Origin of the sequence: Sphaerisporangium sp. B11E5 (assembly GCF_039871875.1) — a bacterium.
Classification (GTDB): Bacteria; Actinomycetota; Actinomycetes; order Streptosporangiales; family Streptosporangiaceae; genus Sphaerisporangium.
In genome coordinates, this window is record NZ_JBDPMD010000005.1 from 115,344 (window position 1) to 229,803 (window position 114,460).

The following is a 114,460-nucleotide window of genomic DNA, read 5'->3' on the forward strand; positions in this document are numbered from 1 at the left end:
GGTCTCACCCATTGGACTAGACCACTATGAACACTAAATGTCCACGCGGGGAACGCGGCAGAAGGGTCAGGTGGGGCGGGACACCGCGGCCATCAGCTCAGGCAGGCGCGGATAGCCGATCATGGCGGCGAGGCGCCGCCCCCCCGCCGCCACCAGCAGGCCGTACGGCACGGCGAGCAGCGTGACCCAGGTGGCGCCGAGGAACGCGGGCAGCGTGACGGGCACGGCGAGCACACTCGTGGCGAGCAGGGCCGCGACGGCCCCGGCCAGCGCCACCCCGCCCTGGCCGGGCGCGGCGCTGGTGAACGAGTTGATCCGCTCGGGGAAGGTGTACGGCAGCACCACGCTGATCACCGCGCTCACGCCGAGCGCGGTCCCGAGCAGCCCCGCCGAGCCGAGCAGCGCGGGCACGGCCGAGGAGGCGTCGCCCCCGGCCAGCGCGCCCGCCACCGAGATGATCAGGAGCAGCGGCGCCGCGGCCACCGAGACGGCCAGGTGCCGCCCGGCGAGGTCGGTGCGCAGGTCGCGTTCGCTGGCGTGCACGACGGCGTTCATCCACAACGCGCGGCCGTCCAGGCCGAACGCGTTGGCGCCCTGCAGGCCGATCATCAGCGCCGCCGCGCCCGCGGGGATCAGCGCCGCCAGGAGGCCGGGGAGGGGCGCGCCGCTGTTCGCCAGGGAGAACATCGTGATCACCGGCACCGCGACGGCGGTCATCCAGCCGAGACGGCCCCGCGGTTCGCGGCGCAGGTACTTCAGCTCCTTGGCGGCCACCGCGCCGATCACGCCGCCCGGCAGCAGGGCGTCGAAGCGGCTGCGGCGCACCGAGCCGACCTGTGTGGAGGCGTCGGCGGTGACCATGACCCGGCGCAGCGTGGCGATCCACACCGCGCCGAGGACGACCACCACCAGGGCGACCACCGCCAGCTCGGCGAACGCGACGAGGCCGCCGTCCGCCATCGCGTGCGCCGCCATGCCGGGCGGGGTCCAGCGCAGCGTGCCGGCCAGCCGGGCGAGCATCTCGCGTGGCGCGTCGCCGGCGCCGCGCTGGAGCAGCAGGTTCGGGATCTGCGGCGCCAGGATGAGGAGCAGCACGCCGACCGCCAGCAGGTCGCGGCCGCGACGGGTGCGCAGCAGCCGGGACAACGCCGTGGTGACGGCACGGGACGCCACCACGCACAACGCGAACTGCAGCACGGCGGCCACCACGCCGATCAGCACCCCGCCGGGACCCCTGGCCACCCCGATCACCGCGCCGGTGAGCAACAGCAGTGTGGCGAACGGCCACGGGCCGGTGGCCGAGGCGGCGAACATGCCCACGGCCATCTGACGGGCCGTCAGCGGGAACAGCGCCAGCCGGGACGGGTCCAGGGTGTCGTCCACGCCGAACGCCATCAGCGGACCGACCACCCACACCACGGCGACCAGGGTGAACACCAGCACGCCGGCGCCGGCCGCGACGTCGGCCGGCGCGAGCCGCAGGAGGCTGAGCACGGCGAGCCCGCCGCCGCCCACCACGAGCGCGGCCAGCACGGTGACGACGAAACCCGCGATGCGCGTCAGGCCGCCGCCCCGCAGGTTGCCCGCGACCAGGCGCAGCTTCAGACCGGCGAAGAGCCAAGCCACGACAGCCCCTCCCCGCCCGTGTCCTCCCGGGCACCGACGAGCCGCAGGAACGCCTCGTTCAGCGTGAGGCCGCCGCGCACCTGCGGCGTCGGGCCCTGCGCGACGATGTGGCCGCCGCTCATCACCGACACCCAGTCGCACAGGCGATCGACCAGCTCCATCACGTGACTGGAGAAGACGACCGTGGAGCCGGAGGCGGTGTAGCGGCGCAGCACCTCGATCAGGGTGTTGGCGCTCACCGGGTCCACGCCCTCGAACGGCTCGTCCAGGAACAGCACCTCGGGGTTGTGCAGCAGCGCCGCGGCCAGGCCGATCTTCTTGCGCATGCCGGTGGAGTAGTCGACCACCAGCTTGTCCGCCGACCCGGCGAGGTCCATGACCGTCAGCAGCTCCTCGGCGCGCCGGGCCACCTCGTCCCTGGGGAGGCCGCGCAGCCGGCCGTTGTAGATCAGCAGTTCCCGGCCGGACAGCCGCTCGAACAGCCGCAGTCCCTCGGGCAGCACCCCGACCCGGGACTTCACTTTCACCGGATCGCGCCACACGTCCACGCCGCCGACCGTGGCCACGCCCGCGTCCGGTCGCAGCAACCCGGTGATCATGCTGAGGGTGGTGGTCTTGCCCGCGCCGTTCGGGCCGACGAGCCCGGCGAAACTCCCCTTGGGCACCGCGAGGTCGACCCCGGCGACCGCCATCTGCGCGCCGAACCGTTTGACCAGGCCGTACGTGCGCACCGCTTCGGGCCGGGCCGCGCCGTCCCCCATGTCGGTCATGGCGGTCACTCTAATAGGCCGCCCTGGGTGACGCGTCGGGTCACTTTCCCGATCCCGTGAGGACTAACCTACGCACATGAGCGCTGAGCCGGTGTCGCCGTCCGAGGACGTCGACTTGCACACCACCGCTGGCAAGATCGCTGATCTGGAGCGTCGGCAGTACGAGGCCACGCACGCCGGATCGTCACGCGCGGTGGAGAAGCAGCACGCCAAGGGCAAGATGACCGCCAGGGAGCGGCTGGTCGCCTTCCTGGACGAGGGGTCGTTCGTCGAGTTCGACGAGCTCGCACGGCATCGGGCCACCGCGTTCGGCCTGGAGCGCGACCGTCCGTACGGCGACGGCGTGGTGACCGGGCACGGCACGGTGGACGGGCGGCCGGTGGCCGTGTTCGCCCAGGACTTCACCGTGTTCGGCGGCTCGCTCGGCGAGGTCTTCGGCGAGAAGATCGTCAAGGTGATGGACCACGCGCTGAAGACCGGCTGCCCGGTGGTCGGCATCAACGACTCCGGTGGCGCGCGCATCCAGGAGGGCGTGGTCGCGCTCGGGCTGTACGCCGAGATCTTCAAGCGCAACGTGCACGCGTCGGGCGTCATCCCGCAGATCTCGCTGATCATGGGACCGTGCGCGGGGGGCGCGGTGTACTCGCCCGCCCTGACGGACTTCGTGCTGATGGTGCGGGAGAAGTCCCACATGTTCATCACCGGGCCGGACGTCATCAAGACGGTCACCGGTGAGGAGGTCACGTTCGAGGAGCTCGGCGGCGCGCACACCCACAACTCGCGGTCCGGCGTCGCGCACTACGAGGCCGCGGACGAGGCCGACTGCCTGGAGTTCGCCAAGGCGCTGCTGTCGTACCTTCCCTCTAACAACATGGACGAGACGCCGGTCTTCGAGACCGAGGCCGATCTCGACGTCACCGACGCCGACCGCGAGCTGGACACGCTCATCCCCGACTCGGCCAACCAGCCGTACGACATGCACCAGGTCATCGAGCACGTCCTCGACGATGGGGAGTTCCTCGAGGTCCACGCCGGGTTCGCGCCCAACATCGTCGTCGGGTTCGGCCGGGTCGAGGGCCACTCGGTGGGGGTGGTCGCCAACCAGCCGATGAGCTTCGCCGGCACGCTGGACATCGCGGCGTCCGAGAAGGCCGCCCGGTTCGTCCGCACCTGTGACGCGTTCAACATCCCGGTGCTGACCTTCGTGGACGTGCCGGGCTTCCTGCCGGGCACCGACCAGGAGTGGAACGGCATCATCCGGCGCGGCGCCAAGCTGCTGTACGCCTACGCCGAGGCCACCGTGCCGCTGGTCACCGTGATCACCCGCAAGGCGTACGGCGGGGCGTACGACGTCATGGGCTCCAAGCACCTCGGCGCGGACGTCAACCTCGCCTGGCCGACGGCGCAGATCGCGGTGATGGGGGCCCAGGGGGCGGTCAACATCCTGTACCGGCGCGAGCTGGCGGCGTCCGGCGACCCCGAGGCCGACCGCAAGAAGCTGATCACCCAGTACGAGGACACGCTGGCCAACCCCTACCTCGCGGCCGAGCGCGGCTACGTGGACGCGGTGATCCGGCCCGCCGACACCCGCGTGCAGGTCGTCCGGGCCCTTCGCGCGCTGCGCAACAAGCGTGCCGGGCTGCCGCCCAAGAAGCACGGCAACATCCCGCTGTAGGAGCGCGCATGGAGCAGCAGCCGTACCTCAGGATCGTCCGCGGCGACGCCTCCCCGGAGGAAGTCGCCGCGCTCGTGATCGCGCTTACGACAAGAGAGACATCCACCCAGGGAACACCACGAAATTCAGGTACCTGGCGAAGCCCGGCACATCACATGAGAAGCGGGCTTCCTCATGGGCCGGGGGCCTGGCGGGCGAGCGCACGAGCTCATTAGATCTTCAGAAGTTGGGTGTCAACCGCCCTGAGAGTTGGGACTATCTAGAAATGGGGGAATATAGTCAGCCGATCATCGTCTAGCGCCGAGGCCCTGGAGGAACGCATGGCAATCCCGGACCTCACACCGCATCCCGTGGCCGCCAAATACGCCATCCTGGTGGACGTCGGCTACCTGTACGCGGCGGCGGGCGAGGTCCTCCTCGGCGCCAAGGAGCGCAAGGAATACCGCGTGGCGGCGGACGAGCTGATCCAGGCCCTCAAGAAGCACGCGATGGAGCGCATCCCCGGCGAGTTGCTCCGCATCTACTGGTACGACGCCGCCCGCGACCGCGTTCCCACGGTCGACCAGCGCGTCATCGCCCAGCTCCCCTGGGTCAAGGTCCGCCTCGGCAACCTCAACGCCCGCGGCCAGCAGAAGGGCGTCGACGCCCAGATCCGCAGCGACCTGGAGGCCCTGGCCCGCCACCACGCCGTCAGCGACACCGTGCTCATCGCCGGCGACGAGGACATGGTGCCCGCCGTGGAGGCCGCGCAGACGTTCGGCGTCCGCATCCACCTGTGGGGCGTGGAGCCCCCGTACGGAACGAACCAAGCCGAGCGCCTCGTCTGGGAATCCGACACCGTGGAGGAGTTGGAGGCCGATTTCCTCCGCCCCTACTTCAGCCGCGCCGCCCAGGTCGTCCCCGCCGTCCCCGCCACCCCGTCCCCGGCCCAGGTCTTCGCCGGCCGCACCCCGGCCACCCCCAAGCCCACCCTGAAACACCCCGGCCAGGTCACCAAACTCGGCCCGAGCCGCCCCCGCGTCGAAGAGGTCGGCGAACACGTGGCCCAGAAGTGGATCCTCACCCGGGGCCGCGACAATATCCGCGACCTCCTCCCCGGCCCACTCCTCCCCACCGTGATCGACACCGAGCTCCTCATCGAAGCGGAAAAGGAACTCGGCCATTCCCTGCGCCCCTACCCCGAAGCGAGAGTATGGCTCCGCGACGGCTTCTGGGCCCGCGTCTACCGCGAATTCGACCTCGGCGTCGGCATTTCCACCAAATAAGCCCGCCTGCGCACGGCCCCCGGGACACCCGGCGGCGGTGCGCACGGCCGCCGCGGGCCCTAGCAGGAGTGGACACTCCAGGGAGCCTGGTAAGGCCCGACGTAGGCGCTGTGAAGGGTGACCGAGCTTCCTGCCGCGACCGTCTGACACCCGCCGACGTTACCCATGATATTGCCGTAGAGGCTGACGGAGCCGCTGCCGCAGTTGTGGTACCCGACGTACTGATATCCACCGGCCCCCAGATAGGAACTGGCGCCGCATGAATCGGCGGCGGCTCCGGTCGCGGGGACAAGCACGGCGGCAGCCAAGGTGACCACACCGAAGAACCACACGATTCGTCGTCGCATCAGACCGTCCTTTTCTATTCTCACGAATCTTACGAACCGCTGGACCGCGGCCCGGCAACGACGATTATTGAATGAACTCCGGCCTCAAGAAAAATGACTGTTCATCATGTCTGTCATGTCGTGCGCGTATACCTGGCCACTCGTGACACGTAAAGGGCTGAGATCACGCGGGTGAGGTGGCTCGGTCATGCTCCCGGGACCAGTTGCCTGGGCACCCGCCTGGAGAGCCGGTGCCGCGCGGTCATGCTCCCGGGACCAGTTGCCTGGGCACCCGCCTGGAGAGCCGGTGCCGCGCGGTCAGGTCGGCGAGGATCGCCAGCATCGCCGTCACGGCGGGAGCGCGGCAGTGCGCGGGGGCCGCGACGGCGTAGAGGCGACGGGTCGGCAGCGACGGGGTGACGGGGAGGACGACCACGTCGTCCCGCAGCGCCGTGTGGGCCAGGCTCGGGACGAGCATGACGCCGGCGCGGGCCGCGACCAGCGCCTGCTTGCCGTTCCAGTCGTCGCACCACAGGCCGACCCGCGGCGCGGTGCCGAGCGCCTCGGTGAGCGGCGTCATCGGCCCGAGGCAGTCGGGATGCGCGCCGTCGATCCAGGTCTCGTCCGCGAGGTCCGCCAGGTGGACGCGGTGGACGCGTGCCAGCCGGTGGTCGGCGGGCAGGGCGATCCGCAGTTCCTCGTCCAGCAGAGGGACGAGCTCGACGCCGTCGAGCGCGATGCGGCGGGGGCTCTCGCCGGGTGAGGCGTACCTGGCCGCCTCGCCGTCCTCGTACAGGTGCCAGTGCGTGATCAGTTCCAGATCGATCAGGCCTTCCCGCACCGCGCGCAGCGGCGCCGCCGGGTCCGCGCGCAGCAGGCTGAGGGACACGCCGGGGTGCGCGTCGGCGAACCGGCGGATGGCCTCCGGCACGAGGAAGGCGTTGGCGCTCGGGAACGCCGCGAGCCGCAGCACGCCGGACTCCAGGTCGGCGAAGGACGCGAGCCGCGCCTCGAGCGCACGCAGCCGGGCCAGGGTGTCGCGGGCCATCTCGACGGCGATCTCCCCCGCGGGGGTGACCCGCACTCCGCGCGGCACCCGGCTGAACAGGCACACCCCGAGGCGTCTCTCCAGCCCCGCGATCTGCCGCGAGACGGCCGGCTGGGTCAAGGAGAGCGCCTCGGCCGCGGCCGAGAACGATCCGTGCTCGCCGACCGCGGCGAGTACCTGGAGCGACCACGTATCAAGCATGCATCGAGCGTATACCTCCTCGTACAAACCTGCAGTTGTCCTTATAGCTCCACTGGCTGAGGCTGGGCCTTGTGCATCCCACACTTCACGACACGGCGTACGGCGTCACCGCTGCGGGCATCGCCGACCAGATGTCCTTCCTGACCAGGTGGCTTCCGCCCGCACCCGCACGGGTGCTCGACGCCGGCTGCGGGCGCGGCGACCTCGCGCTCGCCCTCGACGAGGCCGGTTACACGGTGACCGCTGTGGACAACGACGCCGAGGCCGTCACGGCGGCCCGCGCGCGAGGCGTCGACGCGATACGGGGCGACTTCGCCGGGTACGACGGCGACCCGTTCGACGCGGTCGTGTTCTCCCTTTCCCTGCACCACATGAGCCGTCTCCCCAAGGTGGTCCACCGCGCGCGTGCCCTGCTGAAGCAGGGTGGGCTCCTGCTCGTCGACGAGTTCGCCTGGGAACGCGCCGACGGCGCCACCGCGTCGTGGTTCCACGACATGGAGGCCGTCCTCGACTCCGCCTTCACGCCGGCGCCGCCGGAGCGCCGGCCCCTGGCGGAGGACCCCTACACCCACTGGATCAAGCGGCACCGGCCGCTTCACCCCGGCGAGGCCATGATCGACGCGATCGGCGCCGCCTTCAAGGTCCGCAAAGCCACCCGCGGCCCGTACCTGCACCGGTACCTCGCCGACCGGATCAGCGACGACGACGCCGGTGCGCGGGTGTTCACCATGCTCCGGCGCATCGAGCGGCAGCGGATCCTCGGCGGCGGCCTCGCCGCGGTGGGGCTGAGAGTCGTCGCACAGGCCACACACTGAGAGGAGGCGTCATGACAGTGAACACCGCACAGGCCGACGCCTGGAACGGCCCGGAGGGGGCCAATTGGGTCAAGCACAGCGAGAGTCGCGGCGCCACCGAGATCACCGACGCGTTGCTGGACGCCGCCGGTATCGAACCGCACGACCACGTCATGGACATCGGCTGCGGCACCGGGGAGACCACCCTGCTCGCGGCGTCGCGAGCGCCGCGTGGACGAGCCCACGGCGTCGACCTGTCCGAGGTCATGCTCGAACGCGCCAGGGAGGCCGCCGCGGCGGCCGGCATCGGCAACGCGACGTTCCTGCGTGGCGACGTCCAGGCCCATCCCTTCGCCCTCGGTTCGTTCACGGTGGCGATCAGCCGGTTCGGCGTCATGTTCTTCGACGACCCGGTCGCGGCGTTCGGCAACGTCGCGCTCGCCATGCGGCCCGGCGGCCGCCTCGTCTTCGTGTGCCCCGCCTCCATGGCGGCCAACCCCTGGTACACCGCGCCGATGACGGCCCTGTGCCACCACCTGGGCAGGCCCGGCTTGCCGGAGTCGGCGATGTTCTCCCTGGCCGACTCCGCACGGATCACCACCGTCCTGCACGAAGGAGGCTTCGCCGACGTCCATGTCAGACCACTGCTAGCCCCGATGGACTTCGGCGCCGACCTCGCCACAGCCACCGAGTTCTATCTCTGCAGCGGCCCGGTACGGGGAGTCCTGGAACAGGAGAGTCTCAGCCCCGACACCGTCCGCGACATCCTCACCGAGGCCCTCCGCCCCTACCAGGCGCCGCAGCGGATAGTCATTCCCAGCACGAACTGGCTGGTCGTCGCCCGGCGGGACTGACAACCCCACCGTCCGGGTGCCCGGGGCACCGAGGTGCGGCCACTGAACCGTGTCCGCGCCGTGAGCGGGCGGCGACCTGCCTTGACGAGGCTCGCGGGGGCAGCCACGACAAGGTCCGTTTTCCGCCGGTGGGAGGTGTGGATCAGCGCATATCGTCGTGTGCGTGACCCCACACCAGACCCTCGACTTCGACTCGTGCTACCGGGCCGTCAGTTCCCGCGACACACGGTTCGACGGGCGGTTCTACACGGCCGTCACCTCCACAGGGATCTACTGCCGTCCCATCTGCCCGGCGCGTACCCCGGCGCGGAAGAACGTGCGGTTCTACCGGCACGCGGCCGCCGCGGAGGCGGCGGGGTTCCGGCCGTGCCGGCGGTGCCGGCCCGAGCTCAGTCCGGGAGACCCGGGGTGGGACGTGCCGGCGGACCTTGTCGGGCGGGCATTGCGGCTGATCGACGACGGGGTGGCGGACGAGCACGGGGTGGCGGGGCTGGCCGGGCGGCTGCACGTCACCGAGCGGCACCTGCTACGGATCTTCACCACCCGGCTGGGGGCCGGCCCCCTGGCGGTGGCGCGGACGCGGCGGCTGCTGCTGGCCAAGCAACTGCTGACCGAGACAGGACTGCCCATCACGGACGTCGCCTTCGCCGCCGGGTTCGGCAGCGTGCGGCAGTTCAACGCGAGCATGCGGGACGCGTACGGGTTCTCCCCCACCGATCTGCGGGCCTCCGCGGGGCGCCTGGCGGTCGCCGGGCCCGGCGGGGAGGTGACCCTGCGGCTCGGGTACCGGGGGCCGTACGACGTCGAGGCGATGTTCGGGTTCCTGGCGGCGCGGGCCATCCCCGGCGTCGAGGACGTCACACCGGACCACTACCGGCGGGCGGTGCCCGGCGGGCTGGTCACGGTGACACCCGCGGCGGGCCACCTGACGCTGTCCGTCGCACTTGAGGACACCCGTCACCTCGCCCGCGTCGTGGCACGATGCCGCCGCCTGTTCGACCTGGACGCCGACCCGGACGCCATCGCCGAGGCACTCGGCCCGACCGCGATCGGGCGGCTGGTGGAACGGCGCCCCGGCCTGCGGGTACCGGGCGCGTTCGACGGCTTCGAACTGGCCGTGCGCGCCGTGGTGGGACAGCAGGTCTCGGTGCCAGGGGCGCGCACGCTCCTCGGCCGAATCGCCGCACGCGCGGGCACCACCGTCCCCCCACCCGGCGACGCGCACCGGACCGGAACCGCCGATGACCCGCCCGGCGACGCGCGGCAGGCAGGAACCACCGGCGACCCTCCCGGCGACGCGCACCGGACCGGAACCGCCGATGACCCGCCCGGCGACGCGCGGCAGGCAGGAACCACCGGCGACCCTCCCGGCGACGCGCGCCGGACCGGAACCGCCGATGACCCGCCCGGCGACGCGCGGCAGGCAGGAACCACCGGCGACTCCCCCGGCGACGCGCGCCGGACCGGAACCGCCGGTGACCCGTCCGGCGGCGGGCGGCCGTACCTGCTGTTCCCCACGGCCGAGCAGCTCGCCGAGGCCGACCTGGCCGGGCTCGGGATGACGGGGCGGCGCGTCGAGACCCTGAAGACCCTCGCCGGCCTGGTCGCCGGTGGTGAACTCGACCTGGACGGCGGCGCCGACCCGGCGGACACCGCCGCGCGGCTGATGGCCGTCCCCGGCATCGGCCCGTGGACCACCGGCTACATCGTGATGCGCGCACTGCGCGACCCGGACGCCTGGCCCGACAAGGACCTCGGTCTGGTGCGGGCCATGAAGGCGCTCGGCATCTCCGAAGAAGAAACCGAACGGTGGCGCCCCTGGCGGGCGTACGCCGCACTCCACCTCTGGAGCTCATCATGACCATCGACGGACAGGTCCTCGCCACCCCCACCGGTCCGCTGTCCCTGCTGACCCACGACGGCGTGCTGGTCGCCGCGGGCTTCACCGCGGACCTCGGCGAGATGCACACCCGTCTCCCCGAGAACCTGCGCGCACTCCCCCTGCGTCAGGTCGCCGACCTGGGCAAGCCCGCCCGGGCCGTCCACGACTACCTGGACGGCGACCTGTCCGCCCTGGACGCAGTGGACCTGGAACAGCCCGGCACCCCCACCCGCCAACGCCTCCTCACGGCCCTGCGCGCCGTGCCCGCCGGCACGACGATCAGCTACGCCGAGCTGGCCGAACGCGCCGGCCTGCCGAGAACAGCCGCCCGCGCCGCCGGCTCCGCCTGCGCCCAGAACCTCATCGCCCCCTTCGTCCCGTGCCACCGGATCCTCCCCGCCACCGGCAACCGCCCCTTCGGCGGCTACTACTACGGCACCTCGGTCAAGGAGTGGCTCCTCCGCCACGAGAAGGCCATCTGACCCGCGCCGGAACCCCCCGAGAGCAGGCGCCGAGACCTCGGCACGTCATGGCCCCAGCGAGACCTGCCCTGACCCCGGGACTCACCCGCACCACGGCACCGCCTCACGTGAGCAGCGGCTCCAGGCGGGCGGCCAGTTCGCGGTAGCGGGTCACGGGGATGAGGTGGACGCCGTCGAAGGCGCCTGACTCCCTGATGCGGAGCACCTGTTCGCAGGTGGCCTCCACGCCGGCGGCGCGGTCCGCCGCGACCGTCCTCACGAGGTCCTCCGGGATGTCGATGTCGGGGATGGCCGCAGCCAGCCGCCGGGCATGGCCCTCGCTCGCCAGCACCATCACTCCCGCGTACACCGGCACGTCCAGCGGGTTGGCCTCCCGCCAGCGCAGCAGCACGTCCACCGAGAAGCTGACCTGCACGAACACGAAGTCAGCGGCCCTCTTCCACGCGGGCAGCGGCCGCAGTGCCGCCGCCGTGCCGACGCGGAACGGACGGACGCCGGCGAACGCCGGTTCCTCGGCCGCGGCACGTACCTCGTCGATCATCGAGCGGACGTTAAGCTCACTGGTCCGCCCCCCCGAGGTCGGCTTGTCCCCGTACACGAACAGGAACTGGTCCACGCCGTACGCCGCCGCCGTCAGCAGGTCGCGCCGGAAACCCAGCAGGTTGCGGTCCCGCGAGTTCAGGCACGCGATGCTGCGCCCGCCCATCGCCTCGACCTCGTGCGCCACAGCGACACTCGACACGGTGGCCCGCCCGATGTGGTTGTCCGGGATCAGGAACGCGTCGGCGACCTTCCCCAACGTCCCGATCTGATGCCGTACGTGCTTGAGATCCGGCCGCGTCGGCGGCTCGATCTCACAGATGACCTCGAACCGATGACTCGTCATGCGATCAACGTAAGGCACCGCCCGGATCCCGTCAGGGCTGCGGCGACCCGTTCAGCCCTAGGCCGGAGCCGACGCGGTGATCACGGCACGGTAGTCGGGAAGAGCGGGGAGGGCGCGGCGCTTCTCCACCGGGATGGTGGTCAACACCGAGCGAGCGGTGTGGAGGATCGGGTAGGTGCGGTGGGCCGGATCGAGATCGGAGATGACCTGCGTCGCGATGGCCAGCGCCTTGTCGTGGCGACCGCTCTTGCTCACGCTGAGGGCCTCATGCAGTTGGAGGTTCGCGCTGTTCTGGTAGGTCGTGACGAGCGCGAGCGCGTTGTCCCGGGCTTCGCGCGCCGCTTCGATCGCGCCGCCGTACGAGTGCACCCAGGAGGCCGTGAACCACACCGCGTCGTCCGTCCAACCGAATCGCTCGGCGGCAGGGCGGCGATCGGCCAGCTCGTGGAGATGGAGCAGCCGTTCCTGTGCTTCCCGCCTCCTGCCGAGGACGGCCAGCGCTTGCGCCTCCATGGCGACGGCTCGCATGCGTGCCGGCGTGACACCGGCGCCCGCGACGGCTTGCGCGTCGCGGGCCAGTTCCAGAACCGCCTGACCGGAAAGCGGCGAGTAGAGGGCGAACATCGCCTCGGTCCCGCGCGCCCACACCCGCATGTCGAGGTCGCCGGAGGCGTCCGCCGCGTGGCGGGCGGTCACCAGCCAGCGCTGTCCGGCGCCGTGCTCCCCAAGCCGCCAGAGGACGTTGGCGTACATGACGGACAGCCACGCCGCGACCCGCGCCAGACCGCCCGCCCGCTCGGAAGCCGTGCGGAGCAGCTCCTGCCGGACGGCCGCCAGGTCCACCGCGAGGTGGTCTCTCACCCGCGCCGCAGGCTGGTGGAGGAGGGCATGCAGGTGACCGGTGCAGACAGCCTCCCAGTCCTCGATGGTGAGGTCGTGCGCCGTTCCCAGAGCGCGCTCCAGCATCCGCCGGATCGGCTCCCCTGTGCCCGAGAGCGACCCCTGAGTCAGCAGCCCCAGACCGGCCAACTGAAATAGGTGACGGCGTTCCATATCATCTCCATCGACATGGGCCTCTGATTGATTGTCACGGTAACCCTCGATACCCCGATTTGTCGCTGTGGCGAGGTCGTCAATGGTGCGATGTCCGAGGCGTTGCACCAATGGCCACACCTTTCTCAACTCACCGCCCGCCCGCAACGCGTCGTCGAGCTCCTGAACGCGCCGGCCGGAATCGGGCAGACTCTCCCCGCGCTCCAACTGGCCGATCATCGACGCGGAGTAGCCCGCCCGGTCGGCCAACTGGGCGACGGTCATCGGCTCACCGATCCGCAGCTCATACGAATCCCGGAGATCACGAATTAACGCCCCGAAATAGTGAGCCATTGACCTATATCGGTCACTGTTCTTCCGGGGTGCGGGCATGCCTTTTCTCCTCTCCGAGTGTGGCCGATTCGGCAGCAGATCGCCGTAGTGGATCAGCTCTTGTCCGGACGACTCCCGAGCACCAACGTAATGATAACCCTAAATGACGGGTCGCTTACGCAACGTCAGTTCGGGAACTTCCCTTTGAGTCGATCAGGAGTACGACCCATGCCCACCCCCACGGGACGCCCACCCATCGGACGGCACCGCCACGGCCGTCCGGCCTCCCGGACGCCTCACCACGAATGGGACATGCCGCAGAAGGCCAGGGCGGCACATCTCGACTTCCTCGAACCCGCCTGGCTGGTCCTGTACGGCCCGTACCACCGCCGCTTCTACGCCATCGCCCGCACACCTGCCGTCACCGAGCCGCTCATCGAGGCGACCACCCCGGAGGAACTCCGCACCTTGATACGCCAGGCGGAGGCCCCCTTCTCGGCCGCCGCCCCACCGGGACACCACGCCGCCACGGCGACCGGCCACGAGCAGCACGGCGGGAGGTGGCCCCGGTCATGACCGGCCTGTTGCTCTTCGGCATGCCCGAGGACCGCGCGGAGACCCACCGCCAAGCCCTCCTGGCCCTGCGCGAGGAACTGGCGTCCCACGACCTGCGCGGCCGGATGGTCGAACGCCTCCACCTCCACATGTACGGCTGGCACCCCCGCCCCCTCCTCCTCCCACCGGAACTGGACGTCTACCGCGCCGGCCGGCTGATCGCCACCGTCACCGTCGTCGACGTCCCCGGCGACGGCGGCGCCTGGTACCTGATCCAGCAGCCCGACGGCATGCCTCTCGAGACCCGTCCCGTCACGGCCCCGTCCCTGTCGGCCCGCAGCATCGCCACCCGCGGCACGCCACCGGCCACCGAGACCAGCGGCGGCGCGACGCGGCCCACCACCTGAGCGGCCACGACCTCGACCATCCGGCCAGGAACGGGACGGTCGGCGTCGCGGAGATCTGCGGCCCCGTACCCCGCCTCGCACAGGGATCCCAAGGCGCTCTTCTCGGCCCCGTTCAGGCGGTGAGTTCGAGAAAGCCCTTCACGAGAGGCACATGCCGGTGCCTGGTGAGCTTTCCCCTGAGCTCGGACAACGCCGCGGTCGACCGCGCGGAGTCGACTCCACCCAGACAGCGCACCGCGTGCTCGGCGACGCTGATCGCCTGATCCAGATCGCTGAGTGCCAGATGCGCGTCCGCGGTGCGCACCAGGTAGATGGCGTGAGTTCGTGGATACTGGTCGTCGCCCGCGTAGTTCGCCGTGATCGCGTCGTGGAAGCGGGCGATCGCCTCTCTCGGGTCACCGAGATCCAGTGCGGAGGATCCGGCGATCATCTCCACCTCACCCAGGCCGACCCAGTAGAGGTACGGCGGGTCGTCTGTGTGCGGCCCCCTGCCGAGCAGATCTCGGGCTTCGTGCAAGGCCCGGGCGCAGCCGCGCCGATCCCCCGCCTTGGAGAGCGAGCGGGCGGCACGCGCGGCGAGCATCGCACGAAAGCGCGGGGTCGCCTTGGATTTCGTCTGGACCCGCGCCGCCTCGATCAAGGCGACGGCGTCCAGTGGATCCCCGACCGTATACTGCTGGATCGCCCGGAACGAGAGAGCGTAAGCACCCGTGAGTGCGTCGCCCGCCGTGGCGGACGCGCGGAGTGAGGCGTCGAAATAGCGCTCGGCTTGGGCGTGGAAACCGTCATCGAAATGCACCCAGGCGCAACACCGGGCCGTCTCGGCCGCGGCGGCGTACAGCCGCCGGCCCGTCGCCTCGTCGAAACGGGCGTCCTTGAGCAGACCGACGATGAAGGTGAATTCGGCGCTCGCCAGATTGCGGAGCTGTGAGCTGCCCACGGCGTCGTCCAGGTGGCGCAGGTGGTCCAGCCGGCGGTCCAAGAGATCCACCATCGCAGCAGTGATCTGCCGCCGACCTGTGGACAGCGGCCGGGTCATCGCGTCCACGGCGTCCTGCCAACCAGTGACCGAAGAGCCCATCGCCGCCGACGTCATGATCAGGAACTCACGCCGGTCCACCGGGCCTCCCACTGCGAGATCGGTCAGCACCTCCACGGTAGCCGCTTGATCCCCGTAAGTGTGAGCCCCTTTCGTTCCATCGCACGCCGTGCCCAGCCAGTCCGGCCACGGCATCGTCCGCAGCACCGACAGAGGCACACCGTGGAGCACCGCCATCGCCTGCTGGGCCGACGGCTCGGGTACCGCGTGACCTGCCTCCCAGCGATAGATCTTCTGCCGCTGGTGCGCCAGCGCCCCTAATCCCAGCGATCGATGTACCGCGTCCAGTTCACGCGCGTACCCGGCCATCGAAAGGCCGAGTTCACCGCGCAGGATCGCAAGTGGGTGCCGATCGAGCGATCTCGTCATCAGGCTGCTCCCTGGTGCGAATGGCCGGCGAAACAACCATCTCGCATGCGGAACCCGCGGCCAATGACTTTGACGCAAGAGACTACGCCTTACGGCTGAAGACTACGGCCGGCCCCTGGCGATCCGGCGCCTACCGAGCTTTCATTTCCCCGAGGACGAATTCCGGCCGATCCAGAGACGGAAAGCAATGCGATGGATGATCGTGTGGAAGAGACGCTCAATGTCTTCTACCGTGTGGAACGTGCGGGCGCCATCCGCCTGTCGGGCGGAGGCGGCCCGTTCGGGTTCGACATAACACGCGCCATGCTCGTGGATGACCTGCTGGCAAGCTACCGATGCGACGCCGTCGTGGAGACAGGATGTTTCCTTGGTGACACTACGACATATCTCGGGACCCGCTATCCAGATATACCGGTCTACAGCTGTGACATAGTTCCTGAGTATGCGCTGTTCACCCGTCACCGCCTGGAATCGGCGGGTCGCACCAACGTCGTAGTATCCTGTGCCGACTCTCCCGGAATAGTGAGCGCCGTCAGCGGGCTATATGAATGCCCCCTTTTCTATCTGGACGCGCATTGGGAGGCCAGATGGCCTCTGGACGCCGAGCTCGCCGCCATCCGCCGAGGAATCGTTCTCGTCGACGACTTCGACATCGGCCATGCCCGGTTCTCGTTCGACTCCTATGACGGACGAGGTTGTGACGCGGCGATCTTCGCTGCGATGCCAAGTCCGCCGGAGCGCTATTGGACCCCCGACCCGGACGCCGTCTGGCCCCTTCCCTGCCTACAGGTGGGGCGGCGATCCGGCGCCGGACTCATCGCGGTCAACGTGGACGTCCAACCGCTTGATCTTCATCCGGCACTGATCGCACACGAGCTCGCACCGGAGGCCTCCCGCTGATGACTGCGTACGACCTGTCCGATCCTCTGGCCCTACTGAATGGCATGCCATTCCTGGACGACGGCTTCACGGCCAAGCGGCTCATGGCCGCCGTCGCTGCGGCCCGCCATGTCACCGCCCAGCGTGAAGGAATGAGAACCCGTAACCCTGGCCGGCCCATCGAGTCATGGCTCGGCCCTTCCGCAGTGCTCCTCCTGGCTGGCGGACCGTCGATGCCGGCCGTCCCATTGACCGCCGAGCAGAAGAGCAAGGTGACGACGGCCCTTCAAGAGCTTGCGTCACTGATTCCTCCATGGGCACCACTCACAACGCTCCCGATCAGGTACGCCTGCCTGCGACCGGCGAATGGCGCGATCTCCGCATCATCCAGAGCCTGGCCGCAGCACATCCTTCTCGCCGATGACGCCTTCACAACCGCGATCGAGCTGCGCGAGCAGATCACGCACGAGCTGGCTCATCAATGGCTATATCTCATCGAAGAGTTGTGGCGCCTGGAACGCCCCTCTCCGTCTCTGTTCACCTTGCCCTCCGGGACGACCGGGAGATCACCGTCCGAGGTCCTGGGAGCCGTCCATGTGGCGGCTGTTCTGAATCGCCTCTATGTCAGTGCCGGAGACGCCCCGGACGGCCGCATGACGAGGCTGTCGGGCTATCGAATGGAATGCCTGGCTTTGCTTGACCAGATCGCCGACGAACTTACCGATATCGGGCGGTCTATCGCCCGTCTCCTGAAGGAGGCCGTTTGAGCCGCGCCATCGCACCCACCCATCAGGGCATCGGACTCAAACCGATGTCTCTGTGGCGAAGCCCTCTGTACATGTCGGACCTTCCCGGCGCCGCCGAGATCAATGTGACCTTGCGCGACCTCATAGTCCGTCGCACTCTGACCGACCCGGAAGCATCGAACTTCGGCGTCATCTCGGCGACCAAGGCGAACCAGGACATCCTCAGCTGGGAACATCCGGCGGTCGACTGGCTCAAGCGGCAGATCATGGATGCGGTGTCCGCACTCACCAGGGCAGTACTCGGTGACGCCGCCGACGAGGTCACCCAGGCTGTGATCGCGGAGGCATGGTCCGTCGTGTACGCCGAGGGTGGAAGCCTGCGCCCGCACACCCATCACGACTCCGCCTGGTCCGGCGTCTACTACGTCGAGTCTGGTGACGGCGGTGGATCGGGAGACGCGGGATATCTGCAACTGCTCGACCCACGACCGGCCGCGATCGCCAGGGCCGCCTCCGAGGGCGTATTCCGTGTCGAGCCGACGCCTGGCCGAATGGTCGCCTTCCCCGGCTGGCTACCGCACTCGGTACAGGCCACTCTCACCGGCGGCGGCCGACGCATCTGCGTCGCGTGGAACGTGGCCTACGACAAGGACTGGACGGGGATGAGATGACGACCCTCCTTGCGCCTCTGCCCGTCGAGCCGGTCAGGTTCCTCTGGGGCACCACCGTCGTCGTCGACTCCACCGACCTGCGGGACATCGTCCCGCCCGACGTGAACCTGCCCGAGACGGGGCCCGCGTTCGAGAAGGTGAACGCCACCCGGTTCATCTCCGACGAGGTGAAGCTGAGTGGCGTGTTCCTGGCCGCGATGAACGCCATAGCCCGTGCGGACCGCGCGGAACCGGTCAGCTCGGTGCGGATCGAGGTACAGGGCTGGCGAGAGGGCCATGGGATCCCCGCCGCCGCCGATGTCTCCGCCTACATCGGCTGGTGCTGCCTGCTGGCGACGGCCGTCCACTCGACCGCCGAGTCGGGCTGTCTGTCCCTTGCCGACCCCCGGGCGGGCAGCGATCTCACCGCCATGCCGGGCCTTCCCTGGGGCCGGCAGATCCTCGTCCGGCCGGTGCCCGGCGCCTTGACCGTCGCCCCCGGCTGGCTGACCCATTCGGTCGTCCCCTTGGAACACGGCCAGTCACTTGTCATGGCCGTGGCCACCTGCTCCCAGTGATCCCACTGGGTCGCTTAGAACGCGCAGAGAGGAACAACACATGTCCCAGCCCAACGAGAGAGCCGCCACGAGCCTGCGTCTGGAAGGACCCGGCCTCGGACTCGGCCTGGACCCGGACGACACCGCGGCCTTCCTGGACGCCACCCGCAAGGGTCTCATCGCGCCCGAGACCGCCTGCGACAAGGGTATGCAGGACAATTTCGCCCTGCGTGCCGCCACCACCGTGACCCTGGAGACCGTCACCGGCTGACCGGCTCGGCGTCACCGGGCCCCGCGTCGCCAGGCGCGGGGCCCTTCGCAGTGTGCCGCCGCCCCGGCAACCACACCTTTCCAGCATGCTCGACCAGCCACACCAGTCCCTCGATAGAGTTGCGTCACCGCCAACCCCACGAGGAAAGGCCAAGATCCCCTGTGGCTGATTCGTTCGTTCACCTGCATGTTCACACTGAGTACTCGATGTTGGACGGCGCGGCGAAGATCAACAAGCTGGCCGCGCGAGCGGCCGAGCTGGGCATGCCGGCGATCGCCATGAGCGACCACGGAAATCTGTTCGGAGCCTATGAGTTCCAGGCGAAGGTCAAAGCCGCCGGAGTGAAACCGATCATCGGGATCGAGGGCTACGTCAGCCCGGAGTCACGTCACTACAAGCGGCCCGTGTTCTGGGGCGAGCCCCACCAGCGCAAGTCCGACGAACGTACCGGACTGGGCGGCGACGTCTCAGCGAGCGGCACATATCTGCACAAGACCATGTGGGCGGTCAACGCCCAAGGACTGCGCAACCTGTTCAAGATCTCATCACTGGCCTCCCTGGAAGGCCACATGAAGAAGTACCCCCGCATGGACGACGAGCTCTTCGAGCAGTACCACGAGGGGATCATCGCCACGACCGGCTGCCCCTCGGGCGCCGTCCAGACCCGGCTTCGGCTCGGCCAGTTCGACAAAGCGCTGGAGCATGCCGCCAAGTACCAGGAGATCTTCGGACGGGACAATTATTTCCTGGAGATCATGGATCATGGGGGGATCCCGATCGAAACCGCCGTCCGTGACGACCTGTTGCGGATCGGAAAGACCCTGGACATCCCGCCCCTGGTCACCAACGACTCCCACTACGTGACCGAGGACCAGGCCACAGCGCACGATGCCCTGCTCTGCGTCGGCACGAACTCCCTGTTGAGCGACCCGACCAGGTTCCGATTCTCGGGCAGCGGCTACTACGTGCGTTCCGCCGACGAGATGCGAGCACTGGACCCGAACTCCGACGTATGGGCCGACGGGTGCAGGAACACCCTGTTGGTCGCTGAACGCGTCGAGCCCTACGACGAGGTGTTCGCACATCGCGACCTTGCCGCCAAGTTCCCGGTCCCCGAAGGGGAGACTGAGATGAGCTGGCTGCGCAAGGAGTCCTATCGTGGCGCGATCCACCGATATGGCGATCCCGTGCCCGCCCATGTGATGGAACGGATCGACTACGAACTCGGCGTCATCGAGAGCATGGGCTTCCCAGGCTACTTCCTCGTCGTCGCGGACATCTGCCGATACGCCCGTGACAACGGCATCTGGCTCGGTCCGGGCCGAGGGTCGGCCACAGGCTCCATGGTCGCCTATGTCACCGGCATCACCGAATTGGACCCCATCGAGCATTCCCTTCTGTTCGAGCGGTTCCTCAACCCCGAACGCATCTCCATGCCCGATGTCGACCTCGACTTCGACGAGCGCCGGCGCGGTGACATGATCCGTTATGTCACCGAGCGATATGGCGAGGACAACGTCTCCCTGATCATCACCTATATGACGATCAAGTCGAAGGCGGCGGTAAAGGACGCGGCACGCGTACTCGGCTACCCGTTCCCGGTGGGCGAAAAGATCACCAAGGCCTTTCCACCGGCGGTCATGGGCAAGGAGATTCCTCTCACCGGGATCTTCGACGAGAAACACCCTCGGTACGCCGAAGCGACCGAACTGCGGAATCTGTACGCAGAGGACGCGGACGTCAAGAAAATCATCGATACCGCGCTTGGTCTGGAAGGGCTGACAAGAGGAACCGGTGTGCACGCCGCAGGCGTCATTCTCTCCTCCCAGCCCTTGATCGACGTTATGCCGATCTTCATGCGCCCCGACGACGGTGCCCGCATCACCGGATTCGACGGACCGAGCTCAGAAAACATGGGCGCGCTGAAGATGGACTTCCTCGGTTTGCGCAACCTCACCGTCATCGGTGACGCCGTGCAGAACGTGAAGGACAACCGCGGTATCGACCTCGACATGCTCAGCCTGTCCCTGGACGACAAGAAGACCTACGAACTGCTGGCTCGTGGCGACACTCTAGGGGTCTTCCAGCTGGACAGTTCCATGATGCGCGATCTCACCAAGCTGATCGCCCCGGCTCGATTCGAAGACATCTCGTCGGTCCTGGCACTCGGCCGTCCCGGGCCCATGGGGGCCAACGCCCACACCAACTACGCGCTGCGCAAAGCCGGGCAGCAGGAGATCACACCGATCCATCCCACGCTCAAGGAGGCGCTGGATCCGATCCTGGGCACGACATACCACCTGGTGGTCTATCAGGAGCAGGTCATGGCCATCGCCCAGCAATTGGCCGGATACACCCTGGGAGGCGCCGACATCCTGCGCCGGGCCATGGGCAAGAAAAAGAAGGAGGAGATGGACAAGCAGTGGGCGACCTTCTCCTCGGGCATGGTCGGCAAGGGGTACACCAAGGAGGCCGCCAAGGCCGTCTGGGATGTCCTCGAACCATTCAGCTCCTACGGATTCAACAAGTCCCACACCGCCGGCTACGGGCTGGTCTCCTACTGGACCGCTTACCTGAAGGCGAACTACCCGGCAGAGTACATGGCCGCCTTGCTCACGTCGGTCGGCACGAACAAGGACAGGATGGCGCTTTACCTTGCTGAGTGCCGTCGCATGAAGGTGAAGGTCCTTCCCCCCGATGTCAACGAGTCGGGACTACGTTTCAGTGCCGTCGGCGAAGACGTTCGGTTCGGCCTCGGTGCCGTTCAGAACGTCGGGGAGAACGCCATCAACGGCATCATCTCGGCTCGTGCACAAAAGGGCAATTTCAGCGACTTCAATGATTTTCTGCGGAAAGTTCCGCAGGTGGTCTGCAACAAAAGGACCATTGAGTCGCTCATCAAGGCCGGCGCGTTCGACGGACTCGGGCACACACGTAAGGGTCTCATTCAGATCCATGATCAGGCTGTGGACGCAGTCATCGACGTGAAGCGCAAGGAAGCACTAGGTCAGGACTCCCTGTTCGGCGCCTTCGGCGACGACGACGAGAACGACAGCGTCTTTCATGTTCCCATTCCCGAAGGAGAATGGGAGAAAAAGGTCAAGCTCTCCTTCGAACGAGAGATGCTCGGACTCTACGTCTCAGATCATCCACTCAACGGCGCGGAACGCATCATTGAACGCAATCGCGACTTGAGCATCGCCCAAGTTCTGGACCGACAGACCGAGTTCGGAAACGTACGCATCGCAGGCATCATCTCGGGTGTCGACAAAAAGGTCACCAAGAAGGGTGATGTCTGGGCCATCCTCAAGATCGAGGACTACGACGCGTCCATCGAGGTACCCTGCTTCCCGCAAACGTATCAACTGTACGGCACAAATCTGGCACCTGACCTGGTCGTCTCGGTTACGGGCCGCATCCGTTCGCGCGGCGACGGCGAAGAGGCAACCATTTCGTTCAACGCCACTGACATCGCCTTCCTGGACATCAGCAGCGTCCAGGAGGATGGACGCGAGCCCATCGTCATTTCTCTTCGCGAGGAACGAATAAACAAAGAACTCGTACTTGAGCTGAAACGGATCCTCGTGGCACACCCGGGCGAAACTCCCGTCCGCCTCCGCGTGGAACGCCTCAATCGCAAGATCCAACTTGTGGCCCTGCCAGACTACGCGGTCGACGTCAACAACGGAGCGTTCGCTGGGGACATCAAGGTCCTATTGGGGCCGAATGCCCTGATGATGCCATGACAGACGATGCGCCCTCAGGCACCCATGAGATCGAAGTGGTCCTGTCCAATCATCCTCCCGAGTGCGGACGTTGCGGGAGGGAAGGCATACTATCCGCGCAGGTCCCACATAATTTGATCAACATTCGCGGCGAACTCGCCAAGGGGACGTCTATTGTCGTTCTATGTTCACATTGCGACATCGACCAAGCCGAGGCAGGCGCCCTCATCGCTTGGTTCACCGTAAACAGCGAGATCACCGGAGAGAACCTGATGGAGGTTGCCGAGCTAGTACATGCGTGGACATCCGTCGCGAAAGTGCCTGCTCTAGACACAACAGCACTCGACGCAGAATTCCTAGCATGGCGAAAAGGTGAACTTTAGATCTGAATAGGAGTGTTTCTGGGTATGTCGACCACGCCAGGCCGTCGGGACGCTCAGGGATTCAGCTCCGATTTGTGATTAAACCTGCGGTGAACGTGGGATCATATCCCGTCTTCGGGCCGCCAATGACGTTTTCTCGCAAGGGCTCTGGATGTAGGGGATGGGGAGGATGGCGGCGGCCAGGCACCGGGCGAGCACGCGTTGGTACGGCTGCCCATCGCCTTGACCTCGTCCGCCACGGCGGGATCGCACACAGCGACCCGTCTGATGGCGTGTATTCGGTCTGGGCGGATGTTCGCGACATCCGTGGCCGCCTGGTCAAGCGCCGCGCAGCGCACAGAAAACCCCATCGAGGCGCGCCACGCGCGGCGCCTACCCTGGACCCCCCGAAGTTGCGCGAGGTGCCGAGGATGATGTCGCGAGAACCATTGCCCGAGAGCACTCCAGACCTCACACCGCCTCGGGCACTGCAGGACGAGGACCTCGCAGACCTGTTCCCGCCCTCGCTCCCCGTCATCGCGACGCTGAGCCGCCGGGAGGACGCCCGCGAGTGGCTGGCCGGGCTGCCGCGCCTGGTGGCCGGGCTCCGGGACCGCTGGTCCCTGCGCCTTGGCCGGCCGTATCACGGCGGGAGCTGCTCCTGGGTGGCCCCTGTCCGGCTGCATGACGGCGCGTCCGCCGTCCTCAAGGTCTGCTGGCCCCACCGGGAAGCCGCCGGTGAGGGCGAGGCTCTTCGTCTCTGGGACGGGAACGGCGCGGTGCGCGTCCTGCGCGACGACCCGCAGGCGTACGCGTTGCTCCTGGAGCGCTGCGACCCCGGCTCGCCTTTGGGGGCCGCCGACCACCTCCCCGCCGAGGAGCGCCTGCTGATCGGCGCCGCCCTCCTGAACCAGTTGTGGTGCCCCCCGCCGTCCGGCACCCTCCTGGAACCTCTCGGCGCCGTCACCGCCGAATGGGCCGACGTGGTGGAGACCCGGATGGACCGCCTACGCCCTGGTTTCGACCCCGGTCTCGTCGCCCACGGCGCGGCCCTCCTGCGCACTCTCCCCGCGACCGCGTCCCGCACCGCCGTGCTCCACGGCGACTTCAACCCCGGCAACGTCCTCGCCGCCCGTCGCCGGCCCTGGCTCACCATCGACGCGAAACCCATGGTCGGCGACCCCGCCTACGACCCGTGGCCGCTGCTGGAACAGATCGACGACCCCTTCCGTCACCCTGACCCACCGCGCGTCCTGAGCACCCGGTTCGCCCTCGTGGCCGACGCCGTGGGCGAGGACCCCCGGCGCCTGCCGGCCTGGGCCGTGGCCCGCCGTGTGGAAGCAGCCCTCTGGGGCGTAGCGCACGGTTACCGCAGCGGCCCGGCGAGAGTCATGAACGAGGCCAGAACCCTGGCGGCCCTCACAGAAGTCTGACGTCCCGTATTCCGGTAGCACGTCTCGCCATGCGGACAGCGGAATGGGGATCGCTCACCTTCGGCCGGCCATGCAGCACCTCATGAATTGCGATAATTCGCAAGTGGCGACATAATGGAGCCGCTGATCCAGACGGAGGGGACGATCGCGTCATGTCGGTGCCGCTGTACGAGGCCAAGGCGGAGCTGTTCCGGCTGCTCGGCCACCCCGTGCGCATCCGGGTGCTGGAGCTGCTCCAGCAAGGGCCGCGGCCGGTACGCGATCTGCTGGCCGCCATCGAGGTGGAGCCCACCGGGTTGTCGCAGCATCTGGCGGTGCTGCGCCGCTCGGGCATGGTGGTCGCCCACCGTGACGGCTCCAGCATGGTCTACGAGCTGGCCGGCGGTGATGTCGCCGAGTTGCTGCGCGCGGCCCGGCGGCTGCTCACGCAGAAGCTGTCCGGGCAGAGCGAACTGCTGAGCGAGCTGCTGCAAGACCGGGTGGAGAACGGCACACGGTGACGGCGCCCCTCTCCTCGGGCTGGTCCAGGGTGCGCTCGGTGCTGCCGGTCCGCGGGCAACTGGCCGCGATGGGCCGCCATCCGCGCCGCGACCTGCTGGCCGGGCTCACCGTGGCGATCGTCGCACTGCCGCTGGCACTGGGGTTCGGCATCTCCTCGGGCATGGGGGCCGCGGCGGGCCTCGCCACCGCGGTGGTCGCGGGGGCGATCGCGGCGGTGTTCGGCGGCTCGGGCCTCCAGGTGTCGGGGCCGACCGGCGCGATGACCGTGGTGCTGGTGCCGATCATGCACGCGCACGGGGCGTCCGGGGTGCTCATGGTGGGGGTGCTGGCCGGGCTGCTGCTGATCGGGCTGGCCCTGGCCCGCGCGGGCCGGTACATGGCCTTGGTGCCCGCCCCGGTGGTGGAGGGCTTCACCATCGGCATCGCCTGCGTGATCGCGCTGCAGCAGGTGCCGGCCGCGCTCGGCGTGGCCACCCCTGACGGCGACAAGGTGCTCGTGGTGGCGTGGGAGGCCGCGCGCGACTTCCTCGAACGGCCGGGATGGCAGGCGCCGTCCATCACGCTGGCGGTGGCCGCGGTGATGCTGGCCGGGGCCCGGCGGTGGCCCACCGTGCCGTTCTCCTTGCTGGCGGTGGCCGCGGCCACCCTCGTGGCGCACGTCGCGGACATCCCGGTGGCGCGCATCGGCGACCTGCCGGCGTCCCTGCCCGTCCCGTCACTGGGCTTCCTCGACCTCGGCGCGCTGACGTCGCTGCTTGCCCCGGCGGTCGCGGTCGCCGCCCTGGCCGCGCTGGAGTCGCTGCTGTCGGCGGCCGTGGCCGACGGCATGAGCGTCAACCACCGCCACGACCCCGACCGCGAGCTGTTCGGCCAGGGCCTGGCCAACCTCGTCACCCCCTTGTTCGGCGGCGTGCCGGCCACCGGGGCCATCGCCCGCACCGCGGTCAACGTCCGCGCCGGCGCCTCCTCCCGCCTGGCCGCCCTGGCCCACGCCGGCGTCCTCACGGTGATCGTGTACACCGCCGCCGGCCTGGTCGCCCGCATCCCGCTGGCCGCCCTGGCGGGAGTCCTGCTGGCCACCTCGATCCGCATGGTCGAGGCCGGGTCCGTCAAGGCGATGCTCCGCTCCACCCGCGGCGACGCCGCCGTGCTGGTCCTCACCGCCGCCGCCACCCTGGCCCTCGACCTGGTCCAGGCCGTCATCCTCGGCCTCGTCACCGCCGGCGCCCTGACCCTGCGCGCCATCGCCCGCAACGTCCGCCTCGACGAGATGCCCATCCGCCCCGACCTGCACGGCGACCACGCCGAGGAGGAACACGCCCTCCTCGCCGAGCACATCGTCGCCTACCGCCTGGACGGCCCCCTGTTCTTCGCCGCCGCCCACCGCTTCCTCCTGGAACTCGCCGAGGTCACCAGCGTCTCGGTGGTGATCCTCCGCATGTCCCGGGTCACCACGATCGACGCCACCGGCGCCCTGGTGCTCGGCGACGCCATCACCCGCCTGCAGAGCCGCGGCATCACCGTCCTCGTCTCCGGCATCCAGGACGACCACCACAAACCCCTGCACGCCCTGGGGGTCATCGCGAGCCTCGACGAGGCCGGCCATGTCTTCCCCAGCACCCCGGAAGCCATCGCCGCGGCCCGCGACCTCCTGCACCGCACGGGTGTCCTGCCCGCACCCGCGAGATGATCGACCCTTCCGGGGGACCAGGCGCCGTCAGCCGGAGGTGCCCTCGCGGACCGTCGTCTGGACCTCGCCGACCGGGACCTGGCGGGCGGCGTCGACCACCACCGGGTCGAAGGTGAAGCCGCCGCCTCCGGTCACCGGCCAGGTGGTGGTGACGGTCAGCTGGTAGGCGTCCTCCGGGCGGTCGGCGGAGGATCTCAGGTAGCGGACGCCGCAGGTCCAGGTGCCGCCCTTGACGTAGGGGTGGCCGGTGGGGCCGCAGTTCTCCCTGACTTCGGCGCGGTTGCCTGTGGTGCCGGCGTCGATGTCGATGCGGGACAGGGTGGCCGTCACCGTGGCCGACATGACGCCGGGGAGTTCGGCGGTGACGGAGCGGGTGGTGGCGCCGACGCCGGTGAGCCAGACCCAGGTGGGGAGGTTGACGTAGCTCTTGGCGTCGGGGCTGAGGTTGATGACGGGCTCGGGGACCGTGAGGGCGGCCCTGGCCAGTTGGTACAGCTCGGCCAGGGTGATGCCGGCGGGCGGGGTCTGACCGGTGGGGACCCAGACGGCGCCCTGGAGGCCGGACCAGCAGGCCAGGCCGTTCGGGTCGGCGGCGTTGTACGCGGGGGTCCACCAGCGGCCGTCCTGGCCGACCTTGTCCTTGTACTGCTTCAGGAACTTGTCGAAGTCCTCGGAGGTGCCGTCGGGGTTGGTGTGGAACCAGTAGTCGCGGACGTCCTCCTGGCGCTTGAGCATGTCGCCGGCGTCGTCACCGGGCTCGTACCAGCAGGGACGCTGGACGCGGTAGCCGTCGGCCTTGCCGCCCAGGCCGTTGCCGCTTATGACGATCTTGGAGTTGCGGAGGATGACGCCTCGGGTGCGGCCGTCACCGAAGCTCTCGCCGCGCGGGCCGCCGGGGTCGTCTCCGGGGGCGGCCGCCAGGGTGGTGGCGGTCAACGCCAACGACAGGAGTAGTGCTCTCATCGGCGGCACTCCTTCGCACGCTGGTGGGGGTAGGTGGCGTGCATGTACGCCTTCACCCGCCACCGGCCGTCGTCGCCTCTGCGGAGGGCGGCTATCTGGAGGTAGACGGCGGTGGGGGGTTTGGTCCAGTCGGGTTGGTCCGGTATCGCCTGGCCGGTGTCCGCGTCGGTGACCTGGACGGCGGACTCGTCCACGCAGGCGTCCACCTCGGCGCCTCGTCCCGAGACGGAGGCGACCTGGATGGAGTAGAGCTTGGCGGTGCCGGCGGCCGATCTTCCCCGGTTCACGAAGCCGCGCACCCAGGTGTAGCTGTCCCTCGCGGCCTGTTCCTCGGCCGCCTTGAGGTAGGCGTCGTCCTCGCCCTGGGAGGTCACGGCCTTCCATGAGCTGACGTAGCCGGTGGTGAAGGCTTCGACGATCGCCTGCTGGGCCTGGGTGAGGCCCGCCGGGGATTCGACCTGGACGGTCAGGTCCCGGCCCGCCTGGATGGTCTTCGTCTCGGGGGTCGAGATGACGGCGCCCGGGTTGGCGGTGGTCGCCGGGGCGGCGTCCCCTCCAGGGGTGAACGGGCGGTCCGCGCCGGCGGCCGAGCATCCGGTGCTCAGGAGCGCGACGGCGGCCAGGACGACCCGCATCCGCATGGTGTCGACGCTAATCACACCTGACTCCGCTCAACCACTGGTTTGCGGGTATCGGCATGGTTTGGGTGGGGGGCATGGGGGTCCTGTTAGGCCGAAGGGAGGCTGTGGAGGCGCCAGGTGGGGAGGAGTTCGTCTATCAGGGCCTCGGTCTCGGGGGACATGCCGCCGCCGTAGGGGTGGGAGCTCGCCCTTCGGTGGAGGCCGTCCACCACGGCGCGGAGCTTCAACGGGTCTCCGGTGGCGTGGGCGGCTCTCAGGAGGTCGCGCCACAGGCCCTCGTCGTCGGCGGCCAGGAGGAGGCCGGCGCGGACGGCCGCCACGGCGCCCTCGGCGTCGTTGTGGGCCAGGCGGACCTCGCACAGGCGGTGGGCGGCGTCGGCGACGCCGGCGGTCACCTCGTACTCCAGCTCGTCGGCCGCGAGCCAGGCGTAGCGTGACCTCGGGCGGGCGGCCAGCAGAGGGCCGCGGACCAGGCCGAGGGCCTTCTCCAGCAGGACGGCGCGGGCGCTCGGGTCGTCGTGGGAGCGGCGGACGAGCTCGCGGAACAACTGCCAGTCGGAGCGGACCTCCGGCCCGAGGCGGAGGCGGCCGGTGTCGTCGGTGCGGAGGTTCGGGCGGCCCTGGCTGTCGGTGCCGAGCCATTCGGTGACACGGGCGATGGTGGCGTCGCGGACGACCGCCTGGACGCCGCGGGGCCACAGGATGCCGCCCAGCACCACCGGGTGCACGCCGCCGGGGTGGGCCGCGAGGTACACCGCCATCTCGCAGGCGAGCTCGGCGCGGCCCTCCTCCAACGGGGGCACGGGGCCGATCTCGATGGGGCCGAGGATGCGGATGGTGACCGACGGCGAGGTGGTGAACTCGCGCGGCGGGCCCTCGTCCTCGCGGACCGGCTCGCCCTCGAGACGGCCGGCGGTGCGGAACAGGTCGATCACGGCGTCGTAGTGACGCCGGGGCAGGAGCTGCGCGTTCACCGTGACGCCGAGCGCCTCGACCCTGGCCTTGCCGTCCTCGGTGATCTCCCACGTCCACGTGGCGTGCGGCACCTCGCCGGCGATGACGTACCCGGCGGCCATGCGGCCCCCGGCGCGGCCGAGGCGGGCCAGCCGTTCGGCCTCGCCGGCGTCGGGGGTGATGGCGGACAGCAGGAAGTGCGGAGGCCACACCGGGTCGGCGGCGCCGCCGTGCACCCGGCCGGTGAGCACCTGGGCGTCCGCGGCGGCCATCTCGGCGGCCCTCGCCTCCAGCTCCGGCAGCACCTCGGCGAGGCTGCCGACGGCACGTGCCCGGTGCGGCGCGATGGTGACGAGGTCGTCGCCGAAGCCCACCAGGGTGACCCGCATCTGGTCGGACCACCGGTTGGTGACCAGCTCGACCGCCAGCGCGGCCAGCGCGTCCCGCACCCGGTGCCCGGTGACGGCGATGACCCCCTGCGCGGCCTCCAGGTCGATCAGCACCCGGCCGCCGTCGGTCACGCCGAGCGACACCAGACCCGGGTACGGCGCGGCGGCGTCCAGCAAAGCGTGCTCGTCGATGGCCCGGCCCTCGTGGGCGAGCAGCCGCCACGTACGGCCGCTGTCGTGCGCCTCGAACGGCTCGGGGGCGTCCGGCTCCGGCGGGTGGATCCACAGGTCGAGGCCGCGGGCGGAGAGATGGACGGCGTAGATGGTGGGGGGCACCCGGCCCTGCTCGGCCAGCAGCTTGCCGAGCATGCGCAGGCCGTGGTCCAGCATGCGGCTGCCCGGCGCGTCCGAGCCGAGCCTGAGCGCGACCTCGGCCCCGGCGGCGTCGCCGCGGGGACGGGTGATGCGGTGGCCGAACGCCCGGTGCCAGAGCTGCTCACGGCGGCGGCGTCCGAGCGCGACGAGCAGGCCCGCGGCGGCCAGGGAGCCGCCTGCCAGGTAGTCGATGAGGTCGAGGCCGCCGGTCTCCACGGGCTTGTCGGGGCGGTGCCGCGGCTCGGGGACCTCGACCCGTCCGGCCCGCGTGCCCTGGGCCTCGGCCGGGCCGGTCCTCGCCGCGGGTGCCTCGGTCCTCGCGGGGGGTGCCTCGGTGGCGGGTGCCTCGACGCCAGGCGCCTTCGGGATGGCGGACACCGCGGGCGGCTTGGGGGCGGGCGGCAGGTGGTAGGTGTGCTGCGGCATGGCGGGCAGCGGCATCACGATGCCGCCTCTCTCCCCCGCCTTCTCCTGGCCGGTGCCCTTCTTCTCGGGCCCGCTCTTGCTCTCGACGGAGACGCCGCGGCCGGGGACGTACTGGGTGCGGCCGTCCAGCTCGACCGGTTTGCCGGCGTGGTTGCGCAGTGTCTTCTCTCGCGGCTCGTCCGCCGGGACGACGTGCACGCCTCGCGCGTCGTCCGGCATGTCGAGCACCCAGCCGGGGCGGATCAGGCTGGCCATCTGGAGCCGTGAGCCGTCGGGCTGGGTCTTGTGCTGGTTGAGCCGGTAGATCTCGGGGTACCGGCGTCCGTCGCCGAGGCACTTGTCGGCGATCTCCCACAGGCTTTCGTGGTGACGGCCGTGCGGCGGCTGCACGACGTACACCTTCTTGACCTGCCGCACCTCCTCCAGCGCGATCCGCCCCTCGGGGGTGGGCAGGGTCTGCGCGGCCACGGTGACCGGCGGCTTGACCGGCGGCGCGGTCGCCATGCCGCTGATGGGGATCGCGACGGCGGAGGCGGTGAACAGGGCGAGCGCGGCGGACACCAGCCGGTTGGCCACGGCCTGGGCGCCACCGGACAGCGGCACCCGTGCGGGCATGCCGATGCGGCGGACGCCGTTGTACACCTCGACGATCACGCAGACGGCGAGCTGCGCCCAGGCGAGCCACACCAGCAGCACGAGGATCGCGACGGCCGTGGAGGGGCTGATCTGCCGCGTCAGCAGGTCGCCGTTGAGCAGGGTCTCGGGCACCGGCGGCCCGGTGAGCCGGAGCAGGGCGTAGGGGACGCCGCCCATGAGCCCGGCCAGCGCGATCAGCGCGGCGATACCGGCGACGACGTCACCGGCCGTCCGCCGATGCCTGATCCGCTCGGCCGCCACCGGCCGTGACGGAGGTCTGCGTGTCGCGGTCATCCCTCTCCCTCCTTCGTCCAGTGGGCGGTTGCGGGGCAGGTGGCCTGCCTCTCGGCGGCCCGCGCGACCGGGGCCCCCACCCGCGAGGGGGCCGGCGCCGGGGCGGGGGGTGCCAGCGCCGCGGATGTCGGCACCGGGGGTGCCGGCGCCGGGGCGGGGGGTGCCGGCGGGCGAGGGGTGGCGGGTGGGGGGTATGGGGTCATGGCTGGGGGTCGCCGGTGTCGGGGGCCGCGGTTGCCGTGCCGGACATGGCGGTGCCGGGGTAGCCGAAGGCGGCGAGGAAGGCCGCCTTCCAGCCGGCGGTGACGGTGACCGTCACCTCGGCCGCGCCCGCTTCGCACGAGGCCATCTTCAGGTCGGCGTCGCCGTGCGCGGACACGATCTCCTGGGCCCTCCCGCACGCCTCGCCGTCCCCGAGCAGGCGGACCTGGCCGGTGGCGCGCAGGTGTTCGATGTCTATGCGGTCGGCGGCGGCGCGGGCGGCCTGTTCGGCGATGTCGGAGGCGCGGAGGCGTGCGTTGATGGCCGCGCCGCCGTCCACCAGGAGGCCGGCCAGCATGAAGACCACCACCGAGAAGATCACGACGAACACCGACATGGAGCCTCGTTCGTCGGGGCATCGCTTCACTCGACCCTCCGGAACTGTTCCAGCGGCACGACGGAGCTGCCGGTCATCTTCTTGACCGCCCCGAAGCCGAGGAAGTCGAGGTCCAGTTCGCACGTCACGGTCGCCCGTACGGTGCCTCCTTCCTCCCATTCGCTGCCGTCGAGGCTGACATCGGCCTCGCACTGTCCGTCGAGTGCGGCCTTCGCGGCGTTACGCCCGGCGTCCTCGGCCGCGCCCAAGGTGCGCTGCACGGAGGCGGCGCGCGCGGCGTCGCGGGCGGCGCCGTTCACCTCGCCCTGGGCCTCGACGATGCGGCCCGCGCCGACGAGGAACATCAGGAAGAGCAGGAACAACGGGGCCAGCATCACCGTCTCGACCGCCATCGACCCGGCCTCGGACGAGCGGCGCGCGGGACGGCGGCTACGGCGCCGGGTCACGAATCGCCGCCACCGCCACCCCCGAAGTTGCTCTGCAGCTCGCCTTGCTTCTGGGTGACGAGGGTCTTGATCAGCGTGGCGAGGCCGAGCGCCACACCGGCGATGATCGCCGTGATGATGACCCATTCGACGGCGGACGCGCCGCGGGAGGGAGCGGTCCTGGCGCGGTCGATCCGCACGTGCAGGACGGCGATCAGGTAGGTGAGCCATGGAGGTGTGAACATCTAGGACCCCAACATCTTCATCGCGGCGGGAAAACTGAGAAAGATCACGAACCCCGCGCACAGGAGGAGCTGCGCGACCAGCATGGACTGAGACCGTTCACCGGCCTGTCCCTCTACCTCGGCGAGCTCGCGCCGCCGCATGGTGGCGGCGCGGGCGGTGAGCGACGCGCGTACCTTGGCGCCGTCGTCGGCCACGAGGCCGAGCGCGGCGGACAGGTCCCGCAGCTCGTCGACGTTGATCTCGTCGCCGAGCCGGCCGAGGGCCTGCCACGGGGTGATGCCGACGATCCTCGCGTTGGCCAGGGCCTCGCGGATGCGGGCCATGGCCCAGTTGCCCGAGCCGCCGTCCCCCACGGACACGGCCATGAGCAGCGCCTCGGGCACGCCTCGGCCGCCCGCGAGGTTCATGGCGACGAGGTCGAGGAAGGCGCCGACGGCGTGCCGGAAGTCGCGGCGGCGCACGGCGGCGTCCCGGCGGATCTGCACGTCGGGCAGGAAGAAGAACACGATCGAGACCAGCAGCGCCGCCCACAGCGGCACCTGCAGGGAGATCCCCCACCCCATGAGGGCCAGCCACCCGGCCAGCACGGGGAACGCCAGCAGGCCGGACACGGCGAGCAGGACCTTGGTGGCGAGGTACCCCTCGAAGGACTTGCCGAGCAGCGCCAGGTCGGCCCGGGTGGAGCGTGCCTCCCAGCCGCGGGCGGCGTAGAAGCGGGCGAGCCGCACACCGAGGCCGCGCCGGAACGCGCTGACGTCCTCGTCGGCGGAGATGAGCTGGAACCGCAGCGCGTCGTCCCCGGCCCGCGCCGAGTCCAGCGCCACCAGCCGCGCCACCAGGCCGGGCCGCGCGGGGAACAACGCCCGGAACAGCAGGAACAGCCCGAGCCCGAGCACGCCCCCGGCGAGAACCGTCTCAACCATGGACGCCTCCCGTCACCGGTTCGCGGGTGAGCGGGGCCTCGGTGGCGGGGCCGAGCATGCGGGCGGGCTTGTCGAAGCGGGCGAGGCGCCGCATCCAGGCGAAGCCCGCGCCGAACAGGGCGGCGACGACCACCAGGACGGCCTGGCCGAGCAGTGAGTCGTACTCCTCGACGTAGGAGGGGTTGAAGACCACCAGCAGGGCGGCGAACGCGACGGCGGTGCCGGTCACGATCTGCACGCTGCGGCGGGTGGAGCGCCGTTCGGCCTCCACGCGGCGGCGCATGTCCAGCTCCTCGCGCGCGGACACGGCGAGCGCGCCGAGCACCTCGCGCAGGCCGGGGCCGCGCAGCTTGGCGTTGAGGATGAGCGCGGCGACCACCAGGTCGGCGGACGGGTCGTCCAGCTCGTCGGCGAACAGGCGCAACGCGTCCGGCAGCGGCATGCGGGTGTGCAGCCGGTCGACCATGGCCCGCAGGTGGGGCCGCAGCGTGGGCGCCGCCGCCCGGATGGAGGACGGGATGGCCTGCTCCAGGCCCGCCGCGCCCGCGATGGTGTCGCGCAGCGACTCGGTCCACGCCGCGAGGCCCTCCAGGCGGCTCATCGCGGCCCGTTCCTCGGCCGCGCCGCCGGTCAGCCCGCGCCAGGCCAGCACCAGCAGCACCGCGCCCGCCGCCATGACCGGCCACCCGGTGACGATGAGCACCACGCCCCCGGTGACGGTTGCGACGGCCGAGCGGGTGGACAGCCTGCGCACCAGCTCGCGGCGGTCGGCGGCGCGGTCGGGCCCCGCCGGGCGGGGACGCACGCCGTACAGGGCGAGGCCGAGCAGGAACAGCCCGCCGCCGATCGCCGCCCCGGCCAGGACGGCCAGGGGGTCGAACAGGCCGGGCGGCAGCGGGATCACGTCCAGCCTCCGAGGATGGTGGGGTCGTACCCGTGGGGCACGAGGTCGTCCAGGCAGGCGATGGGGGCGTGCGGCACCGCGTGGCCGTCCGGGCCGGAGGTGAACACCTCGGAGGACAACACCCGGCCGTCGACGCCCGCGACCTCGCGGACGCTGGCGACGTACCGGCGCAGGCGCCCGCCCATGTGGTAGTCGTTGCGCTTCTCGATGAAGATCACGAAGTCGATGGCCCCGGCGATCAGCATGTGGGTGGCCTCGATGGGCAGCCGCTCCTCGGCCTGCAGGGCGTAGGTGGCGATGCGGTTGAAGACCTCCATCGAGGAGTTGGCGTGGATGGTGGACAACGAGCCGTCGTTGCCCTGCGTCATGGCGTTGAGCATGGTGACGATCTCGTCGCCCAGCACCTCGCCGACGATGACCCGGCTGGGGTTCATGCGCAGCGACCGGCGCACCAGCTCCGCCATGGTGATCTCGCCCTGGCCCTCGGAGTTGGGCAGGCGGTGCTCGAACGCCACGACGTTCGGGTGCAGCTCGGGGAACTGGTCCAGCCCGAGCTCCAGGGCGCGCTCCACCGTGATGAGCCGCTCGTGCGGCGGGATCTCGTTGGCCAGGGCCCGCAGCAGGGTGGTCTTCCCGGCGTTGGTGGCCCCGGCGATCATGATGTTCTTGCGGGCCGCGACGGCGGCGGACAGGAAGCGGCCGAGCTCGGGGGTGAGCGTGCCGTTGCCCACGAGGTCGCTGAGGAAGACCTTGCCGAGCCGGGCACGGCGGATGGACACGGCGGGCCGCACGGTGACGTCCATGACGGCCGACAGGCGCGAGCCGTCGGGCAGGCGCAGGTCGAGCTGGGGGTTGGCGGTGTCGAACGCGCGGCTGGACAGGCCGCTGTAGGCGGCGAGGATCTGGATGAGCTCGATCAGCTCCTCGTCGGAGTCGGCCACCGGGTCGTGCATGACCTCCTGGCCGTCGGCGTACCCGACGAACACGCGGTCGCAGCCGTTGACGTCGATGTTCTCGACCTCGGGGTCGTCGAGCAGCGGCTGCAGGCGCCCGACGCCGAACAGCGCGGCGTGGATGCCCGCCGCGAGGGCCTCTTCCTCCTCGGCCGTGGGCGGGGTGCGGCCGGAGCCGATCTCGCTGCGGGCGTGCTCCTCCAGCACCTGCGAGATGAGCGCGCGGGCGAACTGGCGCTCGTCCTCGCCGGACATGGGGGCGAGGCCGCCGGCCTGGTCGAGCCGCCGCTGGTGGGCGAGGCGGTCGCCGACCTCCTGCCGGAAACGCTTGACCAGCGTGTGATCGATGCTCATGGTCACCCGCTCTCGCTCGAAAGGCCGCCGCGGACGCGCGTCATCGGCCGGGCCGCGGTGGCACGGCCGGGGGCGACGCGGGCGGCGAGGCGCCCCGCCAGCTCGCGGGCCGTGCGGATCAGCAGGGAGCGGTCCAGGCGGCCGCCCCACTGGCCGCGCAGCAGCTCGGCGCCCTTGGGGTCGTAGGCCAGCCCGGCCACGAAGGACACCTCGGTGCCGCTCGCGCCGACGATGCGGCGCACCTCGTCGATGGACGCGCGGTAGGAGCGCGGGTCGGCGATCACCACCACGCCGAGCTGGCCGCGGACCAGCGCCAGCCGCTCGCGCAGATGGGCCACGTGGTCCAGGCTCGGCCGGGTGAACAGCAGCGTGAGCTCGGCCTCGGCCATCAGGTCGGCCATCTGCGGGGTGCCGCCGAGCCTGCCGCAGTCGGCCAGCACGTCGGCGTTGGGCAGCGCGGCGAGGGCGCGGCCGAGTGGGCCCCACAACCACGTGAGACCGGCGGCCTGCTCACCGTGGGTGAGGCCGGTCAGCACGTCGAGACCGCCGACGAGCTTCTGGGTGTGCTCGTACACCTGCTCGGGGTGCAGGCCGCGCCGGGCCGTCGCACCGAGGCTCAGCAGGCCACGGCCGGGGTTGAGCACGGCGCCGTCCACGGCGGGCAGGCGGTAGACCAGGTCGCCGCCGGAGGGGTCGCACTCGGCGAGCAGCACCGGACGGGGCCACACCGCGCCGAGGGCCGTCGCGGCGGTGGTCACGCCGGGCGCCCCCTTGTCGGCGGCGAGCGCGATGAGCGCCACGTCAGCCCGCTCCGGGGAGCTTGCCGAGGGCGATCTCCCCGCTGGAGGCGTACATGGCGATGGTCGGCGACACGGTGGCGTCGATGACGACGGACACCAGCCCGCTGTTGCCGCCGTCGGGGTCGCCCACGCTCTCGACCAGGGCGACGGGGGCGAGCACCTTGCCGACGGCCTGGCCGCGGCCCGAGCCGGGGACGTACAGCACCTGCACCTGGTCGCCGCGCCGCAGGCCGCGGGGCACCTGGCCGGCCTTGAGCGCGAGCCCGACGATGACCTTGCCGGGCACGAGCTGCTCGCTGGCGCGGCTGACCATCTGCTCGGTGAGCAGCGTGCCGGGCAGCAGGGTGACGCGGGCGAACGTCTGGGCGACCTCGCCGCGGTGGGCCCAGGAGACGTACCCGATGCCGGTGTCGGCGATCTGCACCTCGGCCATGGCCTCGGGCACGATCGGCTGGCCCGGGCCGATCTGCTGGGTGATCTGGATGGCGGACACGCGGTCGCCGCTGCGCAGCACCAGCAGGGTGGTGCCGAGGGCTCCGCCGAGCACGAGGAGCAGCGCGAGGGCGGCCAGGGCGGGCTTGCGCTCGCGCGGCGGCACCGGCAGCTTGCGGGACGCGGGCCCGGACAACGCGCCGGGAACGGCGGGGCGCTCGCCGGTGACGGGGCCGCGGCCGTCGCGGTCGGACTTCTCGCTGATCCTCATGGGCGGGGGGACACTCCGGAATCAGGGACCAAGCCGGCGCCTCACCATGCGCTGATATCCGATCACCACGCCGGGCTGATCGAGATGGACCGCATGACCACGGTGACGGACGACATGGTCACGGATATGTTGGGCGGGATCGGTGGCTTATCTCCAGAATTGTCATGCCATTGTGTGCAGCTTGCCGCATGGCAGGGGGCGGAAGCCCGACCCATGCTCATCCACTATGGATTGGCTGTCAATGGCGTCGTCAGGAATCGCAACCGATCCGTGGCAACACTCGTTGCGACATTTCCTATGATATTCCCCTTTGTAACTTGGGTAACACTTACCACTCTGGTTTCCCCCCTCTTACCGTCTCCCAACCATCGGTACGCGGACCGTCGCGGTCCGGGACCGCCCCCCGGCGCTCGGCCCCGGGCAGAGGTCGTACGCAGCAGGCGCCTGGCTGTCCACAGCCTTGTCCACAGGCAGTCGCGGCTTGTCAGCAGCCGTCCCTTCCGCCCGAATTATGGTGATTAATGCGGTTTGGCGGGCGTAATCCCATCGCATCGGCCGTCTCTCGTCCACAGCGGCTGTCGTTATCCTCAGCTCCGTCCACAGCGGCCTGTGGATAACTCGGCGTCCAGGGAAACCTCCGCGGCCACCTCCCGGCCCGGTGGAGTTTCCCGCACGGCCATTCGGCCCCTCCCCCGCCATGGGGGTTAAACCCGCTTTCGCGGGAACGATGACCACGACCCCCTTCAGTAGATCGTCGTCCGCGCTCGCGAGCGCGGAGTTCCCTGAAACGGAGGGGGCATGTACAGAATCCTGGCCGGTCTCGGGCTGGCCGCGACCGCCATGCTCGCGGCCGCCTGCGGTGGCGGCGGCACGGCCACGACCGGCTACGGCAAGGCCGCGGGCACCGCCGCCCAGACCCCCACGGCGCACTCCACGGCGACCGGCGCCCCCACAGGCTCGCCGACCGGCACCCCCGGCGGTACACCCACCGGCAGCCCCAGCGGCACTCCCCTGCCGACGCCGGAGAAGGCCACCATCGGGACCGCCGAGTCCCGGTACGGCAAGATCCTCGTCGGCGAGGAGCGCCGCACGCTGTACGTCTTCGAGCGGGACACCCCGGACGCCTGCACCGGCGCCTGCCTGTCCTGGTGGCCCCCGGCCGCCACCCGCGACCAGCCGAAGGCCGGGGAGGGCGTCAAGGAAGACCTGCTCGGCACCGTCACCCGCTCCGACGGCACCAACCAGATCACCTACGACGGGCACCTGCTGTACTACTACAGCGGCGACACCGCCGAAGGGGACACCAACGGGCAGGGCCGCGACGAATTCGGCGGCAAGTGGTACGTCATCGGCCCGGACGGCAAGAAAGTGGAGTAGCGGGACGGGCACCGACAGGTCTGGTTGGCGTAAACCTCCGGACCGGGCGAACTCCCGGAGCTACGTTGAAGCCCGGGAGCCGGACCCGGAGGAGAACGCCGCATGCGGATCATGCTTACCGTGCTCTCGGAGCACGGCGGGCGCGACGTGATCGTCGATGGCGACGAGGACACCACGGTCGCCGCCCTCGCCGCCACACTGAAGGGCCCGCCCGGCGGGGAGCTGGGCAACGTCGTGCGGCTGCGCGCCCGCGCGCCGTACGGCCTCGGCGGGCGGGGCGGCGCGCGGCTACGCTCCGACGAGCCGTCGCTGTGGGTCGAGGGCAAGCGCCTCGACCCCGACGCGCCGGTGACCACCGCGCTGCGGGACGGCGACCTGGTCACGCTCGACCCGCGCACCGCCGGGTCCACCGTGCTCGCCGAGCCCGCCGGGGTCGTCGAGCTGCGCGTGGTGGGCGGCCCCGCGGCGGGGTCGGTGCACCGGCTGGGGTTCGGCGTGCACGTCATCGGGTCCGATCCCGCCTGCTCGGTGTCGCTCGACGACCGCGAGCTGGCGGCGCAGGCGGCCGAGATCCGGGTGACGCCCGGCGACATCCTGGTGCGGTCGTTCGACGCGCCGGTCCGCCCGCCCGCCAAGCGCCGGCGGCGCGGCCGCAAACGCAAGGGCGCGGGCGGCGACACCCGGTCCGCCGAGGTCGTGGGCGAGGTGCGGCGGGGCGTCACCCGTTCGGAGCCCCGGCTGGCGGGCGAGCCGCTGAGCGGGCCGCGGCAATGGCCCGAGGGGGCGCCGCTGACGTGCGGCACCTCGGTCCTCGTGCTGCGCGCCACCGAGCCGCCGGACGCCCACGTGGACGCGCTGGCCGAGGGCGGGCTGGCGTACAACCGGCCGCCGCGCCTGCACCCCGCCGAGCGGCGGCGCCGGTTCGAGGTGCCCGCCGAGCCGCGCCGGGGCGAAGGGGTGCGGCTGCAGTTGCTGGCCGCGTGCCTGCCCGCGGTGCTGGGATTCACCATGGCGGCGGTGTTCCAGGTCTGGTTCTACCTGCTGATCGCGCTGATGACCCCGCTGATCATGATCGGGCAGTGGATCAGCGACCGGCGGCACGGGCGGCGCAAGTACCGGCAGGACATGAAGGCGTACCGCGAGCGCCTCGCCGCGTTCCGCGCGTCGCTCGACAAGGCCCGCGCGGTGAACGAGGTCGAGCGCCGCGCCGCGTCCCCCGACCCGGCCGAGCTGCTGCTCACCGCGACCGGGCCCCGGCGGCGGCTGTGGGAGCGCCGCAGCCACGACCCCGACGCGCTGCGGCTGCGCATCGGGCTCGCCGACCTGCCCGCCGAGATCGAGTTCGTGCCCGAGCGGGGGGCGTCGCCCGACATGGCGCTGCCCGAGCCGCCGCTGTCCGGGGGCGTGCCGGTGTCGCTGGCGATGCGGCGGCTCGGCGTCGCGGGCATGACCGGGCCGCGGGACGTCGCGCTCGGCGTCGCCCGCTCGCTGCTCGGCGCGGCCGTCACCCTGCACAGCCCGCGCGACCTCGCCGTGGTCGTGCTGTCGGCCAACGCCGACGGGGCGGCGCGGTGGAACTGGACGCGGTGGCTGCCGCACTGCGCGCCCCGGGACGCCGACTGCGTGGCGCTGGTCGGCGCCGACCCGGAGGCGGCGGCGCAGCGGGTGGCCGAGCTCGCCGCGCTGATCTCGTCCCGGCTGGGGGACGACGACGGGCTCGGCCTCGGGCTCTCCTCCATCAAGGGCTGGGGACGGTCGTCACGGCCCGACGAGGAGCCGCTGTTCGCGTCCTACGACGACCGGCCCTACGACGTGCTGGTGATCCTGGACGGCGCGCAGGTGCTGCGGGCGCTGCCCGGCATGCCGCAGGTGCTGCGGCAGGGGCCGCGCGCCGGGGTGTACACCCTCGCCATCGACGAGGACCAGCGGCTGCTGCCCGAGGAGTGCGCCACCGTCGTGGACTGCGCCTCCGACGGCTTCCTGCGGCTGCGCGGCGGAGGTCTCGAGACGCTCGGGGACATCCTGGCCGACCAGGTGACGACGGCGTGGTGCGAGCGGCTGGCACGCTCCCTGGCGCCGCTGCGGGACGTGAGCAGGGACGACGCCGGGGCCGCGCTGCCCGGGTCGGTGCGGCTGCTCGACCTGCTGCAGCTCTCCCCCACCGGACGGGCCGTCGCGGCGCGGTGGCGGGACGGGGGACGCACCACCGAGGTGCCGATCGGCATGGGGGCCGACGGGCCGTTCCGCGTCGACCTGAGCAGGGACGGGCCGCACGCGCTGGTGGCGGGGACCACCGGGGCGGGCAAGTCCGAGCTGCTGCAGACGCTCATCTGCTCGCTCGCGGTGGCCAACCGGCCGGACGAGATGACGTTCGTGCTGATCGACTACAAGGGCGGGGCGGCGTTCAAGGAGTGCGTGCGGCTGCCGCACACCGTGGGCATGGTCAGCGACCTGGACGAGCACCTCACGCAGCGGGCCCTCGCGTCCCTGGCGGCGGAGATCCGGCGGCGGGAACGGCTGCTGCTGGCGGCGGGGGCCAAGGACATCGACGACTACCAGCAGCTCCGCGACCAGCCGGCCAGGGCCACCCGGTCCTCCACCACCGTGCGTGAGACGGCCGCCGGGGTGGCGCTGCCGCGGCTCGTGCTGATCATCGACGAGTTCGCGGCCATGGTGTCGGAGCTGCCGGACTTCATGGACGGGCTCGTGGACATCGCGCGGCGGGGGCGGTCGCTCGGCATCCACCTCATCCTGGCGACGCAGCGGCCCGGGGGTGTGGTGACCGCGGACATCCAGGCCAACACCTCGCTGCGGATCGCGCTGCGGGTGACCGAGCCGTCGGAGTCGGCGGACATCATCGCGGGGCCGGAGGCGGCGCACATCTCCAAGTCCACGCCCGGACGGTGCTACGTGCGGTCCGGGGTGGCCGCGGCGGAGGCGGTGCAGACGGCGCGGATCGGCGGGCGGGTGCCGGACGCCGGGCGCGGCGCCTCCGGGCCGCGGGTCGTGGAGGTGGGATGGCGGGAGCTCGGCCACCCGCTGCGGGTGGCCGCCACGGGCTCCGGCGGGCTCACCGCGGGTCCGGCCAGCGACCTGGCCGTCCTGGTGGACGCGATCGTCGAGGCCACGCGCCTGACGGGGGTGCCGGAGCAGCCCAGCCCGTGGCTGCCGCCGCTGCCCACGGGGATCGTCCTGGAGCCGTCCCCCCCGGCGTCCGCCGCCTCCGCGTCCGCTGCTTCGGCGTCCGCCGCCTCCACGTCCGCTGCTTCGGCGTCCGTTGCCTCCGCGTCCGCGGCTTCGGCGTCCGCTGCCTCAGGGGCCGCCGCTTCGGCGTCCGCTGCCTCAGGGGCCGCCACCTTGGGGCCGTTCGCCTCGGCGTCCGCCGCCTCGGCGTCCGCCGCCTCGGTGCCGGCCGAGGAGGTGCCGGCCTTGCCGTTCGGCATCACGGACCTGCCGTGGGCGCAGTCGCGGCGGTCGCTGGTGCTCGACCCGGCGCACGGCGGGCACCTGCTCATCGCGGGCACGGCCCGCACCGGGCGGTCCACGGCGCTGCGGACCATCGCCGGGTCCGTCGCGGCGCACGCCTCACCCCGGGACGTCCACCTGCACGCCATCGACTGCGGATCCGGGGCGCTGCTGCCGCTGGTCGCGCTGCCGCACTGCGGGGCCGTGGTGACGCGCGACCAGCTCGACCGGGTGGAACGGCTGCTCACCCGGCTGCGGGCCGAGGTGGGGCGCCGGCAGCAGGTGCTCGCCGAGGCCGGGTACGCGTCCCTGGCCGAGGCGCGGGCCGCGTGGCGCCGCGACCCCGGCGGGGCCGTGCCGCCCATGCCGTGGCTGGTGCTGCTGCTGGACCGGTGGGAGGGCTTCGCCGCGGCGTTCGAGGGGTACGACTACGGCCGGCTGCTGGAGTCGCTGATGCAGCTCCTGCGGGAGGGCCCCGCGGTGGGCCTGCGCGCCGTGGTCACCGCCGACCGGTCCGGCCTGCTCGGGCAGATCTCCACCCTGTTCGAGGACCGCCTCATCATGCGCCTCGCCGACCCCTCCGACTACGGCCTCGCCGGCCTGCCCGCGCGCGGCCTGCCGTCCGTCATGCCCCCCGGCCGGGCGTTGTCCGTCACCGAGCAGGGCGTGGTGGAGAGCCAGATCGCCCTGCTGGCCGAGGACCCCTCCGGCCCCGCCCAGGTGGCCGAGCTCCAGTCCCTGGCCAGGGCCGCCGCCCACCGCTTCCCCGCCCCCGAGGGGTTGCTCCGGGTGGACGCCCTGCCGATGCGCATCACCGCGACCGAGGCCCTGGCGCTCGCGCCCGGCTTCACCCCGCCGTCCCCCCTGTGGGCGTTGTTCGGCGCCGGCGGCGACTCCCTGGCCCCCCTGGGCGTGGACCTGTCCGGTCAGGGCCCCGCCGCCGTGGTCGCCGGCCCCGCCCGATCGGGCCGCTCCTCCGCCCTGCTGACCGCCGCCCGCTCCCTGCTCTCCCGCGACACCCCCGTCGTCGTCGTGGCCCCCCGCCGCACGCCGCTCCGCGAACTGACCGGCGCCCCCGGCGTCCTCGGAGTCCTCGCCCCCGACGGCGACCTGGCCTCCGCCGTCGGCGACCGCACCCGCTACGTGGTGATCGTCGACGACGCCGAACTGATCTCCCCCGACACCCCGCTCGGCCAGTCCCTGGAGGAAACCCTGCGCACCGGCCGCGACGGCGACCACGCCGTGATCCTCGCCGGCACCACCGGCGACCTCGCCACCGCCTACCGGGGCTTCGTCGCCGAGTCCCGCAAGCCGAGGACCGGCCTCCTGCTGAGCATCCAGAGCCCCGCCGACGGCGACCTCTTCAACATCCGCCTCCCGAGAGGCACGGTGGGCGGCCCTCCCGGCCGGGGCCTGTTGATAACCAGCGGCACCGCCACCCCCATCCAGGCCGCCCTGACCACCTGACCCGCGAGGGGTCAGCCGCAGTCCTGGGAGCCGTCGTCGGGGCGGAAGCACTCGATGGGACCGCCGAACGTCGAGGTGATTTTGAAGGACATGCCCGGGAGGAGGGGGACGACGGCCACGGCGGTGCCTTCCACGGTGACGCCGCGCTGGTCGCCCTTCTCCCAGGCGCGGACGCCGACCCCCTGGAGCATCTTGGGGCCGACGGCGCGCACGATGGAGCGGGCCTTGGACTCGGCGGCGCCCTGCCAGCCGCCGCTGTCGGCGCCGGCGGCGCGGGCGATGCGGGCACCCTCACGGGCGGCGGCGTCGGCGATCTGCCTGCCGTGGAACACCAGGGCCATCTGCACGACCAGCAGGATCACGATCAGGACCACCGGCATGATCATCGCGAGCTCGATGGCCGAGGCACCACGGTCGGACGTGGCGGAGGGGCGGTCCTGAGGCGGGGACGCGGGGACGCGTCCGGTGTCACTCATGGTCACCGGCATGGGAGGGAATCACCCCGAGGGCATGGCCCGCTGCCGGCCGGGTGGCAGGCCCGGCCGGGAGGAGAACCATGACGGTCAGCGGGTGGCGGATTCGATGTTGCCGCGGTAGGTGGTGATGATCCGGGAGGCCTCGGCGAGCTCCTCGGACATGCGCTGGAAGGCCTGACGGTAGTTCTGCCAGGCACCGTTGAAGCGGTTGGCGCCGGGGCCGGTCCAGGCGGTGCCCACCTTCGCGGCCTCGCGGTCCAGAGCCGCCATCGTCTGGCGGACCTGCTCCGCCTGCTGGGTGAACTGGGCGGCCATGTTCTGCATCTCGGCGGGGTCGCCCCCGAGCAAGCTCTGACTCATGCGGTCTCCTTCGGGATGGGTGCATGACAGGGGGTAGCCAAACGCACTCACCTTAGACGTCAAGGTGCCCTCTCGCACGGGTTATGCCCACTGGCTATCAAGCTTGATCGCCCGTCCGAGGGCGAATCGAGGAAACGAAACGTCCGGGTAAGTGCTCGCGGCCGATCAGAGGGCGCCTAAACTCCGTTGAAGGCCCACCGGGCCTTTCACAGGGAAAGGGACGACCTCGGTGCAGAAGGTCCTGATCGCCAATCGTGGCGAGATAGCGGTGCGGATCGCCCGCGCATGCAAGGACGCCGGCCTGGCCGGCGTCGCGGTGTACGCCGAGCAAGACCTCGACGCGCTCCATGTGCGGATGGCGGACGAGGCCTATGCGCTCGGCGGGCAGTCTCCCGCGGAGACGTACCTCGACATCGGCAAGCTGCTGAGTGTCGCCGCCGAGGCGGGGGCGGACGCCGTCCACCCGGGGTACGGCTTCCTCGCGGAGAACGCCGACTTCGCCCAGGCGGTCATCGACGCGGGGCTCACGTGGATCGGCCCTCCCCCGTCCGCGATCACCGCGCTCGGCGACAAGGTGGCCGCGCGTCACATCGCCCAGCGGGTCGGCGCGCCGCTCGTCGCGGGCACCCCCGACCCGGTGAGCGGCGTGGACGAGGTGGTCGCGTTCGCCGCGGAGCACGGCCTGCCCATCGCCATCAAGGCGGCGTACGGCGGCGGCGGGCGCGGGCTGAAGGTCGCCCGCACCATGGAGGAGATCCCCGACCTGTACGAGTCGGCGGTGCGCGAGGCGGTCACCGCGTTCGGCCGGGGCGAGTGCTTCGTGGAGCGCTACCTCGACCGCCCGCGGCACGTCGAGACCCAGTGCCTCGCCGACACGCACGGCAACGTCGTGGTGGTCTCCACCCGCGACTGCTCGCTGCAGCGGCGGCACCAGAAGCTCGTCGAGGAGGCCCCCGCGCCGTTCATCACCCCCGAGCAGCGCGACCTGCTGTACACCTCCTCCAAGGCCATCCTGCGCGAGGCCGGGTACGTCGGCGCGGGCACCTGCGAGTTCCTGATCGGCCAGGACGGCACGGTGTCGTTCCTGGAGGTCAACACCCGCCTTCAGGTGGAGCACCCCGTGAGCGAGGAGGTCACCGGCATCGACCTCGTGCGCGAGATGTTCCGCATCGCGGGCGGCGAGGCGATCGGGTACGACGACCCCGAGATCCGCGGCCACTCCATCGAGTTCCGCGTCAACGCCGAGGACGCCGGGCGCAACTTCCTGCCCGCGCCCGGCACCCTGTCCACCATGCGCGTGCCGTCCGGACCGGGTGTGCGGCTGGACGCGGGCTACGAGCCGGGCATGACGGTGCCGCAGTCGTTCGACTCGCTGGTGGCCAAGCTCATCGTGACCGGCCGCACCCGCGCCGAGGCGCTGGAGCGGTCGCGCCGCGCGCTGGACGAGTTCGTCATCGAGGGCATGCCCACGGTGCTGCCGTTCCACCGGGCCGTGGTGACCGACCCGGCGTTCACCGGCGAGCCGTTCTCCGTGCACACCCGGTGGATCGAGACCGAGTGGAAGGGCGGCGTCGAGCCGTACGCGGGCGACCTGGCGGCGGGCGAGGAGCCCGCGGAGCGCGAGCGGGTCGTGGTGGAGGTCGGCGGCAAGCGCCTGGAGGTCGTGCTGCCCGCCGGGGCGGTGGCGGCACGGCGCGGAGGCGGCGGCGAGGCCAAGAAGCCCGCGCGCCGGTCCGGCGGCCGGGGCACCGCGGCGGCGGCGAGCGGTGACGCCCTGGTCAGCCCGATGCAGGGCACCATCGTCAAGGTCGCGGTGGCGGACGGCGACTCGGTGGCCGCCGGGGACACTATCGTGGTGCTGGAAGCCATGAAGATGGAGCAGCCCCTCACCGCGCACAAGAGCGGCACCGTCACAGGGCTCGCGGCCACGGTCGGGCAGACGGTAACGGCGGGCGCGGCGATCTGCGAGATCAAGGACGCCTGAACCTCGTCCGGGCCGGATCCCGGCCCGGACGAAGATACGGTGGCGTTCCAGGAACCCTCGGGACCCGCCGTTCGTCCTGTAGGGCGAAGGAGGCATATAGCCGTGACCAAAATCGTGACGCGCCGTGCCGCCGCCACCGTCGTGGCGGTGCTGGCCGGCCTTCTCACGCTGCTCGCGTCGCCGTCCGCGGCGCTGGCGGCGGCCCCGCCCGATCCGGGCACCGTGCTCGCCACGTGGAAGACCAGCGACCCGTTGTACGTCGGCCCCGGGGTCACGATCTCCCAGGACGACCTGGGCAAGATCAGGGACGCCCTGGAGGGCGCGAAGAGCAAGATCTACGTGGCGGCCCTCGCCGACGGCACCGTCACCAACAGCGCCGAGGTGGGGCCGTTCATCTCCGCGCTCGGTCAGGAGCTCAGCGCCGCCGGGCGCTCGCGCGCCACGGTGGCCGTGCTGGACGGCACCACGCTGTTCGCCGGGTCGAGCGCCATCCGCAAGACCGGCCTGGCCGGGCAGCTCGCCGAGGCGGCGACCAGCAACAACAAGGACGTCGTCAGCGGCATGGAGGACTTCGTCAACCGCGTCGACAAGGCCGTCAGCGGGGACACCCGTGGCGCCCTGAAGTCCGGCAGCGCGGCGGGCGGCGGCGGTGGCGGCGGGGTGCTGATCGGCATCCTGGTGCTGGCGCTGGCCGGTGGGCTCGGCATCTTCTTCTACTCCCGCAAGAAGAAGCGCCAGCGCGAGGCCCGGGAGGCCGCCGAGCTGGCCGCCGTCAAGCAGACGGTGGAGGAGGACGTCACCAAGTTCGGTGAGGAGATCACCGCGCTGGACCTCGACGTCAAGTTCGCCGACAACCCCGCCAAGGGGCAGGACGACTGGCGTGGCGCCCTCGACGCCTACGAGCGCGCGAAGAACGAGCTGGCCGCCGTCAAGCGGGCCGACCAGTTGCGCGGCGTCACCTCCATCCTGGAGGAGGGGCGGTACGCGCTGGCGTGCGTCAAGGCCCAGGTGAACAACGAGCCGGTCCCCGAGCGCCGGGCACCGTGCTTCTTCAACCCGCAGCACGGCCCGTCCGTGCGTGACGTCGCCTGGGCGCCCCCCGGCGGCGCGCCGCGCAACGTCCCGGCGTGCGCCATGGACGCGCAGCGCGTCGACCAGGGCTTCGACCCGCAGATGCGCGAGGTCATGGTCGACGGCCACCGCCGCCCGTACTGGGACGCCGGCCCCGCGTACGCCCCCTACGCCTACGGCTACTACGGCGGCTTCGGCGGCGACCTGATGACCGGCATGCTCATCGGCACCATGCTCGGCAGCTCCTTCGGCGGCTTCGGCTTCGGCGGTTACGGCTACGGCGCCGGCTACCAGGAGGGCGCCGGCGACGTCGGCGGCGGAGGCGACTTCGGCGGCGGAGGCGACTGGGGCGGCGGAGGCGACTTCGGCGGCGGTGACTTCGGCGGCGGAGGCGACTGGTAGCCCTGCCCTCCGGACCATCCGAACAGGTCACGGCCCACGGAAAGCCCCGGCCCACGCCGGGGCTTTCTCGTTCCCCGGCACGGAAAGTGATCCGCAAGGCGGGTGCAACCTCGCGTATATCAGGGGCTGTCAGACTTGGCGCAGTTCTCAAGGAGGCTGCGTTGCGTGGTTTGATCGCCCTGGTCGTCGCGGGGGTTGTGTTAGGGCTGTCGGGGACGGCCGTGGCGGACGCCGAGAGCGCGCCGTGCCGTCCGGGGTCGGGCGCGAAGTACAAGGGGAAGGACTTCACCGGAGGGGCGGCGATCCCGGATGATCTGCGGTGCGCGGATCTCACGGGGGCGAAGCTCGACGCGGTGAGCCTGATCCAGAAGGACCTGACGGGGGCGCTGCTCAAGAACGCGTCGTTGCGGGAGGCGGACCTCACGCAGGCGCGGCTGGAGTACGCGGACCTGACAGGGGCCGACCTGACGGACGCCGACATCGGGCAGATGCACGCCAAGCACTCCATCCTGCGGGGGGCGGTGCTCGACGGCGTGGAGGGGACGCAGGCGGAGTTCCCGCACGCGGACCTCACGGGGGCCGTGTTCAAGCGGGCCGTGCTCGGGCAGACCGAGTTCACGAACGCGACGCTGGTGGACGCCGATCTGACCGAGGCGAAGCTCGGGCAGACGGACGCGCGGAAGGCGGACTTCAGCCGGGCCAAGATGGCGGAGGCCGAGCTCGGGCAGGCGGAGCTCGACTACGCGGTGTTCCGGGGGGCCGACCTCACCGAGGCGGTGTTCACGCAGGCGGAGCTGAAGGGCGCGGACCTCAAGGGCGCCAAGGTGGAGGGCGCGTCGTTCACGCAGGCCGACGACCTCAACCTGACGGGGGCGCTCGGCGAGCCTGAGGACGTGCCGGACGACGCGCAGGGCAGCACGTCCGACTTGCCGGAGGGCGACGCCGCGACCGGCGACCCCGGTGATGGCACGGCGAGCGGGTCGCGGCGCGGCGGGCCGAACCTCGGTCTCATGCTGGCGGTGGTCGGCGGCGTGGGCCTGGTGCTGACCCTGCTCTTCTGGGGCGGCGCGCACCGCCGCAGGCTGGAGCGCGCGGCGCGGTTCGACGCCGCCCGCCGGGGTGCCGAGGAGGACGTGACCCGGCTCGGCGAGGCCATCGACGCGCTCGACTTCGACTACCAGATCCACAACGCGACCGACGGCGGCAGCGGCGACATGGACTGGCGTCAGGCCCTGGACGCCTACGAGGCCGCCCGGCACACCCTGCGTGGGGCCCGCACGAAGCAGGAGCTCGCCCAGGTCGCGCAGGCCGTCCACCACGGCCACCAGGCCCTCGGCCGCATGCGGTCCCGCCTGCGGTAGGGACGCGTCAGATCACCGTGGCGGTCGGCAGCATGAGACGGCGGGCCGCCTCGGTGATCGAACCCGACAGGGACGGGTAGACCGCGAAGGTGTGGGCGAGCTGGTCCACGGTGAGCCGGTGCTGGACGGCGACCGACAGCGCGAGGATCAGCTCGGACGCCCGCGGCGCGACGATCACGCCGCCGAGCACGATGCCGGTGTGCGGGCGGCAGAACAGCTTCACGAAACCGTCGTGGAAGCCCTGCATCTTGGCCCGCGCGTTGGTGGCGAGGGGAAGCTTGACGACGTTCGCCTCCACCTCCCCGGCCTCCACCTGCCGCTGCGCGACGCCGACGGCCGCGATCTCGGGGTCGGTGAAGATGGCGGACGCCACCGTGGCGAGGCGCAGCGGCTGCACGGCCTCGCCGAGGGCGTGCCACACCGCGATCCGCCCCTGCATGGCCGCGACCGAGGCCAGCATCAGCACGCCGGTGCAGTCCCCCGCGGCGTAGACGCCGGGGGCCGAGGTGCGGGACACCTTGTCGACCTGGATGAACCCGCCCCGGTCCAGCGTGACCCCGGCCTCCTCCAGCCCGATGCCGGAGGTGTTGGGCACCATGCCGACCGTCATGAGGCAGTGGCTGCCCTCGGCCGTCCGCCCGTCCTCCAGCGTGACCACCACGCCGTCGGCGGTGCGCTTGACCGAGGACGCCCGGGAACGGCCCATGACGTTCATGCCGCGGCGGCGGTAGACGTTCTCCAGCACCTCGGCGGCGTCGGCGTCCTCGTTGGGCATCATGCGGTCACGGGAGGAGACGAGCGTGACCTCCGAGCCGAGGGAGCGGTACGCGCCGGCGAACTCGGCGCCGGTGACGCCGGAGCCGACGACGATGAGGTGCTCGGGCAGTTCGTCCAGGTCGTACAACTGCCGCCACGTGAGCACGCGCTCGCCGTCCGGCTCGGCGCCCGGCAGCACGCGCGGGGTCGCCCCGGTGGCCACGATCACGACGTCGGCCTGGATGGTGCGGTCGCCCGCCTTGACGATGCGGGGGTCCACCAGGCGCCCGGACGCGTTGACGATCTCGACGCCCTCGGCGACCAGCCGGGCCGCGATGTCGGCGGACTGGTGGCGGGCGAGCTCCATCACGCGCTTGTTGACCAGAGGCATGTCGGCCGTCACGCCGCCCACGTCGCCGTCCGGCCCGCCGGTGAAACTGACACCCAGCGAGGAGGCGTCCAGCAGCGCCTGTTTGCGTACGGAGGTGGCGATCAGCGTCTTGGACGGCACGCAGTCGGTGAGCACGCAGGCACCGCCCGGGCCCTCACGTTCGACCACGGTGACCTCGGCCCCGAGCTGGGCCGCGACCAGCGCCGCCTCGTATCCACCGGGTCCGCCGCCAATGATCACAATCCTCGTCACATACCCCATTGTCCCGCATGTCGTCCTGTGCACGGTGTGCTGTGGCCAATGAGATGCAGTGCAGACCGGTAAATGCTCGGATTTTGCTTAATAAACCCTCACGAATCCTCGGGTTTGCACCGTGATCACAGGAAGATCGACACGCTCGGCGCGCATGTCGTGACCTCCTGATCAGCCATCATGGCGATCTTGGATTACTCTAGTGTGCCGTGCCGGTTTACGCCGCCTATGGCAGCAACATGGACCCGAAGCAGATGGCCCAGCGGGCCCCGCACTCGCCCATGCGCGGAACGGGCTGGTTGCAGGGCTTCCGCCTGACCTTCGGCGGGGAGGACGTCGGCTGGGAAGGCGCCCTCGCCACCATCGCCGAGGACCCCGAGTCGCACGTCTTCGTCGTCCTCTACGACGTCCCCGAATGGGACGAGGCGACCCTCGACCAGTGGGAAGGCGCCGTCCTCGGCCTCTACCACAAGGTCAAACTCCGCGTGGCCACCCTGGACGGCGAGGTCGTCGCCTGGTTCTACGTCCTGGACGACTACGAAGGCGGCCTCCCTTCGGCCCGCTACCTGGGCATCCTCGCCGACGCCGCAGAAAAGGCCGGTGCCCCCGACGACTACGTCCACGACCTCCGCGGCCGCCCGTGCACGTCCCTGGGTGGCTGACGTTATGACGCTCGCCTGTGCTGGTACTCCATAACCGCCGCCATGATCACACTGATCGGCACCACGGCCTCACGCTCGGCGAGCGCGGCCTCTATCCACTCCCGTATCAGTGCAGTCGGTTTGATCCCCCGCGCGCGTGCCCGTTCCCGCACCTCGTCCATGACCGGCTTGGGCAGCCGCAGGGACGTCACGATCATCACTTCGTCGGCGGGTACAGGCTCTCGCGGTGTCGCCTGCTCCAACTCCGCGGTGGTGTCATGCGTGTCGTAGTAGGCGGCCAGTTCGTCGATCTTGTCCTTCATACGGCTCACCTCGCTTTCTGGGCGAACATACGCCGCTCACCCTGAGTCATGTCCCGTGCTGTGGCTACGTACCAGGCGTCCGGTTCCCCGATACTGTCGACCAAGACAACCAGGAGATACCGTCCCGCGTCTGTGGTCCCGTACACAAGAACACTCCCGTCGCGACCTGACGTCTGCCAGTAGGGACGGCTGAAAATCACCTCCTCCACCTCTTCAGGTACGACGCCGTGACGAGCGATGTGCTCCTCGGCCCGCTCCGTCCAGTAGATGGGTCTGTATCCCATGGTACAGCAGCGTATTACGTTCGCAATACGCGAGGTGGTTGTCGTCGGAAATGGGTTGTAGCCTCGCTAGCTGTGAGTACAGACGCGTATGAGGTGGCGGCGGAGGCGGCCGGGAGGCTGCGGGAGCTGACCGGGGTGGCGGCGTTCGATGTGGCGCTGGTGCTGGGGTCGGGGTGGGTGCCGGCGGCGGATGCCGTCGGGCGGACGGTGGGTGAGGTGGCGGTGACCGAGTTGCCGGGGTTCGCGCCGCCGGCGGTGGCGGGGCACTCGGGGCGGGTGCGGGTGGTGGAGACGGCGGCGGGGCGGCATGCGCTGATCTTTCTTGGGCGCACGCATCTGTATGAGGGGCGGGGGGTCGAGGCGGTCGTGCACGGGGTGCGCACGGCGGTGGCGGCCGGGGCGTCCGCCGTGGTGCTGACCAACGCGGCCGGGGGGTTGCGGCCGGAGACGCAGAGCGTCGGGGAGCCGGTGCTGATCAGTGACCACATCAATCTGACGGGGGCCAATCCCGTCACGGGGGCCACGTTCATCGATCTCACCGAGGTGTACTCGCGGCGGCTGCGCGACCTCGCTCGCGAGGTGGACCCGTCGCTGGCCGAGGGGGTGTACGTCGCGTTCCGGGGGCCGACGTACGAGACGCCTGCCGAGATCCGCATGTTGCGCACGCTGGGCGGCGATCTCGTGGGCATGTCCACCGTGCTGGAGGCCATCGCGGCGCGTGAGGCGGGGGCCGAGGTGCTCGGGGTGTCCCTGGTCACCAACCCGGGGGCCGGGCTGGTGGGTGAGCCGCTGAACCACGAGGAGGTCCTCGCGGTGGGGCGGTCGACGGCGGCGCGTATGGGCGTGCTGCTGGGGAAGGTCGTCGGCAAGCTGTGACGTCCGGCGGAGGAGGCGCGCGGGTGGAGACGCTGCGGGAGCGGGCGCACGAGTGGCTGGCGCAGGATCCCGACCCGGCGACCCGGGAGGAGCTGGCGGACCTCCTGGCGCGGGGCGACGACGCCGCGCTCGCGGACCGGTTCGGGGCGAAGCTGGAGTTCGGCACGGCCGGGCTGCGGGGGGAGCTCGGCGCCGGGCCGAACCGCATGAACCGGGTGACCGTGATGCGTGCCGCGGCGGGCCTCGCGGCCCGGCTCGGCGCCGGGCGGCATGTGGTGATCGGGTATGACGCGCGGCACATGTCCTCGACGTTCGCCCGTGACTCGGCGGCGGTGCTGACCGGCGCGGGTCTGCGGGTGTCGCTGATGGCCGAGCACTGGCCGACCCCCGTGCTGGCGTTCGCGGTGCGGCACCTCGGGGCCGACGCCGGGGTGATGGTGACGGCGTCGCACAACCCGCCCCGGGACAACGGGTACAAGGTGTACTGGGGGGACGGCGCGCAGATCGTGCCGCCGCTGGACACCGAGATCTCGGCCGCGATCGACGCGGTGGGAGCGGTGGACCGGCTGCCGCTCGGCTCCTCGTGGGAGACGCTGACCGACGGCGCGATCGTGGAGCCGTACCTCGCGGCGGTGTCGTCGTTGCCGCTGGGCTCCGCGCGGGACCTCAAGGTCGTCTACACGCCCATGCACGGCGTCGGCGGGGAGCTGCTGCTGCGCGCGTTCGCGACCGCGGGCTTCGCCGAGCCCATGCCCGTCGAGGCGCAGTTCGCCCCGGACCCGGATTTCCCGACGGTGGCGTTCCCCAACCCCGAGGAGCCCGGGGCGATGGACCTGGCGCTGGATCTCGCCTCACGAAGCGGGGCCGACCTGATCATCGCCAACGACCCGGACGCCGACCGGTGCGCGGTGGGGATTCCCGTTCCCGATGGGTTCCGCATGCTGACCGGGGACGAAGTGGGCGGCCTGCTCGGGGAGTACGTCATCACCCACACGACCGCGCCGGACCGTCTGGTGGCGGCGTCCATCGTGTCGTCGTCCCTGCTTGGCAAGATCGCCGCCGACCACGGGGTGCGGCACACCGAGACGCTGACCGGCTTCAAGTGGATCGTGAAGGCCGGCCCCGGCATGGTGTTCGGCTACGAGGAGGCCCTCGGGTACAGCGTGGGCTCCGACCAGGGCCTACCGGTCCGCGACAAGGACGGCATCGGCGCGGCCCTGACGGTCGCCGCCCTGGCCGCGTCCGCCAAGGCCGAAGGCCGCACCCTGGCCGACCTGCTGGACGACCAGGCCGTCCGCTACGGCCTCCACGCCACGTCCCCGCTCTCCGTCCGCGTCGCCGACCTCTCCTTGATCACCGAAGCCATGTCCCGCCTCCGCGCCACTCCCCCCGCGCGACTGGCCGGCCGCGCCGTCCTCTCCTCCGACGACCTCAGCACCGGCTCACCCGGCCTCCCTCCCACCGACGGCCTCCGCTACTCCCTCTCCGGCGACGCCCGCGTGATCATCCGCCCCTCCGGCACCGAGCCGAAACTGAAGTGCTACCTGGAGGTCATCGTCCCCGTCCCCACCAGGGACGACGTCCCCACCGCCCGCACCCAGGCCGCCCACGACCTCGACACCCTCAAAGCCGACCTCGCGAGACTCCTGGACCTGTGACCCGCCGTACAGCGGCGCCGGCTTCGACGTAGCCGGTCCCCGCCGACGCGGCGCCGTTCGAGAACGGCACACCAGTGCGGCGGCCCGGCGGCCTCGGCCGACACCGGGGCGACCCGCCGTACGGCGGCGCCGGCTTCGACGTAGACGGTTCCCACCGACGCGGCGCCGTTAAAGAACGGCACACCAGTGCGGCGGCCGGGCGGCCTCGGCCGACACCGGGGCGACTCGCCGTACGGCGGCGCCGGCTTCGACGTAGATGGTTCCCGCCGACGCGGCGCCGTTAAAGAACGGCACACCACTGCGGCGGGCGGGCGGCCTCGTCAGCGGGGGTCCTGGGGGCGGGGCCGTTGGGAAGGGGTGGGAGTGGGTCAGGAGGCGATCAGGGCGGCTATTACCAGGGTCAGGGCGGCGGCCAGGACGCCTAGGGCGGAGGGGGACCAGGTGATGGTCGGGGGGGTGCGGTCGCCGGGGAGGCGGGATTTGCGGGCTGCTGTTTCGGTGAGTTGCTGGGCTACCCAGTCGGCGTGGGTGCGGCCGGTGAAGGCGCGGGCGGCGGCTTGTTCGGCTTTGGGGAGTTCGGGGTGGGTGGTGGGGTAGCGGCCGGAGGTGGCGGGGACGGTGGTGCCGCGGCGGGTGGCTTTGGCGCGTTCCCTGGCGCTGGCCTGGGGGGTCCAGCAGCGGATGGAGTCGTCGCCGGAGTCGATGATTATGGCGTGGGAGACGTGGATGTTGTCCACGGCCTTCCAGGGGATGAAGACGTTGCGCAGGGGGTTGCGGACCAGGATGCCGTCTTCTTTGGGGAGGATGCCGGGGCGGAGGCAGCCGATGTAGACGGCGGCGGTGAGGACGGCGAGGACGGCGCCGGCGACCAGGGCGGAGGGGATGCGGCCGTTGAGTGCGAGGTCGATGGCGTTGAAGGCGGCGAAGGCCATCCACAGCCAGCCGAGGACCCAGGCGGTCGTGGATCTGAAGATCTGTGGCTTCACGGCTCGCTCACCGACACCTCTCCGTTACGCGGGGCGTTCACCACGCTAACGCCTTCCAGCCGATGCTCAAGCCTGCCACTTGAGCTGCGCGAAGCCGGGCTTGATGACGCCGTTGATGAGGGCGAGTCGCTCGTCGAACGGCAGGAACGCGGACTTCATGGCGTTCACGGTGAACCATTGCAGGTCATCCCACCCGTACCCGAACGCGTCAACCAGCCCGGCGAACTCCTTGGACACACTGGTGTCGCTCATCAGCCGGTTGTCGGTGTTGACGGTGACCCGGAAGTACAGCCGCCGCAGCAGCCCGATGGGGTGCTCGGCCAGCGAGGACGCCGCGCCGGTCTGCAGGTTGGACGTCGGGCACATCTCCAGCGGGATCCGCTTGTCCCGCACGTAAGCCGCGAGCCGCCCCAGCTTGGCGCTGCCGTCCGAGCTGACCTGGATGTCGTCGATGATGCGCACCCCGTGCCCGAGCCGGTCGGCGCCGCACCACTGGAGGGCCTGCCAGATGGACGGCAGCCCGAACCCCTCCCCCGCGTGGATGGTGAAGTGGGAGTTCTCCCGCTGGAGGTACTCGAACGCGTCCAGGTGCCGGGTGGGGGGGTACCCGGCCTCCGCGCCCGCGATGTCGAACCCGGCCACCCCCACGTCCCGGTACCGGACGGCCAGCTCGGCGATCTCCATGGACCGCGCCTGGTGGCGCATCGCGGTGAGCAGGCTGTTCACCCTGATGCCCCGCCCCTCGGAGCCTTCGCGGAAGCCGTCGAGCACGGCCTGCACCACCTGGTCGAGGCTGAGCCCGCCGGAGGTGTGCAGCTCGGGCGCGTACCGCACCTCGGCGTAGACGACGCCGTCGTCGGCGAGGTCCTGCGCGCATTCGGCGGCGACCCGCGTCAGCGCCTCACGGGTCTGCATGACGCCGACGGTGTGCGCGAACGTCTCGAGGTAGCGCTCCAGCGACCCCGAGTCTGACGCCTCGCGGAACCAGGTGCGCAGCGCCTCGACGTCCGTGGTGGGCAGCTTGTCGTACCCGGTCTCCCGGGCGAGGTCGATGATGGTCTCGGGTCGCAGGCCACCGTCGAGATGGTCGTGCAGAAGTACTTTGGGGGCCTTGCGGATCTCGGCGAGGGTGGGCTGCTGTGTCATCGCATCATCGTACGGAGTGCGGGCGGGTCCGCGCCGCCCGCCCCGTTCAGGCGCGCCGGTGCGCGACGTCGATGACCAGGCGTGCCGGGTCCCGCTGGTCGAAGACCCGGAAGGCGGCCCGGTGGCGCAGCGCGATGGCGATGGTGACGACGCCCTCGAAGTCCCCGACCGGCACGATGCTGCGCACGTTGGTGAGGTCGGCGTTCAGCACGGGCGTCCGCCCGAGCGTGGGCTCGCCGCTCTCGGTGTGCGCCTGCGCGGGGGTGAGCGTGACCTGCAGGAACGCCTTCCCCGGCACGGGGACGACCTCACCGGACCCGTCCTGGACGACCTGCTTCACGTAGCCGGCGGTGTAGCCGGTCCGCGCCCCCCGCAGGTCGATGACCACCCGGTCGAAGCCCCCCTGGGCGTGTACCGCGGACCGGATGCCGGTGACCAGCGGGGGCCGCTCCGGCGCGCGGGTCACCTTGACCGGCTTGGTGGAGGTGGGCGCGGTCAGGTCGGTGGACGTCGGCGCCGGCACGGTCGAGGTGGGCTCCGACGGCGTCGCGGGGATGGTGCTCGCGGACGGGGTGGGCGCGGCCGTGGGGCTCGGGGACTCAGGTGTCGGCGCGACCGTCACGGTGGCGGTCACATCGGGCGGCGACTCCGGACTCCCGCCGCACGCGGCGAGGACCACGAGGGGGACGAGTGCGACGGCGACGGCGAGCCTCTTCATGGGAACCTCGGCTTCCTCGGCGGGGTGTCACCTACTCAATTTGATGCGGAGCATGCCTCAGAGGTTCACCGGGAAACCCTGCCGGACGGAAACGTAACGCCGCGGTACGCCAAGATAGAGCCGTACCAGCGGGGAATCAGGAACCCGGCCCGTCGCTCTCGATCGCCGAGCGCAGCACTCCGACCATCATGGCGAGCTCGGTCAGCAGGCCCGACACGGTGGTCCGGTCGCTGCCGTTGATCGACACCATGCGCAGCTCCTCCGGTTTGGGAAGCTTCGCCATGATCTCGGGGAGTGAGTCGATCAGTTTGGCCTGAAGACTGGCCGATGTCTGCTGGTTGTCGATATCGGCGCGCAGGCGCGCGCGCTCCAGGTCGAGGAGCGCGCGCTCGTGGTCCGCAAAGGACCGGGAGCGCGCAAGCTCCAGCTCGGCGTCGAGTCGAAGGCGCTTGAGTTCCTCTTCCCGCTCGATCCGGAGCCTGCCGGTCTCGGACTCCTCGGTGTGCCGTTCGCGCTCCATCCGCAGCGCGTGGCGGGTCGTCTCGGTCTCCAGCTCGGCCACCGCCCTGGAGTCGTCGTGCTCGCGCTGGGTGCGCCGCAGGCGCTCGGCGACCTCGGTGTCGAACTGCCATGCCTCGTTGCGGGAACGCAACTCGGCGAGTTCCCGCTCGTACTCCAGACGCTGGGTCTCCTTGACCCGCTCGGCCTCCATCTCGCGCTGGGCGACCGCCTCTTCGGCCCGTAGCTCAGCCAGGCGGGCGATCTGGCCCTGTTCGGCCCGGTAGGGCTTCTGCAGGTTCTCCCACAGCCGCGACGAGCTGACGACGGCCTCTTTGATCTGGACGGTGACGATACGGAGCCCGAGACCCTGGTCGCTGTCGTCCTCGCCCTCGGCCACCGCGCGCAGCCGGGCGGTCAGCTCCTCGATGATGGGCTGCTTGTCGCTGAGCACGTCGCGGACGCTCATGGTGGAGACCTTGTCCTTGATGGCCGCCTCCGCCTGTTCCCGTAACTGGAGGTTGACCAGCCGCATCGGGTCCTCCGCGTCACTGAAGTCCAGTTTGCGGTAAGCGATGGGGAAGGAGTGGATGATCCACTGCACGTAGCCCTGCACCAGCACACCTTGCAGCTCGCTGCAGACGCAGTACGCGTTGATCAGGATGGTCTGGGTGGCGCCCGGTACCACCAGGAACGAGTCGGTGGACGGGGTGAAGCGGAACGAGACACCGAGGCCGATGTGCAGAGGCTTCTCACGGCCGCGGCGCGTGTGCACCACGAAGGCGTTCGGCGGGACAAGGACGTTCTTCCAGCGCCAGAAGCCGGTGATCCGCACGTCCACCGGCCCCGGTGTCGACCTCTCGGGGGCCACTCCCCCAAGGACCCGCTCGCGCTTGGCCACTGGACCCGCCATGGACGCCGGCGCTCCGGGGGCGACGGCGCGGCGCGCCCGCAGATCGTCCTCCAGCACCGCCTGCTGCGCGACAACCCGTTCCAGATAGGTGTTGCCCTTGTCAGTGGTGCTCATCGTCCCCTCCGCCACCACCTCACGATTTCCGACGAGTCTCGTCTACACCGCCGAACCACCGCAACCTCAATGTGCCTTGTCCGTGGCAGTGGAGCCGTCCCGGTACGGCGGAGTCCTCTGGCGTGCGGGACGCCAGAGGACTCCGACGGTTGGGCCGGGTGGGGCCCTGTTTCCGGTACCGGTCCCGCGACGCCGTACCGACGCACCGGGTCAGATCGTCTCCAGTACCTCCCTGGCGGGTTCCGGCGTCACCACGGCGGCCGTGGACCGGGCACGCAGGACGCCGGTCACCGCGATGCCGAGGCCGACCAGGGCGACGGCGGCGCACAGGGCGATCGACGGGCGGATGGTCTCCATGGTGACCGCGCCCCCGCCGGCGGTCGCCACGGCGGTCACGACGGCGAGGACGAGTGCCCCGCCGACCTGACCCGAGGTGTTGAGCAGGCCCGACGCCAGCCCCTGCTCGTCGTCGGCCACCCCCGCGGTGGCCTGGATGTTGAGCGAGGGGAACGTCAGGGCGAACGCGACGCCGAGCAGCACCATGCCCGGGACGACCAGCCCGAGGCTCGGCGCCGAGCCGGCGAAGAGGAACACCCCGTACCCGGCGGCCAGGGACGCCGACCCGATGGCGATGAGCCGCGCGGTGCCGAACCGGTCGGCGAGGTCGCCCATCTTGGTGGAGGTGACGGCGACGATGAGCCCGGCCGGCAGGAACGCCAGCGCGGTGTGCAGGGCCGACCAGCCGAGCAGGTTCTGGAAGTACTGCATGGCGACGAACTGGAACGCGACGTACGACCCGAACAGCACGACCAGCCCGAGGTTGGCCCGCACCAGCGGCCCGGAGCGCAGGATGCCGAACCGCACCAGCGGGTGCCTGACCCGCTGCTCGACGGCGACGAACACGGCGAGCAGCGCGACGGCCCCGGCGAGCGTGCCGAGCGTGGTGAGCGATCCCCAGCCTTCTTCGGGGGCGCGCACGACGCCGAACACCAGCAGCAACATGCCGAAGGTGATGGTGGCCGCGCCGACCAGGTCGTACCCGCCGGTGGCGCGCTCCTCCCCCGAGTGGCGCGGCAGCAGCGACAGGCCGGCGACCAGGGCCACGATGGCGACCGGCACCGGCATGAGGAACGTCCAGCGCCAGCCGATCTCGGTGAGGAAGCCCGACAGCACCAGGCCGAGCGAGAAGCCGCTGGCGCCGCAGGCGGTGAAGATGCTGAGGGCGCGGTTGCGCGCGGGGCCCTCGGCGAACGTCGTGGTGATGATGGACAGGGCCGCGGGCGCGGTGAAGGCGGCGCTGATGCCCTTGACGAAGCGGGCGACGATGAGCAGGCCTCCGTCGTCGACGAGGCCGCCGAGCAGGGAGGCGACGGCGAAGACGCCGAGTGCGGTGAGGAAGACCCGGCGGCGGCCGAGCAGGTCGGCGGCACGGCCGCCGAGAAGCAGCAGGCCGCCGTACCCGAGCACGTAGCCGCTGACGACCCACTGGAGCGTCGAGGTGGACAGGCCGAGGTCGGCCTGGATCGACGGCAGCGCCACTCCCACCATCGAGACATCGAGCGCGTCGAGGAAGATCACAGCGCAGAGCACGGTGAGCGCGCCCCACAGACGCGCGTCCCAGCGTTCGGCGTGAGATGAGAGGTTCATGTGGCGAGACACTACATGCGCATGCATTCAATGCACAAGCAATTAATTCTGGTGCAACTATTGAACGTGCATGCTATAGTCCGGGTCATGGACGACGTCGACGTGGTCGCGTCCTGGCGCGACCTGCTCGCCCGGCACGCGGTGACCTGGTGTGCCCTTGAGCGTGAGCTCGGCGAGAAGCACGGCCTCGGGGTCAGCGACTTCGAGGTCCTGGACCACATGTGCGAGTCCGAGCACGGCAAGTACCGCGTCCAGGAGCTCGCCGACGTGGTCCACCTGAGCCAGAGCGCCCTGTCCCGCCTGATCTCCCGCCTGGAGAAGGCCGGCCTCGTCTGCCGCGACATGTGCATGCAGGACCGCCGTGGCGTCTTCGTCACCATCACCGACGCCGGCCGCGCCCGCCGCGCCGAGGCCCTCCCCACCCACCGCGCCGTACTGCGCTCCCAGGCCCTGGCGCCGGCCCCCCGCTGACCGGCGCCCCCGGGAGCGCCGTCAGGCCGTGATGCGGTCGATGACCAGCGGCAGCAGGGACGGGTCGGCGGCGTCGCCCACCGCGTAAGCGCCCTCCAGCGTCTCCAGGGCGCGGGGGAAGCGGGCCGTGTCCTCGGCGTGCAGGGTGAGCAGCGGCCGGCCCTTCTCCACGTGGTCGCCCGGCTTGGCGTGCAGGGTGATGCCGGCGGAGGCGGAGACCGAGTCCTCCTTGCGGGCGCGGCCGGCGCCGAGGCGCCAGGCGGCGACGCCGACCTTGTAGGCGTCGAGGCGGGACAGGACGCCGGTGGCGGGGGCCATGACCTGGGTGGTCTCGGGGGCCTTGGGGAGGGGGGCGTCGGGGTCGCCGCCCTGGGCGGTGATCATGCGGCGCCAGGAGTCCATGGCCGAGCCGTCCTTGAGCGCGTCGGCGGGGTCCTTGCCGGAGACTCCGGCGGCGGCGAGCATCTCCCTGGCCAGGCGCACGGTCAGTTCCACGACGTCCGCGGGGCCGCCGCCGGACAGGACCTCCACGGACTCCTCGACCTCCAGGGCGTGCCCGACGGCGAGGCCGAGCGGGCGGTCCATGGCGGTGATGAGGGCGACCGTGGTGACGCCGTGGTCGGTGCCGAGGTCCACCATGGTGCGGGCCAGCTCGCGGGCGTGGTCCAGGTTCTTCATGAAGGCACCGGAGCCGGCTTTGACGTCCAGCACCAGCGCCCCGGTGCCCTCGGCGATCTTCTTGGACATGATGGACGACGCGATCAGCGGGATCGACTCCACGGTGCCGGTCACGTCGCGCAGCGCGTACAGCTTCTTGTCCGCGGGCGCGAGACCGTCCCCTGCGGCGCACACCACCGCGCCCGCCGACCGCAGCACGGCGAGCATCTCGTCGTTGGACAACGACGCGCGCCACCCGGGGATGGACTCCAGCTTGTCCAGCGTGCCCCCGGTGTGCCCGAGCCCGCGTCCCGACAACTGCGGCACGTACGCCCCGCACGCCGCCACGAGCGGCGCCAGCGGCAAGGTGATCTTGTCGCCGACGCCGCCGGTGGAGTGCTTGTCGGTGGTCGGCCGGTCCAGCCCGGACCAGTCCATGCGCGACCCGGACTCGATCATCGCCTGGGTCCACCGGCCGATCTCCCGGCGGCTCATGCCGTTGAGCAGGATCGCCATGGCGAGCGCCGCCATCTGCTCGTCGGCGACCTGCCCGCGGGTGTAGGCGTCCACCACCCACGCGATCTGCTCGTCCGAGAGCTCGTGGCGGTCCCGCTTGGTGGTGATGACGTCGATCGCGTCCATGAGGTGTCTCAGACTCCAGGGTTCGAAAGGTTCAGGCGCCGCGGGAGAGGTCCTCGGGGCCGAAGGCGAACGGCAGCAGGTCGCCCATGCGCCACGGCCCCTCGGGGGTCTCCACGAGCAGGTCCGGCCCGCCGTGCTCGAACAGCAACTGGCGGCAGCGCCCGCACGGCATGAGCAGCTCACCGTGGCCGTCCACGCAGGTGAACGCCACCAGCCGGCCACCGCCCGAGGCGTGCAGCGCCGACACGAGGCCGCACTCGGCGCACAGCGACAGGCCGTAGGAGGCGTTCTCGACGTTGCATCCGGTGATGACGCGCCCGTCCTCCACGAGCGCGGCGGCGCCGACGGGGAACTTCGAGTACGGGGCGTAGGCGTGCCCCATCGCCTCGGTGGCCAGGTCGCGAAGGGCGTCCCAGTCGACGGTCACTTGGCCTGTCCCTTCCGGTACGGCACGCCGTCCGCGGCGGGCATGCGCAGCCTCTGCGAGGCCAGCGACAACACCAGCAGCGTGGTCAGGTGGGGCGTGAACGAGGTGAACTGCTCGGCCACGGTGTCGGTCACCATGAACACGGCGAACACCGCGACCGCGAACACGCCGCTGATCAGGGCCGCGCGGCCCCGGCCCTGCCGCACGAGCTGGTACACGGCGAACGCCGCGAGCAGCATGGCGACCACCAGCAGCAGCGCGTGCACCGACGTGCCGCCCTGCCGCAGTTGCAGCGCGTCGGTGTAGCCGAACAGCAGGGAGCCGCCGGCGAGGCCGCCGGGCCGCCAGTTGCCGAAGATCATGGCGGCGAGGCCGATGAAGCCGCGCCCGCCGGTCTGCCCCTCGCGGTAGATGCCGGAGGCCACGATGGACAGGAACGCCCCGCCGAGCCCGGCGAGCGCGCCGGACACCAGCACCGCCAGGTACTTGTAGTAGTAGACGTTGACGCCGAGCGACTCGGCCGCCACCGGACGCTCGCCGCACGAGCGCAGCCGCAGCCCGAACGGCGTGCGCCACAACACGTAGAAGCTGAGCGGCACCAGCAGGATCGCGAGCAGCGTGAACAGCGACACGTTCTGGGTTATGCCCCGCAGCACGCCCGCGAGGTCGGCGACCAGGAACGTGTGGGTGCGTTCCAGGCTCTGCAGGCCGTCCCCGATGCCGGGGATGCCGACGTTGCCGATGGACGGGATGCGCGGGGACTGGGTCTCGCCACCGCCGTCCATGTCGGTGAACACCAGCTTGGACAGGTACTGCGTGACGCCGAGCCCGAGGATGTTGATGGCGACGCCGGAGATGATGTGGTCGACGCCGAAGGTGACGGTGACCACGGCGTGCAGGAGCCCGCCGAGCGCGCCGCCGAGCGCACCGGCGACCACGCCGGCCCACGGGGTGCCGAACGTCAGCGCGCCCCACGCGCCGCACCAGGTGCCGAGGATCATCATGCCTTCGAGGCCGATGTTGACGACGCCGGCCCGCTCGGACCACAGGCCGCCGAGGGCGGCGAGCCCGATCGGCACGGCGAGGCCGACCGCGGCGCCGATGGTGCCGGCCGACGTGATGTCGTTGGCGCCGGTGACCACGCGGGCCACCGACATCATGACCAGCAGGGCGAGCACGCCGAGCAGGGCGGCGCGCCAGCCCAGGCGGAACCGGCGGGCGGGTGACGGCGCCGCGGGCGGCGCGGCGGCTTCTGCGACGGCGGTCACGCGACGGCTCCTTCCGCGGGAGCGCCTGTGCCTGCCGACAACTGGCGGCTCACCCGGCGCTGCTCGGCCGACATGCGGTACCGGTGGACCAGCTCGTAGGCGATGATGACCGAGAGCACGATGGTGCCCTGCATGATGATCACGGTCTCCTTGGGGATGCCTTCGAGGTCGAGGATGTCCGAGGAGTTGTCCAGGTAGCTCCACAGCAGCGCGCCGACGGCGATGCCGGCCGGGTTGTTGCGGCCGAGCAGCGCGATGGCGATGCCGGTGAAGCCGAGCCCGGTCGGGAAGTCGAGGCTGTAGGAGTAGGACGCGCCGAGCAACTGCGGCATGCCGACCAGGCCGGCCACCGCGCCGGAGATGATCATCGTGAGCAGCACCATGCGCTTGACGTTGACGCCGCTCGCCACCGCCGCCGACTCCGAGGCGCCGGTGGCCCGCAGGTTGAAGCCGAACCGGGTCCAGTTGAACAGCACGTGGTAGGCGATGCCGAGCACGGCGGCGACCACGATGAAGCCGAACACCTTGGCCTGCGTGCCGGGGATCATCGCGAAGCCGGGGAACTGGCCGGACGCCGGGATCGGCTTGGTGCCGATGTTGTTGCTGCCGGAGACCGCGACGGCCAGCCGGTCGGTGGTGAGCAGCCAGGCGCCGAAGCCGGTCGCGATGGCGTTCAGCATGATCGTGGAGATGACCTCGCTGACGCCCCGGGTGACCTTGAGCAGGCCCGCGATGGACGCCCACAGGCCGCCGACCGCCACCGCGACGAGGACGGTGACGCCCACGTGCAGCACGGGCGGCAGCACCAGCGCACCGCCGACGGCCGCGGCGAGCAGCGCGGCCAGGCGGTACTGGCCGTCCACGCCGATGTTGAAGAGGTTCATGCGGAACCCGATCGCCACGGCGAGGGCGGAGATGTAGTACGTGGTCGCCAGGTTGACGATGTTGACGATGGTGCGCGGCTGGGAGCCGTAGTCGACCAGGAGCAGCAGGGTGTGCAGCGGCGGGTTGCCGGTGAGCACCAGGATGATCGAGGTCACCAGCGCGGCGAACACGATGGCGAGCACCGGCGCGGCCAGCGCCAGCAGCCCGCCGAGCCGCACCCGGCCGAGCAGCCGGTCGGTGAACGAGGAACTCATGCGCCCTCCCCGGCCGGCGTCTCGCCGGCCCGTCCCGGTGCCGATGGATCGGCCGGCTTATCCGGATCGACCGGATCGTCCCCGCGTCCCCCGGCGGCGACCGTCCCCCCGCCGCCCGGTACGGCCGGCGCGTTGTCGTGGCCGCCCGCGCCGGTCATGGCGGAGCCGAGCAGCTCAGGGGTGACGCCCGCCGGGTCCACGTCAGCGACCACCTGGCCGCGCAGCAGGACCTTCAGGGAGTCCGACAGGCCGATCAGCTCGTCCAGGTCCGCGGAGATCAGCAGCACGGCGAGACCGGCCGCGCGGGCCGCGCGCAGGTGGTCCCAGATGGCCGCCTGGGCGCCGACGTCCACGCCCCGGGTCGGATGGGAGGCGATGAGCACCACCGGGTCGCCGCTCATCTCGCGGCCGACGACGAGCTTCTGCTGGTTGCCGCCGGACAGCGCCGCGGCGTCCACGTCGATGCCGGGGGTGCGCACGTCGTAGGCGTCCACGATGCGCTGGGTGTCGGCGCGGGCCCCGGCCCGGTCGATCCACGGGCCGCGGACGTTGGGCCTGCGGGTCTGGTGGCCGAGGATGCGGTTCTCCCACAGCGGGGAGTTCAGCAGCAGCCCGTGCCGCTGGCGGTCCTCGGGGATGTACCCGATGCCGCCCTCGCGCCTGCGCAGCGTGGGCCAGTGGGAGATGTCGGCGCCGCCGAGCGTGACGGCGCCTTCGGCGGGCCGCATGCCCATGATGGCCTCGACCAGCTCGGCCTGCCCGTTGCCCTCCACGCCGGCGATGCCGAGCACCTCGCCCTTGTGGATGTCGAACGACACGTCCCGCACGACCGCGCGCCCGTCGGCGCCGCGCACCGTCAGGCCGCGCACCGACAGCGCCACCTGCTCGGTCACGGTGGACTCGCGGGTCTCCGGGCTCGGCAGCTCGCTGCCGACCATCAGCTCGGCGAGCTGACGCGCGGTGACGTCCCGCGGCAGCACGCTCGCCACGGTCGTGCCGCGCCGGATCACCGTGATGGCGTCGGCGACCGACAACACCTCGTCGAGCTTGTGCGAGATGAAGATGATGGTCAGCCCTTCGCGCACCAGTCCGCGCAGGTTGTCGAACAGCTCGTCGACCTCCTGGGGCACCAGCACCGCGGTGGGCTCGTCCAGGATCAGGATGCGCGCACCCCGGTAGAGCACCTTGAGGATCTCGACGCGCTGCCGGGCGCCGACGCCGAGGTCCTCTACCAGCGTGTCGGGCGACACGCCGAGGCCGTACGCGTCGGAGATCTCCTTGATCTTCCTGCGGGCGCCGCCGAAGTCGATGCCGAGGCCGCGGCGCGGCTCGCTGCCGAGGATGATGTTCTCGAGGACGGTGAGGTTGTCGGCGAGCATGAAGTGCTGGTGGACCATGCCGATCCCGGCGGCGATGGCGTCGGCCGGGGAGCGGAAGGTCACGGGCTTGCCGCCGACCCGGATCACCCCCTCGTCGGGGTGCTGCATGCCGTAAAGGATCTTCATGAGCGTCGACTTGCCCGCGCCGTTCTCCCCCACGACGGCGTGCACGTGGCCACGCCGCACACTCAGGCGGATGTCACGGTTGGCGACGACGCCGGGGAACCGCTTGGTTATGCCCTCAAGCTCGACGGCTGGCGGGTCTTCGGCGGGATCCGGGGGTGTCGGAGTGCTGATGGCGGCCTCCTCCGTAACGGACGGCCTCGTGGCGGACGTGAGCGGCCCCGTGGACGCGGCGACGCGCCCGGCGCGGGGGCCGCGGAGCGGGCGGCCGGCCCGGGCGGGCGCGGGGTCGGGCCTGGTGGGGCGGGGGACACCTGACAGTAGTCCAAGGGGCCCGGTGGCACGCCATCCGGGCCCCTGAACATTACTTACGGCATCTGCCGATCACCTGTCGGGAGAGACGGGTTATTCGGCGGGAACCTTGATCTCGCCGTCGATGATCTTCTGCTTGTAGCCGTCGAGGTCGTTCTTGATGTCGTCGACCTGCCCGCCGGTGGTGGAGAAGTCGACGCCGCCGGCCTTGAGGTCGTAGACCGTCGGGCCGGCCTTGACGGTGCCGTCCACGAAGCTCTTGAGGAAGTCGAACACCGCGACGTCGACCTTCTTGAGCATGGAGGTCATGATCACGCCACGCACCGACTCGTCGGCGGTGAGGGCCTGGTCGGAGTCCACGCCGATGGCGAGGCCGTTCGCGGCCTTGGCCGCCTCGAACACGCCGCCACCCGAACCGCCCGCGGCCTGGTAGACCACGTCGGCGCCGGCGTCGAACATGCCCTCGGCCGCGGTCTTGCCCTTGGCCGGGTCGTTGAAGCCGCCGAAGTCCGGGGGCTGGGTGAGGTACTTGACGTCGATCTTGATGTCCGGCTTCACGGCCTGGGCACCCTTGGTGTAACCGATCTCGAACTTCTTGATCAGCGGCACCTGGACGCCGCCGACGAAGCCGATGTGGTCCTTCTTGCTCTTCATGGCCGCCGCGGCGCCCACCAGGAAGGAGCCCTCGTTCTCGGCGAACAGCAGGTTGGAGATGTTCGGGCCCTCTGCCGCGTCGTCGACGATCGCGAACTTGGTGTCGGGGAACTCGCCCGCGACCTTCTTCATCGCCTCGGAGTACGCGAAGCCGACCGCGATGACGGGGTTGAAGCCGCTCTGCGCGAGCAGGCGGAGCCGCTGCTCCTTCTGGGCGCCGGTCTCGCCGTTGCCCGCCTCCAGTTCCTTGGGCTCGCTGAGCTTCAGCTCGGCCACGGCCTTGTCCAGGCCCGCGGCGGCGGCGTCGTTGAACGACTGGTCGCCGCGGCCGCCGATGTCATACGCGAGGCCGACCTTGGGGCCCTCAGGAGCCGCCGAAGTGGACGCGGACGCGCCAGGTGACGCCGCATCCGAACCGTTACCGCCGCCTCCACACGCCGCCAGTGCCATGAGCATGGCACCGGCCGCGGTCGCGGCGGCCAGCTTGCTTGCGTTGATGCGAAGCAAGGTGACTCCTTCCGTGCATTCGCCGTCCAACATGTGTGCACGCGCGAAGTGACGCACGGCAACCCTGCACGGAACATAGTTGTTCGGGAAGGGTTGGCCAAACCGGCACCCGGGTCCGAAATAGGTCCGTTATGCAGCTCACGCCGCCCTGTGACCTGGGAAACCGCGCCGGCGGACGGCTGAGACCCGCCCGCGGTAGCACACCGGACGTACCGGCCCCGCGGCGGGAGCGCCGGGCCCCGGCGCCCCGCCGGCCCGGCGGCCCGTCAGGCGGTGATGGGCTCGGCCGCGGCGGGGTCGGCGGACGTGCGGCGGCCCTCCCACAGCGCGGTGAGCGCGGTGGCGGACATCACCCCCACACCGGCGCCGATGCAGCGTTCGTCCACGTCGAAGGTGCCCTGGTGGATGTCGAACCGCCCGGGGTCCCCCGGGGTGCGCACACCGAGCCGCGCGTACGCGCCCGGCACCGATTCGAGGTACCAGCCGAAGTCCTCGCCGCCGAGGGACTGCGGGGTCGGCACCACGGAGTTCGGGCCGAGCACCTCGCCCGCGGCGTCGCTGAGCATCTGGACGCTGGTCTCCTCGTTGATGGTGGGAGGCACGCCGCGGACGTAGTTCATCTCGGCCTTCACGCCGTAGGCGACGGCGACGGAGTCGAGCAGCGACTTGAACAGGTCGGGCGCCTCGTGCCACGCCTGCTCGTCCAGGGTGCGGATGGTGCCCTCGGCGAGGCCGTCGTCGGGGATGGCGTTGGCCACGGAGCCGGCCTGCACGCGGCCCCAGACCAGCGACAGCGAGTGGCGCGGGTCGACGCGGCGGCTCAGCGCGGCGGGCAGCTCGGTGACGATCTTGGCGAGGGCGAACACCAGGTCGGCGGTGAGGTGGGGGCGGGCGGTGTGCCCGCCGGGGCCGCCGAGCCGGACGCTGACCTTGTCGCAGGCCCCGGTGATGGGGCCCACCCGCAGCCCCACCCGGCCCACGTCGACGCGGGGGTCGCAGTGCAGGCCGAAGATGCGGTCCACGCCGCTGATGCCGCCGGCCTCCAGCACCTTGAGCGCGCCGCCGGGCACGACCTCCTCGGCGGGCTGGAAGATCAGCCGGACCCGGCCGGGCAGCAGGCCGGCCGCCGCCTGCTCGGCGAGGAACATGCCGGTGCCGAGGATGATCGCGGTGTGCACGTCGTGGCCGCAGGCGTGGCACACGCCGGGGACCGTGGAGCGGTACGGCACGTCCTTCTCGTCCAGCAGCGGCAGCGCGTCGATGTCGGCACGCAGCGCGACGGTGGGGCCGTCGCCGCTGCCGATGTCGCAGATCAGCCCGGTGCCGCGCGGCAGCGGCACCGGCGTGAGCCCGGCCTGCTCCAGCCGCGTGGCGATGCGCTCGGTGGTGCGGTGCTCGACGAACCCGAGCTCGGGGTGGGCGTGCAGGTCGCGCCGGAACTCGATGAGATCCCGGTCGTTCGCGCTCAGGAACGCGCTCAGTTGCCCCCGGAGATCACGTGCCTGCATGTCCCATCGCCCCGTTCGATGTCCTCAGATCGGTGGTCACGAAGCGGTCCTCCGCCAGCTCGATGATCGTCGCGTCCACGACGTCGTCGAGAGTGCCGCCTCCGGAAAGGATCGCGCGCTGCCGTTCGCACGAGTTGCCGTGCTCGACGACCTCGCTCACGACGGCGAGCTCGCTGGAGCAGCCGAGCCGCTCGGCCATCGGGGCCAGCTCCCGGCAGAGCTCGTAGAGCATGTCACGCACAGGCGCGGTCGAGCCGTGGTCGTCGGTGATGACGTCGGCGTCGAGGCCGTACCGCGTGGCCCGCCACTTGTTGTCCCGCACCACCCACGGCGCGGGGTGCGGGAGCCGGTAACCGCGGTCGAGCTGCTGGTCGAACTGCTGCACCAGGCACTGCGACAACGCCGTCACCATGCCGACCTCACGAGGGGTCGGTATGCCGTCGAACATGCGAATCTCAATCGTGCCGAAGTTCGGTTGTGGGCGGATATCCCACCACACTTCCTTGATGCTCTTGATGGTCCCCGCGCGCTTGAGGGTGTCCATGTACTCCTCGAACCCCGACCAGTCCGCCAGCATCTGAGGCGGACCCGCCGTGGGCAGAGCGCCGAAAACGATGGCCCGGCTGGAGGCGAGCCCGGTGTCTTGGCCGCCCCAGTACGGGCTGGAGGCCGTCAACGCGAGGAAATGCGGCAGGTAGGCCGCAAGTGCGTTGACGATGGGAATGACTTTATCCCTTTCCCGCACCCCCACGTGGACATGTACGCCAAATGTTTGGATCCGCCACGCCAGCCACTGCATCTCCTCCAGCAGCTCGGCGTACCGCTGGACCGGCGCGTACACGGCCTCGCGCCAGTCGCTGATGGCGTGCGTGCCGGTGCAGGCCAGCGCCATGCCGCGCGACGCGACGGCCTGCGCCAGGCGGTCGATGGTGCCCTTGAGGTCCTGCACGGCCTCGGACACGGTGTGGCAGACGTCGGTGATGACCTCGATCTGGGACTGCATCAGCTCGTGCATCACCTTGGGCCGCGGCGACTCACTGAGCTCGGGCACGGCCTCCAGCACCGATTTGGCGTCCTGGCGGAGGCGGCGGGTGTGCGTGTCGACTAGCTGGAGCTCCCATTCGACGCCCAAAGTGGGGCCGCGGGAAGGGTTGAACTGGATCGCCACAGCACGCCTCCAACCGCGATGCTCTCAGGCCGAGTTTCCGCTCCGCCGCGAAACCGGCCAACCCGTACGGCCCCCTCAGTGTGTCCGCCTCCCGGCCATTGACCCACAAACCGTTAACGGGAGGATTGAGCCGCATACCTTCACGATGACCGGTAAATCGGGTGTTCACCGTCTCTGCCCAGGACCGGGGGGTCATATGCGGCCCGGCCGCCCCGCGGCACGCCAGGCCCGCCAGCCGATGACCCCGAGCACGCCCGCGAGGACGAGATTGACCGCGATGAGGACGCCGTGCACGACGTAGAAGGCCGTCGGGTGCCCGTCGGCGAGGTTGAAGCCGAGGTTGATCCACTCGAACACCATGAAGGCGGCCAGCGCCAGCAGGAACCCGGCGACGCGTCGTGTCATCCTCACCCGTTCCATGCTACCGCTGAGGTTACCCACCAGCACATTCACGATCTTTGTCGTGTCTTGCCCCATACGAAAAGCGACAAAGTTACGCTGAGTTCCCTATGGGGATGAAACGCGTGCCACTGATCACCGCCCTGGCGCTCGCCGGGAGCCTGGTGTTCGTCGTGCCCTCGGCCGGCCCGGCCGCGGCCGACGCCTACGACAACCCGCCGATCGGCGGCGCGCTGCTCGGCGGGCGCGGCGTCGTCGTGGACCCGGCGGCGCGGCGGCTGCCCAAGACCGAGGCCTCGGCCTTCGTGGTCGCCGACGGCGACACCGGCGAGGTGCTGGCCGCCAAGAACCCCCACGGCCGCTTCCTGCCCGCCAGCACGCTGAAGGCGCTGACCGCCCTCACCCTGATCCCCAAGCTGGACCGCAAGAAGATGGTCAAACCCAGCCACGAAGCCTGCAACGTCGAGGGCAGCGCCGTCGGCCTCACACCCCGCAAGATCTACACGGTGGACGACCTGCTCCGGGCGCTGATGATGGTGTCGGGCAACGACGCCGCCGTGGCGCTCGCCGAAGCCAACGGCGGCCTCGCCAAGACCCTCGCCGACATGAACGCCGAGGCCAAGCGGCTGCAGGCCATGGACACCGTGGCCAAGACGCCGAACGGGCTGGACAAGCCGGGGCAGAGCAGCTCGGCATACGACCTGGCGCTGATCGCGCGGGCCGGGCTCGCCAACCCGGCCTTCCGCAAGTACGTCGGGACGAAGGTGGCGAACTTCCCGGCACCCAAGGGGCACTACCAGATCGCCAACCACAACAGGCTGCTCGGCCGCTACCCGGGCATGATGGGCGTGAAGAACGGCTGGACCAGCAAGGCGCTCGGCAGTTTCGTGGGCGCGGCCCGGCGGGACGGCCACACGATCATCGTCACGGTGATGCGGCACGAGGGCTCGTTCTGGCCGGAGGTCCAGGACCTGCTCGACTGGGGCTTCGCGTCCCGTGGCCGGGTCGCGCCCGTGGGCACGCTGGTCGGCCCGGTGCCGACGGCCAAGCCGACCCGCCCGGTCGGCGGGCCGCCGACGCCCGCCCCGGCCGTCTCCAGGCCCGCGGACGCCGCCGGCGACTCCTCGCCCGTGGGCACCGCCGGGGTGGCCGTTCTCGCCGTCGCCGCGCTCGGCGGCCTCGCCTTCGCGTACGGCGTGCGCCGCCGGCGGCGGCGTCAGGAGTAGGCGCTCGCGGGGACGGGGGTCGGCTCAGGGGGCGGCGAGCCGCCCGCGGTGGCCGTCCACGCGGTCACGTACATCGTCCAGCGCGCCGACAGGTTGATCCACAACAACAGGCCGGCCACCACGGCGAACGCGCCGTAGACGGGGTTGTGGAGGGTGTGGGAGAGCAGCAGGCTCGCGAGCTGCTTCAGCACCCCGAAACCGACCGCGCCGAGCAGCGCACCGCCGAGCAGCGCGCGGGGCGAGCCGGAGAGCCGGCCCAGCCAGCCGAGGATCACCAGGAACACCAGCGTGTCGGCCAGCAGGGCGATCACCAGGGCGGCGGTGCGGACCAGGCCGGTGGACACGAACGAGTCGCCGAGGCCCAGCCAGCCGAGCACCGTGCCGGTCGCCGACACGGCGAACCCGCCGGCCAGCACCGACAACATCAGGGTGAGTCCCACCAGCAGCAGCGCCACCAGGTCGCGCAGCCTGCCGACGAACACGTTCATGGGGGGATCGCAGGTCATGGTCATGTCCCGCAGCGCCTCACGCAGCGCGTCCAGGGCGCCGAGCCCGGCGTACAACAGGCCGACCAGGCCGATCAGGCCGGCCTCCACCCGGGCGTCGGCGAGGCGATCGATCTGCAAGGAGCCGGCGAGCCCCGGGAGCTGCTGGTTCAGCACGGCGATCAGCGTCTTCTCGGCGCCCTCCTTCAGCGTGAGGACGTAGCCGAACGCCGAGAACGCCAGCGCGAGCAGCGGGAAGAACGACAGGAACGCGAAGTACGTCACCGCGCCCGCCAGCCGGTCGCCCCGCTGGCTCTGGTACCGCCGCACGGTGCGCAGCAGATGGTCGAACCAGTGCCAGCGCACCCGGTACAGCTCCAGCCGTGCCCGGCCCCACGCCTTGACGGCGTCGACCCGCCGCGTCACCGAGTCCACCACGCCCGCCATACCGACCCCCTACCCACCAGGCGGAGAACACGCCCGGTGAGCGGGGGTTACCACCGGCGCACCGGCGCAAACCTCCCGCCCGGCCATGACCCGGCCGGGCGGGCCGGCGCGGACGCCGGCCTCGACCGGCCGATGCGGACGCCGGCCTGGACGGGCCGGCGCGGGACGTCAGACGCGGGGCAGGAAGCCGACGCGCTCGCGGACGGCGCGCATGGTCTCGGTGGCGACCTCGCCGGCGCGGCGGGCGCCGACGGCGAGCAGGCGGTCCAGCTCGGTCTCGTTGGCCAGCAGCTTCTCGGTGCGCTCCCGGATGGGCGCGAAGGCGTCCACGACCACCTGGGCGACCTCCTTCTTGAAGGTGCCGTAGCCCTGGCCGGCGTACCGGGCCTCCAGCTCGGGCACCGGCGTGCCGGTGAGCGCCGACTGGACGCGCAGCAGGTTGGTCACGCCGGGCTTGTTCTCGGGGTCGGCGAGGACCTCCGACCCGGTGTCGGTGACCGCGCGCATGACCTTCTTGGTGAGCACGCGCGGGTCCTCCAGGATCTCCAGCAGGCCCTGCGGGCTGGAGGAGGACTTGGACATCTTCGCCAGGGGGTCCTGGAGGTCGGTGATCTTCTCGACCTCCTTGGGGATGAACGCCGAGGGCACCGTGAACGTCTCGCCGTACCGGCTGTTGAACCGCTGGGCGATGTCGCGGGTCAGCTCCAGGTGCTGCTTCTGGTCGGCGCCCACCGGCACCTGGTCGGCCTGGTACATCAGGATGTCGGCCGCCTGGAGGATCGGGTAGGTGAACAGGCCCACCCCGGCCGAGCTCTCGCCGTACCGCGCCGCCTTGTCCTTGAACTGCGTCATGCGGGCGGCCTCACCCATGCCGGTGTTGCACATGAGGATCCACGCGAGCTCGCTGTGCTCGCGGACCTGGCTCTGCACGAACAGCGTGCTGCGCTCGGGGTCGAGGCCCGCCGCGAAGAGCTGGGCGGCGGTGAGCCGGGTGCGGTGCCGCAGCTCGGCGGCCGTGGGGTGCACCGTGATGGCGTGGAGGTCGGCGATGAAGTAGAACGCGTCGTGCGTCTCCTGCATGCCGACCCACTGGCGGACGGCGCCCAGGTAGTTGCCCAGGTGGAGCGAATCGCCGGTGGGCTGGATGCCGGAGAGAACACGAGGTCTGGCCATAGCTCACAATTCTGTCAGGACTCCGGACCCGATGGCGACTCGGTAACCTCCCCCAGAGGGGTCATCCTGATCACCCGTACCCGCGCGACCCGCCGCCCGTCCAGCTCGGTGACCACCAGCGAGAAACCGGGGCCGCGCACCTCCTCCCCCAGCTCGGGCAGGTGGCCGAGCCGGGCCATGACGTACCCGCCGAGCGTCTCGTACGGCCCGTCCTCCAGCCGGATGCCGGTCTCGTCGGCGAAGTCGTCGAGGTTGACCAGCCCCTCGATCTCCATCTCCCCCGCCACCATGCGCACGGCCTGGGCCTCGGCGTCGTACTCGTCGCGGATGTCCCCGGTGAGCTGCTCCACCAGGTCCTCCATGGTGACGATGCCGGCGGTGCCCCCGTACTCGTCCACCACGATGGCGAGGTGCTGCCCGTCGTCGCGCATCTCGGTCAGCGTGGCGAGCACCCGCTTGGAGGCGGGCAGCAGCTTGACCGGCCGGATGGCGACCAGCTCCCCGATCGGCTCGATGCGGCCGGTGAGCACCGGGTCGAGCAGGTCGCGCACGTGCACGAAACCCGCGATGTCGTCGTACGACCCGCGGTACACCGGGAAGCGGGAGTACGGCATGGCCGCGGCCAGGATCGCCGCCTCCGCGAGCGGCGTGTCCAGGGACATGAACTCCACCTCGGTGCGCGGCAGCATGACCTCCCGCAGGTGCCGCTTGCCCGCCGCGAAGACCTCGTCGATCAGGTCGCGCTCGTCGGGGGTCAGCTCCTCGTGGCCGACCACCATGTCTCGCAGTTCCTCGGTGGTGACCGCGGCGCGGTCCTCCTCGGGGTTGCCGCCGAGCAGCCGCACCACGCCGTCGGTGGACTTGGAGAGCACCCAGATGACGGGCCGCGACAGGGTGGCGAGCCAGTCGAGGAACGGCGCGACCAGCATCGACAGGCCCTCGGCGCGCTGGCGGGCCAGCCGCTTCGGCGCGAGCTCGCCGAGCACGAGCGTGACGTACGAGATGGCCAGGGTGACGATGATCAGCGCCAGCGGCCCGGCGGCGGCACGCGGCACCCAGGTGCCGGCGAGCGCGGGTTCGAGCTGCCCGGCGAGGGTGTCGGCGCCGACCGCGGCCGAGGCCGCGGTGGCGACGGTGACGCCGATCTGCACCGCGGACAGGAATCGGTTGGGGTCGCGGGCCAGCTTGGCCACGCGGGCACCGCGCCTGCTGTCCTCGGCGAGCTTGCGTATCTGGCTTTCCCGCAGGGAGACCAGCGCCATCTCCGCGGCGGCGAAGAAGCCGCCGATCAGGACGAAGGCGAGGACCAGGGCGATGTTCGCCGCGACGTTCTGCACGGATCCGACGTCCGTTCACGATTTGAGCCAGACGATGATTGCGTCAGAGTACCCGTTGTCCGGCGGCGCATCCCTGGACGGAGCCGCGTAAGCTGGGCGGCGGATCGAACAGGAACCAACACATTCCAAAACGGTCGAACACGGTCTCGGGGAGAGGATGGACACGTGAAGCTGCTGGTCACCGGAGGAGCCGGATATGTCGGGAGCGCGGTGGCGGCCCGGCTCGTGGACACCGGGCACGAGGTCACCGTCCTCGACGACCTCTCCACCGGCCACGCCGACGCCGTGCCGCCCGGGGCCGCGTTCGTCCAGGCGCCGGTCGCCGAGGCCGGGCCGGTGCTGGAGGAGGGCTTCGACGGTGTGCTCCACTTCGCCGCCAAGTCGCTGGTCGGCGAGTCGGTCCAGAAGCCGGGGCTGTACTGGTCGGTCAACCTCGGCGGCGCGCTGGCGCTGCTGGACGCCATGCGCCGGGCCGGGGTGCCGCGCATCGTGTTCTCCTCCACCGCCGCGACCTACGGCGAGCCGGAGCGCACGCCGATCGAGGAGAGCGACCCCACCCGTCCCACCAACCCCTACGGTGCCTCCAAGCTGGCCGTGGACACCGCGCTGACGGCGTACGCCGGGCTGCACGGCATCGGGGCGGTCAGCCTGCGCTACTTCAACGTCGCGGGAGCGCACACCGCGGCCGACGGGCGGGTGTACGGCGAGCGCCACGCCGTGGAGACCCACCTCATCCCGAACGTCCTCGCGGTCGCGCTCGGGCGGCGCCCGTCGGTGGACGTCTACGGCGTCGACTACCCCACGCCGGACGGCACCTGCGTGCGCGACTACATCCACGTCACCGACCTCGCCGAGGCCCACCTGCTCGCCCTGGACGCCTGCCGGTCCGGCACCCACGAGATCTACAACCTCGGCAGCGGCACCGGGTTCTCGGTGAACGACGTGGTGTCGGCGTGCCGCGAGGTCACCGGCCACCCGATCCCCGCGGTGGTGCGCGAGCGGCGTCCGGGCGACCCGGCGGTGCTGGTGGCGTCCTCGGAGCGCATCCGGCGCGATCTGGGGTGGAAGCCCGTGCACACCGACCTGAACACGATCATCGCCGACGCCTGGGCGGCCGTCCGGCACGACTGACCTGAGGACGCCGGCTCGTCAAGAAACAAAGTCACGTTCTGCGAAACCGGTGTCTCTCTGTGTCATCTGTGGTGTGATCTCCTTCGTGGTCAAAGCTGGAGCTGTCCCGTCCTTCGCGGTGAGACTCGCCTGTGCCGGGCTGATCCTGGTCGCCGCCCTGCTGTCGGCGGCGGGCGCGGTCTTCGCCACGGCCCGCATGCCCCACGTCACCCCCGGCAGCGACTGCACCGAGCGGTCTCACCCCTCCGCCTGACCTCCGGCCGGGGGCGGTGGGCCGGCCGCACCCGGGCGATCCTGGTGACCAGCCCGGCGCGGTTGTCCCCTTCGTGCACGTCCGCCACCTCCGAGGTGAGGCGGGCGCCGGCGCGCAGCGGGCCCCGCGCGCCTGCGCGCACCTTGCCGAGCACCGTCAGGGCACCCGAGCCGCCGGACGGGATGTCGGCGGGCGACGGGCACACCACCTCGTTGGGTGTCGCGCCGGGGTGGCAGGCGGCCACGTCCACGTGCACGATCTCCACCTCGTCCGGCACGCGGACCGTCAGCACGGGCAGCACCGCGTCCCCCGGGCCGGCGTTGCGCACCCGCACCCGGTAGGTGAGCCAGTGGCCCGGCTGTGCCACGTGCGGCGCGGCGGTGAGACGCACCGACAGGTCGGCCCCTCCCGCACGCCACGGGACCGGCGGTACACCGGCCGGCGCGGGCGCGGCGACGACGAGCAGGACGAGACCGGCGGCGACTCCGGCCGTGAAAAGACCCATTGACGGACGACCCCCATATGTTCGCCACCAATTGAACGCCGTCCCGCCGGCCCGGCACCCGCCTCGACACCCCCGGGCAACCCCACGCGGAAGTAAAGATCGCATGGGACGCCGGACGGGCCCGCGTCCCGGCCGTCAGCGGCCCCCGGGCGGCACCGTCCACGGCAGGGACCGGCGTCCCGGGCGGCCCGTCAGCGGCAGGGGGTGAGGTTCGGCATGCGCAGTTCCGGGCGGAAGTCCACCTGGCCGAAGTGCCGCTTGAGCAGCGCCGCCACCGTGCCGTCCTCGTACATCTGGTTGATGGCGCCGCCGATGGCCCGGCAGGTTCGCACGTCGCCCCTCTTCACCGCCACGCCGTACCGCTCGTCGGTGAGCTTGGCGCCGAGCACCTTGTAGCGGATGTTGTCGCGCTGGGCGAACCCGGCGAGCAGCAGGTCGTCACCCGGAACGGCCTCCACGAGGCCCTCGTGGAGCATCGTCATGCAGTCGGCGTAGGTGTCCGCCGGGACGAGCTGCACCTTCACCTTGTCCTGCACGACGCCCACCGAGGCGTTGGACGCGGGTGAGCACATCTTGCGGCCCGCGAGGTCGGCCGGCTTCTCGTACGGGTCGCCCGACCGGACCAGCAGGTCCACGTGCGCGGTGTAGTACGGCCCCGCGAAGGTCACCGGGTCGTCGTTGATGGAGTAGGTGGCGATCACCAGGTCGGCCTCGCCGGAGTTCAGCAGCCCGATGCGCTCGTCCCGGCTAGAGCCGCGGAACGTGACGCCCTCCGCGGGCACGCCGAGCTGCTTGGCGATGTAGGTGCCGACGTCCACCTCGAATCCCCGCCACACCCCCTGGCTGTGGAGTGCCACCCCCGGCACGAAGTCGCGCATCGCGATAGTGATCTCGCGGGTGGCGGCGGCCTTGTCGGCCACCGACGCGAACTCCGTGGGCGGGCCGCCGGGCGGCGTCGTCTCGGGAGCCGGGGTCGCGGTGGGTGTGCCCGCCCGGCCGTACGGCCCCCACTGCCAAGCGGCCATGGCGCCCCCGGCGGACAGCACCAGCAGCGCGGCCCCCACCGCGGCCCAGCGGCGCCCGCGGCCACCCCGCTTCACCGGTGCCTCCGGCGCGGCGGGGGTGACGGTGGGGCTCGCGGCGGCCTCCAGCCCCTCGGTGAGCAGAGCGGTGGAGGCGTGGGCCGTCCCGCCGGGACGGGATCCGCGGCCGAGCAGCCGCAGCAGGATCTCGTCGGCGGTGGGACGCTCGGCGGGCCGCTTGGTCAGGCTGGCCCGCACCACGCCGCGCAGCGGCTCGGGGAGCCCGGTGAGGTCGGCGTCGTCGTTGAGCACGCGGTTGAGCACCGCCGCGATGGAGTTGCCGCCGAACGGCACCGTGCCCGTGGCCGCGAACGCCAGCGTGGACCCCCAGGCGAACACGTCGGCCGGCGGCCCGACCTCACCGCCGGAGATCTGCTCCGGCGCCATGTAAGCCGGCGTCCCCACCGCCCTGCTGGTGATCGTGCCGGTGGAGTCGAGGATGCGGGCGATGCCGAAGTCGACCACCCGGGGCCCGTCCGCCGCCATCAGCACGTTGTCGGGCTTGAAGTCCCGGTGCACGATGCCCGCGTGGTGGATCGCCGTCAGCGCCGTCGCCGTGCCGACCGCCAGCCGTTCCAGAGCGCTGCCGGCCAGCGGCCCGCCGTCCTCGACGGCCTCCCGCAGCGAGCGCCCCTCGATGTACTCGCTGGCGATGTAAGGCGTGTCCCCGTCCAGGTCCGCGTCCACCACCCGCGCCGTGCAGAACGACGCCACCCGCTCGGCCGCCTTCAACTCCCGCGCGAACCGCGACCGCGCCGTGACGTCCCCACTGAACTTCACATGCAGCAACTTCACCGCGACCCGCCCACCCTCGGCGTCCCACCCGAGGTACACGACCCCCTGCCCACCCTCCCCGATACGCCCGGAGAGTCTGAACGGGCCAAGCTGCTGAGGATCACCCCGCCCCAGCGGCCCAAGCTCCGGCATCCCGCGTCCCCCGCGTCTTACGTCAACTCGACACCAGAACTTTACGGCTCCTTGGCCCTTTCCCAGCCGGACGAGACCACGCCGTGACCTCCCCGTCCCCGCGCGGAACGCGTGAGAGCCGCCCCGCCGGCTCGATCCGGCGGGGCGGCCCCCGTTCACGTGACGGGCGAGTCAGTCGGCCGTCTCCAGCGGTCGCGGACGCCCGGCCATCTCGTCGGCGTGCTCCCTGTCGGAACCTCCCTCATCCACCAGGACGCAGGGCCGTACGGGGCTGCCCGGCTTGGCCAGGTAGGCCCCCAGGCTCCAGCCGACCCTCGGATCGTTGCCGAGCCTGAACTCCAGTACCAGGGTCTCTCCGGACCTCATGAGGTTCGGGGAGATCTTGTACTTGCCCTGGCTCACGGGGATCACGGTCCGCTTGGACCGCCAGTGCTCCGGCCGTCCCCACTCCCTGAGCTGTTCCGCGGTCATGTTCCTGGGGTCAGGAGACCCATAGGCGTGATCCGCGCTGACGAACCGGCCCGGGGCGCATTTCTTGTCCCGTGGGGTGTAGGTGACGTCGGACCTGACGCCTTGGGCGTTCAGCGTGGCCTGCAGACCCTTCGCGTCCTGGAGTTCCTTGACCGTCACGGTCAGCGTGCCGTCCGGGTTCCTCGTGACCGCGTACGCGGCCGCGCCGCCACCCAGCACCAGCGGGACCGAGACGGCGACCGCCGCCAGAGCCGCCGCCGCGCCGAGACGCAGGGGGGTCACGAACCGTCGCGGTCCCCGGGCGGCCTCTCGCGTCGCCCGCTCGGCCATTTCCGCCTTGAGTTCGACCAACAGTTTGTCCTCGAAGTTCATCTGAGTCCTTCCATCACGGTGGGGAGGGCGACGCCCGGCACCTTGCGCAATGACTGGCGGGCACGGTGCAGACGGACCCGGGCGGTTCCCTGCCTGATCCCGAGCGCGGCGGCGGCTTCTCCTACGGTGAGCTGGTCGACGGCGACCAGTTCCAGGACCGCCCGTTCGCTCTCGGGCAGCGCGGCCATGGCGGCGAGCACCCGCCGCGCGGGCTCCTCCGCGTCCAGGCGCTCCTCGAGACGCGCCAGGTCATCGGCGTCCAGGAGCCTGCGGCCGTCGATCCGCCTGGCCAGCCGGATCTCGCGTGCGGCCCGTCGGCGTTCGGCCACAAGGGTGTTGCGTGCGACGCCGTACAGCCAGCCGATCTCGCTGCCCAGGCCAGGGCGGTAAGTGTGCGCCGAGTCAAGCACCGCGATGAAGACCTCGGCCACCAGATCGGCGACCGTGTGGGGGTCGCCCACCCTTCGCGCCATGAACCGCGTGACCGCGTCGACATGACGCCGGTAGAAGGCTTCGAAAGCCACAGGGTCGGTCGAGATCCCCGCCGTCCCCGTTCGTCTGAGACGCACCGCCCGCGTTCCCTTCGTCGTCCCGGTCAACACCCGTACTTGGAACAACCCCCACGAGGCGTTACGTGACCCGGCGACACCGGCAAGGAGACGCTGACCTTCCTGGCGCACACCGCCGAGGCGGCTGTGGCGCTCATCGCGGCGTCCCGGTCATCGCCTGAGATCCGTTCTCCGCCGCCGGGCCGGCGGGGGGTGGCACCGCCCTCCCGGGGCGACCTTTCGGCGGCGGAGGGACGCGTCCGGGCGCGCGAGGAGACCTTCCGGTCGCCGGGGTGGACCTCATGTACGGCGCGCAATTCCACAATTCCCGTGAATGGCTGCTTGTCCGGGGTGTTGCGGATGTAGTCAATGATGTGTTACTTTTCTGCGCGTTCGACTGCTCGGTAAGTGATTCCTGTTTCTCCACCATTCGACTGCGTACGGGGACGCTGTGAGTGTGAGAAAGGCACTGTTCAGAGCCACGAAGCCGGTGCCCTGGCGAGCCATGGGCCATCCGGACCGCTTTCCATCGAACCGTCGCGGGGCACGGCGCAGCCGCTCATCGCCCCGTCGCGCCTATCCTCCCGAATTCCCGTCCGAACCTTGACCGTAGTCGTGTCCGCGCCGGCCACATGGCCGGTGAGGCGCACTTTCGCGTGTCCCGCCGCGCGGGACGCGTGCGGCTCCTCGTCGCATTCAGGCCGCCTGTCGCGCTGACATTCGTTCCGCGATCCCGCGTGGCCGAAAACGCTTGCCGAGCAAAGGCGCGCATGCGCTGCCGCGTTATGCGTCAGGTGGCGGAAATCTATTCCCCGCGCCGCCGTCAGAGTTTCATCGAGCATAAAGGGAGAAAGAAAGTGAACGCTTCCAGGATCAACCACAAGGGCAGGTTCGCGGTCGCGGCGTCGCTGGCGGCGGCCGCGCTACTCGCCGGCGGCCTCACCGCCACTCCCGCCGCCGCCTCGTCGGCGGCGCTCGACGGGACGTGCGAGTTCAGCCGCACCCTCTGCTTATTCGAGGGCACCGATTACACCGGCGCGAGGTTCACCGCGCAGTCGCTGAATCCCCCCGCGGGCGCCTGTGTGAACCTCGTCGCCCACGGCTGGGGCTCGGGGCGGGCCCACTCGGCGATCAACACCGCCAGTCAGATCGCCACGCTGTGGACCAACACCGACTGCACCGGCACTCCCATGCCGCTGTGGCCCGGCAGCTACTCGAGCTTCACCTTCAACGCGGGCAGCGTCTTCGTGTACTGATCCCCTGAGGGCATCGCACCGCGGGGAGGGCCACGAGCGGCGGCCCTCCCCGCGGGCACGAAACGGCCCCTGCCCAGCGGCAGAGCCGCAGGTAGGGGCCGAGTTCAGCTAGGAGGCCATCTTCTTCTTCAGGTTCTCGTCCAGGGCGGCGAGGAAGTCCTGGGTGGTGAGCCACTGGGCGTCGCCGCCGACGATGAGGGCGAGGTCCTTGGTCATCTGGCCGGACTCGACCGTTTCCACGCAGACCTTCTCCAGGGTGTCGGCGAAAGCCGTGACCTCGGGCTGGTTGTCCAGCTTGCCGCGGTGGGCCAGGCCCCGGGTCCAGGCGAAGATGGACGCGATGGGGTTGGTGGAGGTCGGCTTGCCCTGCTGGTGCTGGCGGTAGTGGCGGGTGACCGTGCCGTGGGCGGCCTCGGCCTCGACGGTGCGGCCGTCGGGGGACATGAGGACCGAGGTCATCAGGCCGAGGGAGCCGAAACCCTGGGCCACGGTGTCGGACTGGACGTCGCCGTCGTAGTTCTTGCAGGCCCAGACGTAGCCGCCCTCCCACTTCATCGCCTGGGCGACCATGTCGTCGATCAGGCGGTGCTCGTAGGTGATGCCGGCGGCCTCGAAGTCGGCCTTGAACTCGGACTCGTACACCTCGGCGAAGATGTCCTTGAAGCGGCCGTCGTAGGCCTTCAGGATCGTGTTCTTGGTCGAGAGGTACACGGGGTACCGGCGGTCCAGGCCGTACCGCATGGAGGCGCGGGCGAAGTCACGGATCGACTCGTCCAGGTTGTACATCGCGAGGGCGACGCCGGAGCCGGGGAAGTCGTAGACGTCCAGCTCGATGGGCGCCGAGCCGTCCTTGGGGGTGAAGGTCAGGGTCAGCGTGCCCTCGCCCGGCACCTTGAGGTCGGTGGCGCGGTACTGGTCGCCGAACGCGTGACGGCCGATCACGATGGGCTTGGTCCAGCCGGGCACCAGCCGCGGCACGTTGGACATGATGATCGGCTCACGGAAGACCACGCCGCCGAGGATGTTGCGGATCGTGCCGTTCGGCGACCGCCACATCTTCTTGAGTCCGAACTCCTCCACCCGCGCCTCGTCGGGGGTGATCGTGGCGCACTTCACGCCGACGCCGTACTGCTTGATGGCGTTGGCGGCGTCGACCGTCACCTGGTCGTCGGTGGCGTCACGGTGCTCGATCCCGAGGTCGTAGTACTTCAGGTCGACGTCGAGGTAGGGCAGGATCAACTGGTCCTTGATGAATTTCCAGATGATCCGGGTCATCTCGTCGCCGTCGAGTTCGACGACGGGACCCGCTACCTTGATCTTGGGCATGCTTGGGGTTCCCCTTTACAACTGAGCAAACAGTCCTTCTTGCGGAAATCGGTGGCGATTGAGGCTATCGGATGGGTATGTCCGACCTTTCGCTACCCGAAGATCCGCGGCACGGTCAGGCTGACAGCGACCAGCGCCATCACGACGCCGAGGAGCCCGTAGGTGACGAGGTCCGTGCTCCTGCGCCGCACACTGAGCAAGCTCTCCGGGCGATCCGGAAGGATCACCCGGAGAGCCGCGCCCGCGAGCACCGCGAACGCCACGATCATCGCTCCCGCCCAGGCCGGCAGGCCCAGGGCGATCAGCCCGAGGCCGGCGGCCGCACCTCCGAGGACCAGGAAGTACGGCCCCCATCCCCTACCGCTCGTCAATCGGCGTCCACTTCTGGTCGCGCTCCCCGATGTACTCGCTGTCGGGACGGATCAGCCGGTTGTCGGCGTGCTGCTCGATCACGTGCGCGGTCCAGCCGGACATCCTGCTGACCGAGAAGACCGGTGTGAACAGATCCGTCGGAATGCCAAGGTAGTGGTAGACCGTCGCGGCGTAGAAGTCGACGTTCGGGTAGAGACCCTTCTCCGCCAGGACGACCTCCTCCATCTCCTTCGACATCCGATAGTAGGTGTCGTCTCCGGACGCTTCCGCCAGCTCCCGCGACATCTTGCGAAGATGGGTCGCGCGGGGGTCCTCGGTCTTGTAGACGCGGTGCCCGAAACCCATGATCTTCTCGCCGGCGGCGAGCTTGCCGCGTACGGCCTCGGCCACCCCGTCGGCGGGGATGCTCTCCAGGGTGCGCATGACCTGCTCGTTGGCGCCGCCGTGCAGCGGGCCCTTGAGGGTGCCGATGGCCGCCACGATCGCCGAGTGCATGTCCGACAGGGTGGCCGCGCACACCCGGGCCGCGAACGTGGAGGCGTTCATGGTGTGGTCGGCGTGCAGGGTCAGGCAGGCGTCGAAGATCTCGACGGCGCGGCGCTCCGGCTCGCGGCCGGTGATCTGGAGCAGGAAGTTGGCCGCGATGCTCAGCTCGGGGTCCGGCTCACGGGGGGTGGTGCCGGTGCGGGCCGCGTGGTAGCGGGCGACCAGGATGGGTTGCTGCGCGGTCAGCCTGGCCGCCTTGCGGCGGTTCGCCTCGATGTCGTTGGAGTTCTTGTCCGGGTCCTCGGCGCCCGCGAGGGAGACCAGGCTGCGTAGCGCCTCCATCGGCGCCTGCTTCTCCGCGATCTCGGCGATGTTCGCCTCGACGAGCGCGCCCAGGGTGCGGCCTCGGACGAGTTCCGCCCCGTAGTCGGCGAGCTGCTGTCGGTTGGGGAGGCAGCCGCACTGGAGCAGGTGCGCGGTCTCCTCGAAGCCGGTACGCCCGGCGAGGTCGTGGATGTCGTAGCCGCGGTAGAAGAGGCGACCGGCTCGGCCGTCGATGTCGCTCAGCGCTGTTGACGCGGCGACGACATCGGCGAGTCCTTTGGTGGGGTTGTCCGCCATGTGTAGTTTCCTCCGCTTATCTTCGCTCGAAGTCTACCTGTGAGCAGGCAAAACCGTCCGCAGAGGTCCAGACCAATTTCTGCAGTGATTCTCGTTATGGCAAAGGAGATTCCCGTACCCCTCGTTTGGGTAAGCCGGAGCTGTAGCGGAAGTAACGGCGGGCTACCTGGGGAGGAACTGCCGTGGAGGGGCCGTTCATACGCGTCGAGGAGACCGGCGAGGTCATCCCGTTGCGCCCCGAGATCACCACGATCGGCCGGGGCCGAGGAGTCGACGTCAGGCTGGCCGACCCGAGCGTGTCACGACTGCACGCCGAGTTCGTCCGTCGAGGGCCGTACCTGTATGTCGTCGACCTGGGTCTGTCCAGGAACGGCACACGGGTGAACGGCAGGCCGATCGCCCGGAGGGTCCTGGACGACGGCGACGTCGTGAGCTTCGGAGCCGCGCGGTGCCGCGTCGGCGGCGTCCCTCGGGAGGACTTCACCCCCGAGGTGGAGCTCCGCCGCGCCGCCGCCCCCGAGCTGACAAGGCGGGAGGTGGACGTCCTGACGTCCCTGTGCCGCCCCGCCCTGTCCGACGAGGCGTTCGTGGCGCCGGCCACGGCCCGCGAGATCGCCGACGACCTGGTGGTGACGGAAGCGGCGGTGAAACAACACCTGCTCCGCCTCTACCAGAAGTTCCGTATCCCCGAGGGCATCAACCGCCGCACCCGCCTCGCCAACGAGGTGGTCGCCCTGGGCCTGGTCCGCCCGACCCCGGTGGTCCCCCCGCAACGCACCTCGGGCCCCGGCGAGTCACCCCCGCAGACAGCCGGCCGCCGAGCATCCTGACCCGCCCCGCGACGGACCCGCCGCGCCCGGACGGCGACACTGTGCGTGTTCACCCGGCTCCGGAGCGGGAAAAGTCCCCGGTGAGCGCGGCCCGCGATTGCTACTGTTGAGCGCATGACGGTCCTGGTTCGGAGCGAAACCGTGACAGATGCCCAGCTTCCCGACTGGGTGATCCCTCCACCCGGGGGCTTCACCGCAGACGACCTCGATCACTTTCCGGATTTGCCCGCGCACACTGAGTTGCTGGATGGAAGCTTGGTGTTCGTGTCCCCCCAAACCTCATTCCACACTCTGATGATGTCGCTGCTGGAAGCGGCACTACGCAAGAGCGCCCCGGCTGACCTGCGGATACGGCGCGAGATGAGTGTGGTGCTCAGCAAGAAGCAGCGTTTGGAGCCGGATATCTCCGTCATCCGCGCCACCGCGGACCTGGGCCACGACGTCACCGCCTACCAGGCCACCGACGTCGTGCTCGCCATCGAAGTGGTCAGCCGTGACTCGCAGATCCGCGACCGTGAACGTAAACCGCAGATCTACGCCCGGGCCGGCATCCCCTACTTCTGGCGCATCGAGCAGGAGGACGCGCCCACCGCGTACATCCACACGCTCGAACGTCACGTCGGCGCGTACACCACCATCGAGGTCCGCCGGGGGCTGTTCAACGTCGATGTCCCGTTTCCCATTGAGATCGACCTGAACGACATCAACAAGCTTTGATGATTCGGCCCAGCGGAACATGTATTTCCGTCCTGTGGTCAAGGTCTATGGGTTTACTCCAGCGGTAACAGCCTTGTCACTCGGAGGGGTTGACCGTGGGCAGGGCTAGGTGGATAACTGAGCGGGGGTCAGCTAGCCGTTCCTTTGGAGCCGTGGATGAGTGTGCCCTCACCAGGGTTGGTCGGACGGGCGGGTGAGTTACGGGCGGTGGTCGAGGCGGTGACGCGGCCGCCGGCGGTGGTGTTGGTCGAGGGGGAGGCGGGGATCGGGAAGACGCGGCTGGTGCGGGCCGCGCTGGGGCGGGTTCCTTCAGGGGATCGGGTGGTGTTGTTCGGGGATTGTCATCCGATCCGGGAGCCGTTTCCTTATGGGCCGGTGTTCGAGGCGTTGCGGGACGTCGAGGGGCGGTTGCCGCCGGCTTCGGAGTTGAATCCGGTGACGGGGGCGTTGCGGGGGCATCTGCCGGAGATCGCGCACGCGCTTCCGCCGTCGCCGCAGCCGCTGGACGATCCCCGGGCGGAGCGGCACCGGGTCTTCCGGGCGATCCGGGCGTTGCTGGCGGCGGTGGGGCCGGCGGTCCTCGTCATCGAGGATCTGCACTGGGCCGACGACGGGACGCGGGACCTGCTGCGCTTCCTCACCGGCAGGCCGCCCGAGGGGCTGGCGGTGGTGGCGACGTACCGGCGGGACGGGGCGGCGCGTTCGCCGCTCGGGCCCGCCTACCTGCATCAGCCGGACACCACGTACGTCGTGGTGCCGCTCGCCCCTCTCGACGCGGGGGACGTCGGGAACCTGGCGGCGGCGCTCATGGATCGCTCCGAGCTGCCGTCCTCGTTCGTCAGCATGCTGCACGAGCGCACGGCGGGCATCCCGTTCGTGGTCGAGGAGGTACTGCGGTCCCTGCCGGACGCCGAGGGGCCGGACGCGCTGGACCGGGCCGGGGTGCCGCAGCTGCTGCGCGAGGCGATGGCCGACCGCATGGCGGGGCTGTCCCCGGCGGCGGTCGGCGCGGTGCAGGCCATGGCGGTGTTGCGGGTCCCGGCGGGCGAGCAGCTCATCACGGCGGTCGGCGGCGACCCGGCGGGGCTCGGCGAGGCGCTGCGCGCGGGGGTGCTGCACGAGCAGCCCGACGGCCGGTACGGCTTCCGGCACACGCTGGCCCAGCAGGCGGTGTACGACGCCATCCCCGGGCCGGAACGCCGTTCCGCGCACGACCGCGCGAAGATGGCGCTGGAGGCGATGGACTCCCCGCCTTTGGTGCAGCTCGCCTTCCACGCCCGCCGGGCCGGGGACATCGCCGCGTGGCTGCGGCACGGCACCGCCGCCGCGCAGCAAGCCGCGACGCTCGGCGACACCGCCCTCGCCATCGAGATCGTCGAGGGCATGCTGGAGGACGCCGACCTGCCCGCCGGCCACCGGGGGCCGCTCGCGCTGATGCTGAGCCGCTTCGCCGCCACCGGCCTTTCCCACCAGCGGGTCGTGCGGCTCCTGCGGTACGTCCTGCGCGACGACTTCCTGTCCCGGGGCGTGCGCGGCGAGGTACGGCTCAACCTCGGGGTCGTCCTGTCCAACCAGGCGGGCGACTTCTCCACCGGGCGGGCGGAGATCGTCGCCGCGCTCGCCGAGCTGAGCGACCGCCCGACGCTCGCGGCCCGCGGCTGGGCCAGCCTGGCCCTGCCCGGCTGGAGCACCGACCCGCTGTCCACGCACCAGGAGTGGATGGCGCGGGCCGAGTCGCTGGTCGCCGCCACCGAGGACCCGGCGCTCGCCGCCGCGGTGCGGGCCAACCGGGCGTCCCTGGAGATGATGATCGGCTCGCCGGACGCGTTCGCCGTGGCCGCCACGCTGCCGGTGGCCGACCCGCGCACCGCCGTACGCCGCGAGGTCGCCCGCGCGTACTCGAACCTGCACGACGCCGCCACCACGCTCGGGCTGCACGCCTCGGCGGCGCGGTTCGCCGAGGAGGGGCGGCGCCTCGCCATGGAGACCGGCGCGCAGTACCCCGCGTACCTGCTGGACTCCTCGACGGTGCGCCGCGACTGGCTGACCGGGCGGTGGGACGGGTTGCGCGACCGGGCGGCGGCCCTCGGCGAACTGGTCACCGAGACGCCGCCGATCGCGGTGGACATCTGGCTGGTGCTGGGCTCGCTCGCGCTGGCCACCGGCGAGTGGGACGAGGCGTACCGGTGGTTCCAGGCCGCGGGGCTGGACGCGCCGGACGCGCGGTACGTGCCGGTCGTCGCGGCGGCCTCCGGAGGGATGATCGACCTGCACCTGGCGCGCGGCGCGCTGGACGCGGCGGTCTCCGAGGCGCAGCGGGCGGTCGCCCGGGTGCGCCGCAAGGGCGTGTGGGTGTGGGGTGCGCCCCTGGTCCCGCCGGCGGTCACCGCGCTGGCCTGCGCCGGGCGGCTGAGACCGGCGGCCGCGCTGGTCGCCGAGTACGCCGAGGGCATCGCCGGGCGCATGGCCCCCACCGCGCACGCCGCGCTGGACGCCGCCCGCGGGGCGCTCGCCACCGCCGAGCAGCGGCACGCCGACGCCGTGGCCTGCTTCGCCCTGGCCAGGGAGGCGTACGCCGCGCTGCCCGAGCCGTACGCGGCGGCGCGGGCCGGCGAGGGCGAGGCGCGGGCCCGGCTCGCGCTCGGGGACGAAGGCGCCGCGGCGGGCTTCACCGAGATGGCCGAGCGGTTCGCCCGGCTCGGCGCCACGCACGACGCGGCCCGGTGCCGGCGCGCGCTGCGGGACATCGGGGTGGGGTTCCAGCTCCCGAAGGGGCGGCGGCGCGACGTCAGCGTGTTGTCGCAGCGGGAGCGGGAGGTGGCGCGGCTGGTCGCCCTGGGGCGCACCAACCGGGAGATCGCCGACGTGCTGTTCCTGTCCACACGCACGGTGGAGAGCCACGTGGCCACCGTGCTGCGCAAGCTCGGGGTGCGGTCCCGCACCGAGGTGGCGCCCCCGGCATGACCCCTACGCGGCCGTCCCCCTGCAACGGTGAACCCCCGGGACCGGCGGATCCCGGGGGTCGCTCTCACCGATCGCGGTCAGGCCGCGGTCAGACGGTCACGGTCCACCAGTCGAGGAAACCGGTGTCGAGAAGGTAGGCGTCGTAGACCTCGAGGGTCCACGTGCCCGCCGCCACCTGGCTCACGCTCGCCGTGTAGGTCCGGGTGCCGAAGGACGTGCAGCTCGAACCGCCGTAGTTCTTGAGCGTGTAGTACGTGCCGCTCGGGCCGCGCAGCCGGATCCGCAGGTCCTCCGCGCAGGTGTGCGAGATCGTCACCACCACGGTCACCGGCGACACGGCGTTGCCGCTCGCGGTCGAGGTGATCGGGCTGTTGACGGTGGAGCCGTCGTTGATGGTGTAGTTGGTGTCGTTGCGGAACGTCCGGCCACCGGAGGAGCCCGTGACGGTCAGCGTGTACGTCGCGGTGTGGACGACCGAGCCGGTGCCCGTGATGGTGATCGGGTAGGTGCCCGGCGGTGTGGAGGCCGTCGTGGCGATCGTCAGGGTGGACGAGGAACCCGAGGTCACCGACGCGGGGCTGAAGCTCGCGGTCGCGGTGGCCGGCAGGCCGGAGGCGCTGAACGTGACCGTCTGCGCGCTGCCCGCGGTGGTCGCGGTGGACACCGTGCTGGTGGCCGATGCGCCCGGTGCCACCGAGCCGGCGGTCGGGCTCAGCGCCATCGAGAAGTCGTTGCTGGAGGAGCTGCAGGTCGGCTCGCCCGACTGCGCCGGCACGCTGATCGCGTTCCAGGCCGCCTTGGTGGTGGCGCACTCGACGCTGGCCGCGCCGTACAGCTCGACCGCGGCCTGCAGGGAGTGCAGGCGGGCGGTGGCGTACCGCCAGGACGAGGTCTTGCGCTGGAGCGCGCCCATGAAGATCCGGCCGGCCTTCTGGATGCCGATGCCGGTCACCGACGCGGGGCCGCCGGAGCAGATCGGGCTGTTCGGCTTGCCGCCGCCCGGCGCGGAGCCCTCGGCGAGCAGGTAGAACCAGTGGTTGAACGGGCCGGCCGCGGCGTGCACCTCGGTGTTCGGGATCGAGGAGGACCAGCAGTTCGGGTCGCCGGCGAGGCTCGGCTGGTACATGTACCGGATGGGGCCGTCGCCGACCAGGTTGACCTCTTCGCCGACCTGGTAGTCCGGCGGGTCGTTCGGGTTGTTGGTGTACGCCTCGGTGAGCGCGCCGAAGATGTCGCCGGTGGCCTCGTTGATGCCGCCGTTCTCGTTGCCGGAACCGGCGCCACCGGGGGTGGTCTGGAAGATGGCGTGACCGAACTCGTGCGCGACGACGTCGATCGGGGTGGCCTGGCGCTGGTTGTCCTGCGAGTGGCCGAAGTTGGTGTAGCTGCCGTTCCAGTACGCGTTGACGTCGTTCAGGCCGACACGGGCGGGGAAGCCGCCGCCGCTGCCGTTGATGCCGTTGCGGCCGAGCCATGCGCCGAGCATGTCCCATTCCTTCTGCACGGCGTACAGCGCGTCGACACAGGCCGTCTCGAGGTTGGTGCCCCCGCCGTTGCCCCAGGCGTCGTCGGTGCCGGTGTAGGTCGAGCCGTTCTGGCCGCCACAGCGGATGCCGCTGCGGGTGGGGTCGGCCATGGACCAGGACGTGCCCGAGCCGGTCGTGTTGAAGGTGACGGTGCCGTTGTAGTAGCCGGTGCCGGTGCCGGCGCGCACCTCGTCGTAGGAGTCGGCGATCTCGCCGGTCCTGGCGTCGACGAACACGTGCTGCTTGCTCGGCTTGCCGTCGGCGACGCCGGCGACCATGGCCTCCCAGGCGAGGCGCGGCTTGGCGCCCCAGGCGAGCACGACCAGGCGGGCGGCGGCGGTGTCGTCCACGCGCGCGAGCATGGTCTTGGCGGTCTCGGTGGCCGCTTCTGCCGTGACCGCCGGCGTGGTGGACAGGCTGACCCGGGTGGCCGGGGAGGCGGCCGTGGTGGAGCGCACCCGCCCGCTGGAGTCGGCGACCACGACCGCGTCGCCGCCCACCATGGGCAGGCCCTTGTACGTGCGGTCGTAGGTGACGTAGTACAGGCCGCCCGCGCCGGCGGTCACACCGGTGCGCTTGTAGGTCTCGCTGAGACCGACCTTCAGGTTGTCGAACCCGCTGGCGACCGCCTGGTCGGCCGCGGAGGTGGCACGCTGGACGGGGTCGGCCGCGGCGGCCTGGATCTTGTCCTGGCTGCCGGGCGGGGGCTTGGCCGCGGCCGGAGTGGCCGGGACCACCACGGCGACCATCGCCGCCGCCGCGGTCACCGAGAGCAGAGCTCTGCGCCTCATGGGCGTTGTTGTCCTTTCTCTGCCTCCCACGCCGCGCCACTGGGGTGAGTGCGCACGACGACCACACCGCCGGGTAGGGACCCGGCGGCCCGGTTCAGTGGGAGTTGGGGGGTGACGAGAGAAATCGATGCGATGCACACCGGTCACGCGGACCGGCGGAGACGTTCTCCCATGGCTGGATCGACGGCCATGGCCTTCAGCGACCGCTACGGCGGGAAGTGGGGAAATGTCACGTCGCGGCACTCCTCCTGACCTAGGGCGGGCCATCACCGCCCTGCCGCGACGCTAGGTCCTCGACCCCTTCGTTGAACATCCGTAGCGGCATCCGTATAAGTACGGAAAAATCCCCCAAACCACGAATCCATAGCAGGTCAGAGGGGTGCCGCGAACTATGGATGACCCACCGCCACCCTCACGACGTACACCCGCATCCACCGGTTCACCCCACCCGGTGGGTGGTGGTGACCGGGGCGGCGGTCACCCGAAGGGAGCATGAGCCGGAGAGACCGGAGGAACCGCGGCCCTGGGAAGACCACGACCGGAGAACAGGCCGCCGCCGCCGGCGACTGGGCCCTGGACCTCTACTGCGGCGCCGGGACCTGGAGAGGCGGCGGCCCGGGGACACCGTGGCCGGGGAGGGTGCTCTGGGTCAGTGGGGGCGGTGTTCGGCGGCTTCCACCACGTTGGTGAGGAGCATGGCGCGGGTCATGGGGCCCACGCCGCCGGGGTTGGGGGCGACGAACCCCGCCACCTCGCGGACGTCGGGGGCGACGTCGCCGGCGAGTTTGCCGTCCACGCGGGAGACGCCCACGTCGAGGACGGCGGCGCCGGGCTTGATCATGGAGGCGGTGATGAGGCCGGGGACGCCGGCGGCGGCCACCACGATGTCGGCGTCGCGGACGCGGGCCGGGAGGTCGTGGGTGCCGGTGTGGCAGAGGGTGACGGTGGCGTTCTCGGTGCGGCGGGTGAGGAGGAGGCCGAGGGGGCGGCCGACGGTGATGCCGCGGCCGATGACGGTCACGTCGGCGCCCTTGATGGGGACGCCGTACTCCTGGAGGAGGACCACGATGCCGCGCGGGGTGCACGGCAGGGGGGCGTCGACCATGTGGACGAGGCGGCCGAGGTTGACCGGGTGCAGGCCGTCGGCGTCCTTGGCCGGGTCCATGCGCTCGATCAGGGCCTGGGTGTCCAGGTGGCGGGGCAGCGGGAGCTGCACGATGTAGCCGGTGCAGGCGGGATCGGCGTTGAGCTCGTCGATGGCGGCCTCGACCTCGGCCTGGGTGGCGGTCTCCGGCAGGTCCCTGCGGATCGACGCGATGCCGACCTCGGCGCAGTCGCGGTGCTTGCCCGCCACGTAGATCTGGCTGCCCGGGTCGTCCCCGACCAGGATCGTGCCGAGGCCCGGCGTGACGCCCTGCGCGGCCAGCCGTGCCACCCGCTGCGCCAGATCGGCCTTGATCTTGGCGGCGGTCGCCTTACCGTCGAGAATCTGCGCGCTCACAGCTCGCCATCATCCCATGCCGCCGCGCCACGGGGCGCGGCGGCGTCCACGTCAGTGGAAGAAGTGCCGGGTGCCGGTGAAGTAGAGGGTGACGCCCGCCTTGGCCGCCGCGGCGATCACCTCTTCATCCCGCACGGAGCCACCGGGCTCGACGACGGCCTTGACCCCCGCCTCGATGAGGACCTCCAGCCCGTCGGCGAAGGGGAAGAACGCGTCCGAGGCGCCCACCGACCCCGCGGCCCGGTCCTCCGCCCTTGCCACCGCCAGCCGCGCCGAGTCGACCCGGTTGACCTGCCCCATGCCGACACCCACGGTGGCGCCGCCGGAGGCCAGCAGGATCGCGTTGGACTTCACCGAGCGGCAGGCCCGCCAGGCGAACGCCAGGTCGGCCAGCACCTCCGGCGAGGCGGGCTCCCCCGCCTTGAGCTCCCACGAGGCCGGGTCGTCGCCTGGCGCGTCCACCCGGTCCACGGTCTGCGCGAGCAGGCCGCCGTCGATACGCCGGAACTCGGCCGGGTTGACCGGTCCCCCGGGGCAGCGCAGCAGCCGGATGTTCTTCTTCTTGGTGAGCACGTCCAGGGCCTCGGGCGCGAAGGACGGCGCCACCACCACCTCGGTGAAGATGGGGGCGATCTGCTCGGCCAGCTCGGCGGTCACCTCGCCGTTCACCGCGATCACCCCGCCGTACGCCGACACCGGGTCGCAGGCGTGCGCCTTGCGGTGCGCCTCGGCGACGTCGGCCCCCACGGCGAGGCCGCACGGGTTGGCGTGCTTGATGATCGCCACGGCGGGCTCGGCGAAGTCCCACGCCGCGCGCCACGCGGCGTCGGCGTCGACGTAGTTGTTGTAGGACATCTCCTTGCCGTGCAGTTGCTCGGCGTTCGCGAGGCCGTCGGTGCCGCCGGAGTACAGCGCGGCGCCCTGGTGGGGGTTCTCGCCGTACCGCAGCACGGCGCGTCGCTGCCACGTGGCGCCCATGAAGCCCGGCCAGGCCGAGTCCTCCTCGGGCGTGTAGACGTTGGCGAACCACGAGGCCACCACGGTGTCGTACGAGGCCGTGTGGGCGTACGCGGCGGCGGCCAGGCGGCGCCGGTCGGTCTCGGTGAACCCGCCGGCCTCGATCGCGGCGAGCACGTCGGCGTACCGGCGGGGGTCGGTGACCACCGCCACGGTGCCGTGGTTCTTGGCCGCGGCGCGGATCATGGCGGGGCCGCCGATGTCGATCTGCTCGACACACTCCTCCGGCGAGGCGCCGGAGGCCACGGTCTCCTGGAACGGGTACAGGTTGACCACGACGAGCTGGAACGGCTCGATCTCCAGCTCTTCGAGCTGCTTGACGTGGGAGGGGTTCGCGCCGTCGGCGAGCAGACCGGCGTGCACCCGCGGGTGCAGGGTCTTGACCCGGCCGCCGAGGCACTCGGGGAAGCCGGTCAGCGACTCCACCGGCGTCACCGGCACCCCGAACGACGCGATCTTGGAGGCCGTGCCGCCCGTGGACACGATCTCGACGCCCGCGGCGTCCAGGGCCCGGACCAGCTCCTCCAGCCCGGACTTGTCGTAAACCGTGATCAGCGCGCGCCGGATGGCGATGCGGCTCACTTGGTGCTCCTCCCTGTGTCCGGACCGCCCGGACGTAGTGGCTCTGCCGAGGGCGCGCCGCCGAGGCGGACCCGGCGGCCGGTCACGGTCCAGCCGTCCCGTGCCATGCGGCCGACCACCTCGACCAGCAGGCGGCGTTCCACGGTCTTGATCCGCTCGTGCAGCGTGGACTCGTCGTCACCATCCTCCACGCTCACCGCCTCCTGGGCGATGACCGGGCCGGTGTCAACGCCCGCGTCCACCAGATGGACCGTGCAGCCGGTCACCCGCACGCCGTACGCGAGGGCCTCGGCGACCGCGTGCGCGCCGGGGAAGGACGGCAGCAGGGCCGGGTGGGTGTTGACGACGGGGAAGGCCGCGAGCACCTCGGGGCCGAGGATCTTCATGAACCCGGCGGAGACCACGAGGTCGGGTTCGTGCGCGGCCACGGCGTCGCGCAGGGCGGTGTCCCACGCCGCGCGGGTGGGGTGGTCGGACACCCTGACCACGAACGACGGCAGCCCGGCGCGCCCGGCCCTGGCCAGCCCTTCGATGCCCTCGCGGTCGGCGCCCACGGCGACGACCCTGGCGCCGAATGCGTCATCGGCGGAGGCGTCGATGAGGGCCTGTAGGTTGGTCCCCGAACCGGAGACGAGGACGACGAGCCGAGCCGACAGGGCTGCACTCCTTCAGGGCGACGTTGACGTACGGCAGTCAGCGTATCGGCCCTCGCGCTCCACGACGCAGAGGAGGTCGGGGTGCTACCACCCGCCGAGACTTCGGGGGCCGAGATCGGGCGCCGTGCGCTGCTGCTCTCGATCGGCGCCCTGGCGCTCACCATGATCGTGCCGGTGCTGGGGCTGGCCCTCGGCGTCGTCGCCGTCGTGGTCTGCTTCCGCGCGTGGCGCGCCCTCTCACGGAAGAAGTCCTCGGTGCTGATGCCCGTGCTGGGCTCGCTGGTCTCCGCCGTCTCGATCGTGCTCGCGGCCTCGGTGACCTGGTTCCAGACGTACTTCAGCGGCGAGCTGACCGCGTACAACGAGTGCATGAAGGGCGCGGGGACGACGACCGCGCAGCAGGTGTGCGTGACGCAACTGGAGAAGGCCATGGAAGGCAAGCTGCCGTTCGTCGCGCCTGGCACGCTGCAGTTGCCGTTCCCTCCATGATCACCGACAGCGGAAATATCCCTGCTGTCATCGCACTTTGTACAAATGAGGCCCCGGCACCGATGCGGTCCTCACAGCACAACCGCCCTAGGAGCACCAGATGACCCACTGTTCTCACCTGGACCTCGTCAACGACGTGGCCCCTGGCACTCCGGCCGGCTGCGAGGACTGCCTGGCGACAGGCTCCCGCTGGGTCCATCTCCGCACCTGCCTGACCTGCGGCCACGTGGGCTGCTGCGACTCCTCCCCCAACCGCCACGCCACCGCCCACTTCCACGGGACCACCCACCCCATCGCCGAGAGCTTCGAGCCCGGCGAGGACTGGGCCTGGTGTTTCCCCGACCAGCTCCTCCTCGAACCCTCCCCCAGCGGCCAGGGCCTGCGCGCCCACGTCTGACCACCCCACGGCCCACGGGCCACACGGCGAATCCGGCGCCTTCGTCCGGTGATCGGCCGGTCAGGGCTCGCGGTCCCAGGCGTACGGGTCCACGTAGATGACGTGGCCTCCGCGGTCGTCGGTCTCGTCGACGATGTCGCCGCGGGGCGGTGCGGTGGACAGGGGGCGGGCGGGGCGGGGGATCTCGACACCGAAAGGTGTGTGTTCGTCGCTCCAGTCGGCACGGATGGCCGGCAGGGGCTGGGTGTCGGCCTCCGTGGCGTCCATCCAGTGCCCGGGGAGGTTCGCGGACGGCTTGATCTTGGCCGTCACCTTGGACAGGACCTCGTCGGCCACCCGCACCGGCGCAGGCGCCGTGCGGGCACCCCGGAACATCGACCACCAGTTGACCAGGCCCGCGGAGATGCCCGCGGCCACCCCCACCTCCAGGGTGACCGACAGCGCCACCTCGAAGGCCGACGGCCCGACCGACGACAGCCGGGCACCGCCGAGCGGCCCCCCGGCCAGGGCGGCCAGCAGCCCCGCCGACAGTCCGGTGGCCAGCCCGCAGCCGAACCCCCACAACGGGGCGGACTCGAACTGCGGGGTGGGCGCCATGCGTGCCACCATGACCCCCGCCGCGATGCCCGCGACGAACGGCACCGCCAGCACCGCCATGAGCGCCGGCGACGTCGTGCCCGGCTCCGGCAGCGCCCCCAGCACCGGCAGGGCGGGCACCGAGCCGAGCTGTACCCCGGTCGGCGCGACCAGCGTGCCCGTCCCGATCATGAACCCGGGGCCGCTGAGGTACGCCAGCCCCCAGATCACCAGGTTCGGCAGGTAAAGCACCTGCAGGAGCAGCAGCAGCACCCCGCCGACCACCCCGGGCGCCAGGAACTCCGACAGCTCCCGCACCTGGCCGAAACCCGCGGCCAGTGCCGTCAGCACCAGCACCAGCCCCGCGCCGAGCATGGTGAGCAGTGCCACCGCCGTCCCCGCGACCAGGGCCCTCGGCCGCTCCGGCAGCAGCCTGAGCATGGACCGCCACGGGCCGATCGTGCGGGCCGTGGCCAGCGAGCCGGCGGCGAACGCCAGCACCAGGTGGCTGAGCAGCGCCTCTCCCATGAACGGCTGGGTCAGGTCGTTGCGGGCGATCAGGGCGACGACGCCTGCGAGCATGGCGTACGGCGCGGCCAGCGACACCCCCGCCTGGACGATGAGCACGAGCTGCGCACGGCGGCGCGCGTTGGCGAGGTCCTTGGTGCTGCCCTTGGGGAGGCGGGCGGGCATCCGCAGCCGCAGGTCGGCGTCCCTGGCCATCCAGAGCGCCGCCCGGTACAACAGCGCCGCCGGCAGCACCGTCAGCCCCAGCGGCAGCAGCCCCACCCGTCCGTCCGGTATCGCGAACCCCGCGTGGTGCGCCGCCAGCCACACCTGGCAGGCCGCCCGGAACACCTCGGCGACCCCCTGCCCGAAAGCCCCCCGCGGCGCCGCGATCCACCCGATGAGCGTGACCGTGGTGAGAACGGCGACACCGACCCCGAGCGTCCACGCGGCGGCCAGCATGCCGGACACCGGCAAGGGACGCCGCGCCTCGTCGTCGTCCCCGGAACTCCGGCTGAGCACACTCCGCGGTCCCGCTCGCAGTTGCTCGAAAAGGGCCGTCACAGTACCCGATTTTCGCAGTCCGCCCCACCCGACACCCGCACCTCACCCGCGTGTCGCGGCAACACCCCGGCCAGGCGCCGTACAAAGGCGCCGGATTCGCCGCAACCAGCGGAACGCCGGGCCTGGGGCACGAGGCCGCCCGGCCGGGAGGAGCCGGCCGGGCGGGGGTGGTGGGGGGTCACTTGGCGTGGGAGATGGCCCAGTCCAGGGCGTCGTCGGCGATCTGCTGCCAGCCGGGTTCTGCGGGCATCAGGTGGGAGCGGCCGGGGTATTCCTTGATCTCTGTGATGGTGGTGGACTTGTAGTGCTTGAGGTTGGACTGCTGGATCTTGGGGGGCATGAGGTGGTCGGCGCCGCCGGAGAGGAACAGCAGGGGGGCGCGGGTGTCGTTGTTGTAGTCGACCCAGACTTCCTGGGGGCCGGGCATGAAGTTGGCGAGGACGCTGTCCCACAGGATGCGGCCTGAGGCGGGCACGTGGTAGCGCTCGTAGAGCTTGCGGGAGTCCTCTTCGCTGAAGGTGTTGGTGAAGGCGTAGTGCCACTGGTCGTGGGTCAGGGCGACGGCTTTGTGGTGGTTGGCGGGGTTCTTGAGGACGGGGAACGTGGCCTTGAGCTGGCTCAGGGGGACCACGGTGACGCCTTCGGTGGGGGCGGAGTTGATGGCGACGCCGGCGGCGCCGAAGCCGTGGTCGAGGAGGACCTGGGTGAAGGCGCCGCCCGCGGAGTGGCCGATCAGGATGGGGGGCTTGTCGAGGCCGCGGATCACGGCCTCCAGGGACTCGATGATCGCGGGCACCCGCAGGGCCTCGATCGGCGTGGGGTCGGCGTTGAGTGCCTCCACCTCCACGTCGAACCCGGGGTAGGCGGGGGCGAGCACACGGTAGCCGCGGGCCTCGTAGTGGGTGATCCATTCTTCCCAGGACCGCGGGGTCACCCAGAAGCCGTGGATGAGGACGATGGTGTCGGGGGTGCTCATGACAGGGAGTTCCTTTCGTTAAGGGAAGAGGTCAGTTCTTGATGAAGGCGAGGAGGTCCTCGTTGAACTCATGCTCGAACGCGCCGGCCAGGCCGTGCGGCGCGCCGGGGTAGACCTTGAGGGTGGCGTCGGGGATCAGCGAGGCCGACAGCGGAGCGGAGGCCGCGAACGGCACGATCTGGTCGTCGTCGCCGTGCGCCACGAGGGTGGGGACGTCGAACCGCTTGAGGTCCTCGGTGAAGTCGGTCTCGGAGAACGCCTTGATGCAGTCGAGCGCCCCCTTGATGCCCACCTGCATGCTCCACAGCCAGAACGCGTCGCTCACGCCCTGCGACACCGCCGCGCCTTCCCGGTTGAAGCCGTAGAAGGGGACGCTGAGGTCCTTGTAGAACTGCGACCGGTCGGACTCCACCCCGGCCCTGATGCCGTCGAACACCTCGATCGGCAGCCCGCCGGGGTTGGCGCCGGTCTTCAGCATCAGCGGCGGCACGGCGCCGAGCAGCACGGCCTTGGCGACGCGCCCGGTGCCGTGCCGCCCGATGTACCGGGTGACCTCGCCGCCGCCGGTGGAGTGCCCCACCAGGATCGCGTCGCGCAGGTCGAGGGTGTCGAGCAGGGTGGCGAGGTCGTCGGCGTAGGTGTCCATCTCGTTGCCGTCCCACGTCTGGCCGGAGCGGCCGTGGCCCCGCCGGTCGTGGGCGACGGCACGGAAGCCGTTGGCGGCGACCAGGCGCATCTGGCCGTCCCAGGCGTCGGCGTTCAGCGGCCAGCCGTGGCTGAAGACGACGGGCTGCCCGCTGCCCCAGTCCTTGTAGAAGATCTCGGTGCCGTCCGCGGCGGTGACGTGGGCCATCTCGGGTCCTTCCGGGTCGGTGTCGATGCCGAGAACGTTAGGTCCGCACCCCGGGGCCGGTAATCCGTCAGATGACTGCACCGCCGTACTTAAGACGGACGTCTGAGAGAATTCGTGCGGAAAAAGCTGATCACAACCGGAGGGGCCGGGATGGCCGGGTGAGCACCCTGTTCGGGCGTGAGCGCGAGGTGGCGGCGGTCGAGGAGCTCGTCGACCGCGTCCACGAGCGCGGCGAGGCGCTGGTCGTCCGGGGTGAGGCGGGCATCGGCAAGTCCGCCCTGCTGGAAGCCGCGATCGGCCGGGCGCGTGAGCGCGGCGTGGTGGTGTCGGGCGCGGCGGGGGTGCAGAGCGAGACACATCTGCCGTTCGCCGGGCTCCACCAGCTCGTGCAGCCGATGCTTGGCGCCTCCGGCGACCTGCCGGTGCGGCAGCGGGAGGCGTTGTTCGGCGCGTTCGGCATGCGTGAGACGGGGGTGCCGGAGCGGTTCCTCATCGCGCTGGCCGTCCTCACGCTGCTCGGCGACGCGGCGGCGTCCCGGCCCCTGCTGATCGTCATCGACGACGTGCAGTGGATGGACCGGCCCACCACCGAGGTGCTGGGCTTCGTGGCCCGGCGGGTGCGTTCCGAGCAGATCGCGCTGCTGATGGCCGTCAGGGACGGCTACCCCACCAGTCTGGACGACGGCGACGTCCCCGAGCTGCGGCTGGGCGGCCTGTCCCCCGACGCGGCCGAGGCGCTGCTCGACGCCCGTTCGCCCGGCCTCGGCGCCGGCCTTCGGCGGCGGGTGCTGGAGGAGGCGGCGGGCAACCCGCTGGCGCTGGTCGAGCTGCCGCTGGCGTTGTCCGCCGAGCCGCCCGCGTCCCGGACGGAGTTCCTGCCGCTCACCGCGCGCCTGGAGCGGGCCTTCGCCGCGCGGCTCGCCGATCTGCCCGCGGCGACGAGGGCGCTGCTGCTGGTGGCCGCCGCCAACGACGGCCACGACCTCGCGGAGGCCCTGGTGGCGGGCGGCATGATGACGGGCGACGTGACGGTCACGGCGCTCGCCCCGGCCGCCGAGGCGGGGCTGGTGGAGTTCCACGAGCGGGCCATCCGCTTCCGGCATCCGCTGGTGCGTTCGGCGATCTACCAGAAGGCCGGCCCGGCCGAGCGGCAGGCGGCCCACGCGGCGCTGGCCACGGTGCACGAGCAGGACCCTGACCGCAGCGCGTGGCACCACGCCGCGTCGATCGTCCACCAGGACGAGTCCGTCGCCGCCGAGCTCGAAGGCGTGGCCGGACGAGCCCGGCGGCGCGGCGCCCTCACGGTGGCGGTGGCCGCGCTGCGCCGTTCCGCGGAGGTCAGCGAGGACCCGGCGGCGCGGGCGGAACGGCTGCTGCGCGCCGCCGAGCTGGCGTTCGAGCTCGGCCGGCGCGACCTGGTCGCCGAGTTGCTCTCCCAGGCGGAGCCCGCCCTGCTCGGCGGGCCGCAACGGTTCAGGCTGGCGTGGCTGCACGAGGTGCTGGAGGAAGGGCGTCACGAGGGCCCTGACCGGGTGCGGCAGCTGGTCCGGACCGTCGAGTCCGTCGAGGCGGCGGGCGACCACGCGCTCGCGCTCAACTTCGTGCGGGCCGCGACCCTGCGGTGCTGGTGGTCCGACCCGGGCTGGGAGCTGCGGCAACGTGTCGTCGTGCTGGCCGAGCGGCTGGCGGCCACCGAGGACGACCCCGAGCTGGTGCTCACCCTGGCCACGGCGAGCCCGGTGGAACGCGGCGCGGACGTCATGGAACGCCTCAGCAGGCTGCGCGGCACCCGCATGGACGCCGCGATGGCGCGGATCGTCGGGGTGGCGGCGACCACGATCGGCGCCTTCGACCTGTCGCTCGGCTTCCTGGACGCCTCGGTGACCGACCTGCGCGCCCAGGGCAGGGCGGGCCTGCTGGCGCAGGCGCTCGCCTCACAGATGTGGGCGCTGGTCTTCTGCGGCGACGTGACCGGCACGCGGCTGGCCGCCGAGGAGTGCGAACGCCTGTCCCGTGAGACCGGGCAGCCGCGCTGGCGGTCCTCGGCGCTGGCGGTCCTCGGGATGCTGGCGGGGCTGCGTGGCGAGGAGGCACAGGGCCGGGCCCTGGTGGCCGAGGGTGAGCAGGTGCTCGGCACCGCCGGGCTGAACTCGGGCGTGGCGCTGCTCCAGCACGCGCGAGGCGTGATCGCGTTGTCCGCCGGGCAGCACACCGAGGCGTTCGGGCATCTGTGGCGGGTGTTCGACCCCGGTGACTCCGCCTACCACCCGATCTGGCGGTTCTGGCTGATCAGCGAGCTGGCGGAGTCCGCGGCGCCCGGCCCGCGGCAGGACGCCGTCCGGTCGCTGATGGGTGAGCTGGAGGGGACCGCCGCACGGTTCCCCTCATCGCTGCTGCACGTGGGCATGCGCCACGCCCGTGCCCTGCTGGCCGGCGACGACGAGGCCGAGGGGCTGTACCGGGAGGCCCTCGCCGCCGACCTGACCCGCTGGCCCACCGCGCGGGCACGCCTGCTGCTCGCCCACGGCGTGTGGCTGCGCCGCCGGCGGCGGATCCTGGAGGCCCGGGTGCCGCTGCGCGCCGCCCGCGACGCCTGCGACGCGCTCGGCCTGCTGGCATGGGGCGAGCGGGCCCGCCGTGAGCTGCGCGCCTCGGGCGAGGCCAGCGACCTGCGTGTGCCGTCCACGGCGGACCGGCTCACCCCGCAGGAACTGCACATCGCCCGCCTCGCCGCCGAGGGGCTGTCCAACCGGGAGATCGGCCAGCAGCTCTACCTGTCGCACCGCACGGTCAGCACCCACCTGTACAAGATCTTCCCCAAGCTGGGCATCACCGCCCGCGCCCAGCTACGCGACGCCCTGAGGGAACGGCACCCCGGGGACGCGTGACGGCCCGGCCCCCGCACGGGGGGCCGGGCCGGTCGTTCAGGGGGTCAGCGGGTCGCCGCGTAGGCGGAGAGGATCTGCCGCACGACCGTGTCGGGGCGGGACTGCATGACCACGTGGGAGGCGCCCTTGACCTCCACCACCGTGCCGCCGGCGCGCTGGGCCATGAAGCGCTGGACGGCCGGCGGGATCACGTTGTCGGCGGTCGGGATGACGAACCAGGACGGGACGGTCTTCCAGGCCGGCACGCCACTTGCGTCGCTGAGGCCGATGAGGTTGCCCGGACGCTGGGTGGCCGCCATCAGGCGGGTGGTGGAGGCGGGCAGGTCGGCGGCGAACACGTCGCGGAACTTGGCCTGGTCGATGTAGCCGTCGAGGCCGCCGGGGTACGCCCTGGTGATCAGGGCCGGGGCGAGTTTGCTGCCGGGGAACTTGTCGGCGAGCTGCAGCGGGTTCTCGCCCTCGTCCGGCGCGAACGCGGCGACGTACACCAGGGCCTTCACGTTGGCGTGGCCGCGTGCGGCGTTGGTGATGGCGGCGCCGCCGTAGGAGTGGCCGACCATGATGACCGGGCCGGCGATGGTGCCCACGATGCTGGAGACGTACTCCGCGTCACCCGCGATGTCCCGCAACGGGTTCGCGGGGGCGATCACCGGGAAACCCGCCGCCTGCAACGCGGCGATCGTGGCGTTCCACCCGGAGGCGTCGGCGAACACGCCGTGCACCAGCACGATCGTCGGTCTGGCCGTGGTCCTGGGCGCCGCCGAGGCGGGGGCGACGGTGGCGGTCAGGCCGAGCATCAGGGTCAGTGCGGTGATCAGAAGGCTCAGCGCACGGCGCCTGGGGCGGATGGTCATGATCTCCCCTCGCGTCTCGTGCCGGGGTCGGCGTCACGGCACGAGCATCCGCTCGGAGCGGGCGGTCCCGAATCGGTCAGATGACTGCATCCGGTGCCGCACCTTCGAGCGCGTCGCGCAGCGCGGCCCGCGAGGTGATGCCGAGCTTGGGGAAGATGCGGTACAGGTGGGCGCTGACCGTGCGGGACGACAGGAACAGCCGCTCGCCGATCTCCTTGTTGCTCAGCCCGGACGCCGCCAGGCGCGCCACTTCGAGCTGCTGCGCCGTCAGCCCGTGGACGGCGCCCGGCCGCTGCGTCACGGCGACGCCGGTGGCGCGCAGCTCCTGCTCGGCCCGCTGCCGCCACGCGGTCGCGCCGATCGCGGCGAACAGGTCGGCGGCCCGGCGCAACTCGGGGCGGGCCTCCCCCGGCCGCAGGCGGCGGCGTTGCAGCTCGCCGAGCGCCAGCCGTACCCGCGCGTGGTCGAACGGCCAGCGCTCGGTCCTCGGCAGCGCGAGCGCGGCCCGGTACAGCGGCACGGCCTCGTCGTCCGGCGCCACCATGGCGCGGGCGGCCATCACGTGCAGCCGCAACCTCGGGGCGCGGCCGGCGAGGCTCTCCGCGGCGGCCGCGTGCGCCCTGGCCTCGGTGATCCTGCCGGTGCGCACGGCCGACTCCACCAGCTCGGACACCGCCCACCGCGCGTACGCCACGTGCGGGGCGATGACGCCGGCCGGGCTGATGCTCGTCCAGTGCTCGTAGGCGGTCTCGTAGTCGCCGTGCGCCATCGCGGCCACCGCCTGGTTGCGTGCGGACAACGACAGGTGCAGGGCGCTGCCGCGCGGCGCGGCCCACTGCTCGACGGTGCGGCTGTACTCCCTGGCGCTGTCGGCGTCGCCGCGGGCGGCGGCGATCCAGCCGAGGCTGCACCGCAGGTCGTGCGCGAGCAGCTCCAGGTCGTGGCGCACGCACAGGTCGAGCCCCGCGTTGGCGCAGGTCTCGGCGGCCTCCCACTGCCCGGCCAGGAAGTGGTCGTGCGCGGCGAGCCAGTAGCCGCTGGCGGCGTGCGTCACCGCGCCGTGGCCGGCCTCGCCGTCGATGAGGGCGCGGATGCGGGTGCGGTAGTCGGGCAGCAGGTCCAGCCACGTGGCGGCCCGGCACAACGCGGCGACCCGGCCGGGCGGGGCGTCGCCGGGCAGCGCGTCGAACGCCGTGCGCACACGGGCCGCCGTCCCGCTGCCGAGGAAGACGTCGTGCAGCAGGCGCACGTGCTCGTCGTCGCAGCCGGCCACGACGCCGGTGACCTCGGCCCATTCCTCGGGGTCCTGCGCGTACGAGGCCGCCATCACCCGGGCCATGAGCCCCGCACCGGGAGCGCCGCGCAGCAGGCGGCGGGCGGCGTCCAGGTCGCCGTCGCGCAGCATGAGGATCTGCGCCCGGGTGGCCACGGCCCGCGCGGGGTCGTCCAGGTGGCGCCGGGCCTCGTCCAGAAGTTCCTGCGCCAGGTCGAACTGGCCGGACTCCCCGGCGAGCTCGGCCGCGTGCTCCAGGCGCCTGGCCTTGGCCTCCGGTCGGGGGGTGAGGGCCGCGGCGCGCTGCATCGCCTTGACGGCGAGGCCGCTGCCGCCGCGCACGCTGACCTCGCGGGCGGCCTTCTCGATCTCGGCGGCCACCTCTTCGTCCGGCTCGACGGTGGCGGCGGCGAGGTGCCACATGCGGCGCTCGGGGTCGGCCTTGTACTGGTCGGCCAGGGCGGCGTGCGCCCGCCTGGTCTCCTCCGGTGAGGCCGTGTTGATGATCGCGGACCGCACCAGGGGGTGGCGGAAGCGCATGCCGGACGGGGTGGAGTCACGGGTGATGAGGCTGAGCCGCTCCACCTCCAGCAGGTCGTGCGGGGACAGCTCGGCCTGGTGCTCCAGCCTGTCGCCGTCCAGGGCCGTCACCAGGAGCGTCGTGCGGATCTCCGGCGGCAGGGACAACACCCGGTCGGCGAACCCGGTCTCCAGGCGGGTGCGCAGCGGGGCGCCGGAGGGGAGCATCTCCACGCCGACGGACGTCTGCGGCAGCTCGGTGAGCGCCAGCGGGTTGCCCGCCGCCTCGGCCAGCACCCGGGCGCGTACGGACCCCGGCAGGCCCGGGTGCAGCAGGTCGAGCAACCGCCCGGACGCGTCACCGTCCAGCGGGCCGATCTCCAGCATGTTGATGCCCGGCGTGACCCGCTCGCGTGCCGTCAGCGGGCGCCGGGCGAAGACGGCGCGCAGGTCGTACGGGCGCAGGCGCAGCAGGATGAACATCATGACCTCGCGCGTGGGGACGTCCACCCAGTGGGCGTCCTCCACGGCGATCAGCACCGGCCCGTCCTCGGCCACCTTGGCCAGCACCGCGAGCGACGCCACCGAGATGGCCAGCCGGTCCGGCGTCGGCCCGGCCGCGAGCCCCATCACCCGCCGCAGCACGTCCTGATGGAACGGCTCCACCCGGTCGAGGTACTCCATGACCGGCGCGAACAACTGGTGCAGCCCCGCGAAGGTGAGCTGCGCCTCGCTCTCGAACCCCGTGCCGCCGAGCACCCGGACGCCTTTCTCCCTCGCGTAGGCGATCGCGGCGTCCAGCAGGACGGACTTGCCGACGCCCGGGTCCCCGTGCAGCACGACGTTCGGCAACACCCCCGGCGCCCGGTCGACGGCCTGCCGCAACACGGCCAGCTCCCTCGCGCGCCCAACGATGTCCACGTGCTCGTCTCCTCAGGGTGCAGTCATATGACCGATTGCTCCGCGCGGCGGCCACGACATGCTGGCCAGGTGCCGCGACTACAGGTGGATTCGGACGTGAGCCTCTTCTTCGAGGACTTCGGCGAGGGGCCCCCTGTCGTGCTCGTCCACGGCTGGCCCCTGACGCACCGTTTCTGGGAGATGCAGGTCTTTCCGCTCGTCGAGTCCGGCCACCGCGTCGTCACCTACGACCGCAGAGGCTTCGGCGCCTCGTCCCAGCCCTGGACCGGCTACGACCACGAGACCTTCACCGCCGACCTGGCCGCGCTGGTCGAGACCCTCGACCTGACCGCGGCGACCCTGGTCGCCTTCTCCACCGGCTGCGCCGAAGCCGTCCGGTACGCCGCCGCGGCGCCGGCCACTGTGACGCGCCTCGTCCTCGCCGCCCCCGCCCTGTACCCCGACCCGGTGGCCGACGATCTGCGCACCGCCGCGAGCCGCCACCGCATCTCCATGCTCGACGACCTGCTCCTGCGCTACTTCTCGGTGGACGGCCTCACCGGCCTGGACGAGCAGACCCGCCTCCACCACCTCCACCAGGCCTCGTCGGCCTCCCCCAAGGCGACCGTGGACTCCCTGAAGGCCTGGACCACCGCCACCCCCGGCGAGCACCTCGCCCGCCTCACCGTGCCGACGCTCCTCATCCAGGCCGAGGCGGACGCGTTCCTCCCCCCGGAGGAAACCACGTCGCGGCTCGCCGCGGCCGTCCCGGCGCTCGAAGCGGCGACCATCGCCGAAGCTCCCCACGGCGCCCCACTCACCCATCACGAGCAGTGGAACGAGCTGCTGCTGAACTTCCTGCACCCATGACGCACCCCGCGACCGTACGCCGCGGGCGCGGGCCCGGGGTATCAGTCACGTGACGTATCCGCACGGGGCGCCGGCCCACGTTAGCGATAACACGATTTAACGACGATCGCCTGCCGGGCCGTCCTACTTCTGCCGTCGCGTACGAGAACCTCCTTCAAAGAATCGGCGACCGGCGAAAACGACCTCGGGGACGTGGTGTCGGCCCCCGGGCGCCCCGCGCCATGGCCGCCGGGCGAGTAACCCCGCCTGGCTGTTAGCGCTAACAAACGACCTTCCCTATGGCGGCTGCTTCTCTGCCGGATGGTTGTGGTGGCAGGGCGGAGCCAATACGAGACGGGGATGCGACGTCAAGGCACGAGATATGACTCGTTCCCAGGGACGGACGACACACGCACGGTTCATCAGGTGTTATCCACTGATCAGCGATAGCGCGGGGCTGAAACTTTCTCAGCGGTCTTGACATGTTTCGTCATGGTTTCCACACTGTGTCCCCAAGGCGGTTCCCTTGTGCCATGTGGTGGCCCACGGCAGGGACCGCCGTCCGCGACGCCCTGGTGGTGTGCGTTCCCCGATCACGGGACGCGGCGTCGATCGCGCGGGGCGACTCCCGCGTGTCCACGCTTTTCCGTGATTAAGTCTGGAGCACTCAGTCATGGGCACGAACGCCATACCCACGCCGGCGAACCGGCGACCCCTCAGGAACCCACGGGTTCTGATCGCCGGCGCCGTCGGCGTCATCGCCGCGGTCACGACGCTGACGGTGCCGACCACCCCGGCCGGCGCCGCGGCGAGCACGCTCGGCGCGGCCGCCGCGCAGAGCGGCCGGTACTTCGGCACCGCGATCAGCGCGGGCCGGATGGGCGACTCGCAGTACATCACCATCGCGAACCGTGAGTTCAACATGATCACGGCCGAGAACGAGATGAAGATCGACGCCACCGAGCCCAACCGGGGGCAGTTCAGCTTCGGCAACGCCGACCGCATCTACAACTGGGCGGTGCAGAACGGCAAGCGGGTGCGCGGCCACACGCTGGCCTGGCACGCGCAGCAGCCCCCATGGATGCAGTCGCTCAGCGGCAGCAGCCTGCGCCAGGCGATGATCGACCACATCAACGGCGTGATGGGCCACTACCGGGGCAAGATCTACGCCTGGGACGTGGTGAACGAGGCGTTCGCCGACGGCAACTCCGGTGGCCGGCGCGACTCCAACCTGCAGCGCACCGGCAACGACTGGATCGAGGTCGCGTTCCGCACCGCGCGGGCCGCCGACCCCGCCGCCAAGCTCTGCTACAACGACTACAACATCGACAACTGGACCTGGGCCAAGACCCAGGCCGTGTACAACATGGTGCGCGACTTCAAGCAGCGCGGTGTGCCGATCGACTGCGTGGGCCTTCAGTCGCACTTCAACAGCGGCAGCCCGTACAACAGCAACTACCGCACCACGATCTCCAGCTTCGCGGCGCTGGGTGTGGACGTGCAGATCACCGAGCTCGACGTCCAGGGCGCCTCGCCGACCACCTACGCCGCCATCACCAACGACTGCCTGGCGGTGCCCCGCTGCACCGGCATCACCGTCTGGGGCGTGCGCGACCAGGACTCCTGGCGTTCGGGCGACACCCCGCTGCTGTTCAGCGGCGGCAACAAGAAGCCCGCCTACGACGCGGTGCTCAACGCGCTGAACAACGCCACCCCCAACCCGACGCCCACACCGACCCCCACACCCACGCCGACCCCCACACCCACGCCGACCCCCACGCCGACGCCGACCCCCACACCCACGCCGAATCCTGGGGGCTGTTCGGCGACGATCACCACGACCAACACCTGGCCGGGGGGTTTCCAGTCGACGGTGACGGTCAACGCCGGCTCCTCCGCGGTCAGCGGGTGGACCGTGCGGTGGACCTGGCCCGGCGGGCAGACGATCAGCAGCCTGTGGAACGGCACGCACAGCGTGTCCGGTTCCGGCGTGACCGTGCGCAACGCCGCCTACAACGGCTCCATCTCCGCGGGCGGCTCCACGACCTTCGGCTTCACCGCCAACGGCAGCGCCGCCACCCCGACCGCGACCTGCACCAGCCCCTGACGGAGGCTGACCACGATGAGGAGAATTCAGATGCGTCTGCCCTGGCGAACGCGGACATCCCGCCCCGCCGCCGTCTCCCCCGCAGCGACGTCGCGCCCCGCTGTACGCCGCGGGCTGGCGATCGGCACGATCCCCGTCCTGCTGGTGGCGGGCGGGCTCCTGGCCACACAGCCCGCTCAGGCGGCCGTGGCCTGCCGGGTCGACTACACCGTCAGTTCGAGCTGGCCGGGTGGCTTCAACGCCAGCGTCACCATCAACAACCTCGGTGACGCGGTCAACGGCTGGCGGCTGACCTGGTCCTTCGGCGGCGGCCAGCAGATCACTCAGATGTGGAACGCCAGCCACACCCAGTCCGGCTCGTCGGTGACCGCCACCAACGTCTCCTACAACGCCTCCATCCCCTCCGGCGGCAGCACCAACTTCGGGTTCAACGGCTCCTACAGCGGCAGCAACCCCAACCCGACGTCGTTCTCCCTGAACGGCGTGGAATGCACCGGCACCCCCGGCACCCCGACGCCGACCGTGACCCCCACGGTCACTCCGACGGTCACCCCGACCGTCACCCCGACGCCCACGCCGACACCGACGCCGACCGGTACGTGCCCGCTTCCGTCGTCGTACCGCTGGACGTCGACCGGCGCGCTGGCGCAGCCGAGGTCGGGCTGGGTCTCGCTGAAGGACTTCACCGTCGCGCCGTACAACGGCAGGCAGCTGGTCTACGCGACCACGCACGACTTCGGGACGAGATGGGGTTCGATGAACTTCAGCCCTGTCTCGAACCTGACCGAACTGGGCACGGCCAGCCAGAACGCCATGAACACCGGCACCGTCGCCCCCACCCTGTTCTACTTCGCCCCCAGGAACATCTGGGTGCTGGCCTACCAGTGGGGTTCGAGCAAGTTCTCCTACCGCACCTCGAGCGACCCCACCAACCCCAACGGGTGGTCGGCCGAGCAGCCGCTGTTCACCGGCAACATCTCCAACTCCAGCACCGGACCCATCGACCAGACCCTGATCGCCGACGGCCAGAACATGTACCTGTTCTTCAACGGCGACAACGGCCGGGTCTACCGGGCCAGCATGCCGATCGGCAACTTCCCCGGCAACTTCGGCTCCAACTACACCACGTTCATGACCGACACCACGAACAACCTGTTCGAGGCGGTCCAGGTCTACAAGATCCAGGGCCAGAACCTCTACCTCATGCTCGTGGAGGCCATCGGCTCCCGGGGCCGCTACTTCCGCTCGTTCACCGCCACCAGCCTCGGCGGCACGTGGACCCCGAACGCCGCGACCGAGAGCAACCCGTTCGCCGGCAAGGCCAACAGCGGCGCCACCTGGACCAACGACATCAGCCACGGTGAGCTGATCCGCGTCAGCGCCGACCAGACCTTCACCGTCGACCCCTGCAACCTCCAACTCCTCTACCAGGGCCGCAGCCCCAGCTCCGACGGCACCGAATACGGCCTCCTGCCCTACCGGCCGGGCCTGCTGACCCGGCAGCGCTGACAGCCTGACCCGGGCCGGGCCCGGACGTTCCTGACGTCCCGGCCCGCCCGACCCGACCGATCCTGATCCACCTCCTACGACGACCAGATGCCTCCGGCGCGGCCCGGCCGCACCGGAGGCATCTGCGGGCCAGGGTCCGATCCACAAAGATATTCCTTGACACGAATATTCGCTGTAGCGAATACTTCTCGTCGTGGACGCACTCCTCACCGCGCTGGCCGACCCGGCCCGATGGCGGCTCGTGATCCTGTTGGCCGAACGGCCCCGGCCGGTCGGCGTCCTCGCCCGGCTCGCCGAGGCACGCCAGCCGCAGACGACCAAGCACCTGCAGGCCCTGGAACGCGCCGGCGTCGTCGTCTCCCGGCGCATCGGTCAGCGCCGCATCTACGCGCTCCGGTCCGAGCCCCTGCGGGAGCTCGCCGCCACGCTCAGCCGGCTCGCCGACACCGCCGACCAGGCCGGCGGCCTACGCGAGACCTACGATCGCCACGGGCACAGCCTCCACGCGGAGCGGCTCGCCGCGAAAGAGCCGGGATGGGCCGACGGCCGCTCGTTCGAATTCCACCGGTCGCTGGCGGGGCAGCCCGAGCTGGTCTGGCGCCACCTGACCGACGCGTCCCTGCTCGCCCGCTGGTGGACGCCCGACGACCTGCGTGTCTCGGAGCTCGTGTTCGAGGCACGGCCGGGCGGGCGGATCGCCCATGAGTACCGCGACGCCGAGGACACCGACGGCTCCGACGTGATCGCCGGGCGCGCGGAGGGAGTCGTCGACGAGGTGCGGCCCGGTGAGCATCTCGCCTACCGCCTCTCCCCGCTGCTTCCCGAGGGTGGCCACGCCTTCACCGCCCACCTCGGCATCGACCTCAGGCCCACCGGCACCGGTACGGACCTCGACGTCCACTTCCGCGTCACCGACAGCACCGTCGAATCCGCGGACTTCGTCGCAGGCATCGAGATCGGCTTCGGCCAGAGCCTCGACAAACTCGCCGCGGCCCTCGCCGCGAGCGCACACGACACCGACACAAGGAGCACCCGATGACCTCGACCGGCCGCAGAGTGACCGCGAACCTGAGCCTCACTCTCGACGGGCGCTACAACGGTCCCGGCGGGCCCGGCGATTTCGCGGCGTTCGCCCCTTACGTGATCACCGAGGTCGCGCGAGACCACATGAACCGCATCTGGGAGGGTGCGACGACGGCGGTGCTCGGCCGGATCAACGCCGAGGGATTCCTGGGGTACTGGTCATCGGTCGCCGCGGACGAGCACGCCGATCCGCGTGACCGCGGATACGCCAAGTGGCTGGTCGACACGGAGAAGGTGGTCTTCTCGACCACCTTGACCGAGGCCCCGTGGGAGCGCACCCGCGTGGTGAACGCTCCCGCCGCCGATGTCGTCGCCGACCTCAAAGCCACCGGCGGGGGCGACATCCTCGTCAACAGCAGCGCCGGCGTCATCAAGCCGCTCCTGTCGGCGGACCTGCTCGACCGGCTGTACCTCATGATCTTCCCGGAGATCGCCGGGGGCGGGCGGCGACTGTTCGACGACGGCCTGCCGGCGACGAAGTGGAAGCTCACCCACCAGGAGACCGGCGAGCTCGGCGAGATGGCCATGGTCTACGACCGCGTCCGCTGAGCAGGCACCGGCCCTCCGCCGCTACGAACCCGCGCTGCGGTCCGCCGCCGGACGCGCCGAGCGGGTTCCGCGGCTGTGGGCGGGCGAACCCTGCCGTGGCACTCCCCTGCGGTGTACGGCTAGCGCCGCCCCGAGGGTGATGACGGCGTACCCGCAGGTCACCGCCAACCCTGCCCATGGCGGGAGCGGATAGTTGCCGCCGAGCGGTGACCCGTCCACGTCCACATGCGCGAACGTGGGGACGCTCTGCGTGATCGCGAACCCGGCGGCAGGGGTGGTCATCAGCAACCATGGCACCAGTCCCGCGGTCGCCAGCAGGTAGGGCACGACGACCAGCGCGACGGCCAGCCCGACGGCGGCGATGCCCCGCTCGACCAGCGCGGCCAGGCCCAGAGCCAGCACGGCGACAGCCGCGGTCAGCGCCGCGTAGCCGACGATCACCCGCAGCTCGGTACCCAGGGTGATCGGCTGAACCGGGTTCAGATTGGCACGCGACATCGCCAGGCCGGCCGGGACCACGACCCCCGAGGTGACCAGGCCCGCCACGAACGCGACCGCGCCGAGCACCGTGGCCTCGGCCGCCAGCAGCCGCGCCGGACGCCGCTCGGCCGGCGGGCTGGTCCCGGCCGGCCCAAGCCGGCGTCCCGCCGTGCGGAACGTGACCGCCACCACGAGCATCGGGATCATCCCGAACGCCCCGCCGATCAGTGCGAGATCGGCGCGCAGACCACCCTCCACCGTGGCGGGCCCGATGTCGCCGCCCCCGGTCACGACGAGCTTCCCGCCGGACTCGACGACCCCGCCCGGGTGATGCGGGGTCCTGCCGTCGGACTCCATGGTGACGCCGACGTCGTCGCGGCGCCACGGACCGTCCGCGCCCCGCAGCTCGATCTGGTCGAAGGTGGCGGTGGCCTGGGCGAAGGCTCGCGCCATGTCCCACATGGCGCCCGGTGAGGTGGCGAACAGCCCGATCTCGACCGTCTCCGGCAGCCCCGCCAGCTTGACCGTGGCGACTTCCGTCCATGTCGTGCCGTCGTCGGACTCGTGGCCGATGACGGTGTCGCCCGTCCTGGTCAGCCGCAGCCACTGCGGGCCGTTGTGCGGGCCGCCGGGCACGTCGTGGATGTAGTTGTACTGCATCCGCACACCGTGACCCCCGGTGAGCATGACGGCGGCGTACGGTGTGCCCTGCTTGAGGCTCTGCCTGACGAGGAGCCCGGCCTTGGCCCACGGCACCACCCCTTCCTTGATGTTGCGCATCCCGGGCACCGCGTCCGGCAGCCGCATCTGCCCGGTCATGTCCGACACGCGGGCGGTGATGCTGCCGTTCCCCGTGAGCGGTTGGTGCACGAAGTAGTACTTGTCCCTCACCGCCGTGCCGTCGGGACCCACCAGAGGGGCCGGGCAGGGGCCCTCCCCCTTGCCGGTCACGCAGGTGCTGCGGGCACCCCCGGTGACCAGCAGTCCGAGGGACACGGTGATCAGCACGGAGGCCGCCATGGCGAGGACCCAGCCCCGCGTGGAGCGGAACCTGTCCCACTCCGCGCGCAGCACCCGGGAGAAGCCGTCCCTCCCGGCCCGCCCGCCGGACAGGTGAGGCGTGAATGAACTCATGCCGACGGTTGTACGCCGCACCTGGTCCCAGCCGGGTCGCGGCCGCTGCGACCCGGCTGCGACCTGGGATCTGGCATCGTTGACCCCATGCCAGCTCGACCCGCCGGCCGGTCCGGCCGCCCCGCCCGCGAGGCGACGACCGGCGGTGCGCGGCGGTGAGGGTCCTCGTCGTCGAGGACTTCGAGATTCTCGCCCGCTCCATCGGAACCGGGCTGCGCCGCGAAGGGATGGCCGTCGACGTCGTGCTGGACGGAACCGCCGCCCTCGACCACGTGGCCGCCACCCGCTACGACGTGGTGATCCTCGACCGCGACCTGCCCGGCGTCCACGGGGACGAGATCTGCCGGCGACTGGCCCACGGCCGCTGCGCGACCCGCGTGCTGATGCTCACCGCCTACGGCACGGTCGAGGACCGCGTCGACGGGCTCAGCCTCGGCGCCGACGACTACCTGCCCAAGCCGTTCGCGTTCGCCGAGCTGGTCGCCCGCGTCCGTGCCCTGGCCCGCCGCGCCACCCCGCCGCTGCCACC

General features: G+C 71.3%; 101 protein-coding genes (1 of these 101 running past the window's edge). 44 read left to right on the forward strand and 57 right to left on the reverse strand.

Features of this window, described 5'->3' with window-relative positions:
- Positions 1–66 precede the first annotated feature (66 nt).
- Complete coding sequence (locus tag ABGB17_RS07145; RefSeq protein WP_347627000.1) at positions 67–1,626, reverse strand: hypothetical protein; 1,560 nt, start codon at positions 1,624–1,626, stop codon at positions 67–69.
- On the reverse strand, positions 1,602–2,396 hold the full coding sequence (locus ABGB17_RS07150; protein WP_347627001.1) for an ABC transporter ATP-binding protein: 795 nt from the start codon (positions 2,394–2,396) through the stop codon (positions 1,602–1,604). Before ABGB17_RS07150 ends, ABGB17_RS07145 begins: the two co-directional genes overlap by 25 nt.
- Positions 2,397–2,472: 76 nt before the next feature.
- On the opposite strand from ABGB17_RS07150, the gene ABGB17_RS07155 reads away from it, so the two are divergent.
- From ABGB17_RS07155 to ABGB17_RS07165, 3 genes are all read left to right on the forward strand, one after another.
- Positions 2,473–4,071, forward strand: coding sequence for an acyl-CoA carboxylase subunit beta (locus ABGB17_RS07155; RefSeq protein ID WP_347627002.1), 1,599 nt, complete (start codon positions 2,473–2,475; stop codon positions 4,069–4,071).
- Between the two features lie 8 nt (positions 4,072–4,079).
- On the forward strand, positions 4,080–4,286 hold the full coding sequence (locus ABGB17_RS07160; RefSeq protein ID WP_347627003.1) for an acyl-CoA carboxylase subunit epsilon: 207 nt from the start codon (positions 4,080–4,082) through the stop codon (positions 4,284–4,286).
- A gap of 105 nt (positions 4,287–4,391) precedes the next feature.
- Positions 4,392–5,336, forward strand: coding sequence for an NYN domain-containing protein (locus tag ABGB17_RS07165; RefSeq protein WP_347627004.1), 945 nt, complete (start codon positions 4,392–4,394; stop codon positions 5,334–5,336).
- A 59-nt stretch (positions 5,337–5,395) separates the two neighbouring features.
- Here the strand turns inward: ABGB17_RS07165 and ABGB17_RS07170 are convergent, their stop codons facing one another.
- Positions 5,396–5,683 carry a hypothetical protein gene (locus ABGB17_RS07170; protein WP_347627005.1) on the reverse strand — a complete coding sequence of 96 codons (288 nt, stop codon included), beginning with the start codon at positions 5,681–5,683 and terminating at the stop codon, positions 5,396–5,398.
- Between the two features lie 241 nt (positions 5,684–5,924).
- Positions 5,925–6,911, reverse strand: coding sequence for a LysR family transcriptional regulator (locus tag ABGB17_RS07175; protein ID WP_347627006.1), 987 nt, complete (start codon positions 6,909–6,911; stop codon positions 5,925–5,927).
- A gap of 71 nt (positions 6,912–6,982) precedes the next feature.
- Here ABGB17_RS07175 and ABGB17_RS07180 point away from each other — a divergent pair, with 71 nt between their 5' ends.
- The 4 genes from ABGB17_RS07180 (at position 6,983) to ABGB17_RS07195 (ending at position 10,923) form a co-directional block, all read left to right on the forward strand.
- Positions 6,983–7,726 carry a class I SAM-dependent methyltransferase gene (locus ABGB17_RS07180; protein WP_347627007.1) on the forward strand — a complete coding sequence of 248 codons (744 nt, stop codon included), beginning with the start codon at positions 6,983–6,985 and terminating at the stop codon, positions 7,724–7,726.
- Between the two features lie 11 nt (positions 7,727–7,737).
- Positions 7,738–8,559 (forward strand): methyltransferase domain-containing protein, encoded by an 822-nt coding sequence (locus ABGB17_RS07185; protein ID WP_347627008.1) that lies wholly within the window; start codon positions 7,738–7,740, stop codon positions 8,557–8,559.
- A gap of 163 nt (positions 8,560–8,722) precedes the next feature.
- Positions 8,723–10,420: an AlkA N-terminal domain-containing protein gene (locus tag ABGB17_RS07190; protein ID WP_347627009.1), complete on the forward strand. Its 1,698-nt coding sequence runs from the start codon at positions 8,723–8,725 to the stop codon at positions 10,418–10,420.
- A complete protein-coding gene (locus tag ABGB17_RS07195) occupies positions 10,417–10,923 on the forward strand; it encodes a methylated-DNA--[protein]-cysteine S-methyltransferase (RefSeq protein ID WP_347627010.1) in 507 nt (168 codons plus the stop codon). The genes ABGB17_RS07190 and ABGB17_RS07195 overlap by 4 nt, the downstream gene beginning before the upstream one ends.
- A 103-nt stretch (positions 10,924–11,026) precedes the next feature.
- Here ABGB17_RS07195 and ABGB17_RS07200 read toward each other — a convergent pair whose 3' ends face one another.
- Both ABGB17_RS07200 and ABGB17_RS07205 read right to left on the reverse strand, forming a co-directional pair.
- Positions 11,027–11,809, reverse strand: a complete 783-nt coding sequence (locus tag ABGB17_RS07200; protein WP_347627011.1) for a methylenetetrahydrofolate reductase — start codon at positions 11,807–11,809, stop codon at positions 11,027–11,029.
- 57 nt (positions 11,810–11,866) lie between these two features.
- Entirely contained in the window at positions 11,867–13,234 is a 1,368-nt protein-coding gene (locus ABGB17_RS07205; RefSeq protein ID WP_347627012.1) for a helix-turn-helix transcriptional regulator, read from the reverse strand.
- Between the two features lie 168 nt (positions 13,235–13,402).
- On the opposite strand from ABGB17_RS07205, the gene ABGB17_RS07210 reads away from it, so the two are divergent.
- The gene (locus tag ABGB17_RS07210) at positions 13,403–13,750 is read left to right on the forward strand and encodes a hypothetical protein (RefSeq protein WP_347627013.1); all 348 of its coding nucleotides are present in this window, start codon (positions 13,403–13,405) and stop codon (positions 13,748–13,750) included.
- Entirely contained in the window at positions 13,747–14,136 is a 390-nt protein-coding gene (locus tag ABGB17_RS07215) for a hypothetical protein (protein ID WP_347627014.1), read from the forward strand. The genes ABGB17_RS07210 and ABGB17_RS07215 overlap by 4 nt, the downstream gene beginning before the upstream one ends.
- A 112-nt stretch (positions 14,137–14,248) precedes the next feature.
- On the opposite strand, the gene ABGB17_RS07220 is transcribed toward ABGB17_RS07215, so the two are convergent.
- Entirely contained in the window at positions 14,249–15,604 is a 1,356-nt protein-coding gene (locus ABGB17_RS07220; RefSeq protein ID WP_347627015.1) for a hypothetical protein, read from the reverse strand.
- Between the two features lie 204 nt (positions 15,605–15,808).
- On the opposite strand from ABGB17_RS07220, the gene ABGB17_RS07225 reads away from it, so the two are divergent.
- The 10 genes from ABGB17_RS07225 to ABGB17_RS07270 all read left to right on the forward strand — a co-directional run bounded on the left by ABGB17_RS07225 (position 15,809) and on the right by ABGB17_RS07270 (position 26,418).
- Positions 15,809–16,504 (forward strand): hypothetical protein, encoded by a 696-nt coding sequence (locus ABGB17_RS07225; RefSeq protein ID WP_347627016.1) that lies wholly within the window; start codon positions 15,809–15,811, stop codon positions 16,502–16,504.
- On the forward strand, positions 16,504–17,250 hold the full coding sequence (locus ABGB17_RS07230) for an HEXXH motif-containing putative peptide modification protein (protein ID WP_347627017.1): 747 nt from the start codon (positions 16,504–16,506) through the stop codon (positions 17,248–17,250). The genes ABGB17_RS07225 and ABGB17_RS07230 overlap by 1 nt, the downstream gene beginning before the upstream one ends.
- Positions 17,247–17,900, forward strand: coding sequence for a TIGR02466 family protein (locus ABGB17_RS07235; protein WP_347627018.1), 654 nt, complete (start codon positions 17,247–17,249; stop codon positions 17,898–17,900). Before ABGB17_RS07230 ends, ABGB17_RS07235 begins: the two co-directional genes overlap by 4 nt.
- Positions 17,897–18,457: a hypothetical protein gene (locus tag ABGB17_RS07240; RefSeq protein WP_347627019.1), complete on the forward strand. Its 561-nt coding sequence runs from the start codon at positions 17,897–17,899 to the stop codon at positions 18,455–18,457. The genes ABGB17_RS07235 and ABGB17_RS07240 overlap by 4 nt, the downstream gene beginning before the upstream one ends.
- 40 nt (positions 18,458–18,497) lie before the next feature.
- Positions 18,498–18,707, forward strand: coding sequence for a hypothetical protein (locus tag ABGB17_RS07245; RefSeq protein WP_347627020.1), 210 nt, complete (start codon positions 18,498–18,500; stop codon positions 18,705–18,707).
- A gap of 161 nt (positions 18,708–18,868) precedes the next feature.
- Positions 18,869–22,453, forward strand: a complete 3,585-nt coding sequence (dnaE, locus tag ABGB17_RS07250) for a DNA polymerase III subunit alpha (RefSeq protein ID WP_347627021.1) — start codon at positions 18,869–18,871, stop codon at positions 22,451–22,453.
- Complete coding sequence (locus ABGB17_RS07255) at positions 22,450–22,815, forward strand: DUF6300 family protein (protein WP_347627022.1); 366 nt, start codon at positions 22,450–22,452, stop codon at positions 22,813–22,815. Before dnaE ends, ABGB17_RS07255 begins: the two co-directional genes overlap by 4 nt.
- Before the next feature lie 410 nt (positions 22,816–23,225).
- A complete protein-coding gene (locus ABGB17_RS07260; protein ID WP_347627023.1) occupies positions 23,226–24,227 on the forward strand; it encodes an aminoglycoside phosphotransferase family protein in 1,002 nt (333 codons plus the stop codon).
- Between the two features lie 152 nt (positions 24,228–24,379).
- A complete protein-coding gene (locus ABGB17_RS07265) occupies positions 24,380–24,727 on the forward strand; it encodes a metalloregulator ArsR/SmtB family transcription factor (protein WP_347627024.1) in 348 nt (115 codons plus the stop codon).
- Positions 24,728–24,795: 68 nt separating this feature from the next.
- Positions 24,796–26,418 (forward strand): SulP family inorganic anion transporter, encoded by a 1,623-nt coding sequence (locus ABGB17_RS07270; protein ID WP_347627161.1) that lies wholly within the window; start codon positions 24,796–24,798, stop codon positions 26,416–26,418.
- 27 nt (positions 26,419–26,445) lie between these two features.
- Here the strand turns inward: ABGB17_RS07270 and ABGB17_RS07275 are convergent, their stop codons facing one another.
- The 11 genes from ABGB17_RS07275 to ABGB17_RS07325 form a co-directional block, all read right to left on the reverse strand.
- Positions 26,446–27,381: a hypothetical protein gene (locus tag ABGB17_RS07275; RefSeq protein ID WP_347627025.1), complete on the reverse strand. Its 936-nt coding sequence runs from the start codon at positions 27,379–27,381 to the stop codon at positions 26,446–26,448.
- The gene (locus ABGB17_RS07280; protein ID WP_347627026.1) at positions 27,378–28,040 is read right to left on the reverse strand and encodes a hypothetical protein; all 663 of its coding nucleotides are present in this window, start codon (positions 28,038–28,040) and stop codon (positions 27,378–27,380) included. Before ABGB17_RS07280 ends, ABGB17_RS07275 begins: the two co-directional genes overlap by 4 nt.
- A 68-nt stretch (positions 28,041–28,108) precedes the next feature.
- A complete protein-coding gene (locus ABGB17_RS07285; RefSeq protein WP_347627027.1) occupies positions 28,109–31,096 on the reverse strand; it encodes a bacterial transcriptional activator domain-containing protein in 2,988 nt (995 codons plus the stop codon).
- Positions 31,097–31,295: 199 nt separating this feature from the next.
- Positions 31,296–31,694: a pilus assembly protein TadG-related protein gene (locus ABGB17_RS07290; RefSeq protein WP_347627028.1), complete on the reverse strand. Its 399-nt coding sequence runs from the start codon at positions 31,692–31,694 to the stop codon at positions 31,296–31,298.
- A 26-nt stretch (positions 31,695–31,720) separates the two neighbouring features.
- Positions 31,721–32,086: a TadE/TadG family type IV pilus assembly protein gene (locus tag ABGB17_RS07295; RefSeq protein WP_347627029.1), complete on the reverse strand. Its 366-nt coding sequence runs from the start codon at positions 32,084–32,086 to the stop codon at positions 31,721–31,723.
- Positions 32,087–32,136: 50 nt separating this feature from the next.
- Entirely contained in the window at positions 32,137–32,364 is a 228-nt protein-coding gene (locus ABGB17_RS07300; protein ID WP_347627030.1) for a hypothetical protein, read from the reverse strand.
- The gene (locus tag ABGB17_RS07305; protein ID WP_347627031.1) at positions 32,365–33,288 is read right to left on the reverse strand and encodes a type II secretion system protein; all 924 of its coding nucleotides are present in this window, start codon (positions 33,286–33,288) and stop codon (positions 32,365–32,367) included. It abuts the gene before it with no gap.
- Positions 33,281–34,192, reverse strand: a complete 912-nt coding sequence (locus ABGB17_RS07310) for a type II secretion system F family protein (protein ID WP_347627032.1) — start codon at positions 34,190–34,192, stop codon at positions 33,281–33,283. Before ABGB17_RS07310 ends, ABGB17_RS07305 begins: the two co-directional genes overlap by 8 nt.
- Positions 34,189–35,499, reverse strand: a complete 1,311-nt coding sequence (locus ABGB17_RS07315; protein WP_347627033.1) for an ATPase, T2SS/T4P/T4SS family — start codon at positions 35,497–35,499, stop codon at positions 34,189–34,191. The genes ABGB17_RS07310 and ABGB17_RS07315 overlap by 4 nt, the downstream gene beginning before the upstream one ends.
- Positions 35,500–35,501: 2 nt before the next feature.
- Positions 35,502–36,299 carry a hypothetical protein gene (locus ABGB17_RS07320; RefSeq protein ID WP_347627034.1) on the reverse strand — a complete coding sequence of 266 codons (798 nt, stop codon included), beginning with the start codon at positions 36,297–36,299 and terminating at the stop codon, positions 35,502–35,504.
- A 1-nt stretch (position 36,300) separates the two neighbouring features.
- Positions 36,301–37,002 (reverse strand): hypothetical protein, encoded by a 702-nt coding sequence (locus tag ABGB17_RS07325; RefSeq protein ID WP_347627035.1) that lies wholly within the window; start codon positions 37,000–37,002, stop codon positions 36,301–36,303.
- Between the two features lie 798 nt (positions 37,003–37,800).
- Between ABGB17_RS07325 and ABGB17_RS07330 the strand changes: the two genes are divergently transcribed.
- Together ABGB17_RS07330 and ABGB17_RS07335 are read left to right on the forward strand one after the other, a co-directional pair.
- Positions 37,801–38,379, forward strand: a complete 579-nt coding sequence (locus ABGB17_RS07330; protein WP_347627036.1) for a hypothetical protein — start codon at positions 37,801–37,803, stop codon at positions 38,377–38,379.
- A 102-nt stretch (positions 38,380–38,481) separates the two neighbouring features.
- Positions 38,482–43,311 (forward strand): FtsK/SpoIIIE domain-containing protein, encoded by a 4,830-nt coding sequence (locus ABGB17_RS07335; protein ID WP_347627037.1) that lies wholly within the window; start codon positions 38,482–38,484, stop codon positions 43,309–43,311.
- Between the two features lie 11 nt (positions 43,312–43,322).
- Here ABGB17_RS07335 and ABGB17_RS07340 read toward each other — a convergent pair whose 3' ends face one another.
- Together ABGB17_RS07340 and ABGB17_RS07345 are read right to left on the reverse strand one after the other, a co-directional pair.
- The gene (locus tag ABGB17_RS07340; RefSeq protein WP_347627038.1) at positions 43,323–43,787 is read right to left on the reverse strand and encodes a TadE family protein; all 465 of its coding nucleotides are present in this window, start codon (positions 43,785–43,787) and stop codon (positions 43,323–43,325) included.
- A gap of 87 nt (positions 43,788–43,874) precedes the next feature.
- Entirely contained in the window at positions 43,875–44,147 is a 273-nt protein-coding gene (locus ABGB17_RS07345) for a WXG100 family type VII secretion target (protein WP_184979094.1), read from the reverse strand.
- A 229-nt stretch (positions 44,148–44,376) separates the two neighbouring features.
- Here ABGB17_RS07345 and ABGB17_RS07350 point away from each other — a divergent pair, with 229 nt between their 5' ends.
- From ABGB17_RS07350 to ABGB17_RS07360, 3 genes are all read left to right on the forward strand, one after another.
- The gene (locus ABGB17_RS07350; protein WP_347627039.1) at positions 44,377–46,131 is read left to right on the forward strand and encodes a biotin carboxylase N-terminal domain-containing protein; all 1,755 of its coding nucleotides are present in this window, start codon (positions 44,377–44,379) and stop codon (positions 46,129–46,131) included.
- A gap of 102 nt (positions 46,132–46,233) precedes the next feature.
- Positions 46,234–47,604 carry a hypothetical protein gene (locus ABGB17_RS07355; RefSeq protein WP_347627040.1) on the forward strand — a complete coding sequence of 457 codons (1,371 nt, stop codon included), beginning with the start codon at positions 46,234–46,236 and terminating at the stop codon, positions 47,602–47,604.
- Positions 47,605–47,765: 161 nt separating this feature from the next.
- Complete coding sequence (locus tag ABGB17_RS07360) at positions 47,766–48,965, forward strand: pentapeptide repeat-containing protein (protein WP_347627041.1); 1,200 nt, start codon at positions 47,766–47,768, stop codon at positions 48,963–48,965.
- 7 nt (positions 48,966–48,972) lie between these two features.
- Here ABGB17_RS07360 and ABGB17_RS07365 read toward each other — a convergent pair whose 3' ends face one another.
- Positions 48,973–50,364, reverse strand: a complete 1,392-nt coding sequence (locus ABGB17_RS07365) for an NAD(P)H-quinone dehydrogenase (RefSeq protein ID WP_347627042.1) — start codon at positions 50,362–50,364, stop codon at positions 48,973–48,975.
- A gap of 209 nt (positions 50,365–50,573) precedes the next feature.
- On the opposite strand from ABGB17_RS07365, the gene ABGB17_RS07370 reads away from it, so the two are divergent.
- Entirely contained in the window at positions 50,574–51,026 is a 453-nt protein-coding gene (locus ABGB17_RS07370; protein WP_347627043.1) for a gamma-glutamylcyclotransferase, read from the forward strand.
- Between the two features lie 2 nt (positions 51,027–51,028).
- On the opposite strand, the gene ABGB17_RS07375 is transcribed toward ABGB17_RS07370, so the two are convergent.
- Positions 51,029–51,328: a CopG family antitoxin gene (locus tag ABGB17_RS07375; protein ID WP_347627044.1), complete on the reverse strand. Its 300-nt coding sequence runs from the start codon at positions 51,326–51,328 to the stop codon at positions 51,029–51,031.
- Positions 51,329–51,333: 5 nt separating this feature from the next.
- The gene (locus ABGB17_RS07380) at positions 51,334–51,612 is read right to left on the reverse strand and encodes a hypothetical protein (protein ID WP_347627045.1); all 279 of its coding nucleotides are present in this window, start codon (positions 51,610–51,612) and stop codon (positions 51,334–51,336) included.
- A 72-nt stretch (positions 51,613–51,684) separates the two neighbouring features.
- Between ABGB17_RS07380 and ABGB17_RS07385 the strand changes: the two genes are divergently transcribed.
- Both ABGB17_RS07385 and ABGB17_RS07390 read left to right on the forward strand, forming a co-directional pair.
- Entirely contained in the window at positions 51,685–52,488 is an 804-nt protein-coding gene (locus ABGB17_RS07385; RefSeq protein ID WP_347627046.1) for a purine-nucleoside phosphorylase, read from the forward strand.
- A 23-nt stretch (positions 52,489–52,511) separates the two neighbouring features.
- A complete protein-coding gene (locus ABGB17_RS07390; RefSeq protein ID WP_347627047.1) occupies positions 52,512–54,146 on the forward strand; it encodes a phospho-sugar mutase in 1,635 nt (544 codons plus the stop codon).
- Positions 54,147–54,514: 368 nt separating this feature from the next.
- On the opposite strand, the gene ABGB17_RS07395 is transcribed toward ABGB17_RS07390, so the two are convergent.
- From ABGB17_RS07395 to ABGB17_RS07415, 5 genes are all read right to left on the reverse strand, one after another.
- A complete protein-coding gene (locus tag ABGB17_RS07395) occupies positions 54,515–55,132 on the reverse strand; it encodes a hypothetical protein (protein ID WP_347627048.1) in 618 nt (205 codons plus the stop codon).
- 66 nt (positions 55,133–55,198) lie between these two features.
- Positions 55,199–56,278, reverse strand: a complete 1,080-nt coding sequence (locus tag ABGB17_RS07400; RefSeq protein ID WP_347627049.1) for an adenosine deaminase — start codon at positions 56,276–56,278, stop codon at positions 55,199–55,201.
- A 46-nt stretch (positions 56,279–56,324) separates the two neighbouring features.
- Complete coding sequence (locus ABGB17_RS07405) at positions 56,325–56,996, reverse strand: hypothetical protein (RefSeq protein WP_347627050.1); 672 nt, start codon at positions 56,994–56,996, stop codon at positions 56,325–56,327.
- Positions 56,997–57,132: 136 nt separating this feature from the next.
- The gene (locus ABGB17_RS07410; protein WP_347627051.1) at positions 57,133–58,521 is read right to left on the reverse strand and encodes an SPFH domain-containing protein; all 1,389 of its coding nucleotides are present in this window, start codon (positions 58,519–58,521) and stop codon (positions 57,133–57,135) included.
- 210 nt (positions 58,522–58,731) lie between these two features.
- A complete protein-coding gene (locus ABGB17_RS07415; RefSeq protein ID WP_347627052.1) occupies positions 58,732–60,168 on the reverse strand; it encodes an MFS transporter in 1,437 nt (478 codons plus the stop codon).
- Positions 60,169–60,255: 87 nt separating this feature from the next.
- Between ABGB17_RS07415 and ABGB17_RS07420 the strand changes: the two genes are divergently transcribed.
- Positions 60,256–60,639, forward strand: coding sequence for a MarR family transcriptional regulator (locus tag ABGB17_RS07420; protein ID WP_347627053.1), 384 nt, complete (start codon positions 60,256–60,258; stop codon positions 60,637–60,639).
- A 21-nt stretch (positions 60,640–60,660) separates the two neighbouring features.
- Here ABGB17_RS07420 and ABGB17_RS07425 read toward each other — a convergent pair whose 3' ends face one another.
- The 9 genes from ABGB17_RS07425 to ABGB17_RS07465 form a co-directional block, all read right to left on the reverse strand.
- Positions 60,661–61,938, reverse strand: coding sequence for a thymidine phosphorylase (locus ABGB17_RS07425; protein WP_347627054.1), 1,278 nt, complete (start codon positions 61,936–61,938; stop codon positions 60,661–60,663).
- A 31-nt stretch (positions 61,939–61,969) separates the two neighbouring features.
- Entirely contained in the window at positions 61,970–62,365 is a 396-nt protein-coding gene (locus ABGB17_RS07430; RefSeq protein WP_347627055.1) for a cytidine deaminase, read from the reverse strand.
- Complete coding sequence (locus ABGB17_RS07435; RefSeq protein ID WP_347627056.1) at positions 62,362–63,633, reverse strand: ABC transporter permease; 1,272 nt, start codon at positions 63,631–63,633, stop codon at positions 62,362–62,364. The genes ABGB17_RS07430 and ABGB17_RS07435 overlap by 4 nt, the downstream gene beginning before the upstream one ends.
- On the reverse strand, positions 63,630–64,772 hold the full coding sequence (locus ABGB17_RS07440; protein WP_347627057.1) for an ABC transporter permease: 1,143 nt from the start codon (positions 64,770–64,772) through the stop codon (positions 63,630–63,632). Before ABGB17_RS07440 ends, ABGB17_RS07435 begins: the two co-directional genes overlap by 4 nt.
- Positions 64,769–66,448 (reverse strand): ABC transporter ATP-binding protein, encoded by a 1,680-nt coding sequence (locus ABGB17_RS07445; RefSeq protein ID WP_347627162.1) that lies wholly within the window; start codon positions 66,446–66,448, stop codon positions 64,769–64,771. The genes ABGB17_RS07440 and ABGB17_RS07445 overlap by 4 nt, the downstream gene beginning before the upstream one ends.
- Before the next feature lie 231 nt (positions 66,449–66,679).
- Positions 66,680–67,747: a BMP family ABC transporter substrate-binding protein gene (locus ABGB17_RS07450; protein ID WP_347627058.1), complete on the reverse strand. Its 1,068-nt coding sequence runs from the start codon at positions 67,745–67,747 to the stop codon at positions 66,680–66,682.
- Positions 67,748–68,013: 266 nt separating this feature from the next.
- Complete coding sequence (locus ABGB17_RS07455) at positions 68,014–69,255, reverse strand: amidohydrolase (RefSeq protein ID WP_347627059.1); 1,242 nt, start codon at positions 69,253–69,255, stop codon at positions 68,014–68,016.
- A complete protein-coding gene (locus ABGB17_RS07460; protein WP_347627060.1) occupies positions 69,242–70,423 on the reverse strand; it encodes a glutamate--cysteine ligase in 1,182 nt (393 codons plus the stop codon). Before ABGB17_RS07460 ends, ABGB17_RS07455 begins: the two co-directional genes overlap by 14 nt.
- Before the next feature lie 192 nt (positions 70,424–70,615).
- Complete coding sequence (locus ABGB17_RS07465; protein ID WP_347627163.1) at positions 70,616–70,828, reverse strand: hypothetical protein; 213 nt, start codon at positions 70,826–70,828, stop codon at positions 70,616–70,618.
- Positions 70,829–70,938: 110 nt separating this feature from the next.
- Between ABGB17_RS07465 and ABGB17_RS07470 the strand changes: the two genes are divergently transcribed.
- Positions 70,939–72,048, forward strand: coding sequence for a serine hydrolase (locus tag ABGB17_RS07470; protein WP_347627061.1), 1,110 nt, complete (start codon positions 70,939–70,941; stop codon positions 72,046–72,048).
- Here the strand turns inward: ABGB17_RS07470 and ABGB17_RS07475 are convergent.
- The 3 genes from ABGB17_RS07475 to ABGB17_RS07485 all read right to left on the reverse strand — a co-directional run bounded on the left by ABGB17_RS07475 (position 72,039) and on the right by ABGB17_RS07485 (position 75,490).
- A complete protein-coding gene (locus ABGB17_RS07475; RefSeq protein WP_347627062.1) occupies positions 72,039–72,980 on the reverse strand; it encodes a YihY/virulence factor BrkB family protein in 942 nt (313 codons plus the stop codon). The two genes, ABGB17_RS07470 and ABGB17_RS07475, sit on opposite strands and share 10 nt — an antisense overlap.
- Before the next feature lie 168 nt (positions 72,981–73,148).
- On the reverse strand, positions 73,149–74,153 hold the full coding sequence (gene trpS, locus ABGB17_RS07480) for a tryptophan--tRNA ligase (RefSeq protein ID WP_347627063.1): 1,005 nt from the start codon (positions 74,151–74,153) through the stop codon (positions 73,149–73,151).
- A 14-nt stretch (positions 74,154–74,167) separates the two neighbouring features.
- Positions 74,168–75,490, reverse strand: coding sequence for a hemolysin family protein (locus tag ABGB17_RS07485; protein WP_347627064.1), 1,323 nt, complete (start codon positions 75,488–75,490; stop codon positions 74,168–74,170).
- Between the two features lie 165 nt (positions 75,491–75,655).
- Between ABGB17_RS07485 and galE the strand changes: the two genes are divergently transcribed.
- Both galE and ABGB17_RS07495 read left to right on the forward strand, forming a co-directional pair.
- Positions 75,656–76,621 carry a UDP-glucose 4-epimerase GalE gene (gene galE, locus ABGB17_RS07490; protein WP_347627065.1) on the forward strand — a complete coding sequence of 322 codons (966 nt, stop codon included), beginning with the start codon at positions 75,656–75,658 and terminating at the stop codon, positions 76,619–76,621.
- Between the two features lie 118 nt (positions 76,622–76,739).
- Positions 76,740–76,874 carry a hypothetical protein gene (locus ABGB17_RS07495; RefSeq protein ID WP_347627066.1) on the forward strand — a complete coding sequence of 45 codons (135 nt, stop codon included), beginning with the start codon at positions 76,740–76,742 and terminating at the stop codon, positions 76,872–76,874.
- On the opposite strand, the gene ABGB17_RS07500 is transcribed toward ABGB17_RS07495, so the two are convergent.
- The 4 genes from ABGB17_RS07500 to ABGB17_RS07515 all read right to left on the reverse strand — a co-directional run bounded on the left by ABGB17_RS07500 (position 76,828) and on the right by ABGB17_RS07515 (position 80,800).
- Entirely contained in the window at positions 76,828–77,379 is a 552-nt protein-coding gene (locus ABGB17_RS07500) for a hypothetical protein (RefSeq protein ID WP_347627067.1), read from the reverse strand. The two genes, ABGB17_RS07495 and ABGB17_RS07500, sit on opposite strands and share 47 nt — an antisense overlap.
- Positions 77,380–77,570: 191 nt before the next feature.
- Entirely contained in the window at positions 77,571–79,388 is a 1,818-nt protein-coding gene (locus tag ABGB17_RS07505) for a serine/threonine-protein kinase (protein WP_347627068.1), read from the reverse strand.
- A gap of 171 nt (positions 79,389–79,559) precedes the next feature.
- A complete protein-coding gene (locus tag ABGB17_RS07510) occupies positions 79,560–80,231 on the reverse strand; it encodes a hypothetical protein (protein WP_347627069.1) in 672 nt (223 codons plus the stop codon).
- Complete coding sequence (locus tag ABGB17_RS07515; RefSeq protein ID WP_347627070.1) at positions 80,228–80,800, reverse strand: sigma-70 family RNA polymerase sigma factor; 573 nt, start codon at positions 80,798–80,800, stop codon at positions 80,228–80,230. Before ABGB17_RS07515 ends, ABGB17_RS07510 begins: the two co-directional genes overlap by 4 nt.
- 836 nt (positions 80,801–81,636) lie before the next feature.
- Between ABGB17_RS07515 and ABGB17_RS07520 the strand changes: the two genes are divergently transcribed.
- Positions 81,637–82,035, forward strand: a complete 399-nt coding sequence (locus ABGB17_RS07520; RefSeq protein WP_347627071.1) for a peptidase inhibitor family I36 protein — start codon at positions 81,637–81,639, stop codon at positions 82,033–82,035.
- 108 nt (positions 82,036–82,143) lie between these two features.
- Here ABGB17_RS07520 and ABGB17_RS07525 read toward each other — a convergent pair whose 3' ends face one another.
- The 3 genes from ABGB17_RS07525 to ABGB17_RS07535 all read right to left on the reverse strand — a co-directional run bounded on the left by ABGB17_RS07525 (position 82,144) and on the right by ABGB17_RS07535 (position 84,840).
- Positions 82,144–83,361: an NADP-dependent isocitrate dehydrogenase gene (locus ABGB17_RS07525; RefSeq protein ID WP_347627072.1), complete on the reverse strand. Its 1,218-nt coding sequence runs from the start codon at positions 83,359–83,361 to the stop codon at positions 82,144–82,146.
- A 92-nt stretch (positions 83,362–83,453) separates the two neighbouring features.
- Positions 83,454–83,732: a DUF3017 domain-containing protein gene (locus tag ABGB17_RS07530; protein ID WP_347627073.1), complete on the reverse strand. Its 279-nt coding sequence runs from the start codon at positions 83,730–83,732 to the stop codon at positions 83,454–83,456.
- Entirely contained in the window at positions 83,719–84,840 is a 1,122-nt protein-coding gene (locus ABGB17_RS07535) for a citrate/2-methylcitrate synthase (protein ID WP_347627074.1), read from the reverse strand. Before ABGB17_RS07535 ends, ABGB17_RS07530 begins: the two co-directional genes overlap by 14 nt.
- 182 nt (positions 84,841–85,022) lie before the next feature.
- Between ABGB17_RS07535 and ABGB17_RS07540 the strand changes: the two genes are divergently transcribed.
- The 3 genes from ABGB17_RS07540 (at position 85,023) to ABGB17_RS07550 (ending at position 89,351) form a co-directional block, all read left to right on the forward strand.
- Positions 85,023–85,670: an FHA domain-containing protein gene (locus ABGB17_RS07540; protein WP_347627075.1), complete on the forward strand. Its 648-nt coding sequence runs from the start codon at positions 85,023–85,025 to the stop codon at positions 85,668–85,670.
- Positions 85,671–85,784: 114 nt separating this feature from the next.
- The gene (locus tag ABGB17_RS07545) at positions 85,785–86,387 is read left to right on the forward strand and encodes a Uma2 family endonuclease (protein WP_347627076.1); all 603 of its coding nucleotides are present in this window, start codon (positions 85,785–85,787) and stop codon (positions 86,385–86,387) included.
- 156 nt (positions 86,388–86,543) lie between these two features.
- Entirely contained in the window at positions 86,544–89,351 is a 2,808-nt protein-coding gene (locus ABGB17_RS07550; RefSeq protein WP_347627077.1) for an AAA family ATPase, read from the forward strand.
- Between the two features lie 88 nt (positions 89,352–89,439).
- On the opposite strand, the gene ABGB17_RS07555 is transcribed toward ABGB17_RS07550, so the two are convergent.
- From ABGB17_RS07555 to purN, 4 genes are all read right to left on the reverse strand, one after another.
- Complete coding sequence (locus tag ABGB17_RS07555; protein ID WP_347627078.1) at positions 89,440–91,668, reverse strand: M4 family metallopeptidase; 2,229 nt, start codon at positions 91,666–91,668, stop codon at positions 89,440–89,442.
- Between the two features lie 649 nt (positions 91,669–92,317).
- Positions 92,318–93,169, reverse strand: coding sequence for a bifunctional methylenetetrahydrofolate dehydrogenase/methenyltetrahydrofolate cyclohydrolase (locus ABGB17_RS07560; protein ID WP_347627079.1), 852 nt, complete (start codon positions 93,167–93,169; stop codon positions 92,318–92,320).
- Positions 93,170–93,220: 51 nt separating this feature from the next.
- The gene (gene purH, locus ABGB17_RS07565) at positions 93,221–94,768 is read right to left on the reverse strand and encodes a bifunctional phosphoribosylaminoimidazolecarboxamide formyltransferase/IMP cyclohydrolase (protein WP_347627080.1); all 1,548 of its coding nucleotides are present in this window, start codon (positions 94,766–94,768) and stop codon (positions 93,221–93,223) included.
- The gene (gene purN / locus ABGB17_RS07570; RefSeq protein ID WP_347627164.1) at positions 94,765–95,424 is read right to left on the reverse strand and encodes a phosphoribosylglycinamide formyltransferase; all 660 of its coding nucleotides are present in this window, start codon (positions 95,422–95,424) and stop codon (positions 94,765–94,767) included. Before purN ends, purH begins: the two co-directional genes overlap by 4 nt.
- Positions 95,425–95,505: 81 nt before the next feature.
- Here purN and ABGB17_RS07575 point away from each other — a divergent pair, with 81 nt between their 5' ends.
- Both ABGB17_RS07575 and ABGB17_RS07580 read left to right on the forward strand, forming a co-directional pair.
- The gene (locus ABGB17_RS07575; protein WP_347627081.1) at positions 95,506–95,913 is read left to right on the forward strand and encodes a hypothetical protein; all 408 of its coding nucleotides are present in this window, start codon (positions 95,506–95,508) and stop codon (positions 95,911–95,913) included.
- Between the two features lie 100 nt (positions 95,914–96,013).
- Positions 96,014–96,310 carry a UBP-type zinc finger domain-containing protein gene (locus ABGB17_RS07580; protein WP_347627082.1) on the forward strand — a complete coding sequence of 99 codons (297 nt, stop codon included), beginning with the start codon at positions 96,014–96,016 and terminating at the stop codon, positions 96,308–96,310.
- Between the two features lie 60 nt (positions 96,311–96,370).
- Here ABGB17_RS07580 and ABGB17_RS07585 read toward each other — a convergent pair whose 3' ends face one another.
- The 3 genes from ABGB17_RS07585 to ABGB17_RS07595 form a co-directional block, all read right to left on the reverse strand.
- Positions 96,371–97,957, reverse strand: coding sequence for a DUF6350 family protein (locus tag ABGB17_RS07585; protein WP_347627083.1), 1,587 nt, complete (start codon positions 97,955–97,957; stop codon positions 96,371–96,373).
- 178 nt (positions 97,958–98,135) lie between these two features.
- Positions 98,136–98,933 (reverse strand): alpha/beta hydrolase, encoded by a 798-nt coding sequence (locus ABGB17_RS07590; protein WP_347627084.1) that lies wholly within the window; start codon positions 98,931–98,933, stop codon positions 98,136–98,138.
- A 31-nt stretch (positions 98,934–98,964) separates the two neighbouring features.
- The gene (locus ABGB17_RS07595; RefSeq protein ID WP_347627085.1) at positions 98,965–99,786 is read right to left on the reverse strand and encodes an alpha/beta hydrolase; all 822 of its coding nucleotides are present in this window, start codon (positions 99,784–99,786) and stop codon (positions 98,965–98,967) included.
- 158 nt (positions 99,787–99,944) lie between these two features.
- Between ABGB17_RS07595 and ABGB17_RS07600 the strand changes: the two genes are divergently transcribed.
- On the forward strand, positions 99,945–102,674 hold the full coding sequence (locus ABGB17_RS07600; protein ID WP_347627086.1) for an AAA family ATPase: 2,730 nt from the start codon (positions 99,945–99,947) through the stop codon (positions 102,672–102,674).
- 44 nt (positions 102,675–102,718) lie between these two features.
- On the opposite strand, the gene ABGB17_RS07605 is transcribed toward ABGB17_RS07600, so the two are convergent.
- Together ABGB17_RS07605 and ABGB17_RS07610 are read right to left on the reverse strand one after the other, a co-directional pair.
- Entirely contained in the window at positions 102,719–103,528 is an 810-nt protein-coding gene (locus tag ABGB17_RS07605) for an alpha/beta hydrolase (RefSeq protein WP_347627087.1), read from the reverse strand.
- Positions 103,529–103,604: 76 nt separating this feature from the next.
- A complete protein-coding gene (locus ABGB17_RS07610) occupies positions 103,605–106,241 on the reverse strand; it encodes an AAA family ATPase (protein ID WP_347627088.1) in 2,637 nt (878 codons plus the stop codon).
- Between the two features lie 96 nt (positions 106,242–106,337).
- On the opposite strand from ABGB17_RS07610, the gene ABGB17_RS07615 reads away from it, so the two are divergent.
- The 5 genes from ABGB17_RS07615 (at position 106,338) to ABGB17_RS07635 (ending at position 112,317) form a co-directional block, all read left to right on the forward strand.
- On the forward strand, positions 106,338–107,090 hold the full coding sequence (locus tag ABGB17_RS07615; protein WP_347627089.1) for an alpha/beta hydrolase: 753 nt from the start codon (positions 106,338–106,340) through the stop codon (positions 107,088–107,090).
- Between the two features lie 652 nt (positions 107,091–107,742).
- Positions 107,743–109,176, forward strand: coding sequence for an endo-1,4-beta-xylanase (locus tag ABGB17_RS07620; protein ID WP_347627090.1), 1,434 nt, complete (start codon positions 107,743–107,745; stop codon positions 109,174–109,176).
- 30 nt (positions 109,177–109,206) lie between these two features.
- The gene (locus ABGB17_RS07625; protein WP_347627091.1) at positions 109,207–110,685 is read left to right on the forward strand and encodes a non-reducing end alpha-L-arabinofuranosidase family hydrolase; all 1,479 of its coding nucleotides are present in this window, start codon (positions 109,207–109,209) and stop codon (positions 110,683–110,685) included.
- A gap of 193 nt (positions 110,686–110,878) precedes the next feature.
- Complete coding sequence (locus tag ABGB17_RS07630) at positions 110,879–111,724, forward strand: metalloregulator ArsR/SmtB family transcription factor (protein WP_347627092.1); 846 nt, start codon at positions 110,879–110,881, stop codon at positions 111,722–111,724.
- Positions 111,721–112,317: a dihydrofolate reductase family protein gene (locus tag ABGB17_RS07635; protein WP_347627093.1), complete on the forward strand. Its 597-nt coding sequence runs from the start codon at positions 111,721–111,723 to the stop codon at positions 112,315–112,317. Before ABGB17_RS07630 ends, ABGB17_RS07635 begins: the two co-directional genes overlap by 4 nt.
- Before the next feature lie 21 nt (positions 112,318–112,338).
- Here the strand turns inward: ABGB17_RS07635 and ABGB17_RS07640 are convergent, their stop codons facing one another.
- Positions 112,339–113,931 (reverse strand): hypothetical protein, encoded by a 1,593-nt coding sequence (locus ABGB17_RS07640; protein WP_347627094.1) that lies wholly within the window; start codon positions 113,929–113,931, stop codon positions 112,339–112,341.
- Between the two features lie 155 nt (positions 113,932–114,086).
- Here ABGB17_RS07640 and ABGB17_RS07645 point away from each other — a divergent pair, with 155 nt between their 5' ends.
- On the forward strand, positions 114,087–114,460 hold the 5' portion of the coding sequence (locus tag ABGB17_RS07645; protein ID WP_347627095.1) for a response regulator transcription factor. Its footprint extends 289 nt past the window's final position; the window shows 374 of its 663 coding nt (coding positions 1–374); its start codon is at positions 114,087–114,089; its stop codon lies off the right edge, out of view.

Excerpts from the sequence above, each read along its gene's own strand:
- ABGB17_RS07150 (WP_347627001.1), bottom strand. The coding sequence starts at position 2,396 with ATGACCGACATGGGGGACGGCGCGGCCCGGCCCGAAGCGGTGCGCACG.
- ABGB17_RS07155 (WP_347627002.1), top strand. The coding sequence starts at position 2,473 with ATGAGCGCTGAGCCGGTGTCGCCGTCCGAGGACGTCGACTTGCACACC.
- ABGB17_RS07160 (WP_347627003.1), top strand. The coding sequence starts at position 4,080 with ATGGAGCAGCAGCCGTACCTCAGGATCGTCCGCGGCGACGCCTCCCCG.
- ABGB17_RS07165 (WP_347627004.1), top strand. The coding sequence starts at position 4,392 with ATGGCAATCCCGGACCTCACACCGCATCCCGTGGCCGCCAAATACGCC.
- ABGB17_RS07170 (WP_347627005.1), bottom strand. The coding sequence starts at position 5,683 with ATGCGACGACGAATCGTGTGGTTCTTCGGTGTGGTCACCTTGGCTGCC.
- ABGB17_RS07175 (WP_347627006.1), bottom strand. The coding sequence starts at position 6,911 with ATGCTTGATACGTGGTCGCTCCAGGTACTCGCCGCGGTCGGCGAGCAC.
- ABGB17_RS07185 (WP_347627008.1), top strand. The coding sequence starts at position 7,738 with ATGACAGTGAACACCGCACAGGCCGACGCCTGGAACGGCCCGGAGGGG.
- ABGB17_RS07195 (WP_347627010.1), top strand. The coding sequence starts at position 10,417 with ATGACCATCGACGGACAGGTCCTCGCCACCCCCACCGGTCCGCTGTCC.
- ABGB17_RS07200 (WP_347627011.1), bottom strand. The coding sequence starts at position 11,809 with ATGACGAGTCATCGGTTCGAGGTCATCTGTGAGATCGAGCCGCCGACG.
- ABGB17_RS07205 (WP_347627012.1), bottom strand. The coding sequence starts at position 13,234 with ATGCCCGCACCCCGGAAGAACAGTGACCGATATAGGTCAATGGCTCAC.
- ABGB17_RS07210 (WP_347627013.1), top strand. The coding sequence starts at position 13,403 with ATGCCCACCCCCACGGGACGCCCACCCATCGGACGGCACCGCCACGGC.
- ABGB17_RS07215 (WP_347627014.1), top strand. The coding sequence starts at position 13,747 with ATGACCGGCCTGTTGCTCTTCGGCATGCCCGAGGACCGCGCGGAGACC.
- ABGB17_RS07220 (WP_347627015.1), bottom strand. The coding sequence starts at position 15,604 with ATGACGAGATCGCTCGATCGGCACCCACTTGCGATCCTGCGCGGTGAA.
- ABGB17_RS07230 (WP_347627017.1), top strand. The coding sequence starts at position 16,504 with ATGACTGCGTACGACCTGTCCGATCCTCTGGCCCTACTGAATGGCATG.
- ABGB17_RS07240 (WP_347627019.1), top strand. The coding sequence starts at position 17,897 with ATGACGACCCTCCTTGCGCCTCTGCCCGTCGAGCCGGTCAGGTTCCTC.
- ABGB17_RS07245 (WP_347627020.1), top strand. The coding sequence starts at position 18,498 with ATGTCCCAGCCCAACGAGAGAGCCGCCACGAGCCTGCGTCTGGAAGGA.
- ABGB17_RS07255 (WP_347627022.1), top strand. The coding sequence starts at position 22,450 with ATGACAGACGATGCGCCCTCAGGCACCCATGAGATCGAAGTGGTCCTG.
- ABGB17_RS07260 (WP_347627023.1), top strand. The coding sequence starts at position 23,226 with ATGATGTCGCGAGAACCATTGCCCGAGAGCACTCCAGACCTCACACCG.
- ABGB17_RS07265 (WP_347627024.1), top strand. The coding sequence starts at position 24,380 with ATGTCGGTGCCGCTGTACGAGGCCAAGGCGGAGCTGTTCCGGCTGCTC.
- ABGB17_RS07270 (WP_347627161.1), top strand. The coding sequence starts at position 24,796 with ATGGGCCGCCATCCGCGCCGCGACCTGCTGGCCGGGCTCACCGTGGCG.
- ABGB17_RS07275 (WP_347627025.1), bottom strand. The coding sequence starts at position 27,381 with ATGAGAGCACTACTCCTGTCGTTGGCGTTGACCGCCACCACCCTGGCG.
- ABGB17_RS07285 (WP_347627027.1), bottom strand. The coding sequence starts at position 31,096 with ATGACCGCGACACGCAGACCTCCGTCACGGCCGGTGGCGGCCGAGCGG.
- ABGB17_RS07290 (WP_347627028.1), bottom strand. The coding sequence starts at position 31,694 with ATGTCGGTGTTCGTCGTGATCTTCTCGGTGGTGGTCTTCATGCTGGCC.
- ABGB17_RS07295 (WP_347627029.1), bottom strand. The coding sequence starts at position 32,086 with ATGGCGGTCGAGACGGTGATGCTGGCCCCGTTGTTCCTGCTCTTCCTG.
- ABGB17_RS07300 (WP_347627030.1), bottom strand. The coding sequence starts at position 32,364 with ATGTTCACACCTCCATGGCTCACCTACCTGATCGCCGTCCTGCACGTG.
- ABGB17_RS07305 (WP_347627031.1), bottom strand. The coding sequence starts at position 33,288 with ATGGTTGAGACGGTTCTCGCCGGGGGCGTGCTCGGGCTCGGGCTGTTC.
- ABGB17_RS07315 (WP_347627033.1), bottom strand. The coding sequence starts at position 35,499 with ATGAGCATCGATCACACGCTGGTCAAGCGTTTCCGGCAGGAGGTCGGC.
- ABGB17_RS07325 (WP_347627035.1), bottom strand. The coding sequence starts at position 37,002 with ATGAGGATCAGCGAGAAGTCCGACCGCGACGGCCGCGGCCCCGTCACC.
- ABGB17_RS07330 (WP_347627036.1), top strand. The coding sequence starts at position 37,801 with ATGTACAGAATCCTGGCCGGTCTCGGGCTGGCCGCGACCGCCATGCTC.
- ABGB17_RS07335 (WP_347627037.1), top strand. The coding sequence starts at position 38,482 with ATGCGGATCATGCTTACCGTGCTCTCGGAGCACGGCGGGCGCGACGTG.
- ABGB17_RS07340 (WP_347627038.1), bottom strand. The coding sequence starts at position 43,787 with ATGAGTGACACCGGACGCGTCCCCGCGTCCCCGCCTCAGGACCGCCCC.
- ABGB17_RS07345 (WP_184979094.1), bottom strand. The coding sequence starts at position 44,147 with ATGAGTCAGAGCTTGCTCGGGGGCGACCCCGCCGAGATGCAGAACATG.
- ABGB17_RS07375 (WP_347627044.1), bottom strand. The coding sequence starts at position 51,328 with ATGAAGGACAAGATCGACGAACTGGCCGCCTACTACGACACGCATGAC.
- ABGB17_RS07380 (WP_347627045.1), bottom strand. The coding sequence starts at position 51,612 with ATGGGATACAGACCCATCTACTGGACGGAGCGGGCCGAGGAGCACATC.
- ABGB17_RS07400 (WP_347627049.1), bottom strand. The coding sequence starts at position 56,278 with ATGACACAGCAGCCCACCCTCGCCGAGATCCGCAAGGCCCCCAAAGTA.
- ABGB17_RS07405 (WP_347627050.1), bottom strand. The coding sequence starts at position 56,996 with ATGAAGAGGCTCGCCGTCGCCGTCGCACTCGTCCCCCTCGTGGTCCTC.
- ABGB17_RS07410 (WP_347627051.1), bottom strand. The coding sequence starts at position 58,521 with ATGAGCACCACTGACAAGGGCAACACCTATCTGGAACGGGTTGTCGCG.
- ABGB17_RS07415 (WP_347627052.1), bottom strand. The coding sequence starts at position 60,168 with ATGAACCTCTCATCTCACGCCGAACGCTGGGACGCGCGTCTGTGGGGC.
- ABGB17_RS07420 (WP_347627053.1), top strand. The coding sequence starts at position 60,256 with ATGGACGACGTCGACGTGGTCGCGTCCTGGCGCGACCTGCTCGCCCGG.
- ABGB17_RS07425 (WP_347627054.1), bottom strand. The coding sequence starts at position 61,938 with ATGGACGCGATCGACGTCATCACCACCAAGCGGGACCGCCACGAGCTC.
- ABGB17_RS07440 (WP_347627057.1), bottom strand. The coding sequence starts at position 64,772 with ATGAGTTCCTCGTTCACCGACCGGCTGCTCGGCCGGGTGCGGCTCGGC.
- ABGB17_RS07455 (WP_347627059.1), bottom strand. The coding sequence starts at position 69,255 with ATGCAGGCACGTGATCTCCGGGGGCAACTGAGCGCGTTCCTGAGCGCG.
- ABGB17_RS07465 (WP_347627163.1), bottom strand. The coding sequence starts at position 70,828 with ATGACACGACGCGTCGCCGGGTTCCTGCTGGCGCTGGCCGCCTTCATG.
- ABGB17_RS07470 (WP_347627061.1), top strand. The coding sequence starts at position 70,939 with ATGAAACGCGTGCCACTGATCACCGCCCTGGCGCTCGCCGGGAGCCTG.
- ABGB17_RS07475 (WP_347627062.1), bottom strand. The coding sequence starts at position 72,980 with ATGGCGGGCGTGGTGGACTCGGTGACGCGGCGGGTCGACGCCGTCAAG.
- trpS (WP_347627063.1), bottom strand. The coding sequence starts at position 74,153 with ATGGCCAGACCTCGTGTTCTCTCCGGCATCCAGCCCACCGGCGATTCG.
- ABGB17_RS07500 (WP_347627067.1), bottom strand. The coding sequence starts at position 77,379 with ATGGGTCTTTTCACGGCCGGAGTCGCCGCCGGTCTCGTCCTGCTCGTC.
- ABGB17_RS07505 (WP_347627068.1), bottom strand. The coding sequence starts at position 79,388 with ATGCCGGAGCTTGGGCCGCTGGGGCGGGGTGATCCTCAGCAGCTTGGC.
- ABGB17_RS07510 (WP_347627069.1), bottom strand. The coding sequence starts at position 80,231 with ATGAACTTCGAGGACAAACTGTTGGTCGAACTCAAGGCGGAAATGGCC.
- ABGB17_RS07525 (WP_347627072.1), bottom strand. The coding sequence starts at position 83,361 with ATGCCCAAGATCAAGGTAGCGGGTCCCGTCGTCGAACTCGACGGCGAC.
- ABGB17_RS07535 (WP_347627074.1), bottom strand. The coding sequence starts at position 84,840 with ATGGCGGACAACCCCACCAAAGGACTCGCCGATGTCGTCGCCGCGTCA.
- ABGB17_RS07545 (WP_347627076.1), top strand. The coding sequence starts at position 85,785 with ATGACGGTCCTGGTTCGGAGCGAAACCGTGACAGATGCCCAGCTTCCC.
- ABGB17_RS07550 (WP_347627077.1), top strand. The coding sequence starts at position 86,544 with ATGAGTGTGCCCTCACCAGGGTTGGTCGGACGGGCGGGTGAGTTACGG.
- ABGB17_RS07555 (WP_347627078.1), bottom strand. The coding sequence starts at position 91,668 with ATGAGGCGCAGAGCTCTGCTCTCGGTGACCGCGGCGGCGGCGATGGTC.
- ABGB17_RS07580 (WP_347627082.1), top strand. The coding sequence starts at position 96,014 with ATGACCCACTGTTCTCACCTGGACCTCGTCAACGACGTGGCCCCTGGC.
- ABGB17_RS07590 (WP_347627084.1), bottom strand. The coding sequence starts at position 98,933 with ATGAGCACCCCCGACACCATCGTCCTCATCCACGGCTTCTGGGTGACC.
- ABGB17_RS07595 (WP_347627085.1), bottom strand. The coding sequence starts at position 99,786 with ATGGCCCACGTCACCGCCGCGGACGGCACCGAGATCTTCTACAAGGAC.
- ABGB17_RS07605 (WP_347627087.1), bottom strand. The coding sequence starts at position 103,528 with ATGACCATCCGCCCCAGGCGCCGTGCGCTGAGCCTTCTGATCACCGCA.
- ABGB17_RS07620 (WP_347627090.1), top strand. The coding sequence starts at position 107,743 with ATGGGCACGAACGCCATACCCACGCCGGCGAACCGGCGACCCCTCAGG.
- ABGB17_RS07625 (WP_347627091.1), top strand. The coding sequence starts at position 109,207 with ATGCGTCTGCCCTGGCGAACGCGGACATCCCGCCCCGCCGCCGTCTCC.
- ABGB17_RS07635 (WP_347627093.1), top strand. The coding sequence starts at position 111,721 with ATGACCTCGACCGGCCGCAGAGTGACCGCGAACCTGAGCCTCACTCTC.
- ABGB17_RS07640 (WP_347627094.1), bottom strand. The coding sequence starts at position 113,931 with ATGAGTTCATTCACGCCTCACCTGTCCGGCGGGCGGGCCGGGAGGGAC.